86 protein-coding genes (1 of these 86 cut by a window edge) are annotated in these 115,343 nt (G+C 66.2%); 47 read left to right on the top strand and 39 right to left on the bottom strand.

The window, feature by feature from the left end; translation table 11 throughout:
* The first annotated feature begins 202 nt into the window (after positions 1–202).
* From BXA00_RS08145 to BXA00_RS08085, 13 genes are all read left to right on the top strand, one after another.
* A complete protein-coding gene (locus BXA00_RS08145; RefSeq protein ID WP_076517824.1) occupies positions 203–943 on the top strand; it encodes an SDR family oxidoreductase in 741 nt (246 codons plus the stop codon).
* Between the two features lie 50 nt (positions 944–993).
* Positions 994–1,755, top strand: coding sequence for an SDR family NAD(P)-dependent oxidoreductase (locus tag BXA00_RS08140; protein WP_076517822.1), 762 nt, complete (start codon positions 994–996; stop codon positions 1,753–1,755).
* A 48-nt stretch (positions 1,756–1,803) separates the two neighbouring features.
* The gene (locus BXA00_RS08135; RefSeq protein ID WP_076517820.1) at positions 1,804–2,652 is read left to right on the top strand and encodes an SDR family oxidoreductase; all 849 of its coding nucleotides are present in this window, start codon (positions 1,804–1,806) and stop codon (positions 2,650–2,652) included.
* Positions 2,653–3,114: 462 nt separating this feature from the next.
* Entirely contained in the window at positions 3,115–4,524 is a 1,410-nt protein-coding gene (locus BXA00_RS08130; protein WP_231952232.1) for a PLP-dependent aminotransferase family protein, read from the top strand.
* Between the two features lie 491 nt (positions 4,525–5,015).
* On the top strand, positions 5,016–5,711 hold the full coding sequence (locus tag BXA00_RS08125; RefSeq protein WP_076517818.1) for a hypothetical protein: 696 nt from the start codon (positions 5,016–5,018) through the stop codon (positions 5,709–5,711).
* Between the two features lies 1 nt (position 5,712).
* Positions 5,713–7,446: a hypothetical protein gene (locus tag BXA00_RS08120; RefSeq protein WP_076517816.1), complete on the top strand. Its 1,734-nt coding sequence runs from the start codon at positions 5,713–5,715 to the stop codon at positions 7,444–7,446.
* Positions 7,424–9,157 (top strand): LeoA/HP0731 family dynamin-like GTPase, encoded by a 1,734-nt coding sequence (locus BXA00_RS08115; RefSeq protein WP_076517814.1) that lies wholly within the window; start codon positions 7,424–7,426, stop codon positions 9,155–9,157. Before BXA00_RS08120 ends, BXA00_RS08115 begins: the two co-directional genes overlap by 23 nt.
* A 225-nt stretch (positions 9,158–9,382) precedes the next feature.
* Complete coding sequence (locus BXA00_RS08110; protein ID WP_076517812.1) at positions 9,383–9,679, top strand: hypothetical protein; 297 nt, start codon at positions 9,383–9,385, stop codon at positions 9,677–9,679.
* 71 nt (positions 9,680–9,750) lie between these two features.
* Positions 9,751–10,785: a YafY family protein gene (locus tag BXA00_RS08105; RefSeq protein ID WP_231952231.1), complete on the top strand. Its 1,035-nt coding sequence runs from the start codon at positions 9,751–9,753 to the stop codon at positions 10,783–10,785.
* A gap of 99 nt (positions 10,786–10,884) precedes the next feature.
* On the top strand, positions 10,885–11,025 hold the full coding sequence (locus BXA00_RS29065; RefSeq protein ID WP_172805862.1) for a hypothetical protein: 141 nt from the start codon (positions 10,885–10,887) through the stop codon (positions 11,023–11,025).
* Between the two features lie 437 nt (positions 11,026–11,462).
* Positions 11,463–13,094, top strand: coding sequence for an ATP-binding domain-containing protein (locus BXA00_RS08095; RefSeq protein WP_076517808.1), 1,632 nt, complete (start codon positions 11,463–11,465; stop codon positions 13,092–13,094).
* A gap of 464 nt (positions 13,095–13,558) precedes the next feature.
* The gene (locus BXA00_RS29150) at positions 13,559–16,336 is read left to right on the top strand and encodes an McrB family protein (protein ID WP_197685570.1); all 2,778 of its coding nucleotides are present in this window, start codon (positions 13,559–13,561) and stop codon (positions 16,334–16,336) included.
* Positions 16,333–17,637, top strand: coding sequence for an McrC family protein (locus tag BXA00_RS08085; RefSeq protein WP_076517805.1), 1,305 nt, complete (start codon positions 16,333–16,335; stop codon positions 17,635–17,637). The genes BXA00_RS29150 and BXA00_RS08085 overlap by 4 nt, the downstream gene beginning before the upstream one ends.
* A gap of 339 nt (positions 17,638–17,976) precedes the next feature.
* Here BXA00_RS08085 and BXA00_RS08075 read toward each other — a convergent pair whose 3' ends face one another.
* Complete coding sequence (locus tag BXA00_RS08075; protein WP_231952230.1) at positions 17,977–18,870, bottom strand: response regulator transcription factor; 894 nt, start codon at positions 18,868–18,870, stop codon at positions 17,977–17,979.
* Entirely contained in the window at positions 18,854–22,246 is a 3,393-nt protein-coding gene (locus BXA00_RS08070; RefSeq protein ID WP_076517799.1) for an ATP-binding protein, read from the bottom strand. The genes BXA00_RS08075 and BXA00_RS08070 overlap by 17 nt, the downstream gene beginning before the upstream one ends.
* Positions 22,247–22,442: 196 nt before the next feature.
* Between BXA00_RS08070 and urtA the strand changes: the two genes are divergently transcribed.
* From urtA to BXA00_RS08035, 7 genes are read left to right on the top strand one after another with little or no spacing between them, the layout of a single operon-like run.
* Positions 22,443–23,705 carry an urea ABC transporter substrate-binding protein gene (urtA, locus tag BXA00_RS08065; protein ID WP_076517797.1) on the top strand — a complete coding sequence of 421 codons (1,263 nt, stop codon included), beginning with the start codon at positions 22,443–22,445 and terminating at the stop codon, positions 23,703–23,705.
* 54 nt (positions 23,706–23,759) lie between these two features.
* On the top strand, positions 23,760–24,677 hold the full coding sequence (urtB, locus tag BXA00_RS08060; RefSeq protein WP_076517795.1) for an urea ABC transporter permease subunit UrtB: 918 nt from the start codon (positions 23,760–23,762) through the stop codon (positions 24,675–24,677).
* Positions 24,678–24,687: 10 nt separating this feature from the next.
* A complete protein-coding gene (gene urtC, locus BXA00_RS08055) occupies positions 24,688–25,809 on the top strand; it encodes an urea ABC transporter permease subunit UrtC (protein WP_076517793.1) in 1,122 nt (373 codons plus the stop codon).
* Positions 25,806–26,549 carry an urea ABC transporter ATP-binding protein UrtD gene (gene urtD, locus BXA00_RS08050; RefSeq protein ID WP_076517791.1) on the top strand — a complete coding sequence of 248 codons (744 nt, stop codon included), beginning with the start codon at positions 25,806–25,808 and terminating at the stop codon, positions 26,547–26,549. The genes urtC and urtD overlap by 4 nt, the downstream gene beginning before the upstream one ends.
* A 14-nt stretch (positions 26,550–26,563) precedes the next feature.
* Positions 26,564–27,256, top strand: a complete 693-nt coding sequence (gene urtE, locus BXA00_RS08045) for an urea ABC transporter ATP-binding subunit UrtE (protein ID WP_076517789.1) — start codon at positions 26,564–26,566, stop codon at positions 27,254–27,256.
* A gap of 29 nt (positions 27,257–27,285) precedes the next feature.
* Positions 27,286–28,515 carry a formamidase gene (gene fmdA / locus BXA00_RS08040; protein ID WP_076517787.1) on the top strand — a complete coding sequence of 410 codons (1,230 nt, stop codon included), beginning with the start codon at positions 27,286–27,288 and terminating at the stop codon, positions 28,513–28,515.
* A 15-nt stretch (positions 28,516–28,530) separates the two neighbouring features.
* Complete coding sequence (locus tag BXA00_RS08035) at positions 28,531–28,863, top strand: zinc ribbon domain-containing protein (protein WP_076517785.1); 333 nt, start codon at positions 28,531–28,533, stop codon at positions 28,861–28,863.
* 114 nt (positions 28,864–28,977) lie between these two features.
* Here the strand turns inward: BXA00_RS08035 and BXA00_RS08030 are convergent, their stop codons facing one another.
* On the bottom strand, positions 28,978–29,847 hold the full coding sequence (locus tag BXA00_RS08030) for a LysR family transcriptional regulator (protein WP_076517783.1): 870 nt from the start codon (positions 29,845–29,847) through the stop codon (positions 28,978–28,980).
* A gap of 111 nt (positions 29,848–29,958) precedes the next feature.
* Between BXA00_RS08030 and BXA00_RS08025 the strand changes: the two genes are divergently transcribed.
* The gene (locus BXA00_RS08025; RefSeq protein ID WP_076517781.1) at positions 29,959–30,945 is read left to right on the top strand and encodes a zinc-dependent alcohol dehydrogenase family protein; all 987 of its coding nucleotides are present in this window, start codon (positions 29,959–29,961) and stop codon (positions 30,943–30,945) included.
* Between the two features lie 62 nt (positions 30,946–31,007).
* Here the strand turns inward: BXA00_RS08025 and BXA00_RS08020 are convergent, their stop codons facing one another.
* Entirely contained in the window at positions 31,008–31,724 is a 717-nt protein-coding gene (locus BXA00_RS08020) for a TetR/AcrR family transcriptional regulator (RefSeq protein WP_076517779.1), read from the bottom strand.
* Positions 31,725–31,823: 99 nt separating this feature from the next.
* Between BXA00_RS08020 and BXA00_RS08015 the strand changes: the two genes are divergently transcribed.
* From BXA00_RS08015 to BXA00_RS07965, 11 genes are all read left to right on the top strand, one after another.
* Positions 31,824–33,623 (top strand): acyl-CoA dehydrogenase, encoded by a 1,800-nt coding sequence (locus BXA00_RS08015; RefSeq protein ID WP_076517777.1) that lies wholly within the window; start codon positions 31,824–31,826, stop codon positions 33,621–33,623.
* Positions 33,620–35,722 (top strand): 3-hydroxyacyl-CoA dehydrogenase NAD-binding domain-containing protein, encoded by a 2,103-nt coding sequence (locus BXA00_RS08010; protein ID WP_076517775.1) that lies wholly within the window; start codon positions 33,620–33,622, stop codon positions 35,720–35,722. The genes BXA00_RS08015 and BXA00_RS08010 overlap by 4 nt, the downstream gene beginning before the upstream one ends.
* Positions 35,719–36,906, top strand: coding sequence for an acetyl-CoA C-acyltransferase (locus tag BXA00_RS08005; RefSeq protein WP_076517773.1), 1,188 nt, complete (start codon positions 35,719–35,721; stop codon positions 36,904–36,906). The genes BXA00_RS08010 and BXA00_RS08005 overlap by 4 nt, the downstream gene beginning before the upstream one ends.
* On the top strand, positions 36,903–37,679 hold the full coding sequence (locus tag BXA00_RS08000; protein ID WP_083714215.1) for an SDR family NAD(P)-dependent oxidoreductase: 777 nt from the start codon (positions 36,903–36,905) through the stop codon (positions 37,677–37,679). Before BXA00_RS08005 ends, BXA00_RS08000 begins: the two co-directional genes overlap by 4 nt.
* 44 nt (positions 37,680–37,723) lie before the next feature.
* Entirely contained in the window at positions 37,724–38,713 is a 990-nt protein-coding gene (locus BXA00_RS07995) for a tripartite tricarboxylate transporter substrate binding protein (RefSeq protein WP_076517769.1), read from the top strand.
* 77 nt (positions 38,714–38,790) lie between these two features.
* Positions 38,791–39,213 carry a hypothetical protein gene (locus tag BXA00_RS07990; RefSeq protein WP_231952229.1) on the top strand — a complete coding sequence of 141 codons (423 nt, stop codon included), beginning with the start codon at positions 38,791–38,793 and terminating at the stop codon, positions 39,211–39,213.
* Between the two features lie 16 nt (positions 39,214–39,229).
* Positions 39,230–40,030, top strand: a complete 801-nt coding sequence (locus BXA00_RS07985) for an enoyl-CoA hydratase/isomerase family protein (RefSeq protein WP_076517765.1) — start codon at positions 39,230–39,232, stop codon at positions 40,028–40,030.
* A gap of 30 nt (positions 40,031–40,060) precedes the next feature.
* Entirely contained in the window at positions 40,061–40,972 is a 912-nt protein-coding gene (locus BXA00_RS07980; protein ID WP_076517763.1) for an alpha/beta hydrolase, read from the top strand.
* Positions 40,969–41,748 carry an alpha/beta fold hydrolase gene (locus tag BXA00_RS07975; protein ID WP_076517761.1) on the top strand — a complete coding sequence of 260 codons (780 nt, stop codon included), beginning with the start codon at positions 40,969–40,971 and terminating at the stop codon, positions 41,746–41,748. Before BXA00_RS07980 ends, BXA00_RS07975 begins: the two co-directional genes overlap by 4 nt.
* A 44-nt stretch (positions 41,749–41,792) precedes the next feature.
* Positions 41,793–43,454 (top strand): fatty acid--CoA ligase, encoded by a 1,662-nt coding sequence (locus BXA00_RS07970; protein WP_076517759.1) that lies wholly within the window; start codon positions 41,793–41,795, stop codon positions 43,452–43,454.
* Positions 43,435–44,259 (top strand): IclR family transcriptional regulator, encoded by an 825-nt coding sequence (locus BXA00_RS07965; protein ID WP_083714214.1) that lies wholly within the window; start codon positions 43,435–43,437, stop codon positions 44,257–44,259. Before BXA00_RS07970 ends, BXA00_RS07965 begins: the two co-directional genes overlap by 20 nt.
* Positions 44,260–44,269: 10 nt before the next feature.
* Here the strand turns inward: BXA00_RS07965 and BXA00_RS07960 are convergent, their stop codons facing one another.
* The gene (locus tag BXA00_RS07960) at positions 44,270–45,523 is read right to left on the bottom strand and encodes a benzoate/H(+) symporter BenE family transporter (protein ID WP_076517757.1); all 1,254 of its coding nucleotides are present in this window, start codon (positions 45,521–45,523) and stop codon (positions 44,270–44,272) included.
* 171 nt (positions 45,524–45,694) lie between these two features.
* Between BXA00_RS07960 and BXA00_RS07955 the strand changes: the two genes are divergently transcribed.
* The 6 genes from BXA00_RS07955 (at position 45,695) to BXA00_RS07925 (ending at position 55,529) form a co-directional block, all read left to right on the top strand.
* The gene (locus BXA00_RS07955) at positions 45,695–47,200 is read left to right on the top strand and encodes a PLP-dependent aminotransferase family protein (RefSeq protein WP_076517755.1); all 1,506 of its coding nucleotides are present in this window, start codon (positions 45,695–45,697) and stop codon (positions 47,198–47,200) included.
* A 121-nt stretch (positions 47,201–47,321) separates the two neighbouring features.
* Positions 47,322–48,962 (top strand): methyl-accepting chemotaxis protein, encoded by a 1,641-nt coding sequence (locus BXA00_RS07950; protein ID WP_231952228.1) that lies wholly within the window; start codon positions 47,322–47,324, stop codon positions 48,960–48,962.
* 84 nt (positions 48,963–49,046) lie between these two features.
* Positions 49,047–49,712, top strand: coding sequence for a response regulator transcription factor (locus BXA00_RS07945; protein ID WP_076517753.1), 666 nt, complete (start codon positions 49,047–49,049; stop codon positions 49,710–49,712).
* A gap of 38 nt (positions 49,713–49,750) precedes the next feature.
* The gene (locus tag BXA00_RS07940) at positions 49,751–51,094 is read left to right on the top strand and encodes a sensor histidine kinase KdpD (protein WP_172805861.1); all 1,344 of its coding nucleotides are present in this window, start codon (positions 49,751–49,753) and stop codon (positions 51,092–51,094) included.
* Between the two features lie 329 nt (positions 51,095–51,423).
* Positions 51,424–52,152 (top strand): hypothetical protein, encoded by a 729-nt coding sequence (locus BXA00_RS07930; protein ID WP_156902770.1) that lies wholly within the window; start codon positions 51,424–51,426, stop codon positions 52,150–52,152.
* Between the two features lie 479 nt (positions 52,153–52,631).
* Positions 52,632–55,529, top strand: a complete 2,898-nt coding sequence (locus tag BXA00_RS07925; protein ID WP_076517744.1) for an autotransporter domain-containing protein — start codon at positions 52,632–52,634, stop codon at positions 55,527–55,529.
* Between the two features lie 117 nt (positions 55,530–55,646).
* On the opposite strand, the gene BXA00_RS07920 is transcribed toward BXA00_RS07925, so the two are convergent.
* Positions 55,647–56,648, bottom strand: coding sequence for a MerR family transcriptional regulator (locus tag BXA00_RS07920; RefSeq protein ID WP_076517740.1), 1,002 nt, complete (start codon positions 56,646–56,648; stop codon positions 55,647–55,649).
* A 179-nt stretch (positions 56,649–56,827) separates the two neighbouring features.
* Here BXA00_RS07920 and BXA00_RS07915 point away from each other — a divergent pair, with 179 nt between their 5' ends.
* The gene (locus BXA00_RS07915) at positions 56,828–57,283 is read left to right on the top strand and encodes a fasciclin domain-containing protein (protein ID WP_076517738.1); all 456 of its coding nucleotides are present in this window, start codon (positions 56,828–56,830) and stop codon (positions 57,281–57,283) included.
* Positions 57,284–57,429: 146 nt separating this feature from the next.
* Here BXA00_RS07915 and BXA00_RS07910 read toward each other — a convergent pair whose 3' ends face one another.
* The 22 genes from BXA00_RS07910 to BXA00_RS07805 form a co-directional block, all read right to left on the bottom strand.
* Positions 57,430–57,864, bottom strand: a complete 435-nt coding sequence (locus BXA00_RS07910; RefSeq protein ID WP_076517736.1) for a YbaN family protein — start codon at positions 57,862–57,864, stop codon at positions 57,430–57,432.
* The gene (locus BXA00_RS07905; protein WP_076517734.1) at positions 57,861–58,454 is read right to left on the bottom strand and encodes a biliverdin-producing heme oxygenase; all 594 of its coding nucleotides are present in this window, start codon (positions 58,452–58,454) and stop codon (positions 57,861–57,863) included. Before BXA00_RS07905 ends, BXA00_RS07910 begins: the two co-directional genes overlap by 4 nt.
* Before the next feature lie 128 nt (positions 58,455–58,582).
* Positions 58,583–60,757, bottom strand: a complete 2,175-nt coding sequence (locus BXA00_RS07900; RefSeq protein WP_076517732.1) for an HlyD family secretion protein — start codon at positions 60,755–60,757, stop codon at positions 58,583–58,585.
* Positions 60,742–62,109 carry an efflux RND transporter periplasmic adaptor subunit gene (locus BXA00_RS07895; RefSeq protein WP_076517730.1) on the bottom strand — a complete coding sequence of 456 codons (1,368 nt, stop codon included), beginning with the start codon at positions 62,107–62,109 and terminating at the stop codon, positions 60,742–60,744. Before BXA00_RS07895 ends, BXA00_RS07900 begins: the two co-directional genes overlap by 16 nt.
* Positions 62,106–62,909, bottom strand: coding sequence for an efflux RND transporter periplasmic adaptor subunit (locus BXA00_RS07890; RefSeq protein ID WP_197685568.1), 804 nt, complete (start codon positions 62,907–62,909; stop codon positions 62,106–62,108). Before BXA00_RS07890 ends, BXA00_RS07895 begins: the two co-directional genes overlap by 4 nt.
* A gap of 10 nt (positions 62,910–62,919) precedes the next feature.
* Positions 62,920–64,623 carry a TolC family protein gene (locus BXA00_RS07885; protein WP_076521846.1) on the bottom strand — a complete coding sequence of 568 codons (1,704 nt, stop codon included), beginning with the start codon at positions 64,621–64,623 and terminating at the stop codon, positions 62,920–62,922.
* A 37-nt stretch (positions 64,624–64,660) separates the two neighbouring features.
* On the bottom strand, positions 64,661–74,803 hold the full coding sequence (locus BXA00_RS07880) for a putative Ig domain-containing protein (protein ID WP_076517726.1): 10,143 nt from the start codon (positions 74,801–74,803) through the stop codon (positions 64,661–64,663).
* Positions 74,804–74,840: 37 nt separating this feature from the next.
* Positions 74,841–76,391 carry a hypothetical protein gene (locus BXA00_RS07875; protein ID WP_076517724.1) on the bottom strand — a complete coding sequence of 517 codons (1,551 nt, stop codon included), beginning with the start codon at positions 76,389–76,391 and terminating at the stop codon, positions 74,841–74,843.
* A complete protein-coding gene (locus tag BXA00_RS07870; RefSeq protein ID WP_076517722.1) occupies positions 76,388–77,005 on the bottom strand; it encodes a TadE/TadG family type IV pilus assembly protein in 618 nt (205 codons plus the stop codon). The genes BXA00_RS07875 and BXA00_RS07870 overlap by 4 nt, the downstream gene beginning before the upstream one ends.
* Positions 77,002–77,529: a TadE/TadG family type IV pilus assembly protein gene (locus BXA00_RS07865; protein ID WP_076517720.1), complete on the bottom strand. Its 528-nt coding sequence runs from the start codon at positions 77,527–77,529 to the stop codon at positions 77,002–77,004. Before BXA00_RS07865 ends, BXA00_RS07870 begins: the two co-directional genes overlap by 4 nt.
* Entirely contained in the window at positions 77,522–78,487 is a 966-nt protein-coding gene (locus tag BXA00_RS07860; protein WP_083714212.1) for a tetratricopeptide repeat protein, read from the bottom strand. Before BXA00_RS07860 ends, BXA00_RS07865 begins: the two co-directional genes overlap by 8 nt.
* On the bottom strand, positions 78,484–79,425 hold the full coding sequence (locus tag BXA00_RS07855) for a type II secretion system F family protein (RefSeq protein WP_076517718.1): 942 nt from the start codon (positions 79,423–79,425) through the stop codon (positions 78,484–78,486). Before BXA00_RS07855 ends, BXA00_RS07860 begins: the two co-directional genes overlap by 4 nt.
* 21 nt (positions 79,426–79,446) lie before the next feature.
* The gene (locus BXA00_RS07850; RefSeq protein ID WP_076517716.1) at positions 79,447–80,430 is read right to left on the bottom strand and encodes a type II secretion system F family protein; all 984 of its coding nucleotides are present in this window, start codon (positions 80,428–80,430) and stop codon (positions 79,447–79,449) included.
* A 21-nt stretch (positions 80,431–80,451) separates the two neighbouring features.
* On the bottom strand, positions 80,452–81,861 hold the full coding sequence (locus tag BXA00_RS07845) for a CpaF family protein (protein ID WP_076517715.1): 1,410 nt from the start codon (positions 81,859–81,861) through the stop codon (positions 80,452–80,454).
* Between the two features lie 29 nt (positions 81,862–81,890).
* On the bottom strand, positions 81,891–83,162 hold the full coding sequence (locus BXA00_RS07840) for a hypothetical protein (protein WP_076517713.1): 1,272 nt from the start codon (positions 83,160–83,162) through the stop codon (positions 81,891–81,893).
* A gap of 5 nt (positions 83,163–83,167) precedes the next feature.
* On the bottom strand, positions 83,168–83,854 hold the full coding sequence (locus BXA00_RS07835; protein ID WP_076517710.1) for a CpaD family pilus assembly lipoprotein: 687 nt from the start codon (positions 83,852–83,854) through the stop codon (positions 83,168–83,170).
* A gap of 20 nt (positions 83,855–83,874) precedes the next feature.
* On the bottom strand, positions 83,875–85,389 hold the full coding sequence (locus BXA00_RS07830; RefSeq protein WP_197685566.1) for a type II and III secretion system protein family protein: 1,515 nt from the start codon (positions 85,387–85,389) through the stop codon (positions 83,875–83,877).
* Between the two features lie 69 nt (positions 85,390–85,458).
* Entirely contained in the window at positions 85,459–86,442 is a 984-nt protein-coding gene (cpaB, locus tag BXA00_RS07825; protein ID WP_076517707.1) for a Flp pilus assembly protein CpaB, read from the bottom strand.
* A gap of 95 nt (positions 86,443–86,537) precedes the next feature.
* Positions 86,538–87,068 carry a prepilin peptidase gene (locus BXA00_RS07820; RefSeq protein ID WP_076517705.1) on the bottom strand — a complete coding sequence of 177 codons (531 nt, stop codon included), beginning with the start codon at positions 87,066–87,068 and terminating at the stop codon, positions 86,538–86,540.
* A gap of 14 nt (positions 87,069–87,082) precedes the next feature.
* Complete coding sequence (locus BXA00_RS07815; protein ID WP_076521843.1) at positions 87,083–87,286, bottom strand: Flp family type IVb pilin; 204 nt, start codon at positions 87,284–87,286, stop codon at positions 87,083–87,085.
* Positions 87,287–87,408: 122 nt separating this feature from the next.
* Complete coding sequence (locus tag BXA00_RS07810) at positions 87,409–88,962, bottom strand: HAMP domain-containing sensor histidine kinase (protein ID WP_076517703.1); 1,554 nt, start codon at positions 88,960–88,962, stop codon at positions 87,409–87,411.
* 4 nt (positions 88,963–88,966) lie between these two features.
* Positions 88,967–89,635, bottom strand: a complete 669-nt coding sequence (locus BXA00_RS07805; protein WP_076517701.1) for a response regulator transcription factor — start codon at positions 89,633–89,635, stop codon at positions 88,967–88,969.
* Between the two features lie 271 nt (positions 89,636–89,906).
* On the opposite strand from BXA00_RS07805, the gene BXA00_RS07800 reads away from it, so the two are divergent.
* The gene (locus BXA00_RS07800) at positions 89,907–90,650 is read left to right on the top strand and encodes a lytic transglycosylase domain-containing protein (RefSeq protein WP_083714211.1); all 744 of its coding nucleotides are present in this window, start codon (positions 89,907–89,909) and stop codon (positions 90,648–90,650) included.
* A gap of 13 nt (positions 90,651–90,663) precedes the next feature.
* Here BXA00_RS07800 and BXA00_RS07795 read toward each other — a convergent pair whose 3' ends face one another.
* Both BXA00_RS07795 and BXA00_RS07790 read right to left on the bottom strand, forming a co-directional pair.
* Complete coding sequence (locus tag BXA00_RS07795; protein WP_076517697.1) at positions 90,664–91,470, bottom strand: hypothetical protein; 807 nt, start codon at positions 91,468–91,470, stop codon at positions 90,664–90,666.
* 177 nt (positions 91,471–91,647) lie between these two features.
* Complete coding sequence (locus BXA00_RS07790) at positions 91,648–92,436, bottom strand: alpha/beta fold hydrolase (RefSeq protein WP_076517696.1); 789 nt, start codon at positions 92,434–92,436, stop codon at positions 91,648–91,650.
* A gap of 307 nt (positions 92,437–92,743) precedes the next feature.
* Between BXA00_RS07790 and BXA00_RS07785 the strand changes: the two genes are divergently transcribed.
* Complete coding sequence (locus tag BXA00_RS07785) at positions 92,744–93,199, top strand: DUF2501 domain-containing protein (RefSeq protein WP_076517694.1); 456 nt, start codon at positions 92,744–92,746, stop codon at positions 93,197–93,199.
* A 25-nt stretch (positions 93,200–93,224) separates the two neighbouring features.
* On the opposite strand, the gene nhaR is transcribed toward BXA00_RS07785, so the two are convergent.
* Entirely contained in the window at positions 93,225–94,139 is a 915-nt protein-coding gene (nhaR, locus tag BXA00_RS07780) for a transcriptional activator NhaR (protein ID WP_076517692.1), read from the bottom strand.
* A gap of 145 nt (positions 94,140–94,284) precedes the next feature.
* On the opposite strand from nhaR, the gene BXA00_RS07775 reads away from it, so the two are divergent.
* From BXA00_RS07775 to BXA00_RS07765, 3 genes are all read left to right on the top strand, one after another.
* Positions 94,285–95,295 carry a TerC family protein gene (locus BXA00_RS07775; protein ID WP_076517691.1) on the top strand — a complete coding sequence of 337 codons (1,011 nt, stop codon included), beginning with the start codon at positions 94,285–94,287 and terminating at the stop codon, positions 95,293–95,295.
* Positions 95,292–95,711, top strand: a complete 420-nt coding sequence (locus BXA00_RS07770; RefSeq protein WP_076517688.1) for a universal stress protein — start codon at positions 95,292–95,294, stop codon at positions 95,709–95,711. The genes BXA00_RS07775 and BXA00_RS07770 overlap by 4 nt, the downstream gene beginning before the upstream one ends.
* Before the next feature lie 66 nt (positions 95,712–95,777).
* On the top strand, positions 95,778–96,554 hold the full coding sequence (locus BXA00_RS07765) for a fused MFS/spermidine synthase (RefSeq protein WP_076517686.1): 777 nt from the start codon (positions 95,778–95,780) through the stop codon (positions 96,552–96,554).
* Positions 96,555–96,572: 18 nt separating this feature from the next.
* Here BXA00_RS07765 and BXA00_RS07760 read toward each other — a convergent pair whose 3' ends face one another.
* The 7 genes from BXA00_RS07760 to dkgB all read right to left on the bottom strand — a co-directional run bounded on the left by BXA00_RS07760 (position 96,573) and on the right by dkgB (position 109,515).
* The gene (locus BXA00_RS07760) at positions 96,573–97,895 is read right to left on the bottom strand and encodes a hypothetical protein (protein WP_076517684.1); all 1,323 of its coding nucleotides are present in this window, start codon (positions 97,893–97,895) and stop codon (positions 96,573–96,575) included.
* 63 nt (positions 97,896–97,958) lie between these two features.
* Entirely contained in the window at positions 97,959–99,623 is a 1,665-nt protein-coding gene (locus BXA00_RS07755) for a CHAT domain-containing protein (protein WP_076517682.1), read from the bottom strand.
* A gap of 26 nt (positions 99,624–99,649) precedes the next feature.
* Complete coding sequence (locus BXA00_RS07750; RefSeq protein ID WP_076517680.1) at positions 99,650–102,577, bottom strand: PAS domain-containing protein; 2,928 nt, start codon at positions 102,575–102,577, stop codon at positions 99,650–99,652.
* Between the two features lie 21 nt (positions 102,578–102,598).
* Entirely contained in the window at positions 102,599–104,677 is a 2,079-nt protein-coding gene (locus tag BXA00_RS07745; RefSeq protein ID WP_076517678.1) for a C1 family peptidase, read from the bottom strand.
* Positions 104,678–104,951: 274 nt separating this feature from the next.
* Entirely contained in the window at positions 104,952–107,219 is a 2,268-nt protein-coding gene (locus BXA00_RS07740) for an FdhF/YdeP family oxidoreductase (RefSeq protein WP_076517676.1), read from the bottom strand.
* Between the two features lie 15 nt (positions 107,220–107,234).
* On the bottom strand, positions 107,235–108,518 hold the full coding sequence (locus tag BXA00_RS07735) for a chloride channel protein (protein ID WP_076517674.1): 1,284 nt from the start codon (positions 108,516–108,518) through the stop codon (positions 107,235–107,237).
* A gap of 193 nt (positions 108,519–108,711) precedes the next feature.
* Positions 108,712–109,515: a 2,5-didehydrogluconate reductase DkgB gene (gene dkgB, locus BXA00_RS07730; protein WP_076517672.1), complete on the bottom strand. Its 804-nt coding sequence runs from the start codon at positions 109,513–109,515 to the stop codon at positions 108,712–108,714.
* A gap of 123 nt (positions 109,516–109,638) precedes the next feature.
* Between dkgB and BXA00_RS07725 the strand changes: the two genes are divergently transcribed.
* Positions 109,639–110,541: a LysR substrate-binding domain-containing protein gene (locus BXA00_RS07725; RefSeq protein WP_076517670.1), complete on the top strand. Its 903-nt coding sequence runs from the start codon at positions 109,639–109,641 to the stop codon at positions 110,539–110,541.
* A 10-nt stretch (positions 110,542–110,551) separates the two neighbouring features.
* Here BXA00_RS07725 and BXA00_RS07720 read toward each other — a convergent pair whose 3' ends face one another.
* Positions 110,552–113,251 carry a LuxR C-terminal-related transcriptional regulator gene (locus BXA00_RS07720; protein ID WP_076517668.1) on the bottom strand — a complete coding sequence of 900 codons (2,700 nt, stop codon included), beginning with the start codon at positions 113,249–113,251 and terminating at the stop codon, positions 110,552–110,554.
* Positions 113,252–113,431: 180 nt separating this feature from the next.
* Here BXA00_RS07720 and BXA00_RS07715 point away from each other — a divergent pair, with 180 nt between their 5' ends.
* Both BXA00_RS07715 and BXA00_RS07710 read left to right on the top strand, forming a co-directional pair.
* Positions 113,432–114,658, top strand: a complete 1,227-nt coding sequence (locus tag BXA00_RS07715; RefSeq protein ID WP_076517666.1) for an ABC transporter substrate-binding protein — start codon at positions 113,432–113,434, stop codon at positions 114,656–114,658.
* On the top strand, positions 114,655–115,343 hold the 5' portion of the coding sequence (locus tag BXA00_RS07710) for an alcohol dehydrogenase (protein WP_076517664.1). 430 nt of this gene lie beyond the right edge of the window; the window shows 689 of its 1,119 coding nt (coding positions 1–689); the start codon lies at positions 114,655–114,657; its stop codon lies beyond the right edge, outside the window. Before BXA00_RS07715 ends, BXA00_RS07710 begins: the two co-directional genes overlap by 4 nt.

Raw genomic sequence — 115,343 nt, 5'->3', positions numbered from 1 at the left:
ACGCTAGGCTAGCCGCGACGATAGGAATAGGCAATAACGGCATCGGTCCGTGTATTCGCCGACAAGCAGGTCATTCTTATCATTCACTCATCGGCTGATGAACAATTTCGCTCAATAAAAGGCCGAAGTGCAACGGCCATGCATTCCTCCGCCAGCGGGGGTCTCAGCGGCCAGAAAAATACCGACGATAGGAGTATGCAATATGGCAAACGTAACCAACGAATCGAAAGTCATTCTGATCACCGGCGCAAGCAGTGGCATCGGCGAGGGTGCCGCGCGCTTGCTCGCAGCGCAAGGACACCGTCTTGTGATCGGCGCACGCCGAACGGACAGGCTTGCCGAGTTGTCGGCATCGATTGAAGCGTCCGGAGGCATCGTCCGTTACCGCGAACTTGATGTGACCTCCGCCGAAGACGTGGCTGCATTCGCACGGTTCGCACTGGATGCGTTTGGTCGCATCGACGTGCTGGTCAATAACGCAGGCGTGATGCCGCTGTCTCCGCTCAACGCCCTGAAGGTCGGCGAGTGGAACCGGATGATCGACGTGAATATTCGCGGGGTCCTGCATGGCATTGCCGCCGTGCTGCCGACGATGGAAGCGCAGGGGCTGGGGCAGATCATCAACATTTCCTCGATTGGCGGCCTCTCCGTGTCCCCGACTGCCGCCGTCTACTGCGCCACCAAGTTCGCTGTGCGTGCCATCTCCGATGGGCTGCGTCAGGAAACCGACAAGATCCGCGTGACGGTGATCTGCCCTGGCGTCGTGGAGTCTGAACTGGCGGACTCGATCTCTGACGACACGGCGCGTAGTGCCATGCAGGCGTTCCGTCGCATCGCCATTACGCCCGACGCCATCGCCAGGGCCATTGCATACGCAGTGGAGCAGCCTGCTGAGGTCGACGTCAGCGAGATTGTCGTACGGCCCACCGCCAGCCCGTTCTGACCCCGCCTTGACGATCAAGCAATTCGTACTTAACCCATCAGGAGAACATCATGGATACACGCAATACAGCAGGCGGCGCCTTCGCAGGCAAGGTTGCCATCGTCACCGGCGCAGCGAGTGGAATTGGCCTGGCAACGACGGAACTACTCCACGCCGAAGGTGCGAATGTGATTGCCGTCGGGCGCAGTCGTAATGTGGAAGGGCTGGCGCGACCCGGAATCGTTCCCCTCGTCGCCGATGTGGCGCGAGAGGAAAGTGCCGTGCGGGCCGTTGCCACAGCAATCGAACGGTTTGGCAAGCTCGACATCCTGGTCAACAACGCAGCGGTCATCATCAACAAGCCGCTGGTAGATATGTCGCTGGAGGATTGGAACGGTATCCAGGCCGTCAATGCCACAGGCGCCTTCCTTTTCTCGAGAGAAGCCATGCGCGCCATGGTGCCCGCAAAGACAGGCGCCATCGTCAACGTGGGGTCCTACGCCTGCTATCAGGCTTTCCCGCTCATTGCAGCGTATGCGGCCTCGAAGGGCGCGTTGGCGCAATTGACGCGTGCGCTCTCGCTGGAGGCCATCGAACACGGAATTCGTGTCAATGCGGTGGGCTCGGGCGATGTCATCACCAACATCACTAACCACATCCACGCCGATGGACAGGCGTTCCTCGCCGAGCATGGCAAGAAGGCACCGATACGCCGTGCAGCGCAACCAAAGGAAATTGCGGAGGTCATCGCCTTTCTCGCATCGGACAGAGCGAGCTTCATCGTCGGTGCAGTGGTCATGGCAGACGGTGGCATGAGCGTGGCCCTGCCCTGAAGACGAGCAGTTCAGAACGTATTTTTATTGATCAAAGGAATTCTCATCATGAAACAGGCATCCCGTACATGGTTCATCACTGGCGCATCCAAGGGCGTCGGTCAGAAGCTCGTTAAACATTTGCTGGAGCAAGGGCATCGGGTCGCGGCAACTTCGCGCACGGCCGCTTCGCTGACAAAGGTATTCGGCGGGAAGTCCGACCGCTTCCTGCCTTTGGAGGTCGATCTGACCAATGATCGCAGCGTGCAGGAGGCGATTGAGCAGACCGTGCAATGGTTCGGCGTGGTCGATGTCGTCGTGAACAATGCCGGCTACGCGCAGCAAGGTACCGTCGAAGCCTTGTCGGACGACGAGCTTCGCAGTAATTTCGAGGTCAACTTCTTCGCGCCAATGGCTGTGCTGCGTCATGCATTGCCGCAGCTTCGTCGCCAGCGCAGTGGGCACATCATCAACATCTCGTCCATCGTTGGCTATCAGGGCGGGTATGCGGGCTGGGGCAGCTACGTCGCGAGCAAGTTTGCGCTGTCTGGTCTGACGGAATCACTTGCCGCGGAAGTTGCGGAATTGGGGATCCGTGCGACGGTCGTGTATCCAGGTCCTGTCCGCACGGATTTCCTGTCGAACGGTGCCCTCGCGGTGGCCAAGCGGCAGATCGACGACTACGCGGAGGCCAAGGCTTCGCTGGATCTGCATCTTGATACGCTGCATGGTCATCAGGCGGGCGACCCGGATAAGCTTGCCCTGCTCATCATCCAGGCCGCGACCGTTGCATCACCTCCGCTGCACCTGTTCGCGGGCAAGATCGCCAATGAGCTTGCGGCGGCAAAGGCGAGCGCCGTCGCAACGGATATCGGAACCTGGCGGGGATCGTCCGAGGCCACCGACTTCGCAGACTGATTGATTGTGCGCATGTCCCGGCTTTGCCGGGACTTTTTTTCTGTTCCCCAAACACCAATTGCGTGCTGGGCGCATATAGCCAACAGCAACGAGGTTCGCATTACCGTCCTTCCATCTCCTTTTTCTTCTCTTTCTCTTTCTTTGCCCCATCGTAGTGGGACTTGATGGCGAGAAACATGAACGTGCCCAGGACGAGGACCTTGAACGTACCGAGGACTACAGGGATCCAAAAATTCATCATTTCCTCAAAACGCTGCTCGGCAGCTTCGTGTACGACGCATGGGCCAGGCAAAGACAATCGAACGGTAGCCGGGAGGGCTGGCTCGGCCAGAGCGAGCGTTATACTCCATACAAGATTTCCGAATTTTACCGACAAAATCCATACAAACAGTTGAATGGTTAGCTTTGTATGGATTTTCATCCCTCTAGAAGCGGCCCAACCCCCATACCTCTCGCTAAGACATGTCTCTCTCCCCTCGCCTGAAAAAAGCAAACATGTCTTGGGTGCGACCGCTTACCGCAGGCGCAGGCGCGCGTTACCAGCAGATCGCCACGCAGATCGTTACCGCGGTCGAGGACGGTGTGCTTCGGCCGGGCGACCGCCTGCCCCCGCAGCGTGAACTGGCTCAGACATTGGGCGTTGATCTGACGACGGTCACGCGTGCGTACACGGAAGTGCGCCAGAAAGGGATTCTGGAAGCGCAGGGGGCGGGGGGGACCTATGTTGCCTATTCGGGGTTGGAAACAGGCGGGACGATCGATCTGGGAATGAACATCCCGCCCTTGCTCGGCAGTGCGGCGTTTGCGCACATGCTTGCGCAAGGCAGCAGCGCCACGCAGGCTGCGGCAAGCTCGATGGATCTGATGAGCTATCACGTGGGCGCAGGGGCCCATCGGCATCGCGCAGCCGCCGCGAAATGGCTGCAGCCGATGACGGGCAGCCTGGACACTGAGCGGATCGTGGTGTGCCCCGGCGCGCAAACCGCTATTGCGGCACTGCTTCTGGCCAAAAGCCAGTCCGGCGATGCCATTGCTTGCGATGCGTTGACTTACCCAGGCTTTTTGGCTGCGGCCCGCTTGCTCCAACGCTCGGCCGTAGGGGTGAAGTCGGATGAATTCGGCATGGATCCTGTCGACCTTGACCGCGTGTGCGAACAACATCGTCCCGCGCTGCTGTATTTGAATCCGACGATTCAGAACCCGACTGCGCTGACGCTCTCCACCGAGCGACGAATGGCGTTGCTGCGTGTGGCGGAGAAGTACGCGCTGCCCGTCATTGAAGACGATCCTTACTGGCTGTTGGCCGAGCGTGCGCCAAGCACGATGTTCTCTTTGGCTGCCCATACGTCGTCGACGCCGGTCTACTACGTGTCGACGCTATCCAAATGCATCGCGCCAGGACTTCGAACCGCCTACCTGGTCGTGCCTGCCGGTGAGCCCTTAAGTCCCGTGCTCGATGCCCTGCGTTCGCTGGCGCAGATGCCCACGCCCTGGATGACTGAGATGGCGACGACGTGGATCGCGTCGGGCGCTGCCGTTCAATGGCTGGCACAGGTCAAAAGTGAGCTGCGGCATCGACAAGCCATTGCGGCGTCGATCCTTCCGGGCGATATGCAGGCTGACCCGAATGGGCTGCACCTCTGGCTGCAGTTGCCGCGTCATATCGACTTCTACCGGCTTACCCAGACGGCGCTGCAACAAGGGTTGAGCGTCACGGACTCGGCGTCGTTTTCCACGGGGTCGTTCAGCCCCTTGGCGCTGCGTGTGTCATTGGGGGGCGCCATGGATCGAGATCGGCTGACGCAGGGGCTGACCCGGTTGGCGGAGTTGCTCAAGGGCGATCTTGCCAGGCGGGTGTCGCACGTGGTGTGAGTTACCGGGGAGGTCGGTTTAAGCGCTTGGCTTCGGTCAGTCAACGATGTCTTCATACTGCAGGACGGCTGGGGCGGGGCTGCCGAGTTTCGGAAATCATGTTCGGACGTTGACGGACTTTATTTCGCAACTTCAGTTTGGTAGACACGATTGTCGGATCTTTACTAACAGTTACGGGGTCAGCCGGGGTCTTCGTGCTCGATATTCCGAATGTGGTGGATTGCCGCATGGCGCTTGTGGATTCCACCTGCGCATTCGGAAGATGCTTTCCGCGAACCATCTCCTTACAGGCATCAATATGCCTGATATACTAACTGTTACAGTTAAGCCTGCAAACACGCCGTCGATTTACGGCTTCATCTGGCGCTGCGTTGTTTGTCGCCAGCCGCTAGGTCGCGCTGTGAATATTTTGCGCATATTGGCTCTGCCAACTTCAGCTGCAGGCCCCTAATAGGCCGCCGCCTAAATGCATTTCCTCAAAAAGACGCGATATGAACGCTCCGGAAGACTTCAACCGGCTGTATGTCCACGTATCAGACAGTATCGGCAGTGCCACTGCAGACATTCTCTCGCTTAATGTCGAACATAAAGACGGCAAGCGCGAAATTGGCAATATTATCCACAAGCTTCGTGAAATCCAGGCCCGCTTCGATAGCGAGCTGCACCAGTTGAAAGCGCATGCTGAGTGGGACACGTTCACGCTGGCGTTTTTCGGCGAGACCAACGCGGGCAAGAGCACAATCATCGACTCTCTACGCATCCTGTTCAAGGAGGAATCTCGCCAAGCACTCCTGCAGCAGCACGCCGATGATCTGGAACAGTTCTCGCAAGCCTTAACTGCCCACCTCGATTGCGTTCGCGAAGGCTTGCACGCCCTGTACAGCGAATACACGAATGAACTGGCCACCATCAGTCAAAGCGCCAACCGATTGGCACAAATAGTTCAGCGCGAAGCCCAGGAGCGAAATGCAATCGCTCAGGCTGAAGCTGATGCCAGGGTCAGGCTTGCCGATGATGAAGCTCGTGCGCGTCTTGACGCGGAGCAGAATGAAGCCTCGAAACGCCTGCAAATCGTGCAAGCGCACGCGGTATCTCGTGGCAGGGTGCGTCTGTTTCTAGTCGGCGCCGGTGGGATCCTAATCGGCGCCACGGCGGGAGCGGTTCTGCTGAATTTGGTAGGAGGCTGAATTGGACCGCTTCGAATTTGATGAGCTGTTCGGTGCGACCACCTCGACGTCCTCAACGGTTGCTTCCATTTGTGCGCCAGCCCTCCAGCGCATTGATACGCGATCCCCCGCACTCGAGGCATTGCTCAATCGCCAACTCACAATACTGCTCGAGAAGCTGCTTGCCTATGAACGCAAGAAGAGTCAAGTACACCGGGTAGATGGCCTGATCATCGGTACTGGCGAAGCCGACTTCACCAAGGGAAATACGCTCTATCCCCTGAACTACAAAGGTAAACGCTTTCAGCTGATCGATGTGCCTGGTATCGAGGGCGACGAAAGCAAGTACGCTCACATGGTCCGCGAAGCGGTGGCCAAGGCGCACTTGGTCTTCTATGTGAATGGCACCAATAAAAAGCCGGAAAAGGCGACCGCGCAGAAAATCCGCGGCTACCTTCGCCTGGGCACACGCGTCTGTCCCTTGATCAACGTGCGTGGCAATGCCGATGCCTACGAGTTCGAGGAAGACCGCGAGACGCTGACGGGCCACGGCGGCGTTACCAACGCCTTGCAGCAGACAGAGGAAGTACTGCACGCGGTATTGGGCAGCAAGGTCATGCAACCCGGTCATTGCGTGCAGGGATTGCTAGCGTTCTCAGCCCTCGCATGCGATCCGCAAACCGGGCGCACCACGATTGATCCATCCCGTGATAGAGATCTGGTCATCCAACAGCGCAATTACCAGAAGCACTTCGCCTCACAAAAGGCGATGTACGACTTCAGCCAAATCAAGTCTGTCGCCAATGTGCTGCACGAAAAGCTTTCGACCTTTCGTGAGGACATGATCGAGAGCAACAAGACCAAGGTGCGCGAACTGCTGTCGGAGAATCTTGAAACGTTGCAAGCGCTGCACACAACGCACGAAGCGTTTGTCGCGAGGACCAAGCCGGAATTCGAGAAGTGCCACGAAGCGATCAAAGAGGCTCGAGAACGTTTCGAGCGACTGATTGTTGCCGGGCGGAAAAACCTTTGGGACAAGTTCTTCAACAGCCTTAAGGAAGATGCCGACGAGATTGTCGAGAGATTCTTCGGCGATAACGACACGATAGCCCGCGAGATCAATAGCGCGTTCAGGACCCGCCACGAGTCGGTCAAAGACGATTTGCAGGCGCAGTTTGAAACGTACCTCGCCGATCTGCATCAGGATCTGCAGCAGGCAATGCGACGGCTGTTGGAGGACGTTGCGCGCGTCGAGTTCGAACAACTGCTTCGCGATGCGGAAATCCCGAGCATTCGTTACAAGACTCCGGAATTGGGCTTGGGCCTAGAACTCGGAGACTATGGTTGGATGGCTTTCAACATCGGATCCTACGCCTTAGCGGGGGCCGGTATTGGTTCAGCGTTTCCCGTGATCGGCAACCTGATTGGCGCTGCTGTAGGCGTTTTAGTGGGCGTTCTGGTCAACGTGCTGAGTTTTCTTACCGGCAAAGAAAAGCGCATTCGGAAGGCACAAGGACAAGTGCAGGAGAAGATTGACGACGCCTGGGCCGAAACCCGTAAAGCGCTGCAGGAGGAGCTAAAGACGCTGTTCGTCCCTGTGCGGAACCAGATTGACGAAGCCGTCCTCTCTCGCGTGCAGCAACTCAACGAATCACTCGAGCGCCCCTTGACGATCATCAAACAGCAGATGGCGCAAATGGACCGTACCAAAGAACAGTTGGAGAAGATGCCTTATGGAACCATTCAAGCAGTTTAATGTTGACAAGCAAACGGCCCTGCAGCGGCTGGAGCAACTGCGTGCAGTACTCAATGAACTGGGTGAGATGGGCGCGGACGTCGGCGTCGGGCTGCAAAAGATCGATTCGGCAGTGCAGGCGGTCGAATCCGACGTTTTGCGCATAGCCTTGCTGGGCGCATTCTCCGACGGCAAAACCAGCGTCATCGCGGCTTGGCTTGGCAAGGTCATGTCGGACATGAACATCGACATGGATGAGTCCTCAGATCGCTTGGCAATCTATTCCCCTGAGGGGTTGCCCGAGAAGTGCGAGATCGTCGACACTCCCGGTCTGTTCGGTGATAAGGAGAAAGAAGTCGACGGCGCGCAGGTGATGTATGAAGACTTGACCAAACGCTATATTTCCGAAGCACATCTGATTCTGTATGTGGTGGATGCCACAAATCCTCTCAAGGAAAGTCACGCCGACATTGTCAAGTGGGTCCTTCGAGACCTGAACAAGCTCTCCTCTACCGTTTTTGTGATCAACAAAATGGACGAGGTAACGGATCTTTCCGAACAAGTGCTGTTTGATGCCCAGGCAACAATCAAGAAGGACAACCTCAAGGCCAAGCTGCAACGCACGGCAAATCTCGACGCGGAGGAAGTGTCCCAATTGAATATCGTTTGCGTGGCCTCCAACCCGAATGGTCGCGGCCTGGAGTTTTGGTTCGGCAGGCCAGAACAGTATGAAAGCCGTTCACGGATCAACGATCTGAAGGTCGCGACAGCTCGGGTGCTTCGACACAACGTGCCCGCAGTGTTGATTGCCAAGACTGGCCTGGATGTAGTGCGCGACGTCGTTGGCCAACATGTTTTATGCGCGGAGGAGCAACTGGAGCAACTCGAAGCGTTTGCCGCGCAGAATGCCGAGGAATCCGCACGCATCGGCCAGGACATTGCAAAAGGCCGCCGCGAAGTCAAACGATTGGCCGGTGAACTGTTCGAGGAACTGCAAAACCTTGAGAGGGGCTTGCTGGGAAAACTGCGTCCCCTTTCCCTGGAGAACATACGTGAATTCCTTGAGGACGAGCTCGGATACGCTGAGGAGGGAGTAGGTTTCAAGCTGAACCTCAGGATTAAGACCGCGATCGATCGGTCATTCGATCAGTCATCCAAAGTCACCAGTCGCATCTCCCAGGATATCGGTCGCCAGCTGAACTCTAGCGAGAGCTTTCTCGATGCTTTGGGCGGAACAGCACTGAAATCGATGAGCGGGGCCGCCAAGGGGATAGCCAACCTGAACCCCGACATCATCAAAGGTGCGGTATTTGCCGCTCGCGATGCGCTCAGCGCGGTGACGGGTGTAGCGATCAAGTTCAAGCCCTGGCAGGCGACCAAGATCGCCGGAGCCATTTCCAAATGGGCAGGACCTGCAGGCGCAGCCTTCACTCTTACGTCGGACCTCCTGAGCGCATACAAGGCTCACGAGCTGGAACAGGAATTGAAGAGCGCCAAGGAGTCAATCGGTGAGCTGATCAAGAGCGCCTTCAAAGACATCTACGACATCATCGGCGACGACGAGAAGCTGCTTGACTTCTTTGCCCCGCAGCTTAAAGCGTTCGAGAAGATCATTGAATCCGTGGAAGAGCGCTCGACTTTCATCAACACGAGCCAAGCCAAGCTCCAGAGCGTTAAAACTAAGTTGAATGGGCTGATGCCTCAGCCTGCGCGAGTTGCGATGGCGGAGTGAAAGATCATTGAAGGACGCCACAGGGCTTACCGATTATCAACTGTAGAGGATGCCGACCATGCCGCTCGAACGAGCAATGTCGGTGATGGCATCCGAGGGTACCGGTCGGCGACTCGCGTCGCCCTCCGGACAGTTGATTTGGAACACCCTGGCCCGCTGGAGGCCATGCGCCAAGGGCGGCAATGCAAAGCTTGGTGCGCGGGTAGTCACTCCTGGAGTGGACGTATGGAGGATGGCTACAAGACGCTGCATGTCTGGCGCGAGACGCGAAAGTTCGCCCATCGCATTCTTCTGGCCGTGGCCGGCACCGACCAGACCTCGTTGCAGTATTCGACAGTATTGCGCAACGCGCTCTCAGCATCGCTGATGCCGCCGGCCGCGCTTGCTGTGGCGGGCGCGTCAGAGAAGCAATTGCGGCGCACGATTGGCGAGGCTGGCTTGCAGGATCTGCATACCTTGGCCGCCTCGCTCCCGACGCTGGACGGCGCAATGCGCGTCGAGGCGCTGTTGGGATTTGAATAGCCGGCGCTCGATCGGTTTTGTCCATTTAGGCATCCCAAATTCATGCCGTTAACGCGTAAACGAAGCGAGTGATGTTCAATATGCCCCCGCTGGTCGCCAAAATTTTTCATGTTTTGAAGGACGCCGAGAAAGGCGGTCGCTTCATGAGCACCCCCGAAGTGCACCGGGAGCTGTGCCAGTCCCTACCCCATCCCCCAGTCGTGAAGACAGTACAGCGCACGCTGCAGAGGCTGCAGGACGAGCAGTTGGTGGAATCAGAGAAGCGGGGCACGGCACTCGTCTGGCGCAAACGGGCCGGCGCAGGTGGCGTGGCCGCCAGGTCGGCCAGCCTCATGACGCACGAGCAGGCGCTCGCGCTCCAGACCTTGAAGCGGTTTTCGTCGCGGCAGATTCCCTCGCTGGTTGCGGAGTCGCTGTCTTCATTGTTCGACACCGCCGAAAAGCGCCTGGGCGTCTCGCACAATGACAGCGAGCGCCGATATCGTAAATGGGTCGACAAGGTTGAAGTGGAAAGCGGCGGATTTGCTCTGCAACATCCGTCCATCGATTCCACTTTGTTCTCCGTCGTTACCCGAGCCCTGTTCTACGAGCAGAAGCTGGATGTCGTGTATCGCGTCCGTTCGAGGGCGAATCAGGAAACTGCGAGGATTCTGAATCCCTTGGGCCTGGTGGAAGTTGGCGGCCTAGTCTATCTCGTTGCCGCAATGGCTGCTTATGAAAAGCCCGCCGTTTACCGGCTGGACAGGCTCGTCAGCGCAAACATGCTGCCCGAGGTGTTCTCCTATCCCCCCGAATTCAGCCTTGCCGATTTTGTGAAGGAACAACGGCAGTTCGACTTCATGGTCGAAGGCCCCATTCCTGTCGAACTGCATTTTCTTAATGGTGCTGGCAACCATCTGCTCGAATCGCCGCTATCGGACGACCAGGTGGCGTGGCCTGCGGGAACGGGCCTGAATATAAGGGGCACCGTCCTCCTCAGCAAGCGCTTGCGCTGGTGGCTGCGGGCGTTCGGGCCCAACGTCGAGGTGCTGGGGCCGGCGGAACTGCGCGACGAGATGGCGGCAGAAGCGCGCGCGCTTGCGGCCATGTACGCGGAAAAGCCATAAGCGCGGCGCACTCGAGACATGATTTGTCCCGAGTGGGTTCTAACCTGCATTCAAGCCTGAAGTCGCAGGACTCAGGATTTCCCTCTTTTCGGAGCCCAAATGTTTAACAACACCGCATCCCCCATGGAGCACCTTGTTGCCTTTGCCATCGCTTTCGTGGCAGGTGTAGCCAGCACCGCAATCCTCGGTAGGTATATCGACGCGGTGAAGAGGGACACGGTGGAAGACGCTGGCGTTTGAGCCGAAGACGTTTGTGTCGACGTTTCCCCTATTTTTGGATCCCGAGCATGCCCGTCCGTCCCAAACCGTTCACCCAGGTCTGCCCCCAATGCAATTGGTCGAGGACGTTCGCTCCGGCTGGCGATGCGTTGATAGCCGGGCATGACATTGCGACACGCTGTCCACGCTGCGGATCGAAGGAATTAAAACTCCGTGAGCCCTCGGCGCTTGCGTCGTTGTCGAGTCGATTGAAACGCCTGTTGGATTGATGCTCCTGGCGTATATATGCGCGTCAGATTATTGAACGCGCCGCAATGCATCGAGCGTCGGTTCCGTCCCCGTTCCCGACTTTCAGCAAGGAGAAGGTTTTGAGAGAAATAAATCCTCGCGGAGGACGGATGCGATCTGAAGTAGCGACGGAATAGCCCATCAAGTTCACAGTCGAGGAGGTCGGCGAAATGGCGCGTATCGTGCCGGACGGTTGGCAAGACATGGGCGCCATCGGCGCTATGCGCCGGGAAGTTGAGACACTCGCGGTCCTGGCGCAAGGGTTGGCGGACGATTACACGGTCTATCACGCCGTGCATTGGACGAATATCGACGGTGCGCACGCGATCCACGGCGAAGTCGATTTCGTTGTGGTTAACCGCGCAGGCCACATGATGCTGATCGAGCAGAAATGCGGCGAGCTCGAGGAAACGCCCAACGGGTTGGCCAAGAACTACAGCGGCAGGTTGAAGTCGGTGCCGGTGCAGATGGCGCGCACCGTGAACAGCATGCGCCACAAGCTGACGCGCACCCTCGATGGCGAGTATGTCAGGATCGAGCACCTGCTTTTTTGCCCGGACTATGTCTGCAACTCGCCCCAAACTGCGGGGGTGATACCGGAGCGTATCGTGGATGCGCGTCGCCGCGATGCATTGTGTTCCGTGATCCAGGAGATTCTGCCTGCGGGCGACGCGGGTCCGCTGTTTGTGAAAGTGGACCGGTTTCTTTGTGATGTGATTCAGCTGGAAACCGATGCCAGCGTCTTGGCCGGTCAGGCGAAGGCCCTTGTCACGCGTGTTTCCAGCGGCTTGGCCTATTGGGCGCGACAGCTCGACATGACGCCGTTTCGTCTGCATGTGACGGGGACGGCGGGTTCCGGGAAGACGCAGTTGGCATTGGCTGAGTATCGCGGGACGATCGAATCCGGCCTCAGGCCCCTCTATCTCTGCTTCAACCGGCCGCTGGCCGATCACATCGCCATGATCGCGCCATCGGGGGGGATGGCATGCACGTTTCACATGCTGTGCGAACGGATGCTGCGGCAGTCTGGCGCGGTGCCGAACTTCAATTCGGCAACGGCCTTTGACCAGCTCGTCCAGGCGTGCGCTGATCTACCAGTCCCGCCGGAGCTGCTTTTCGATACAGTCATCGTGGACGAAGGGCAGGATATCAAGGCTGAATGGTTCGACTTGATACGCCGGCATGCCCGGGAAGACGCCCGCATCATCTGGCTTGAAGACCCGATGCAGAAGCTCTATCGCCATACGACCGTAACGCTTCCCGGATGGACCCGCCTGCGTGCGGACAGGAATTTCCGAAGTCCGCGTTCGGTCGTCCAGTTGCTTCAGGCAATAGTGCCGGACGAGATAAGCGTGGTTTCTGCGTCCCCCGTCGCGGGGCATGACGTGGAGTTCCTTGTGTATGAGAGCACCGCGGACTTGATCGGGAAGGTGAAGGAGGGCGTGCAAGCGTGTCTGTCCGAGGGATTTGCCGCCACGGACATTGCGTTGCTCACCTATCGGGGCAGGGCTAGCTCCCGCGTACTTTCGTATGATCAGTTGGGCCCCTACGTTTTAAGAAAGTTCCAGGGCACTTACGACGCAGAAGGTCGGCCGGGTTATTCACAGGGCGAAATCATGGCGGACACCGTGCACCGGTTCAAGGGACAGTCTGCGCCCGCGGTAGTGGTGGCAGAGATCGATTTTGAAACGCTGGGCGACGAGGAGGTAAGGCGCCTGTTCGTCGGCGCGACGCGTGCCGCGATGAAGCTGGTGCTGGTTATGTCTGAGCGAGCTGCGGCGCAGTTGCTTGATCGGCTTTGAGCGCCCTCGGCGCGAACCGGATGGGACCTGACGCTCGACACCATTGCTGGTGAGGCGTGCGTTGAGCACTTCCCGGTATTCATCGTTGGAGGCAGGCGTCTGCCGAAGCCTCGAGCATTGCGCAGATACAGGAAGCGCAGACCACTGCTCTGGTTGCGGTGGTTGTCGGGCAGACGTAGCAGCCAGTTTGTTTAATGGCGCACCCATATTTATCGCATGCGGGTCGGACCAGGAGTTGATAAGCGTCCTCAAACATTATCGCCAAACCGCGAGCTGGCCTGATTTATATGCTGCTCGATTTTCCAAAACTTATACACGGTATTAAGTCACTGAACTCTTTCGTTTCCATCCGCTTGAATGCCAACAATGCGGTTACATCGAATATCTCAAGTGGCACTGTGCGATCTCCGATAGTTCCGCTAACGCGCTAAGATATCGCGGCTTTCGGCGGTTTGAATGTATACGTGAAAAAAGCTTCCCCAGAAAGCAGGCGACTCAAGGAATACATGAAAGAGAACGAATTCAAAGCGTGGATGCAAGCCGAGGGCTATTCGAAGACGACGGTTAACACGCAAATGACGGACGTGCGGCGCATCGAAAGGGCATATGGCGATCTCGATAACTTGCCAGACGGTTTAACGCTGGCGGCAATTCGAGAAACGATGCAGTACTCGAAAGCGGATGAGCGGGCTGGTCGGCCAAACCCGTCGCGTTTTGAGATTGACGGCAATCTATATGATGGCCTTGCGCATTTCCGGGCGACGCTTAATTTCTACCGGCGCTTTCTCGATACAGAGGCCCTCCCTCGCGGTGTCGGCACGTTCGGCCTGACGCCGCAAGACATCCTTCAGGCGATCGATCGGTGCGATGCGGCGAAGTCGGTCACGGACTTCATCGCTAGCCACGAGGGTCTGGGAAATCCAATGAAGTTTTGGCTGTTGCATCGGGGAAAGCGCTATCCGAGCAAGGCGATTGTGCGTGATGCGTTGGGCCATATCGGCAGCGAAGAGCTACCGGGAGGCGGCCAGTGCAAAACTGCGCTGGATGCTCTCGGCTTCGTGGTCATTGACTGGAAAGCCTTCAAGGAACTGCGCGAAACCTTCCTTTCGCGTATGTCGGGGTTTAAAGATTTTCGTCAGCAGAACGGTGACTATTGGGCCAACGAGCGTCGTCCAAAAGACCGTGCGATTCAGCAAGTCCAGGCAATTACCGCATCGCCTGCGGATGACCGCAGCGCTGGCGAGCAGATCTATCGTGCGCTCTGTGTCGATGGCGAAGGTCTGCCTTTGTCGCAGCGAGTTCTGAACGAGGTCGAAATGGCCCAGTCGGAACCACGGGATCGCTTTTATGAAGCGATTGCCCAGATTGCACGGAATGAAGACGATCCACTTGCCACTATCACAGAGGGTGCGAAAACTCTCGAGCAGTTGAAGGACGGCGGCCTCCCCGGACTTCATCGGGCGGAAGTTCTGGCGATAGCGGTCAGCATCGTCGGAACCGTGCATCCAGAAGCCGCGTGCTGGTTCGATATCAGCCGTATCGAGGCGATGGGGAAGCGCCTGTTCGGCCGGAAATTGTTTGACCACAACGATTTCACACCCTCCGATGTTGATGAATTCCTGCAGATCGTGCGCGCGCTGTTCGCCTTGTTCGATGGTGAACTCGGGTGGAATCCCGTCGATCTATTTGACGTGCAGGGCTTCGTCTGGGCGGCGCTGGATGACAAGCGGGAGCATGAGGAAGAGGCACGATTTGTCGAGGAACCTACGACCGGAATCCTACATGACGGTCCTTATTGGTTCGTTGGCGCATCTTACGGCCGGACTAACGATCAGTTCGATCGCTTCATCGCCGAGGGGATCTGGGAAATCGATAGCCCCAGCGATCGGCACCGAGAGCAGGTGCTGCGGATGCAGCCCGGCGATCCCATCGCGATCAAGGCAACATACGTTCGCAAGAACGGCCTGCCGTTCGACAACCGCGGCCGCTCGGTATCCGTTATGTCCATTAAAGCGGTCGGCACAGTCAGGGCAAATGAAGGGGACGGTGAGCGGGTGTCGGTTGACTGGGAGCCCGTTCTTGTCCCTCGAGAGTGGTATCACTACACATATCAGCCCACGATCTGGGAAGTTCATAACACCAACCAGATGGCGCAGCGCCTGATCCGCTTTGCATTCCATGGCGAAAATCAGGATCATGCCTGGTTCCTACAGAACTTGGCTAACTGGGGTGGGCTTCCCTCAGACGAACCACCTCCGCTGGATCCGGTGAAGCGCTCGCCGCAGAACCTTATCCTGTATGGGCCCCCTGGCACGGGCAAGACATACCGCACCATGGCCGAGGCGGTACGGCTGTGCCGAGGGCTTCCGGACAGTGATCCGCTGTTGCATGATGCCGCACGGCGTCAGGAGTTGCGGCAGGCCTATGAGGAGTTGAAGGGCCAAGGTCAGATTGGCTTCGTCACCTTCCATCAGAACTACGCGTACGAGGATTTCGTGGAGGGTTTACGACCGCACCCGCTCACCGATGGCGTAGGCTTTACCCTGAAGGCGCAACCTGGCGTACTACGGCAGATGGCAGAGGCAGCCGAGGCCAGCGCCGAGGAGCACGTCCTCATCATCGACGAGATCAACCGCGCCAATATCTCCAGGGTGTTCGGCGAGCTTATCACCCTGATCGAGCCCGACAAGCGCGTCGGCATGGACGAGGGCATGCGGCTTACCTTGCCTTATAGCAACGCGCGCTTCGGCGTCCCGGCCAATCTTCACTTCATCGGCACCATGAACACCGCAGACCGGTCGATTGCATTGCTCGACACTGCGCTCCGGCGCAGGTTCGAGTTCCGGGAGTTGATGCCGGATGTTTCGCTGCTTGGGACGGTAAGCGGCATCGATCTCGCCGCGCTTCTCGCCACAATTAATGAGCGGATCGAGTATCTATTCGACCGTGAACATCAGATCGGCCACGCTTATTTCATTCGCTGCGAAACACGGCGCGACATAGACGAGGTCATGCGGCATAAGGTGATCCCGTTGCTGGCTGAGTATTTCTACGAAGATTGGGGAAAGGTAGCCGCTGTGCTGGGTGATGGCGATGATCGAGACGGCGAACATAAGGGCAGCTTTATTGAGCGTCGGCGACTGAAAGCTCCCAAGGGGTTGGGCAATGGCGAGGATTCAGCCCCTCGCTATCGTTGGAGCGTACGCGACACTTTTTCCTATAACGGTTTCACCTCGCAGTGATCCACCGTACGATACTGGAGTGGGAGACGATTCGCTACGGCGACGCGGCGGACGAGATCCCGGCGCACGCCGCAGACCGGATCGCTGCGGTCGCGGCGGCATCGCCGTTGGCCGGTAGAGAGGGCGGTGGAATCCTTGAGCACGGCCGCAAAGCGCTTCACGCGCGTGGCGTCGTCGGAGTGATCGCCGCTCCAGGCAGCGTGCTGGAAATCCTGCCCAAGATTGATATTCCTGGCGAGGATGGGGATCGGGCTACCGGAAGCATCCGCCGTCGGCTTGTCCATATGCTAGGCGTCGCGCTCAATCTAAAAATTGATGCAGGGCAAGTCACGGCGCTTGACTGGCAACGTGAGACGATGCTCGAGATCCTGATTCGCCTGTTCTCGGAGAAGCTGGCTGATGCCCTGCGTCAGGGCATGCCGCGTCGCTACGTCGAACGGGCCGACGATCTGCCTGCATTGCGTGGACGGCTGGACGTGAAGCGCCAGTTTACGGCGCTTGCTATCGAGCCGTCTCGGCTGGCTTGTAGCTATGACGCGCTGACTCACGATATCGCACTCAACCGCATCATGAAGGCGGCGGTCACGCGGCTCTCGCGTAGCGCACGCACGACTGACAATCAGCGGCGGTTGAGTGAACTCGCATTCGCCTATGCGGACATTGCCGCCGTGCCACGCTCCGCGCTGCGATGGAACGATGTGGTTTTGGATCGCACCAACGCACGCTGGCGCGAGTTGCTTAATCTCGCACGCCTGCTATTGGGTGAGCGCTTCCAAACCACATCGGCAGGCGGCATCGACGGTTTCTCGCTGTTGTTTGAGATGAGTGCCTTGTTTGAAGAGTATGTCGCGCGCACTCTTAGGCGAGCGTTGATCGATACCGATCTGCATGTCGTCACCCAAGGCGGCCGGCTTTATTGTCTTGAGACTGCAGATAGACAACAGCTCTTTCAGACGCGGCCAGACATTTTGATTAAGCGTGGCGATGCCGTGTTGCAGGTGATCGATACCAAGTGGAAGCGAATCGTCCCGGGGATAGACGATCCGAAGCGGGGGGTGTCGCAGACGGATGTGTATCAGATGATGGCCTATAGTCGCGTCTACCAATGCGACAAGTTGACCCTGCTCTATCCGCATCATGCGCAGTCCGGGAGCGACGAGGGCTTGATCGCCGACTATGCAATCAAATCCAGCCGGGATCGTTTGGAGCTCTTCTCTATCGACGTGTCGCGAGACGACGATATTAAGGCTCGCTTGGCCTCTGTTTGTTCCTTGGTTGTGGGGCGCCCAGGTCAAAAGTGAGCTGCGGCATCGACAAGCTATTGCGGCGTCGATCCTTCCGGGCAACATTCAGGCCGACCCGAATGGGCTGCACCTCTGGCTGCAGTTGCCGCGTCATATCGACTTCTACCGGCTTACCCAGACGGCGCTGCAACAAGGACTGAGCGTCACGGACTCGGCGTCATTTTCCGCGGGGTCCTTCAGCCCCTTGGCGCTGCGTGTGTCATTGGGGGGCGCCATGGATCGAGATCGGCTGACGCAGGGGTTGACCCGGTTGGCGGAGTTGCTAAAGGGCGATCCCGCCAGGCGGGTGTCGCACGTGGTGTGAGTTACCGGGGCGTGCAGCCTTGGCTTTCCCCGTCAAAAGCTCTCCCCCTGCCGCACCGCCAGTGCCGCCGCCGCCGCGCGGGTTTCCACGCCCAGTTTGACGTAGATGTGTTCCAGGTGCTTGTTCACCGTGCGTGGCGCCATGCCCAGGATCTCGGCGATGTCCCGATTGGTCTTTCCCTTGGCCAACCAGCGCAGCACATCGGCTTCGCGTGGCGTCAGGCCGTAGGCCGGCGCCAGCGGCGCGGTCTCCTGCAACAGCAGCAACGTCTCGCCGCTGCGCCGTGATGCCGACAGGCTCAAGGTCAGGCGGCCGCGCGCGCTGACGATCACCAAGGGTTCGGCCGCAGGGCCGGCCGCCAGGTTGCGCGCCACCCAATCCGCCAAGGGCGCCGGCAGCTCCGTCGCGTCCTCGGCGCAGCCAAAATACGCCGCCAGCCAGATCCGGGCCTTGCCTGTCTTCCAGATCGGCAGCCCGCGCGCATCCAGCGCCACCACGGCGCGCGCCGCCGCATCGATCGCGTCGAAGGCCGCCGACAGGCTGCGCGCGTTGCGCAAATGCGTGCGCAGCCTGGCCACCACCACATCCGGGTCCAGCGGCTTGGTCACGTAATCCACGCCGCCCACTTGAAACCCTTTCAGCACGTGCTCGGGATCGGTCAGGCCCGTCATGAACACCACCGGCACATCGGCCGCCGCCGGATGCGCTTTGAGGCGCGCGCAGGTCTCGAAGCCGTCCATGCCCGGCATGACCGCATCGAGGAGCACGATGTCCGGCACCACGAAGTCCACCCGTTCTATCGCCGACTGGCCATCGATTGCCACCAGCACCTGATAGCCCGCCGCATCCAATGCGGTGGAGAGCATTTTCAGATTGTCTGGCGCATCATCGACCAGCATGACGAGGTTTTTATCGGGCGTGGGCATGGTGACGCTGTACATGATGTTTAAGCAGCTGATTGAATTCGCTCAGTTGAAACTCGCCAGCCAGCGCCCGCAGATGCGTCGTCAGTTCGCGCGCTTCGGCCCGGCGGCCCTGTATTTCTTCCAGCTTGGCCTGGATGCCCTTGATGTAGCCCATGGCCCCCAGTTCCAGCAGCGCCTCGGCATCCTCGCGCTCCAGCGCCACCCGATGCAGGTCGCCCGCCGGCAGCGCCGGTTCCACCTGCGCCACCTGCCAGTCCAGCTTGAGCAGACGGCCGAGATGACTTAGCAGATCCTCATACAGCACCGGCTTGGCAATGAATGCGTCATGCCCGCGTTGCGCCGGGTCTTTCGGATCCAGCCCCAGGATGTTGGCCGACAGCATCACAATGGGCACGGCCACGCCTGCATCGCGCAGGCGCCGCAGGACTTCCCATCCGGTCATATCCGGCATCGAGACGTCCATCAAGATCAGGGCCGGCCGCAGCGTATGCACGCAGGCCAGGCAGGCGGCGCCATGCGGCGCCTCGTGCACCTCAAAGCCCAGCGGCTCCAGCAGGTCGCGAACCAGGCGCCGCTGCGAAGGCTGGTCGTCCACCGTCAGGATCCGCAGCCGCTCGCCGCGATAGCCCACCACCAGCCCCGACGGCCGGGCATCGCTGCGCGGCGAGCGCACCTCTGGCAGGAACAGCTTGAGCGTGAACACGCTGCCGCGGCCGACGGCGCTGCGCACCGTCAATTCGCCGCCCATGATGCCGGTCAGCATGCGGCAGATGGTCAGGCCCAGGCCCGTGCCGGAATCGGCCTGCTCGACCGCCGCCCAGCTGCGCTCAAAGGGCAGGAAGATGCGTTCCAGGTCCTCGGCCGGTATGCCCCGGCCGCTATCCTCCACTTCGAACAGCACCATGTCCGCCGCGGACTTCACGCGCATCGACACCTGCCCCTCCGTGGTGAATTTCAGCGCATTGCTCAACAGGTTGATCAGGATCTGCCGCAGCCGCTTTTCGTCGACATGCACGATGGACGGCAGTTCCGCCGCTTCATAGCAGAAGGTCAGCCCTTTGAGCGTGCTCTGCGGCCGGAACATCTGCACGATCTGCTCCAGGAACTCCGGCAGGCGCAGTTCGCTGTTCTCCAGCCTGAGCCTGCCCGCCTCGATGCGCGCGATGTCCAGCAAGCCATCGATCAGGCCGATCAGGTGCTTGCCGCTGCGATGAATCACGTCGATGGCCTCGCGCCGCGCCGGCGGCAGGCCCGGGTCGCGCAGCAGGATCTGCGCGTAGCCCAGAATGCTGTTCAAGGGCGCGCGCAATTCGTGGCTCATGCCGCCCATGAAGCGGCTCTTGGCCAGATTGGCGCTTTCGGCGGCTTCCTTGGCCTGCTGCAGTTGCGCGTCGGTCTGTTTGTGCGCCTCGATTTCGCGCAGCAGCAAATGGGTCTGGCGATCCGATTCCTCTTGCGCCACGCGCCGGCTTTCATGGGCCAGGACCAGCCACCACGCCGCCACGCCGCCGATCAGCAACAGGGCGGCGTACAGCTTCAGGAAGGTCGGCCGCAGACCCGAGGGGTCCAGGCCGGCCCGCGTGTGGCTGGCGACCTCCTGGTAGTAGATCAGGCCCAGAATGCCGGCCAGCAGCGCGCCCATGCCCGCCACGATCAGGAGGTAGTGGCCCAGGCGGCTATGCAAGAGCGGCGTGACCCGCGCCGGCAGCAGCCGGCCCAACACGGCCTGCACCTGATCCTTCAGGCGTCCCTGCTGTTTGCAGCGATCCTGGCAGCGGGCATCCAGCGTGCAGCACAAGGAACAGATGGCGCCGTTATAGGCCGGGCAATGCGCCATGTCGGGCTGTTCGAAGCGGTTGGCGCAGATCACGCAGACATGGTCGGATCCGGCGACATCGACGGGCGTGCGCGCCAGGTTGTAGCGCCCGCGCGTGCGCCAGGCGATGACGGGTGCGCAGACAAAGGCCGCCAGCAAGGCCACGAAGGGCGACAAGGCCTGCGCCAGCGCGCCCGCGGTGCCGGGAAACACGCCGGCAAAGGCCAGCAGGCCCAGCGTCATGGCGATCAGCATGCTGCCCACGCCGACCGGGTTGATGTCATACAGATAGGCGCGGCGAAACTCGATGCGTTTCGGCGACAGGCCCAGCGGCTTGTTGATCACCAGATCCGCCACCAGCGCCCCGATCCAGGCCAGGGCCACGTGCGAGAACACCGCCAGCACATGCTCCAGCGCGCCAAACACGCCCATCTCCATGAGGACCACGGCGATCAGCACGTTGAACACCAGCCATACCACCCGGCCCGGATGGCTGTGCGTGATGCGGGCAAAGAAGTTGGACCAGGCCAGCGAGCCGGCATACGCATTGGTCACGTTGATCTTGACCTGCGAGACCACCACAAAGGCCGTCACCAGCACCAGTGCCAGGCCGGGATCGCTGACGACATAGGTGTAGGCCGCCAGATACATGTGGGTGGGGTCCCCCGCTTTGTCAGCGGGCGCGCCCAGGGACAGGGCCAGCCAGGCCAGAAAGGCGCCGCCCAGGATCTTGGCCGCGCCGGGCAGGATCCAGCCCGGACCCGCGCAGATCAGCGCGAGCCACCAGCGTCGGCGGTTGGCCGCCGTGCGTTCCGGCAGAAAGCGCAGGAAGTCGACCTGTTCGCCGATCTGCGTCACCAGCGAGGCGGCGACCGCCACCGCTGAGCCGAACATCAGCAGATTGAAACTGCCGCCCCGGCCGTCATAGCCCGGAAACTGCAGGAACGCCTGCAACGCCCCGGGATCGCGAAAGGCGATGAAGGCATAGGGCAAGAGCAGCAGCAGCAGCCATATCGGCTGCGTCCATGACTGCAGCCGGCTGATGAAGGTGATGCCATAGGCCACCATGGGCAGGATGACCACGGCGCACAGGAGATAGCCGATGGACAGCGGCAAGCCGGTGGCCAGTTCGATGGCCAGCGCCATGATGGCCGCTTCCAGCGCAAAAAAGATGAAGGTGAAGGAGGCGTAGATCAGCGACGTGATGGTCGAGCCGATATAGCCAAAGCCGGCGCCTCGCGTCAGCAGATCCATGTCCAGGCCATGGCGCGCCGCGTAATAGGCGATCGGCAGGCCGGTCAGGAAGGTGACCAGGGCCACGGCAACGATGGCCCAGAACGCATTGATGAAGCCGTAGTTCAGCGCCAGCGCGCCGCCGATGGCTTCCAGCGCCAGAAAGGAGACGGCGCCCAGGGCGGTATTGGCGACGCGGAACTCCGACCATTTGCGAAACGACACGGGCGTGAAACGCAGCGCATAGTCTTCCAGCGTTTCATTGGCGACCCAGGTGTTGTAGTCGCGGCGGATCTTGACGATGCGTTGGGGCGCGCTGGCAGACAAGTCGGGCTCCGAGGGAGTGGGGGATACGTCATTGAACGTAGTTGCCGTTGTAACGCCCGGGAGGCGGGGCTGCCTGTACGTCAATCAACGTATGTTGCACTGCGGCATAGGCTCCTAGTATGCCCTCACCGTCCGGGCTGCGGCATGTGCCGCGCATGCTCGGTTTCCCTGGTCGTGATCCATTGAGGAGTCATCGATGTCTGGCAAAACCCCTTTTGATAATGCTCCGGAACTGCCCTCGCGCCGGCGCCTGGCCCTGGCTTTTGCCTCGCTGCCGCTGTTGGGCATACCGGCGCTGTCGCGTGCGGCCGCCCCGGCCACTTCGGCCATCAACACCACCGGCCTGGCCATTACCGACACGGAAGTCACGGTAGGCCAGTTGCACTCGGCGACCGGCACCATGGCCATCAGCGAAACGGGGTCGATCCAATCGGAGCGCCTGGCCATCGAGCAGATCAATGCCATGGGCGGCATTCTGGGCCGCAAGATCAAGATCATCCAGGAAGACGGCGCCTCCGACTGGCCGACCTTCGCCGAAAAGGCCCGCAAGCTGCTGGTCAGCGACAAGGTCGCCACCGTGTTCGGCTGCTGGACGTCGGCCTCGCGCAAGGCGGTCCTGCCGGTGTTCGAGAAAGAAAACGGCCTGCTGTACTACCCGACCTTTTATGAAGGCCTGGAGCAATCCAAGAACGTCTTCTATACCGGCCAGGAGGCCACGCAGCAGATCCTGTCCAGCCTGGACTGGCTGTCGCGCGAGCAGAAGGCGCGCTCTTTCTACCTGATCGGCTCCGACTACATCTGGCCGCGCACGTCGAACAAGATCGCCAGGAAGCACATCGAGAACGTGCTCAAGGGCGAAGTGGTCGGCGAGGAATACTACCCGCTGGGCCACACGCAATTCGGCTCGCTGATCAACAAGATCAAGCTGAAAAAGCCCGATGTCGTGTTCGCCGTGGTGGTGGGCGGCAGCAATGTGTCTTTCTACAAGCAGCTCAAGGCGGCTGGCGTCACCAGCGGCAAGCAGAAGCTCCTGACCATCTCGGTGACCGAAGACGAATTGCTGGGCATCGGCGGTGAAAACGCCGAGGGCTTCTGGTCGTGCATGAAGTACTTCCAGAGCCTGGACAACGCCAACAACAAGAAGTTCGTCGAAGCGTTCAAGGCCAAGTACGGCGCCAATGCGGTGGTCGGCGACGTGACGCAGGCGGCCTATCTGGGCCCCTGGCTGTGGAAGATGGCGGTGGAAAAGGCCGGCAGCTTCGATGTCGACAAAGTGGTCGCCGCCTCGGCCGGCCTGGAATTCAAGGAAGCGCCCGAAGGCTACGTCAAGATCGACCCCAACCACCACCTGTGGAGCAAGACGCGCATCGCCCAGATCCGCAAGGACGGCCAGTTCGACGTGATCTTCGAAACCCCGGAGCTGATCAAGCCCGATCCCTTCCCCAAGGGCTATCAGTAATCACCTCGATCCGGGCGCCGCGCGCGGCGCCCTTTCCACTGCCGGGAGCCATCCATGGAATCCTTTTCCGATCTCGGGGCCATCCTGCTGATGCAGGGCTTCAACGGTCTGTCGGTCTTCAGCGTGCTTTTGCTGATGGCCCTGGGCCTGGCGATCATCTTTGGCCAGATGGGCGTCATCAACATGGCCCATGGCGAGTTCCTGGCGGTGGGCGCCTATTGCACCTATCTCTGTTCCGAACTGGTCCAGCAGTACGCGCCCGGCCTGATGCCGGCCTACTTCTTCGTCGCCATCGTGTTTGCCTTTGCCGTGACCTTCAGCCTGGGCTGGGTGGTCGAGTGGCTGATGATCCGCCATCTCTACCGCCGGCCGCTGGACACGCTGCTGGCGACCTGGGGCCTGTCGCTGGTGCTGCAGCAAACGCTGCGCACGCTGTTCGGCCCGCGCGAAGTCAGCCCCACGCTGCCCGACTGGCTGATGGGGTCCTGGCAACCGCTGGACGGCGTGGACATCCCCATCAACGGCCTGTTCGTCATGTCCATCAGCATCGTGCTGACCGGCGCGCTGCTTCTGGCGTTGTACCGCTCGACCTGGGGCCTGCACGTGCGCGCCACGGTGCAGAACCGCGCCATGAGCGGCGCGGTCGGCATCGATACGAAGCGCGTGGACCGCGTGACGTTCTCGCTGGGCTGCGGGATCGCCGGCATTGCCGGGGCGGCCTTCACGACCATCGGATCCACCGGCCCGACCAGCGGTTCGCTCTACATCGTCGACACCTTCCTGACCGTGGTGTTTGGCGGTGCGGCCAGCCTGTTCGGCACCATCGCATCGGCCTTCGTCATCGCGCAGACGCAATCGATCTCGGAGTTCTTCATGACGGGGTCGATGGCAAAGGTGCTGACCCTGTCGGCCATCGTGATCATTCTGATGCTGCGCCCGCAAGGCCTGTTCAGCATCAAGGTACGCAAGTAGGGGGCGCATCATGCAGAAATTCTTTCGCAATGTCGTGGGGGGGCGCGAAGGGCTGGCCGGGCTGGCGATCCTGGCGCTGCTGCTCTTCGTGGTGTTTCCGCTCAGCCTGGACGTCTTCCGGCTCAACCTCATCGGCAAGTATCTTTCCTATGCGTTTGTGGCGCTGGGCCTGGTGCTGTGCTGGGGCTATGGCGGCATCCTGAGCCTGGGCCAGGGCGTGTTTTTCGGCCTGGGCGGCTATTGCATGGCCATGTTCCTGAAGCTGGAAGCCTCGACGCCAGAGGCCACCAAGATCCAGTCCACGCCCGGCATCCCGGACTTCATGGACTGGAACCAGCTGACCTCGCTACCCTGGTTCTGGGTGCCCTTCAAAAGCTTCTGGTTCACGTTGATGGCGGTGCCGGTGCTGCCCTGCCTGCTGGCGCTGATCCTGGGCGTGGCCATGTTCAAGCGCCGCGTGGGCGACACCTATTTCGCCATCGTGACCCAGGCCGTGGCCCTGATTCTGTCGGTGCTCATCATCGGCCAGCAAGGCTGGACCGGCGGGGTCAATGGCATCACCGACCTGAAGACGCTGCTGGGCTGGGATATCCGCACGGACAGCGCCCGGCTGACGCTGTACTTCGTCTGCGGCGTGCTGCTCTTTGCCTGCATCCTGTTCGGCCGCTACTTGCTCTCATCCAAACTGGGCAAACTCTTGATGGCCATGCGCGACAAAGAGGAACGCGTGCGCTTCTCGGGCTATGACGTCGCCAGCTTCAAGGTGTTTGTCTTCTGCGTGGCCGCCGTGTTCTCCGCGATAGGGGGCGCCATGTTCACCTTGCAGGTCGGCTTCATGTCGCCCTCCTTCGTGGGCATCGTGCCGTCCATTGAAATGGTCATCTTCGCCGCGGTGGGCGGGCGCCTGTCGTTGCTGGGCGCGGTCTACGGCACGCTGCTGGTCAACTTCGGCAAAAGCTATTTCTCCGAGAGTTTCCCGCAGCTCTGGCTGTTCCTGATGGGCGGCCTGTTCATTGCCGTCGTCATGGCGTTCCCCAACGGGCTGGCCGGCCTGTACCACCAATACACCCACAAGCGCCTGGCGCGCAAAGCGTCGCGCCGGCAGGCGGATGGCGCCACGGAGGCAGCATGAACCCATCAGAGTTCGCGTTGTACATCGAAGGCCTGACCGTCTCGTTCAACGGCTTTGTCGCCGTCAATGACCTGAACCTGTATGTCGACCAGGGAGAGCTGCGCGTGGTCATCGGCCCCAATGGCGCCGGCAAGACCACGCTGCTGGATCTGATCTGCGGCCGCACCAAGGCCACCGCCGGCTCCATCCGCTTCAAGGACACGGAGCTGACGGGCCTGGCCGAGTACGAAATCGTGCGCGCCGGCGTGGGCCGCAAGTTCCAGACCCCTTCCATCTATGAAACCCTGTCCGTTCGCGAGAACCTGGAAGTGTCGTTCCCGGCCGGGCGCAGCGTGCTGGGCGCGCTGACCTTCCGGCGCAGTGCGGCCGTCATCGAACGGGTCGAACAGGTGGCCGAAGAGATCTTCCTTGCCGATCACCTCGACCGCTCGGCGGAGTTGCTTTCGCACGGCCAGAAGCAATGGCTGGAAATCGGCATGCTGCTGATGCAGGAGCCCGAGCTGATGATGCTGGACGAACCGGTGGCCGGCATGAGCGTTTCCGAGCGCGAGCGCACCGCCGAACTGCTCAACCGCATCAGCCGCAATCGATCGCTCATCGTGATCGAGCATGACATGGAGTTCGTCAAGAACATCGCGCACAAGGTCACGGTGCTGCACCAGGGCCGTGTGCTGGCCGAGGGCAGCATGGACAAGGTGCAGTCCGATCCGCGCGTGGTTGAAGTCTATCTCGGCCACTGAGGCCAGGAGGCAGTATGTTCAATATCGCTGGCCTGGTGTCAGGCTATGGCCAAAGCAAAGTCATCCACGGTGTCGACATGGCCGTGGCTGCCGGCGAGATCGTCGCCGTGATGGGCCGAAACGGCATGGGCAAGACCACGCTGTTCAAGACCATGATGGGCATGCTGCCCACCATGCAGGGCTCGATCTCGCTGGACGGCAAGGCGCTCGAACGCCTGGAGAGCCATCAGCGCGTGCGCAGCGGAGTCGCTTACGTGCCGCAGGGCCGCATGATCTTCCCCACGCTGACCGTCGAAGAGAACATCCGCACCGGCATGCGCGGGCGGGCATTGCGCAACACCATTCCGGAAGACATCTACGCGCTGTTTCCGGTGTTGCACGAGATGCGCGGCCGGCGCGGCGGTGATCTTTCGGGCGGGCAGCAACAGCAGCTTGCCATCGCCCGCGCTTTGGTCACTAACCCGCGCGTGCTGCTGCTGGACGAGCCCACCGAGGGCATACAGCCGTCCATCATCAAGGACATCGCCCGCAGCCTGCTGGAAATCCGCAAGCTGCGCAATCTGGCCATCGTGGTGTCCGAGCAAGTCTTGAGTTTCACCATGCAGATCGCCGACCGGCTCATCGTGATCGACAAGGGCCGCTTCGTGCACGAAGACCCGCGCGAGCGCGTTGACGAGAAAACGATCAGCAAGTACCTGTCTGTCTGAAGCCGTTGTCCATCTCAAAGGAGCATGACATGCCCGAAACCCTGATCAAGGTCGACCTGGCCCAATCCCCCTACGAAAACGAAGGCGTGCACAATCGCTGGCATCCCGATATCCCCATGGCGACGTGGGTCAAGCCGGGCGATGACTTCGTGCTTGAAACCTACGACTGGACCGGCGGCGCGATCAAGAACGATGACGATGCCTCCGACGTGCGCGACGTGGACCTGTCCACGGTGCACTTCCTGTCCGGTCCGGTCGGCGTCGAAGGCGCCGAGCCTGGCGATCTGCTGGTGGTGGACCTGCTGGACATCGGCGCCAAAGACGAAAGCCTGTGGGGCTTCAATGGCTTTTTCAGCAAGAACAATGGCGGCGGCTTTCTGACCGAACACTTCCCTTCCGCGCAGAAATCGATCTGGGATTTCGAAGGCATGTTCACGACCTCGCGCCATATCCCTGGCGTGCGCTTCGCGGGCCTGATCCATCCGGGCCTGATCGGCTGCCTGCCGGACCAGGCGCTGCTGGACAAGTGGAATGAGCGTGAACAGAAGCTGATTGACAGCGATCCCGAGCGCGTTCCGCCCCTGGCCAATCCGCCGGCGCCCAAGACGGCGCATATGGGCAAGCTCAAGGGCGCCGAGCGCGAGCGCGCCGCCGCCACCGGCGCACGTACCGTGCCGCCGCGCGAACACGGCGGCAACTGCGACATCAAGGATCTGTCGCGCGGTTCGCGGGTGTTCTTTCCGGTGTACGTCCAAGGCGGCGGCCTGTCGGTCGGCGACCTGCACTTCTCGCAGGGCGATGGCGAGATCACCTTCTGCGGCGCGATCGAAATGGCGGGTTGGGTACACATGCGGGTGTCGCTCATCAAGGGCGGCATGGCCAAGTACGGCATACGCAATCCCATCTTCAAGCCCAGCCCCATCACGCCCAACTACAAGGACTATCTGATCTTCGAAGGCATTTCGGTCGATGAAGGCGGCAAGCAGCACTACCTGGACGTGCACATCGCCTATCGCCAGGCCTGCCTGAACGCCATCGAATACCTGAAGAAGTTCGGCTATTCGGGCGCACAGGCGTATTCGATCCTGGGCACGGCGCCGGTGCAGGGCCACATCAGCGGCGTGGTGGACATTCCCAATGCCTGCGCGACGTTGTGGCTGCCGACCGAGATCTTTGAAATCGATATCCAACCCAACGCGCTGGGCGACGTGCCGCAGATAGTGCGTGGCATGGATATGCCCATCGCCAAAGACCTTTGACATTGAGGAGCCGCCATGCCGCTCTATGACTATCGCTGCCAGGACTGCGGCGAGTTCTCCGTGATGAGGTCGCTGTCGCAATGGCGCGACCCCGCGCCGTGCCCCGATTGCGGGGGCGCCTGCGAGCGCTTCGTCAGCGGCGCGCCGGCGGTCTCGGCGCTGTCCTCGGCCATGAACCGCGCGCGCGCCGTCAATGAACGCGCCGCGCATGAGCCCCGTAGCACGCGTGGCGGGCACGGGATGGGGTGCGGGTGTTGCTCGGGGGGGAAGGCGACCGGAAAGACACGGCAGACCGCGGATGGGGGGAAGACCTTTGCGGGCGCGCGGCCGTGGATGATCAGTCACTGACAGGGGGAAAGGCGGACCAGTCTGGCCGCCGTTGCATCCGTGGGCTCAGCACATGCTGCCGGCCACGATTGCCATGGCGGCCATTTGCGCCGAAACCCGCTGTGCCAGCCTGACTTACGACTTCCCCAATGCCTCGATCGTGACGTCCAGAAGTGCACGCAGTCGCGCAACGCGACGAAGGTCGCGGTGATAGCCTAGCCAGACATCGCGGCCCGGAGGCGCTTCGCCCAAATCGATTCGTCGAATGTCCGGCGTGACGTCGCCCAGCGGGCAGGGCAATACCGCAAAGCCCGCTTTCTCGGCACACATGCGTGCTTGAACACTACGATTATTGCTGCCGAACACAATCCTTGCTCCCGGCAGTATCCGCTTGGCCCATTCGACGTCGGGCAACGAGCCGAATGCGCTGTCCATGCTGATCAGCGTTTGGCCGTCACCGTTCCCGCGTGACGGTGGGGCCAGATCGACGTGCCCATAAAGCGCATAGTCGATGCGCATCAGCTTGCGTTGGATGACGTCAGGCTCCTCGAACGGCGTAATGCGGAACAAGAGATCCGCCTCGTGCCGAGCCAGGTTGTAAAGACGCGAATCCGTGAGCAGCTCCAGCGTGATGCCCGGATGCCGCGCCAGAAAGCGCGCGAACACGGGCGTAAGCACGTGTATGCCGAACCAGTCCGATGACGAGACCCGCAGCATTCCGCTCAGTTGGGTCTCTTTTCCGGTCAGTGCACGGGTGAAGCCCAGCGCTTCTTCTTCCATTCGTTCCGCGTAGGCCAGCACCGCCGCGCCGTCATCGGTCAGGACGAAGCCATCGCTCGTGCGCTGAAACAGCGTGTGCCCAAGCGATTCTTCAAGCGCGCGCAACCTGCGTCCCATGGTGGGCTGGGTCTGGCCTAGCTGCTTTGCCGCGCCGCCCAGGGTGCCGCAGCGGGCAATCGCCAGAAAGACGCGCACGTCGCTCCACTCCAGGAGCATGTCATTCATTTTTGTTTGACAACTGTGCAATAACGTTGATTTACATGCGTTATAGCATGATCAAAGATGCAGGCATCGACTCGTTCATTCGACGAGCCAGCTACCAGAAAGGAATTGATCATGACCATGCAAGCGCTCATTCTCAACCGTTATAACGGCCCGCTTGAATTGACCGACATCGCGATGCCCCAGCCGGCCGACGGCCAAGTACGAGTGCGCATCGCCGCCAGCGGCCTCAATCCGCTGGATACCAAGATTCGTGCTGGCAGCGCGGCGCACGCAAGGCATCCGCTGCCCTTGGTGCTTGGCATCGATATGGCGGGCGTGGTCGATGCGGTCGGGCCCGGCGTGACCACTTTCCGGGTCGGCGATGAGGTCTATGGCATGACGGGCGGCGTGGGTGGCATCCAGGGATCGCTGGCCGAGTATGCGGTGGTGGATGCGGACCTGCTCGCCATCAAGCCGGTAAACCTGTCGATGCGTGAAGCCGCGGCGCTGCCCCTGGCGTTTATCACGTCATATTCGGGCATCGTCGACCGCGCGCGCCTGCAGGCCGGTCAAACCGTGCTGGTGCAAGGCGGCGCGGGCGGTGTCGGCCACGTGTCGGTGCAACTGGCGCGTGCGCTGGGCGCGCAGGTTTTTGCCACGGCCAGTTTGCGTGACCATGATTTTGTTGCGCGCCTGGGCGCAACGCCCATCGACTACCAGTCACAGCCGGTTGAGAAGTATGTGGCCTCGTTCACGCAGGGCGTTGGCTTCGATCTTGTCGTGGACACGGTGGGTGGCCCATCGCTTGATGCTGCGTTCGCCGCGGTGAAGCACTTTGGGCATGTCGTCAGCGCCCTGGGATGGGGTACGCATGCGTTGGCGCCGCTGTCGTTCCGCGAGGCCACGTACTCAGGCATATTCACCCTGTATCCGCTTCTCACGGGGCAGCACCGCGCCCATCACGGCGCCATGTTGCGCGAAGCCACTCGGCTGGTTGAAGCCGGCAAGCTCATGCCAAATCTCGATCCCCGCCGTTTCGACCTGCGCTCGGCAGAGGTCGCCTACGACGCTATCTCGAACGCAACCGCGCGGGGGAAGATCGTGGTGGACGTGGCATGAGCCTTGGAACGGCGGGGAAGTCGACGCTCGCGCCATTCTTGTGGGTCCGCTAATCCACTGCCTTAAAAATCACTCGCTGGCGCGAGCGGTCTTGATGACTGAGCACGGAGGATCTGGATGACGCTGTCGGCAAACTCGTCAATGCCTATCCCAAGCTTGGCGTACTTCCACCGCTTGACGTACCAGTCTTGCGCCAGGGCAAGGGCATGCGATGCATAAAGCGTGGTTGTCTCCGCGTCGTAGTTGCCTGATGCCAAAGCCCGCTCGGCGAGGCGATTCTGGAAATGCAGCTCGGCGGACTTCGCGACTGATTTCTGCCGGGCGGGCAGCACTCGCGAGTCCATGAAGACGAAGTAGAACCAAGGGTGAAGGATCTCCGACAGGTAGATGTGCCCGCGCAGTGTGGCTTCGAGGCTGGCCTGTCCGTCTTCCAAGCCCTCGAACCAGGCGGGAATCGCTTCGCTGGCGTGGCGCACGACGTCCTCGATCATGGCAGCCAAGTCGTCCTTGGTACTGATGTAGCCGTACAGCCCGCCCATGGACAGACCTGATTCCTTGCACAGGTCTCGCAGCGACATCGCGGCGAAGCCGGATCGATTGGCGATTCGGAAGGTGGCGCCCACGACGCGCTTGAGATTCTCGATGACGGTGCCAGAACGGCGCACCGTCATTCGGTGGCTCTGCCGCTGCAGCACCAACTCGTAGACATTGTCCGCATCAATGGGCGAAGCGCGGCGGAAATCCGCGAAAGAGAAGTCGGGCGAAAGTTCTGACCGCATAGCGGAATGGTCCCTTGTTGAGCCTCTGGCGTCGAACTTAGACTACCTCAAAACCGAGCGAGCGCTCGCAATATTCAAGGATGGAGACAATAGGCCGCCATGACCGGATTAATCACCGATCGGGAACTGCAATTCCTGCTTTATGAGTTGCTGAACACCCGCGAACTTATTCAGCGGCCTCGTTATCAGGCCCTTGCTGATGACGTGCTGGATGCCACGCTGGACGCGGCCAGGCGACTCGCTTCCGAAGTGTTTGCCCCGCATTACGCCAAGGGCGACCAGCATCAACCTGAGTTCGTGGATGGCACAGCCCGTGTCATCCCGGAAACCGCCCGTGCCTGGAGCGCATTCGCAGAAGCGGGGTTTCTCAATGCCCACTGGGATGAGGACGAAGGCGGTACGCAGCTGCCGGAAACGGTCTTTAGGGCGGCGATGGCGCTCTTTTTTGGCAGCAACGTCGCGACAATGGGCTATCCCTTCCTCACGATCGGTGCCGCCAACTTGTTGAGGGCTTTCGGTACGCCGGAACTCAAGTCGCGGTACCTGGAGGCCATGGGTGACGGACGTTGTGCCGGCACGATGTGCCTGACAGAGCCGGGTCAGGGATCGGCCCTCGGGGACATCAAGGCCTACGCCGTGCCGCAGGACGACGGCAGCTATCGTGTGGTCGGCCAGAAGATGTTCATCTCCGGGGGCGACCAGAACTTCACGCGGAACATCGTGCACATGGTGCTCGCCCGCATTCAGGGAGCGCCAGCCGGTGCTGGCGGCATCTCGCTTTTCCTGGTGCCGAAGTGGCTTGTGGACGATACGGGCTCGCCGTGCGAGCGCAATGACGTGGCGCTGGCCGGCCTGCTGCACAAGATGGGCTGGCGCAACACGACCTCCACGGTGCTGTCGTTTGGTGAGCAAGGCGGCGCGCGCGGCTACCTGATCGGCGCACCTGGGCAGGGCCTGGCTCACATGTTCCACATGATGAACGAGGCGCGCATCGGCGTCGGACTCATTGCGGCGTCGCTTGCCTATCGGGGGTACGCCGAGTCGCTGGCCTATGCCCGCGACCGTCACCAAGGGCGTCTGCCTTCTTCCAAGACGCCAGGGTCGCCCCAGGTGCGTTTGGTCGAGCACGCCGACGTGCGCCGTCTGCTGCTCGCCCAGAAGGCCTACGCCGAGGGCGCGCTGGGGCTGTGTCTTTACGCCAGCTCGCTCTTTGAGGACCAGCACACCCATCAGGATGCGCAGCGCCGCCAACACGCCGCGATGTTGCTCGACGTGCTTACCCCGGTTGTGAAATCCTGGCCTGCGCGTTACGGCTGCGTCGCCAACGACATGGCCATCCAGGTGCTGGGCGGTTCGGGTTACACCAACGAGTACACCGTCGAGCAGCTCTATCGAGACCAGCGGCTGAACCCCATTCACGAGGGGGCCGAGGCGATTCACGGCCTGGACCTGCTTGCGCGCAAGATCCGCTTGCACGATGGCGCCGGACTGGCGCTGTTCTGCTCGGTTGTTCGAGACACGGTCGAGGCGGCCAGGCAGGAAGCCGCACTCGCTGGCGCTGCCGCGCTGCTCGAGAGCGTCCTGACCAAACTCGAGGGCGTGTCGGCAGCGTTGCTGCGCATGCAGGGGCAGGACATCGACCTGGCCCTGGCCAACGCCACGGTCTACCTGGACGTCTTCGGCAAGGTGGCCGTGGGGTGGATCTGGCTCCAGCAGGCCCTGGTCGCCACGCGCGCGCTAGCTGCTGACCCGGCGCGCGATGCCGCTTACTACCAAGGGAAGTTGGCTGCGCAACGCTATTTCTTCGACTGGGATTTGCGCGCCGCATTCCCGATCCTGGAGCGGCTCGCGGCGTTCGACCGCACCGCGTTCGACATGAACGAGGAGTGGTTCCAATGACGCAATTCCTCTCATACGACCAGACTGGCGCGACGGCGGTGATCCGGCTCTGGTCGCCGCCGGTCAACGCCCTTTCCCGGGGCGTGCGCATCGTGCTCTACGATGCGATCATGCGTGCGGCGGAAGATCCCGGTGTCCGAGCGGTCGTGTTGACGGGCAATGGCCGCATCTTCAGTGCTGGCGCCGACATCTCGGAATTCCGCTCGGGGTCCATGTTTGCGGGACGCGACCTGACGCAGGTGATCGGACTGCTCGATGCGCTGGATAAGCCGATCGTGGCAGCGATTGAAGGCTCCGCGCTTGGCGGCGGCCTGGAACTGGCGTTGGGTTGCCATGCGCGGGTGGCAGCCCAAGACGCAACGCTCGGCTTGCCAGAGATTAGGTTGGGAGTCATCCCTGGTGGCACGGGCACGCAGCGCCTGCCGCGCCTCGTGGGCGTGGATGCGGCCTTGCGCATGATGATCGGCGGTGAAGCGATTGACGCCGCACAGGCTAAGGCGATCGGCCTGGTTGATGCCGTGGCGACGGGCGATGTGGTCCAGGCTGCCCTCGATTTTGCCGAAAGGCTAGCCCAGACTGGCTCAACAAGACGCACCAGCGAGCTCGCAGTACGCGGGGCCGACACCGCCGATTTGCAGCTCGACACCTGGCATCCGTTCATCAAGAGGGTCAAGGCACCGGCCTATGCAGCCTCGCAGATCCTGGCTTGCGTGCATGACGCGATCCGCCTGCCCTTTGCTGAGGCGGTTAGGCAGGAACGGCAGCGCTTTGAGCAATGCAACGCTTCAGAAGCGGCCCAGGGGCTGCAGCATGCCTTCGTCGCCACCCGCGCGGCAGCCAAACTGCCCGCCTCTTATGCGGGGGCGAAAATTCGTGACATTTCCCGGGTGGCCATCATCGGGGGCGGTACGATGGGCCGCGGCATCGCCATGGCGGTGGCCCAGGGAGGCTTCGATGCGACGGTGATCGAGACCGACCCGGAGCGTGCCGCTGCGGCGTTGGATACGATTCGTGGCGAATACCAGCGGCAGGTCACGTCCAACCGCATTGACGCCCAGCGCGCCCAGCAGCTCTCGTCGCGCATTCAGGCCTGCGCCGTGTTCGAAGCGGTGCGCGATGCGGATCTGATCATCGAAGCCGTCTACGAGAACCTGGACATCAAGCGCGAGATCGCACGGCGTCTGGGCCAGGCCTGCAGGCCTGGGGCGATCATCGCCAGCAACACCTCCACGCTGAACATCGACCTGCTGGCAAAGGAAAGCGGCCGGGCGAGTGACTTCCTAGGCTTGCATTTCTTCAGCCCGGCCAACGTGATGCGGTTGGTGGAAGTGGTCCGAGGCCAGGCCACCGACGACGCTGTGATGGCCACCGCCATGGACTTCGTCCGTCGGATTGCCAAGAGTCCCGTCATCACCGGCGTGTGTTATGGCTTCATCGGCAATCGCATGCTCGAACCCTATCTGCGTGAAGTCGAGGCGCTTTTGCTGCAAGGCTGCACACCTGCGCGCATCGACGCGGCGCTTGAATCGTTCGGCATGGCCATGGGGCCCTGCCGAATGATGGACCTGGCGGGCGTGGACGTGGTGGCCAAGGTGGTCGAGGAACGCGGCAAGCAAAGTAGCCTGCCAGACGATCCGCACTACCGCATTGTCTGCCGCCAATTGGCCGGCCTGGGGCATTTCGGCCAAAAGAGCGGCCAGGGCTTCTACACCTACGACGGTAGACGGATCGTAGATGATGGCGCCGCTATCGGTTCCATCGCGGCGCTGGCGGCGCGCCATGGCATTGCGCCTCGGGCTGGGATCGACGCGAACGAGATCGTCGAGCGCTGCCTCTTTCCGCTCATCAATGAAGGCTTTTCCATCGTCGAAGAGGGAATTGCTTATCGCGAATCGGATGTCGACGTCGTTTGGCTGGCCGGCTACGGCTTTCCCGCGGAGCGCGGCGGGCCGCTGTTCTACGCGCGTCGCCTGGGGCTGCGGGTTGTCGGCCAGCGGCTTCGGCACTACGCAGCCGAGTTTGGTGACGCGCACGGTTATTGGAGCCTGGCGACCACGATTGGTGCGGTGGCCGACCTGGATACGAAGGAGCCAGCATGAAAGACGCAGTCATCGTTTCCACGGCGCGAACCCCGATCGGGCGCGCCTACAAAGGGGCCTTCAATCACACCAAGTCGCCCTCGCTACTGGGCCACGCGCTGTTCCATGCGGCCGAACGCGCCGATCTGGAGCCGCAGGAGATCGACGATGTGATAGCCGGTACCGTCCTCAGTTCGGGTACGGCAGGCATGAACGTGGCGCGCAATGCCGCGCTGGCGGCGGGCTTCGGGCACCAGGTGCCAGGCCAGACGGTTGATCGGCAGTGCGCTTCGGGCTTGATGGCCGTTGCCATCGCGGCCAAGCAGATCATCGTCGACGGTATGCGGGTCGTCATCGCGGGCGGCCAGGAGAACATCTCGGCCGAGCAGATTAGGTATTTCGACGGTGTTAGCCAGTCTCAGGACGCGGCGGTTATCGCCCGGGCGCCTCACGCATACATGCCGATGCTGCTGACGGCCGAACATGTGGCTCGTCAGTACCGTATCAGCCGTGAAGCGCAGGATGCCTACGCCCTGACCTCGCAGCAGCGCACGGCGCTGGCTCAGTCGCTGGGCCGATTCGGCCAGGAGATCGTTCCTCTTGAGTCGACCCGGCGCGTGCCAGGCAAGAACGGCGAAGCCGACAGTTTCGTGGTGGAGCGCCTGACGCAGGACGAAGGCAATCGGCCGGGCACTACGATCGAAAGCCTGGGCCAGCTCAAACCGGTGATCGAAGGCGGCACCATCACGGCCGGCAACGCCAGCCAACTCTCCGACGGCGCCAGCGCCTGCGTGCTCATGGAGGGCGCGCTCGCCGCACGTCGGGGGCTCCGGCCATTGGGGCTGTACCGCGGCATCGCCATGGCGGGCGTGGCGCCCGAAGAAATGGGCATCGGCCCCATTCATGCCGTGCCACGCCTGCTCAAGCAGCATGGTTTGACGGTGGACGACATCGGGCTGTGGGAACTTAACGAAGCCTTCGCCTGCCAGGCGCTCTACTGCCGTGATGCCCTCGGGATCGATCCTGACAAGTTCAATGTCAGCGGGGGCGGTATCTCGATAGGGCATCCCTACGGAATGACCGGCTCGCGGCTTGTCGGGCATGCCCTGATCGAGGGTCGTCGCCGGGGCGTCAAGTTCGTCGTGGTGACCATGTGCGTGGGCGGCGGAATGGGCGCGGCCGGCCTTTTCGAGGTGCTCCCATGAATATGCTCGATACGCTTTTCAATCTGCGCGGCAAGGTGACCTTTGTGTCCGGCGCTTCCAGTGGAATAGGCTTGCATAGCGCGAAACTGTTCGCCCAGGCCGGGGCCTTCGTGATTCTTGCGGCCCGGCGTGCCGACCGGCTGGCGGAAGGCGTTGCATCGCTCCGGGCCGAGGGGTATGGCGCCGCCGCCGTCAGCCTGGACCTGACGGACCCATCCAGCATCGCCCCGGCTTGGGCCGCAGCCGAGGACCAGGCCGGACAGCCCGTGGACATCCTCTTCAACAACGCAGGCGTCATCTACGTCGACCGCTTCATCGACCAGACGTTGGAGGAAGTCACCCGCGTTTTCGATACGAATCTCAAGGGCAACTTCCTGGTCGCCCAAGAGGCGGCGCGTCGAATGGCGGTTCGCGGCAGCGGAAGCATTATCAATGTCGCGTCCTCCTCTGGCCTGCGGGCCGCAGGCCACATGTCGAGCTACGGCGCTTCGAAGGCCGGCTTGATCCACCTGACCCAGATCATGGCGCTCGAGCTTGCCGGCAAGGGGGTACGCGTGAACGCGCTGGCCCCAGGAAACATTGAAACCGACATGCATGCGCATTTCGCGGATCACGGCTTCGATGAATCCATCAGAAAGCGCATTCCCATGCGCCGATTCGGCCAACCATCCGATCTTGACGGCGCCATGTTGCTGCTGGCCTCGGACGCAGGACGCTACATCACTGGCGCCGTACTCGCAGTAGATGGCGGGCAGACGCTTAGCTGGATGTAGCGGAAGACAAAAACAAATTAACTATCAGACCAACGGAGACAACAATGAACCTTACTCGCCAAAGCAAGGCGCTTTTCTCGATCACCCTGTCGCTGCTGCTGGGCACAGGCGCGGCAGCGCATGCGCAGGCCTATCCCACTGAGCCGGTCAAGATCATCGCGCCATATGCCGCAGGGGGTGCCGTGGATATCGTGGCACGTACGCTAGGTGACCAGATGAGCCGATCTCTGGGACAGCCCGTCATCGTCGACAACCGAACCGGCGCGGCTGGCAACATCGGCGTGGACGCGGTGGCCAAGTCGCCGGCGGATGGCTACACCTTGTCGGTGGCATTGAGTTCAAACCTGATGATCAACCAGTTTCTCTACACCAAGCTGCCTTATAGCCCGGGAAAGGACCTGAAGCTGGTCGCCAAGGTAGCCGATGCACCTCTGTTCCTGGTGGTCGATGCGAAGCTGAATATCAACAACGCTGAAGACCTACGCAAGTACGTCAGCGCCCACAAGGGCAAGCTCTCTTATGGGTCCTGGGGCGTGGGGACAATCGCCCACATGAGCGCCAGCCGCATCAACGACATCCTTGACGGAGGCATGGTGCACATTGCTTATCGCGGCGAGTCGCTCATGATCAACGATCTGATTGCCGGCAATATTCAGATCTCGTTTGCCACGGGAGCCCAGGCGGCCCAGTTTGTCGCGGACGGCCGGCTCAAGGCGATTGGTGTGAGCGGCCCCGGTCGCAGCCGTGTCATGCCGGAGGTTCCCACGCTCAGCGAAGCCGGATTCGACGATCCGTTGCTGCGTGCAGTGGGTTGGGTGGGAATGGCCGCGCCCGCTGGCACGCCCGCGCCTATCGTCGACAAGCTGGCCGGCGTCGTGGACGAGGCCCTCAAGCGAAAAGATGTGCAAGAGCGCATCCGCGGTCTGGGATGGGAGCCCAGCTTCCAGGGACCGGCCGACGTTGCGGCCACCTATCAACGCGAAGCGCCGCTTTGGAAGAAGGTCGTTGAACAGTCCGGCGCGAAGCTGGACTGATACCTGAAATTTCTCGAGGGCGACACATGTCTACCAGATGTCAGTCAGTCGAACCTGTGCGAACCGCCGTGGCGGAAATGAATGCCTGGTTCTTCGATACCTATCTCCCGATGTGGATCAAGTTGGGCGCCGATTCAGGCTCAGGCGTGCAGGAAATCCTCAATTTCTGGGGGGCTCCGTTGCATGCCGCATCGGTGAATATGACCCGTTGCCTGATGACGGGCGAAGATGTCATTGCCCTGCTGCGCGCCAACCAGATTCCGCTGCAAGCCGAGAGCTATACCCATACGGTGGTCCTGGATCGTCATGTGAAGGGCTACAACCAGAACGCCGGCTCGATCGATGTCATTTGGTCTCGCCGTCGTGCCGACGAGACGGAAATCGAACGTCGCGCAGTCCATTTCGAGATACACCGAACTTCCGGCGGCTGGCGGGTCGTTGCCATCGCCAGCGTATTGAGCGACCGGAATTCGCTCAATGAAATATGGGAAACCGTTTGAATCAAGGAGCTTCGTCATGAGCACTGAAGAGACCGTAGGCTACGAACTCAAGCAGGGCGTTGCGATCGTTACGCTCCAGCGCCCGCCGCAGAATCGACTGAATCGTCCTCTATTCGCGCAGTTGGACGCAGCGATGCGGCGTGGTATCCGAGAAGGGGCCCGCTGCCTTCTTTTTCGCGGGATGGGTAGCGATTTCTGCCTGGGTGGTGACTTCCGCGAATGGCCCCACCTGACCGACCACTCCACACGGCGCGAGCGCTTTGGCTTTTCTAATGGCGTGCTTAATGCCATCGAGTCCGCGTCCATTCCCACCGTCACGGAAGTCCGCGGACGCGCATTCGGTGGTGGCTTTGAACTCGCCCTGCACACGGATTTCATTGTGGCGGCGGAATCGGCGCGATTCCGCTTTTCCGAGGCCACGTTGGGGGTGGCGCCGCTTGCGGGAGGCGTGCAGCGGGTGGCGGAACGTGCCGGCCGCAGTGTTGCGGCGCGCCTGGTGATGCTCTCCGAGGAGATCTCCGCTCGCGAGGCTCTGGCCTTGCACATCGCCACCAAGGTCGTGCCGGACTCCGACCTGCATTCCACGGCATTTGATCTGGCTGTCAAACTGGCCTCAGGGCCGACTCGTGCTCATGGCGTGACCAAGGCCATTCTGAGCGCCTGGTCCGCCGGCGGCGTGCGCGCGGCGGATGAAGCCATGATCGAGCACGTGTCCGTCCTGTTGGCCACCGATGACGTGCAGCGCGGCGTCGCGTCCGCGATCGAAGCTATCGAAGCCGGCAAAGAGCGGCCGGCCATGGTGTTCAACGGGCAGTAGTCGTCCAGCCTTCACGATTCGAGGAATTCCATGCAACCTGAAGAACACTATATTCCCGCCGACGGGGGCATCAAGCTGCATGCCTGGGTGTTTCGCCCCAGGCATGAGGGTCCGGCGCCGGCTATCACCATGGCGCACGGGTTCTCTGGCCTGAAGTATCGCGGCCTGCAGGCGTACGCAGAACGCTTTTGCGATGCGGGGTTCGTGGTCATTGTCCATGACCATCGCAACTTCGGACTGAGCGGAGGGGAGATCCGCGGCGACATTGATCCTTGGCAGCAGATATCGGATTGGCGCCGGGTTATTTCCTATCTCGAGAGCTTGCCGGGGGTGGACCGCAACCGGTTGGGGATATGGGGAACGAGCTACGCGGGCGGGCATGCCATCGTGCTCGGTGCCACGGACGCCCGTGTTCGCGCCGTGTCGGTTCAGGTTCCGATTATCAGCGGCTACGAGCAGAGCCTGAGGCGCGTCTCTCCTGATGCACGCGCGGCCCTGCAAGAGTTCTTCAACGAGGATGAGCGCGGACAGCTGCGCGGAGAGCCGCCAAAGAGGCAGTTGGTGGTCAGTCTGGACATGACCCAGCGCGCCGCGTACCGGTCGCAGGACATGATTGATTTTCACGATGCCTATGAGATTCCTGATGGCGTTGAGCACGGTGACACGATAACGGTGCGCTCCACGCGTCTTGCGCAAGTGTATGAGCCGGGACTCTGGATTTCCCGGATCGGCCCCAAGCCCTTGCTGATGGTGGTCGCCAGGAATGATGTCATTACGCCCACCGACCTGGCGCTTTCAGCCTTCGAGCGCGCGGTCGAGCCCAAGCGCCTCAAACTGATCGATCGGGGACACTTCGATGCCTATCGCAGTGAATTCGAGGAGTCGAGCGCCGCGGCTCGCGACTGGTTCGTTGAGCATCTGATCGAGGGCCTGCGCGAATGACCATCGCAACGCCTGCGAATCTCTCCCATCCTGAGCGAATTCTCGTCCTCGTGCATGGGTACCTAGACGGCCCCGAAGTCTGGAAGCCCTTGCTCGATCAACTGGCCTTGCCTGACTGGAAGATAGTGAATTGCCGGCTGCGTGCTGCCTCGGCGCAGCGTGGGACGTCCGCCGTGACGTTGGAGAACTATGCTCAGCAGGTGTTGGGACAAGCCGGCCTGTCCGGCCCGGGCCACGATGATGCGCAAGCGGAGCGACTGATTTTTGTCGGCCACAGCATGGGTGCGCAGGTTGCGGAGCTAGCCGCCATGAAGGTAGGCCGGCGCCTGACCGGACTGGTGCGTGTCACGCCCGCGCCGCTGGGTGGCTACCCGTTGCCTACGGAGGTGTTGGCGCGGTTTGAGTCGCGTGCGGTATTGACCGATCCTTGTGCTATCGGCGCAGGCAAGCATGCGATGGCTAAAGCATTGGACGACAGATCCGCTGACATCCTCGTGCGGGCCACGCTCGCAACAGGCCCGGCGACCGCACTCGAGCAGCTTCATGCCTGGACGGGCGGCCACCCCGCCGGGGAGCAGCGGTCCCTCATTGATGCGCCAGTCCTGACAGTGGCGACAGACGACGCCTTTTTCACGGCAGACATGCTCGAAGACGGAGCAAAGCGGTTTGTCCGTCGCACGTTCGAACATGTCCCAGGTGCGGGTCACTGGCCGCAATTGGAGCAACCTTCCGTCTTGGCCAGAGTGCTGGAACGCTTTGTGAGTTCGCAGCCATAGGCTGGCTGACGAGACCGACCGATAACGATAATGGAGACAGGTGCATGCCCGCTCATCAATCTCATGCCTTGCCTGCGGGCGAGTACCCGCTGCTTATCAAGCAACTTTTGTTGACCCCGCTGGCTCAGGCACCGGACCAGGAAATTGTCTACCGGGACGTGATCCGCTACAGCTACCGAACCCTGCGCGAACGGATAGGCCGGCTGGCGAGCGCGCTGGCCCGGCTCGGAGTCCAGCACGGCGACACGGTCGCCATTTTGGACTGGGACAGCCACCGCTACTTGGAGTGTTTCTTTGGTGTGCCGATGATGGGCTCGACACTCCAGACCGTGAATGTGCGGCTCAGTGCGCAGCAGATCCTGTTTACGCTGGCGCAAGCCGAACCGAAGGTCTTGTTGGTCCATGAAGATTTCCGGCCGGTCATCGAGGACATGCTGGCGCAGCTGCCGTCGGTGCGGCATGTCGTTCGGCTGAGTGACGACGCGGAGCCGTCTGGGACTGACTACGAGTCCTTGCTCGCCAGCGCCGATGCTCACTATCCGTTCGCCGATTTCGATGAGAACACACGTGCCACCTTGTTCTACACCAGCGGCACTACTGGCATGCCAAAAGGCGTCTACTACTCGCATCGGCAACTCGTGCTGCACACGCTGGCGGTAGCCGCGGCCTTCGCCATGCCGCGTGACCAAGGCCGCTTTCATCGCGGCGATGTTTACATGCCGATCACGCCGATGTTTCACGTCCATGCGTGGGGCATGCCCTATGTCGCGACCATGATGGGGGTGAAGCAGGTCTATCCTGGTCGCTACACACCCGATGGACTCCTCGCGCTGCGCACACGCGAGGGCGTCACGTTTTCCCACTGCGTACCGACCATCCTGCGCATGCTGCTTGACCAGGCAGACGCCAGCCACACCGACTTGAGCGGCTGGAAGGTCGTCGTGGGAGGCGCCTCGTTTCCGTCCAGCCTGGCCAGGTCGGCGTTGGGAAAGGGCATGGACGTGTTCGCAGGATATGGCATGTCGGAGACCTGCCCATTCATCGTCAGCGCCCAGGTCGAGACCGACCAAGCGCTCTGCGACGCTGAACCCATCCTCTCCGCCCGCGTTGCGGCCGGCCGGGCCTTGCCCCTGGTGGATGTGCAGATTGTCGATGACCAGATGACCCCCATCGCGCAGGGAAGCGGCCGTCCCGGTGAGGTCGTCCTGCGGGCGCCGTGGCTGACGCCGGGGTACTTTCGCAACGAGTCAGCTTCGGCCGAGCTTTGGCGCGGCGGCTATCTACATACCGGAGATATTGGAACGCTAGACCACAGCGGCTATCTGCGCATCACCGATCGCCTCAAGGACGTGATCAAGACCGGTGGCGAGTGGCTGTCTTCCTATAAGCTCGAAGAGCTGATTTGCCGGCATCCTCATGTCAAAGAAGCCGCCGTGATTGGGCTCCCGGACCCAAGGTGGGGAGAACGGCCGGCCGCCTTGGTCGTTGCCGATCCCACGGTCTCTCCCGCCCTGGATGAGCGGGCGGTTCGAGGTCATCTTCACACTTTCGTTGACGCGGGAGAGATCCCGAAATACGCGGTGCCGGAGAAGATATACTTTGTCGAATCTCTGGCGCGCACCAGTGTCGGCAAGTACAACAAGAAACTGATGCGCGACCAATATCTCACGGTGGTCGAGGCACGTCATGGGGAAACAGGAGCTTGAGGGGGGGGCGCTGTTCGATCAGGCAGGGTCGGGCGACGCCAACGACAGGGACTTTGTCACCGCCCTGGCCCGAGGGCTCAAGGTATTGCAGGCATTTCGATCAGGCGAAGAGCGGCTGAGCAACGCTGACCTCGCGCAGCGCTGTGATTTGCCCCGTTCCACAGTTGTCCGGCTGACGCATACGCTCACGCGCGTCGGATTTCTCCATCAGGTCGAGGAGTACGGTCGATATCGACTCGGCCTGGCGACGCTTACTCTAGGCCGTACGATGCTGGGCCGGCTCGATTTCCGGGATGCGAGCGGAGAGCTCTTGCAGCAGTTGGCCAATGAAGCCAGGGCCATGGTCGCCGTGGGTATCCGGGAGGAGTTTTCCGTGCTGTATGTCGACACCCGGCGCAGCCAGTCGACAGCGGTCACCCTCAACCTGGGAATCGGCTCTCGCCTGCCGCTCGCGACAACAGCCATGGGCCTGGCACATTTGCTGATCATGGAGAAGACAGAGAGGTCGTCGTTACTGGCACGCATGCAGCGTCTTGATCCTGCGAGCGGTTCCCACATCGACCGGGCACTTGAGCTTGCCGCAGCGGAGATGCAGCAATGGGGGTGTGTCACGTCCTTCGGGCAGTGGAAAAAAGAAATCAACGGAATAGCCGTACCGCTAAATCTGGGAGGCAGCCTGCCGCCAGCCGTGATTAATGTGGCGGCGCCGGTCAGCACCATTAATTCCGAGCTGTTTCTTTCGGATATTCGGCCGCTTCTCATCGAAACGAAGCTAAAAATTGAAGCGCAGTATCGAGCCGTCTAGTTTTTTGGAGTCAGCCCACCCCTTCCTTCTTGAGCGCGGTCGTCCCTGTGATGCGGGATGCGCCCTTCCCCGATTGCCGCGAAAATCCCCCATGCAGCACCGCATGGGCCGCCAATCCGATCAGTAAACCCCAGAACGCGCCGCCGATGCCCAACAGCTTCACGTTGGCCGCGGCGGCCAGGAACGTGATCAGGGAGGCCTCGCGCGTTTTCGCGTCCGTCATGGCCAGGGCCAGGCTGCCGCCTATCGTGCCCAGCAGGGCCAAACCCGCCAAGGTGGTGATGAAGGTCGCGGGAAAGGCCATGAACACGGCGGCCAGCGTGACGCCGAATGCGCCCACCAGAATGTAGAAAAGGCCTGCGGCGATGCCGGCGATCCAGCGTTTGGACGGGTCTTCGTGGGCTTCCCGGCCGGTGCAGATGGCGGCGGTGATTGCCGCCACGTTGAAGGCGTGCGATCCGAAGGGCGCCATGAGGAGCGAACCCAGGCCCGTGACGGTGATGATGGGATTGGCGCTGGTCTTGAAGCCGTCATTGCGCAGCACGAGCATGCCGGGCATGTACTGGCCGGTGAGCGTGATGAGAAAGAGCGGCAGCGCGACGCTCAGCAGTGCGTTCAACGAGAAGGCGGGCATCGTGAAGACGGGTTTGGCGAGCTGCAGTTGCAGGCTCGCGAGATCCACGCGTTCCTGAAGCAGCAGGAAGGACAGCCCCAGCAACAGGATGCCGACCACGGCATAGCGCGCCGTGAATCGCTTGAGCATCACATAGGCGATGATCAGCAGGCCGGCCAGCACCGGATCGACGCTCAGACCGCCAAAGGCGCCGATGCCGAACTGAAGCAGAATGCCCGCCAGCAGCCCGGCGGCCACGCCGGGCGGGACCAGCCGGATGACGCGCTCGAAGCAGCCGGAAAGACCCAGCACGACGAAGGCGGCAGCGGAAACCAGATACGCCCCGACCGCCTCGGCGTAGGGTGTGCTCGCCAGGGCCGTGACGAGGAAGGCCGCCGCCGGCGTGGACCAGGCCGTGATGATGGGCTCCCGGCTGGCCCAGCTGAGCACGATGCCGGTGATGCCCACGCCGATGGAGATCGACCAGACCCACGACGCCGTGAGCGCCGGACTCAGGCCCGCCACTTTCGCGGCCTGGAAGATCAGGATGAACGTGCCGCCGTAGTTGACGATGACGGAGATCAGTCCGGCGACAGCGGGGTGGGCGATGTCGCGCAATCGTATTGAACGGGAAGGGATGTTGGGCGGCATGGTTTGACGGGACCTCCGGGAAGGGTTCTGGCACGGTGTTGCAGGCCCTGTTTATAGAACTAGAATGGCCTGATGCGCCCCGCCACTTTGGCAGATGTAGGCAGACCAATTCTTGGAGGCGGGTCGCGGGGGCGCGGCGCGCCGGAGACGACTTTCCATGTTCAAACTTCCATGTTCAAACACGCGCAGCTCGAATCCGTGAAGGCCTGGATGGGCGACCCGGCGCATCGGGCCTTGCCCTTGCGTTCCCGCATTCAGCGCGCGGTCCGTGAGCTGATCCTCAATGGCGCGCTCGACGCCGGCAAGCCGCTGCCCGCGTCTCGGGCTTTGGCAAAGTCGCTCGAGGTCTCGCGCGACACCGTCGAAGCCGCCTATGCGCAACTGCATGCGGAAGGCTTCATCGAACGCCGCGTGGGCAGCGGTAGTTTCGTGTCCGAAAGCGCGACCTCGTCGGCACGGCGGCGTCCCGCCGTTGCGGCAGGCGACCGCCATGCCACGCCGCTGAGCCGGCGTGGAACCCTGATCTTTCAAAGTGGCGGGCTGCGGGAGTTCTCCGTGCCCCGCCCCTTTGCGCCCGGCGTGCCCGAGACGCGCCGGTTTCCCCTGCAGACCTGGGAACGCCTGCAACGGCAAGTGCTGAAGGAGTACGACAGCCAGGCTTTGGCCCACAGCGCGCCGAACGGAATGGAGCGGCTGCGCCGCGCCATCGCGGATTACGTGAATCTGGAGCGCGGCGCGCAGGCGACGGCCGAGCGCGTGCTGGTCCTGACAAGCTCGCAACAGGCGCTGACGCTCTGCGCGAATGTCCTGATGGATGCCGGCGACGCCATCTGCATCGAGGACCCGGTCTACCACGGCGCGCGCAAAGCCTTCGATGGGGCGGGGCTGTGCTGCGTGCCCGTGCCGCTGGACGATCAAGGCATGGTCGTTGAACGCCTCGACACGCTGGGGCGCGGAGCGAAGGCCGTGTTCATGACCCCGTCGCACCAATTCCCGACCGGCGCCACGCTGGCCCTGGACAGACGGCTGGCGGCGATCGAGTGGGCGCAGCGCAAGCAGGCCTGGATTCTCGAGGACGACTATGACAGCGAGTTCCACTATGCCGGCAAGCCCACCGCCTGCGTGCAGGGCCTGGATCGCCATGACCGCACCCTCTACATCGGCACCTTCACCAAATCGCTCTTTCCCGGCCTGCGCATCGCCTACATGGTGTTGCCTGCGCAACTCGTGGAGCCCATGACAGTGGCCCGCACGCTGTTGGACGGCCAGACAGCGACGATCTCGCAGTTGACCCTGGCGCGCTTCATGGAAGGCGGGCACTTCGGCGCCCATGTCCGCGCCATGCGGGAAGTCTATGCCGGCCGTCGAGACGCGCTGGTGCGCCTGGTGCGCAAGCACCTTGGCGAATACGTCGAGCCCAGGGTGCCGGCTGGCGGCATGCAGTTGCCCTGTCTCTTCGTGCGCGATCTGCCGGAGAGCCAGACGGTCGAGATGGCGCGTCGCGCGGGCGTGGATCTGCTGGGCCTGTCGGCGCTACACGCGTCGAACGCGCACAGGGCCGGGTTCCTGATGGGCTTCGCGGCATACTCGCCGCGGGAGATGGAGATCGGTGTCAGGAAGCTCGCCGGCGTGCTGCGCGCCGTGTCCCGTGCTGGCCCTTCCCGCCGCGGGGATTAACGATTCATTAATCCTTGCCCTTTTATAGTCGCGCTCGTCAGCCGGCGTGGGTCCGTTCGGGATCGAGGCGCTGCAATGGTGCGAATCGTCATGAGCCGGTTGCCGATAACAACAAAGGCGAATGATGAATTTTGCATCGATGAAAGTGAGGTCGCGCCTCGCGATCGGTTTTCTCCTGCTTATCGTGGCCCTGGCGACGCTGGGCGCCGTTTCCCTGTACGCGGTCAAGACCATGGACAAGGCCATGTACGACATCGTGTCGGTGAACAACCAGCAGTTGAAGCTGGCGCTGCACATGCGGGATCTGGTCCAGAGCCGTGCCATCGTGGTGCGCAACATTGCGCTGCAGACGGACTCGCAGGCCGTGGCCAGCGAGATGGCCCGCGCGCAGGACCTGGAAAACCGGTATCGGGAGGCCGGCGACCGGCTTGCAAAGATGTTCGCCGCGGACGCGGGCACGCTGCCTGCGGAGACCGATCTGCTGGCCGCCGCGCAGCGGGCGCAGCAGGAAGCCAGCCCGATCTACCTGCGTGCGCTGGAAGCCGGCCGGCAGAACGATGCCGAGGAAGCCGCCAGGATCATCAGGAATGAGCTGCGTCCCAAGCAGGATGCCTGGCTGGAGCAGTTGATGTCGCTGGCCAATCTGGAGACCCGGCTCAGCGATGAATCGGCGCAGGAGGCGACGCTGGCGTCGGCGCGGCTGCAGAACGCGATCATCGTGATCATGACCATTGCGGTGCTGGCCGGTGTGCTGTCCGCATGGCTCATTACGCGCAGCATCCTCCGGCAGCTTGGGGGCGAGCCGGCCGATGCGCAGAAGCTGGCCGGCGCGATCGCGAGCGGCGATCTAACGACGGCGCTCAAGCTCGATGGCCGGGACCGGTCCAGCCTGATGTATTCGCTGGAGACGATGCGCATGCAGCTTTCGGCGACCGTCGGCACGATCGTCAGCGCCGCCGAGTCCATTTCGACGGCCTCCGCGCAGATTGCCGAAGGCAATGCCGACCTGTCCCAACGCACCGAGGAACAGGCCGCGTCGCTGGAGCAGACGGCCGCCAGCATCGAGGAGATGACCTCGACGGTGCGGATGAACCAGGACAATGCGGCGAGCGGCAGCACGCTGGCCGTGGATTGCAGCCAGCTCACAGTTGAGGCGGGCCGCGTGGTGGGGCAGGTGGTCGATGCCATTGGCGCGATCTCGACCGATGCGCAGCGTGTGGGCGAGATCGTGTCGGTGATCGACAGCATCGCGTTCCAGACGAACATTCTGGCGCTGAACGCCGCCGTGGAGGCCGCGCGCGCCGGCGAGCAGGGCCGCGGTTTCGCGGTGGTGGCGACGGAGGTGCGCGCGCTGGCGCAGCGCAGCGCGACGGCGGCCAAGGAGATCAAGGGGCTGATCGAGAACTCGCAGCGCGCCGTGCAGGGCGGAGAGTCTATGGCGGCGCAGGCGGGCGAGCAGATGCAGAAGGTGCTGGACGCGGTGGCGCGGCTGAAGGAGGTGACGGTGGAGATCGCGTCGGCGTCGGCGGAGCAGACCAGCGGCATCGAGCAGGTGAACGTGGCCGTGTCGCAGATGGATACGATGACGCAACAGAATGCAGCGCTTGTCGAGGAATCGGCCGCCGCCGCGAGCGCGATGGCGACACAGGCGAAAGAGCTGCTGCAAGCGGTGGCGCGGTTCAAGACGGAGCGGCGGGCGGCTGCGCCCCTGCCCGAAGCGCGTTACGAACGCCTGGTGCTGGCGGCGCCGGCGCATTCCTGAGCCGGGGCGCAGACTTTATGATGCGGCCAGGAGCGGCGAGGGTGCCGCTCTTGGGTATGCCAAGCACACGGGGGAATAGCTGACATGCAGGTTCTGTTGGTCGAGGACGATGCGATGTTCGCCGACGCGTTGACGCTGGCCCTCGAGGAACTGGATTTCTCGGTGACGCTCGTGCAGGACGTGGAGGCCGCCAAGGTACTGCTGCTGCAGCATGGCTTTTCGATCGTGTTGCTCGACATCGGGCTGCATCGCGGATCGGGCCTGGACGTGCTGCGATTCCTGCGCAGGCGCGGCGACGAGGTGCCGGTGATCCTGGTCACTGCGCGCGATGCGCTGAGCGACCGCATCAAGGGCCTGGACCTTGGCGCCGACGATTACGTCATCAAGCCCTTCGAGCCCGCCGAGCTCTTTGCCCGCATGCGCGCCTTGCTCAGGCGCAGCGGCGTGTCGGGCGACAAGGTGCTCGCCTGGCGCCACGTGAGGCTGGACCTGGGCCGGCGCGAAGCGTTCGTCAGCAATGTCCCCACCCATTTGTCGGAGCAGGAGTTCCGCACGTTGGAGTTGCTGTTGCGCAATCCCGACCGGCTGGTTTCGACGGAGGAACTGCGCGCGCATCTGTACGGCGCGGAACGGCCCGGCGAAAGCAATACCATCGCCGTGTTCATCCATGCCCTCCGGAAGAAGCTGGGCAGGGACGCCATCGAAAACGTGCATGGCCAGGGCTATCGCCTGGCCCGACATCTTGCCTGATGCGGCGGGTCACGAACTCGTTGCGGGCGCAGGTCCTGTTGGGAATCTTCAGCGCGCTGCTGGTGTCGTGGCTGGTGCAGTTCGGGCTGTACTGGAACAGCCTGACGCGGGCCGAGTCAGGCGTGCGCGATCACGAGCTCAGTGCGGTCGTCGACAGCATGGCGTTCTTTCTGGGCATGGTGCCGGTCACGCATGACATTGCCTGGGATATGCCGCTGCCGGACGTTCTGCTGCGCGAGGGCATCGGCAAGACCGAGGTGCAGGTCTGGGACCGCGTCAAGGATCGCCTTGTGCTGGCGTCGTCCGATGCGCCCAGGACGCGGATGGTGCAGGCGAACACGATGGGGTTTTCGTGCGTCAGCATGGACGGGGATACCTGGCGCGTGTATGCCGGGCTGGACCCGTCGGCCCGTTTCGAGATCGTCGCCGGCACGCCCACGCGGGCGTTCTACGCAGGGCTTGCGGACCGCTTCGAGTTTGGATCGATCGTCACGCTGCTGATGTTCGTTGGCATCGGCGGCATCACGATGCTGGTCGTCAGCCGCTCCACGCGCCAGCTTGGCCTGGTGGGCAAGGACATTGCGGCGGCCAGTGTGTCCGACGGCGTGACGGTCGATGAGCGGGCCGTGCCCGCCGAGGTGGAGCCGCTGATCCGCGCGATCAACGAGCGGCAGCGGCGGGTGGCGACGCTGATCGAAAACGAACGGCGATTCATCGGCGACGCGGCGCATGAGCTGCGCACGCCGCTGGCGGTGCTGGCGGTGTATGCGGACACGGCGTATCGGGTCAACGATCCCGTGAAGGCAAAGATGCTGATGAAGAAGATTGCGCAAACCACGCGCCGCAGTTCGCGCATCGTCGAGCAGCTGCTGGACCTGGCTCGCACGGATCGCAACGATATCCGGCTCGAGCCCGTGAACCTGGCGTCCGTGGTGGCGGTTGTCCTGCGGGATATGCAGGCCTCGTTCGTTCCCCGGGGCCAGCAGGTCGCGGTGGACGCCGCGCCGGGCCATATCCTGGGGCAGGTCGATGCGCTGGGCATCCTGGTGCGCAATCTGCTGGATAACGCCGGCCGATACAGCGGCGAGCACAGTTCGATCACGGTCGGGCTGCAGTGGAGCGCCGCACACGTCACGCTGGCGGTGGCGGACGACGGTCCGGGCATTGCGCGATCGCTGCGCGAGCGGATCTTCGACCCGTTCTACCGTGGCCCGGGCGCGCCCAGCCATGGCAGCGGGCTGGGGTTGGCCCTGGTGGCCAGGATCGCCCGTTCGCACCAGGCGCGCGTCAGGGTGGAGGAAGGCGCCGGGGGGCGCGGCGTGTGCTTTTGCGTCACGTTTCCGCTGCCGGGCGCGGACGGCGCTGCTGGCGGGCGTGGGTGACCGGCAGGCGCGCGGGATGAATAGGAATACGAAAAAGCCCGGGATCGGACAGGCGCCGCCGTTCGACTGTCTACGCGCCTATATGCAGGCCGGGGAGCGCCGGGCGGACCTGGTCCGGATACGCCGCCTGGCGCAGCGCAACGGCTGGCTGAAGCAATCCGTGGCGCGCCTTGCGGGGGCGCGGTGCGCGACGCCGGCGGTGCAGGGCATGGCGTGGTGGAAGGTTGTTTTGCGGGGCAGTGTGCGTCGTTAGCGGCATGGCTGAATCGGGACAGGGAATGTCCCGATCGCATCCCACACTGTCTGTTCCCAATTCAAGAGGAGCAACAGTGACCCAATCGATTTCTCGCCGCGAGACCTGTGGCGCCTTGACGCGGCCGGCCATTTCCCTGGAACGCTGGGGCGTCCCCGCGGAGGGGGTGGCGGCGCTGGCCACGCGCCTGGCGCACGCGCTGCCGGGCATCGACTGGCACAAGGATGGCGCGGCGCCGTCGGGCGCGCTGTCACTGCATCTGGTCGATTTCTCGGCGCTGGCGGGCAGCGGACGCGCGGTCTGGAACACGGCCGGGCCGGTGGAAGCCTTGCGCCAGGCGCGTTCGCAAGGCCAGCCGTCATTGGCGCTGTGCCGGGGACGCGTCGGCCAGATGCCGGCGGTCCGCCGGGGCGTGTGGGTCATGGCGGCGGACAAGCCGTGGGACGCCGCCGTGCAAAGCCTGGTGCGCGCGCTGTCGGTGCTGGAGTGGACGCGGGAAGATGGCTACAAGGCGGTACACGCGTGGGGTGAGACGCGCAAGTTCGCGCAGCGCAATCTGCTGGCCGTGACCAGCACCGACGACACCGCATCGAATTTTTCCACGGTGTTGCGCGATGCCCTGTCGGCATCGTTGGCGATTCCCGCGGTGCTGGCGGTCGCGGGCGCGCCGGAAAGCGAACTGCGGCGCACGATCGTCGAGGCAGGCTTGCACGATCTGCAGGCCGTGGCGGCGACGCCCATGACGCTGGATGGCGTGATGCGGGTGGATGCGCTGCTGGGCTTCGACTGGCCGGCGCTGGATTGAAGGGGCGGCCAGGACGGCCGAAAGCCATGGCGCTTGCGGCCGTATATCCGTAAACGCCTGGCCGGCATATTGAAACCATTAATGAGCGAACGGTAATTCCGCGGGCTCGACGTGTCTTTTTGTTTCTGAATAACGTTTGATTGGCGTGACACTAAATAACCCGGAGTTGCGCGCGGATGGTATCTGAATCGCATTATCCCGCCGTGTGGATGGTATCTATCTGCGGGCTATATGTAGTGCCTGCGTCGCTTTCAGCCGCCGTTCTAGATATATGGGATGTATGCCGTAGACCTATTTGAATAATTAACGCGATATATCCCCTTTTATTATTAGGGACGCAAAAAAAATCGTTATACATTGCCTCCTTTTTTCGAGAGCTGACCCTAAATTCACGCCGGCTGCATTATTACTTGCCGATACTTTTTAAACATATCGGTAATGTGTGAAAGGAAGCTCGATTAATCCGGAGGAATGAAGTTTTGGCAAACGGCACAAAGAAGTGGCTGACGGCGACGCTCGCCTTGAGCGCGTCCTATGGGGGTAGCGTCATCGCGGCGGACCTGACGATCGGGTCGGGCAATACGCAGGTGTTTGACGGGTCAGCCAACTTTCCGGGCGGAATCGACGTCAACGGCGGCACGGTGGTGATCGGCGGAAATGGCGGCGGGTCGGGGGTGGTGATCGGCGGCAACGTCAACGCCATGTCCAATGGCACGGTCGCGGGCTTCGGTTCGATCAATGGCGATCTGAATGTGACGGGCAATGCCCGCGTCGCGCCGGGTTATTGGGTGGATACGCCGACCGGCGTGTCCAACGGCAATCTGGTCGTGAACGGCAATCTGTCGATGAATAACGCCGTGTTCGATTTCGAGACCGGTTATGCGGGCCTGCCGATCACGCAGCCGGGCACGGGCGACAACATCACCGTGGGCGGCAACGTCGCGCTGAACAACACGACGTTGAACGTGAAGGTCAGCACGCACGGCGTCAACGCCGGGTTCTACCGCATCCTGTCGTACGGCGGCACCTTGAGCGGCTCGGGCCTGACGCTGGGCACGGTGTCCGGCGATTCGGCGCCGGCGGCGACGATCCAGACGCTGACGGGCGACAAGCACATCAACCTGGTCCTGGGCCCCAGCACGACCAACCTGTGGAACGGCAATGGCGTCGCGTCCGCCGCCAACGCGGGCGGCGGCAACGGCACGTGGAGCGCGGCGAGCGGCAACTGGAGCAGCCCGACCAACGCCACCGGCGCGCTGCCCGACGGCGGCTATGCGATCTTCACGGGCGCGGCGGGAACGGTGACGGTCGATGGCGGCGCCGGTCCTGTGCGCGTGTCGGGCCTGCAGTTCGCCACGGACCGGTATCGCCTGCAAGGCGCGCCCATCACGCTGGTGGGCACTGGCGGCAACCCGCCCGTGATCGTCGTGGGCGATGGCACGTATGCGGCGGGCAGGTTCGTCGACATCATCGACAACCCGCTGCAAGGCTCGGAAGGCTTTGTGAAGACCGGCGTCGGTTCCGTCATCCTGAATGGCGACAGCAGCAACCTGACCGGTCCCATCTTCATTGCCGACGGCGCGCTGGAGATCAACGGCAAGCTGAATGGGCCGATGGACATCGGCCGCGAGGTGGTGCTGGCGGGGGTGGGGCAAGTGGGCAGCACGACGCTGTATCCCACGGCCGTCATTTCGCCGGGTAACGATGGCACGCCGATGGGGACGCTGACGGTCAACGGCAATCTCAACTTCGGCCAGGACACGATCTATCGCGTGCATGCCGATCCCGCCAGCAGCGCCAGCGACCGCATCCATGTGACGGGCGTTGCGTATCTCGATGGCACGGTGGCGCACGTCGGTCCGAACGGCAACTATGCGCCGCGCACGACGTACAACATCCTGACGGCGGACGGCGGCATCCAGGGCCAGTTCACCGGCGTGTCCAGCGCGTATGCGTTCCTGACGCCGACGCTCAGCTATGACGCGAAGAATGCGTTCATCACGCTGTCGCGCAATGACGTGCCGATCGGCAGCGTGGGCGACACGGACAACCAGACCAGCGTCGGCGATGCGCTGGACCAGGAAGCGCCGCCGTCGAGCGGAAATGGGTCGGCATCCACGGGTAACGGGTCGGCCCCGAGCGGCAATGGATCGGCGTCCACGGGCAACGGCACGACGGCCCCGAGCGGCAGCGGTTCGGCCGCCGCCGGCACGGAATCCGCGCCCGCGGGCACGAATCCCGTCGCGCCGGGCGCCGGCTCGTCGCTGGTCGCCAGCGGAAATGGCGCAGGCCAGGCCACGGGCGCCAGCCAGGTGACGCAGGCCGTGCTTGCCATGACGCCCGACCAGGCGCGCGCGGCCCTGAAGCAGCTTTCCGGCGAGGCGTACGCCAGCACCGGCAGCGTGCTGCAAGGCCAGGGCGACGCGGTGCAGACGCTGCCGCTGGCACACCTGCGCGGCAATCTCGATGCGCCCATGGTCGCGGGACGGCCGACGGCGCAATTGGGCATGGCGTCTTCCGATGCCCTGCCGCAAAGCGGCGCATCGCCCATCTGGGCGCAGGCCTTCGGCAACTGGAGCACTTTCGGGGGCGACGGCAACGCGTCGAGCGTGCACCAGTCGGCGGGCGGGCTCTTTGTCGGCGGCGACGGCGCGGTCGGGGGCGGCTGGCGCCTGGGCGGCGCGGTGGGCTACACCGGCAGCCACAACTCGGTCGCGGATGTGTCGTCGCGCATGAGCGTCGACAGCTACACGGCAACGGTCTTCGGCGGCAAGAACATCGAGGCCGGACCGGGACATTTCCGGTTCATGGCGGGCGCGGCCTACACGTGGCACGAGATCGACGCCAAGCGCAACGTGGCGGTCGGCGGCCTGAACCAGCGGCTCGAATCGTCGTATGACGCCTCGTCGACGCAAGTGTTCACGGAGCTTGGCTACAAGCTGCCGCTGGGCGACGCCTACGCGATCGAGCCCTTTGCCGGCGTGGCCTGGAACCAGGTCCGCACGCGCGGCTTCCAGGAATCGGGCGGCACCGCGGCGCTGCGCGGCGAGGGCAGCACGGACGATGTGACGAGCACCACGCTGGGCCTGCGCGGCGCCATGCTGATCGGCTCCGACAACGCGCCGGGCCGCCTGACGGCCACGCTGGGCTGGCGCCATGCGATGGGCGATGTGAAGCCGACGCAGAAGCTGGCCTTCGAGGGCGGCAGCACCTTCACGGTGTCGGGCGTGCCCATCGCGCGCGACGCCGCGGTGCTGGGGCTGGGCGCCGAAGTGGCGCTCACGCGCAACACGACGGCTGGCGTGGCCTACGACGCGCAGTTCGGCGGCGGCAACCGCCAGCAGGCGGGCATGTTCAAGCTGATGACGCGCTTCTAAGCCGGCCTGGAACGTGACCGGAGGAATGCCCGGGCCAGGGCACGAATCCGGACACGTTGCCGATCACGAATCCGCATCGTCGCGACGCGCTGCGGGCTGGGTCCAGGGACCTGGCCTTCAGCGCGTTTTTTTGCCCGCGTCCCCTTTGGCGATTCCTGCCGGCAAGGGCAGCCCTTCGGTCCTTGCCAGTCTTTCCATCGCGACTTCGAGGATCGCGCGCGCCTGGCCTGCGGCGCGGCCCAGTTCGTTGTGCAACTGCGCGTCTTCGTCGTTGCGCGAGGCGCACTGCGCGCTGTAGCGCTCGAAGCTTCCCACCATCAGCAGCAGGTCCGCCAGGTGCCTCGGGCACTCGCATTTGAGCCCGCTGCCGGACGCCATGATGGTGAAGAGCGCGTGTTCGTCGAATCGCAGTTCCGGCGGCGCGCTCGGCGCCTGGACCGGGGGCAGGCGCTCGCCCGCCAGCGCCGAGCGGCACAGCAGCAGCAGTTCGCCGATGTCCGCCGGCACGCGCGCGGCCAGGCAGCCGTGCGCGCGCAAGGCGCGGATCGTCGCGCTGGCGCAGAAGCGGTACAGCACGACCACGGCGGCCCCGCCGCAGGCTTGCGCGGCGGCGACGATCAGCGGCATGGCGCTGTCGTGCAGTTCGGACAGTTCGATCACCAGGACTTCGATGTCGCCATCCGGCGGCGCGAGCGCGACCTGATCCAGCGCCGGCCAGTGTTGTTGCACCACCAGATCCAATCCGTCGCGGCCGCTGCCGGCAATGCGCCGGGCCAGGTTGGCGCCGATGACGCCCAGCCTGAGCGGTCCCTGCGGCTTGGGTTGCCGGGCGGCCGCGCCGGCGAGTTCCTGCAACTGGTCCATGGACATGGGCGCCAGCACGCCGATGGCATGTCCCTGATCGACCAGCTGCTTGAGCAGGCTGAGCCGGCGGACCTGTTCGGCCGAGTACAGCCGTTGTCCGCGCGCCGAGCGCTCGACCTGCGTGAGGTTGTAGCGGCGTTCCCAGACGCGCAGGGTTTCCGGTGACAACCCCGCCAGGCGGGCCGCCACGCCGCTGCGATAGGTGATGTGGCTGTCCTCTGAAGCCGGATGCGCGGGTTCTATGGTGTTCCCCATTGCTTTCCCCTGTGTTGACCCGTTATTGAACCGATAATGTTGAATTGTAGCGGTTCAAATCATGGACGAACAGCTTTTCGCCGCGTAAATTCATTTCCTAAGCGGTTCAGATTCCCGCTTTCGCCGCTTGTAAACCCCCCGCCGCTGCGGTGCGGATCAATTGGACAAAGGAGTCAACCATGAAACGTCTTCTGGCAGGTATTTCGCTCTCCCTGGCGCTGGGCAGCGCCTATGCCGCCGACATCGTCGACACCGCCAAGTCGGCGGGGTCTTTCAATACCCTGGTCACGGCCGTGCAGGCGGCCGGGCTGGTCGATACCTTGAAGGGGCCGGGCCCGTTCACCGTGTTCGCGCCGACCGACGAGGCCTTCGCCAAGGTGCCCAAGGACAAGCTCGACGCGCTGCTCAAGGACAAGGCGGCCCTGACCAAGGTGCTGACGTATCACGTCGTGCCCGGCAAGGTCATGGCCAAGGACGTGAAGGCCGGCCCCGTGAAAACGGTGGAGGGCAGCTCGCTGACGGTGACCGTCAAGGGCGGGACGGTCATGGTGGATAACGCGAAAGTGGTGAAGACGGATGTCGTGGCCGACAACGGCGTCATTCACGTCATCGATACCGTGCTCATGCCGAAGTAGACAGGCACAGACAGGCAGGAAAGATGTCCGGCCTTGATAGGCCACGGCAGGAGCGTGGCCTATCCTTTTTGCCCTGCGCCGCGCGTTGCTGCGACGCGCCGGGCGCGTCCACGGCGGCGCGGTCGCCCTGGACGTCGTGAGGTTTTCTACGTTCGATGCACGTGCCGGCCCGCCGGCAGCGGCGCCGTCGAACGGTCGGGCGCTCCCGCCGGTTCCGGGCGCAGCCAGATCCACACCAGCACCGCCGACATCGTCAGGCACAGCGGCCAGACGACCCAGGGATGGGGAATGGTGCGGGTCATCACGATCATGCAAAGCGTCATCGACACCGTGGCCATGTACTTGGCGCGGCGCGTGACCATGCGGCCGTTGTGCCAGTTGTGCAGCATGGGGCCGAACCAGCGATGTTCGTGCAGCCAGCGGTGCAGCCGCGGCGAACTGCGCGCCGCGGCCCAGGAGGCCAGCAGCACGAATTCGGTGCTGGGCAGGCCGGGCAGGAATACGCCGGCGACAGCGAGCGCAATGCTGATGAAGGCCAGCGCGAGGTACAGCACGCGGACCCACGGCTTGCGTGGCGTCATGCGCCGAGTTCGAAGTGCCGTTCGAGCAATTCGCCGAAGCGGTCATAGGCCGCGTTGGCGCCGGCGATCACGGCGTCGTGCGTGGCCGGGTCGAGCGTGTCGCTGTCCAGCGAGGCGACGAAGCGGCGCCAGACGAGGGCGCGGCCTTCCGGATAGGCGGCCAGGTTGCGCGCGCCGAAGTCGGCCGACAGGCCCAGGTCGGCCTGCGCCTGCTTGAAGAGGAAGGCGGCGCCCAGCGTCGAGCCTTCCGACACGTACAGCCAACCCAGGGCTTCGGGCATGGTCACCCCCACGCTGGCGATGCCATCCTCGGGCACCGCGGCGTCCAGGTCGCGCAGATCGGCCAGCGAGGCGTCTTCGCGGCCGCGCGCCTGCAGGTCCGGCACGGCGCGTTTGACGGCGTCGTCCTGGAACAGATATTCCACATCGCGCTGGAAGAGGTATTGCGCGGCGACGAAGCGGGCGTAGGCGATGCGGCTCGAGAAGGGCGCGCCGCGTTCCATGAGGCGATGCATGCGCTCGTGCTGGTCCGCGGTTTCATGCTTGAGGCGGTGCGACAGCGAGGGACGTTCGAGGGTGTCGGTGGTCATCGTCAATGAGGGATGAGGGTCATGGGGAAAGCCGATCCATCGGGGAGATGGATGATGATGAGTCTTATTATTTCGCAGCGCCTGTCCGATGACACGTTAAAGATGCTTAACAATGCAATGCCCCGGTTTCAGAAGCCGGCTTCGCGCACCAGCACCGCCGCGCCGCGCCGCCATGCGCGCCGCAGCAGGCTTTCGGCCTGTCCGTCGATGACCACGGTGCCGCGCAGGGCCTGCAGGCGCGGCATCGCAGCACCGGAGGCGTCGGCGGGGCGCAGCATCACGCGATAGACGGCGCTCTCGGGCACGAGCCCTTGCGATTCGGGGTCGGGACGACCCGCGCCCTGCGGCGCCTGCACGGCGGCGACCGCGCCGCCATGCGAGGAACTTAGCTCGGGCGCGGCGTTCAGGCGCCGGGTGGCGGTGGCGCCGATGTCGGCCACGACCAGGGCGATGGCGCCCTGTCCGGGGTCCTCGGGCAAGAACCGCGCGCGGGCCCCGGCGGGCAGGCGATGCAGGTCGCTTTCGGACGCGTAGGCTTCGACGATCATGTGCGCCGGATCGGCCAGCGAGGCCAGCCATTCGCCTTCGCCGACCCATTCGCCCGGCGCGAGCGGATCGGCCAGCTCCGCGGCGACGCCGTCGAAGGGCGCGCGGATGGTGAGCTGCTGGCGCTGGCGCGACAGCACATCGAGGCGCTCGCGCGCCGCCTGCAGTTCGCCGGCGGCGACCGGCACCGAGGCGGCGGTGTCGCGGGTCATGGCCTGAAAGGATTGCTGCCATTGCAGCAACCGGATGCGGCGCGCCAGCGAATCGATCTCGTGCGCGATGTCGGGCGCGTCCAGCACGAACAGCGTCTCGCCGGCGCGCACGGGCTGGCCCGGGCCGATGGCGATCTGCTGGATCTGCGCGCCCGCGGGCGCGACGATGCGGGCCTGCTGCGCCGCGCGCATCAGCGCGGGCGCCTCGACGCGCGTGCGCCACGGCACGATGACGGCCAGCACCGCGATGAGCGCGGCGCACGCCGTGATGCGGCTGCGGCGGTTCCAGCCGCCGCCGCGATGGCGGGTCAGGCGTTCGCGCCAGGCGCGCAGTTCGGCGTAGATGGGGCGTAGGACGAACGCCACGATCTCGATGGCGAACAGGACGATGCCCAGCAGTTTGAATGCCATGTGATAGACCAGCAGGGCAATGCCCAGGAACAGGAAGAATCGGTAGATCCACACGCAGAACGCGTAGGCGATCAGCGTGCGCTCGCGCCACGGCGCGAACACCTCGGGCCGGTCCTCGCCCAGTCCGAACAGCCATTCGCGCAGCCGCCACCGCGCCAGCGCGAACGACCGGTTCTGCAGGTTGGGGACATTGAGCGCATCGGTCAGCAGGAAGTAGCCGTCAAAGCGCATCAGCGGATTGAGGTTGACGGCCAGGGTCAGCAGCCAGGTCGTCGTCGCCAGGGTGAACGCGGCGCTGCGCAACATGCCGTCGGGCAGGAAGCTCCACGCGAGCGTGGCCCAGGCGGCCAGCGCGGTCTCGGCCAGCATGCCGGCGGCGCCGATGGACATGCGCTGGCGCCGGCTGGCCAGGCGCCAGGCCCCCGACGTGTCGGTGTACAGCACCGGCCACATGACCATGAACGCCACGCCCATGGTGGCGACGCGGCAGCCATGGTGCTTGGCCGCGTACGCGTGGCCCAGCTCGTGCAGCACCTTGGCCGCGCCCAGCGTGACGGCGGCGGCCAGCGCGCCTTCCAGCGTGAAAAAGTGCAGGAAGGTGTGCAGGAACTGGTCCCACTGGCGCGCGGCCAGAAACAGCCCCAGTACGCCGGCCGCCAGCGTCAGGCGGAAGAAGACGCCCGACAGCAGCGCGCGCCGCACCGCGGGCAGCGTGCGTTCGAGAAACGCGTCGGGACGGACCAGCGGAATGCGGAAGAACAGGTACTGGTGGACCAGGCTCTTGAGCCAATGGCTGCTGCGCCGCGCCTGCGCTTCCCTGGCGTAGCGCGCGATGGCGTCGGGGCCGCGCAGTTGCGCCAGGCTGTTGGCCTGCAGGAACTGGGCAAAGTCCTGGACGTCTTCCTCGCTGACCGCCAGCGTGGTGTCGCGGGCCGCCGCGCTGGCGACCGCATCGGCGCTGCCCAGGCCCCAGCGCGCCAGCATTTCCGCTTCCGCCCAGCCGATCTGGAAGAACAGGCCGCGGCCCGGGTCTTCCAGCGTCCAGGCCGGCGAGCCGTCGTGGTTGGGCGGCGCGCGATGCAGCAGCAGCTCTTCGCGCAGCGCGGGCAGCGCGCCGCTCACATGCCCAGCCATACGCGCAGCGTTGCCAGCGGTTTGCGCAGCAGGTAGCCGGCCAGCGGCGTGCGCTCGCCGTACAGCTTGGCGGTGCCCTTGAGACCGACGCGGGGCTGCGCGGCCAGCGCGTCGTCGTCCAGGCGCGCACGGACGCGATAGGCCATGGTGCCGTCGGCGGTGGGGGCGGCGCGATAGCCCACGCGCAGCAGCGTGGCGGGCAAGGGATCGGCCGGCGCGGTGTTCAGAAAGAGGCGGACCGGGGCCTGGTCCGGCAGCGCGATGGCGTCGCCGACCGGCAAGTGGATGTCCAGTTCGACGTCGGCCGGGTCGGCGACCATCATGATGCGCTCGCCCAGCGCGACGGGCTTGCCGATCCAGTCGGCCGGGTCGTCGAACAGCACGATGCCGGCGCGTTCGGCGCGCAACTGGGCGCGCGCCACGGCCCGGGCGTAGAAGTCCATGTCGCTCGCGGCCTGCGCGCGCTTGCCCTGCGCCAGCGCCAGCGTGGCCTTGCTGCGGTCGTCGACCAGCGCCTGCTGCTGGTTCTGCCGCAGTTCGGCTTCGGCGACGGCAAGCGCCTGGCGCGCGCTTTCCAGCCGCCCTTCGAGGTCGCGCACGTCCAGCGCGGCCAGCAACTGGCCTTTCTCCACGGCCTGATTGGGCGTGACGGCGATTTGGTCGACCACGCCCTGCAGCGGCGCGCGCACGGCCATCGGCGCGCGCGCCACGATTTCGGCGGGCGCCAGCACCGATTGGCGGACCGGCACGAACAGGAGCGCGACGGCGGCCAGGCCCAGCGCCAGCCAGATGCGCGTGCGGCGTCTGCCATGGCGCAGGCGGGACCACCAGGCGGCCGCGCCGCGCGGCGCCCGCGCGGGCGCGAGGGCGCGCCAGGCGTGGGCATAGGCGTCGGCCAGCAGGCCCAGCATCGCGGTCTCGGCGCCCGTCCACGGGGCGTCGCGCCACAAGGCCAGCAGGGCGTCGCGGGGGCGCGCGCCGTCCGCCGCATCCAGCGGCAAGCGCAGCAGCAGGCCATGGCCCGGCAGATGCTCTGCCCACATCGTCTGTTCATCAGGACTGGCGGAAAAGCCCCCGCTCGTGCCATCGTCCGCGCGGCGCGACAGCAGGCCGGCCAGCCACGCCGTGTAGGGCGCGTTCGCGTCCGGCACGGCCAGGCCCGACAGCGCGGCGATTCGGCCGTCCGCGCCGGCGCCCGGCAGCCACAGTGCCGCCTGCCGGTACGGCGCCAGCGCATGCGTGTCGTTGACCATCAGGAAGCCCAGCCCCTCCGTGTCCGCGCATGCGCGCGCGCGCTTTTCCAACTGGAGCAGCGCGGCCAGCCGCTGTTCTTTAGAAACGGCGTCTGTCACGGCGCGCCCGTGGCGGGAAGGTCCACGCGGACGCTGCCGCTCATGCCCGGCAGCAGTTGCGCGGCGGTGTCCTGCGCATCCGCGAGGCGTCCGATGATCTTGACCGACTGGCTGACCGGGTCCACCGCGCCCGCGATGTGCGACACCGCGGCCTCGTAGGTGCGTCCCGTCTCGTCGACCGTGATGCGCAGCGCCGAGCCGGGCTTGAGCCAGGCCAGCCAGCGCGACGGCACGATCGCTTCCAGCTCGAAGGCCGAGTCGTCGTAGATGCTGAGGAGCTTCTCGCCCTCGGCCACGCTTTCGGCGGCGCGCGCGTAGGTTTCGCCGACCCGGCCCGCGAACGGCGCGTTGATGGCGCAGCGGTCCACGAGGACGCGTTCGGCGCTGCTTTCCGCGCGCGCGACGGCCACGGCCGCGCGCGCCTGTTCGACGTCGGAACGGCTGATGGAGCGCAGCGCTTCGAGCTGTTCGGCGACGGCCTGCTTTTTGCGCGCGGCCGACTCGGCCAGCACGGCGCGTTCCAGGCGGGCGCGGTTCAAGGCGCAGTCGTAGGCGACCAGCACATCGCCCTGCTTGAAGCGGTCGCCCTCGCGAAACGGCAGCGCGTCGATCTTGCCGGACAGGCTGCTGGAGATGACGGCGCGGCGCGCGGCCACCAGTTGCGCGCGGGCGCTGTCGGGGGCGGGAGCGGCAATGGCGGCGACGGGCGCCTGCGGCGTGGACGTCTGCGCATGGCCGGCCGCGGGTACGGCCAGGCAGACCGCCAGCAGCAGGCCCGCGCGCGTGGCGGAGCGGATCACGTTCCGCATATCAGCGCGCGCCCGCCGGCAGTGCCGAGGCGTCCGCCGGGCCGACGGCGGCGACCGAGCCCAGGCTGCTCCACAGATTGCCGGTGACCGTGCGCAGCGCGGCCGGGACGGCCGGTTCGATGACGGGCGCGGCCGCGTCGGCCACGGGGGTGGCGACGGCCAGCCCTTCCGGCGCGCCAGCCTGCGGCGGCGGAACCAGGCGCGGGATGTCGACGTGGCCGCTCTCGATCTGCCGGTTGGTGTCGGCGATGTCGCGCGCCAGGCTGGCCAGGCTCTCGTCGGCGATGCGATCGGGCAAGGGGTCGATGCCGGCCGCCTGGTAGATCGTGTTCTGCGCATTGACCAGCTCCGCGTAGCTCAGGTCGCGCGCCCGCGTGGCGAGCAGGGTTTCGACCTTGGCGCGCACGACTTCCAGGTGCGTTTCCGCGCTGCTGCGCGCCGCGTTTTCGGTCTGCACCTGGATCGCATCCTGCAGGCGGCTCAGCTCGCTGGCGCGGCGAAAGGCAGTCTCGGCACGCTGGCGTTCCAGCCAGGCGATGTGGACCTGGCTGAGCACCGTCATGCGCAGCGCCTGGCGCCGCAGTTCAGCCACCTTTTCGCGCGATTCGCCGGCGCGGCTGATCGACGACCACGACAGCACGTTCAGGAGGTTCCAGCTGACCTGCATGCCGGCGTCGGCCCAGTTGTTGTTGACGAGGTATTTGTTGCTGTCGTAGTTCAGCCCGCCGAAAAGCGAGGCGTTGGGCAACAGGCGCAGCAGCGACATGCGCGTTTCCAGCACGGCGTTGCGCGCGAGGTAGCTTTCTTCGCGCAGTTCCGGACGGCGGACCATGGCCAGGGCCTCCAGGTCCTGCAGTTCGTAGGCCAGGGCGGGCGGCGCGAGCGTGGCCGCGTCGGGCGCGGCCAGCTGGAAGTCGGCCGAGGGCGGCAGGTTCATCAGCGTGGCGAGCCGGGCCTTGGCCTGCGCCAGTTCGTTGTCCAGCGCTTCGGTCTGGCGCACCATGTTCAGCAGGTCGCGCTGATAGCGCAGCGCCAGGATGGGCGCCACCAGCCGCTTCTGCTCGGTCTGGCGCGCGTATTCCAGCGTCTGGCGGGCTTCGGCCAGGGTGGAGGCCACGCGGTCCTTCAGGCGCTCGGCGGTGACGGCGTTCCAGTAGGCCGTGCGCGTCTGGCGGATGATGTCGGCCACCACGCGGCGGCGCCGCTCTTCCGCGGCCAGCGCCTTGTTGCCTTGCGCTTTGGCGCCGAAGTAGCTCAGGCCGAAATCCAGCACGTTCCAGGTCAGTTGCAGGTCGGCCGTGTGCGTGTCGCGCTCCTGGCTGGTCGAGGGCACGAGCGACTGCTGGCCCGTGGCCAGCGATTCGCTGGACGAACCGTAATCGTTGTTGCGCGCGCGCATGCCCGCGCGGGCGGTCAGCTTGGGCAGCATGCCCTGCTTCTGCACGTCCACCAGGTCGTCTTCCAGCGCGCGCTCCATCAGGGCCAGCCGCTGCTCGAGGTTGTACTTGACGGCGCGGGCGATGGCTTCGTCCAGCGTGATGGGACCCGTCACCGGCTCCTGGCGGGCGAACATGGCGCCGCGGTCGGACTGGTCGAGCTGGAGCAGGTCCTGCGTGCTCAGTGTTTCGGGCGGCGTCACGGCGCAGCCGGCGAGAACGGCGGTGGCGAGCACCGTCAGGGCGAAGCGGCGGGCGCGGTGTGTCATGGGCGTTTCGGAATCAAAGAAAGGAGTCATGTCTGAATCAGCTTGCTGCATGGAGAGGGGCGGCCTGCCGGGCGGCGGCGGCCGGATCGGAGGCGGCGGGCGCGGCGTCATCGTCCAGGGACGCGAGGAACTGCCGCGCCTGCGCCAGCACGTCCTGCGCGGCGCTGTGGCGCAGTTGCTGGGTCAGCGCGGGCTTGTCGGCGGCGGGGGCGTCGTCGCGCGCGGCGAGCGCGGCGCTGTCGTCGCGTCCCAGGCCCAGGCGGTCGCCGGAGACGGTGATGGCGATGGCGCGGGACTCGCCGCTGGCGGCGCGCACCACCAGTTGCAGCGACAGCGTCTGGACCTGCGTCAGGCCCGGCGCGACGATGAGGCCGCGCGCGGCGTCCAGCCGCACGCCCGGCGGCAGCGCGGCGCCATCGGCCATGCGCAGGGTCATCGAGGCGATGGGCGTGCTGCTGCGCACGAGGCCGGCGGGCAGCGCGTAGACGTGGCGATTGCCCGCCGCGTCGGCGCGCCAGTGGCCGGTGAGCGCCGCGGCCGCGACGGACAGGCCGGGCGCGTCGGGGCTGGCCAGCACCACCAGCGGGGATTTGATGCCGGCAGGCGCATCCAGCGTGAACGGGCGCGCCGCGTCGGCGTCGCGCCGGTCCAGCGAGTCCGCGAGCAGCGCGTCGAGCAGCGCCGACGACGTCCATGGCGCGGGCTTGGACAAGCCGTCGTGGCCGGGAACGTCGAATGGCTCGGAGGGCGCGGGCGCCGGTTGCCCGAGACGCTGGCGCAATAGCTGCAACGCGTCTTCGCCGTCGTTCAATGGATCGCGCGCAAACACGGCAAAGCGTTGCGTGCTGAGGTCGGGCGGCGGCGGATCGGCCGGCGTGCCGGGGTTGGGATTGGCGTTGGGGTCCGGGTTGGTTCCAGGGCTGGTTCCAGGATCCGTGCCGGGGCTGGTGCCAGGATTTGTGCCAGGATCCGTGCCCGGATTCGGCGCCGTTTCGGCCGCCGTCACCGTCAGCGTGATGATGCGCGACACGCGGGCGCCCGAGGCGTCGGTTGCGCTGACCACCACGGCGACGCTGCCCGCCGACGTGGCCGTGCCGCGTATCGTCAGGGTCGCCGGGTCAAAGACCAGCCCGTCCGGCAGGCCCGTGACCTGCCAGGTGAGCGCATCGCCGTCGGCGTCGGTGAAGAGGCCTGCGGGCAAGGTGTACGCGTAGGGTTCGCCGACGCGCGCGGCGTCGGGCGCCAGCGGGATGCCGCTGTCCACCGGCGCGGTGTTGGGCGGCTCGACGGCTTCCAGGACCAGCTCGCGCGACGCCGTGGCGCCCTGCGGATCCGTCACGGTGATCACGATGGTGAACCGTCCGGTGTCCGCGATCGTGCCGGAGATCGTGCGGGTGTCGGGGTCGAACACCAGTCCGGCCGGCAAGCCGCTGACGCGCCATTGCAGCGCGTCGCCGTCGGGATCGTTGAACAGGGTTTCCGGCAACGTCACCGAATAGTCTCGGCCAGCTATCGCCGGGTCGGGCGTGTAGGCGCCGGTGCCCGCCTCGGGCGCCTGATTGGGCAGCGCGAGCGTCACGTCCACCGCGTAGGCGGCGCTGGCGGCCTCGCCGTCGTTCAGGACCACCGTGATGGTGCGCGTGCCCGGCGCGCCGTCCGCGCCGGCGTAGGTCACGCGGTGCAGCAGCGCGTTGGCGTCCACGCGGCTGATCTGCGCCGTAAAGCGCAGCGTGGCGACGCCGTCGGCCTGCGTCAGCGTGGCGATGGGCTGGCCGTTGAACAGGATGACGTCGCCGTCGCGGGTGTAGCCCTCGCCCGCCAGGATGCCGTAAACGTCGCCCGGCAGGCCGGTGAAGGTGACGCTGGCGTCCTGGTAGTTGTCCGCCGCGTCCATTTCGGCATCGCTTAGCGCCAACGTGGGGGCCAGCGGGACCGGCTCGCCATCCGTCACATAGACGGGCGGGGGCGCCGGGGGCGCATTCAGGACGTCCAGCCCGTTGCCCACCACGATCACCGCGCCGTCCGCCGATACGGCGATCCGGGTCCCGCCGTCCGCGCTGTGCGAGGCGATCAGCCCGAGGGTGGCGGTGGCGTAGTAGTTGAGCGTGCCATCGGCCAGCGTGACGAAGAGCGCCTTGCCGTCGTCGGACAGCGCGATGCCTTCCACCGTCAGGTCGCCGCTCAAGGTGCCCAGGTGGGTGAGCGCGCCGGTCGCCGCGTTCAGGCGGAAGGAGTCGATGGCTTGCGGGTTTTCCTGCACGACGGTCTGCCCCGTCCAGCCGTCGTAGGAACTGGTGCGGCTGTTGGACACGAAGAGGGTGCTGCCATCGGCGCTGACGGCGATGTGCTGCAGGTTGGAGAACGACACCGTCTGGCCGGCGGCGTCCGTGCCGCCGCCCTGGATATGCGTCAGGACGGACAGGGCGCCGCTGTCGTCGCGGCGGTAGACGATCAGCGTCGATCCTGCGCTGGTGTTGGTCACGACGAACAGCAGGTCGCCGCGCACCGCCATGTCGGTGGGCTGCCACAGGAACGGCTCCGCGTACATGTCGCCGCTGACGGCGCCCACGTAGGCAAGCGCGCCGGTCTGCGCGTCGCGGTTGAAATAGACGATCCCGTAGTTGTTGAGCAGGTACAGGTTCTGGCCGTCCTCGGACAGCGCAATGCTCTTCAAGTCATAAAGGCTGCCGCCATCCAGCTCGTAGTTGCTGGTGATGGTGGCCTGGTGCGTCAGGGTGCCGTCGGCGGCCACGCCAAAGACGCCGATGGCATTGCCGTCGGCGCGCAGGGCGTACAGGCTTTTGCCGTCGGCGGAGGTCACCAGTTCCTTGACGCCCGCAAGATTGTCCGCGGCGGCGAACGTGCGCAGATAGGTCAGCGAGCCGGTGTCGCCGTCCCGGTCGAACACGGCAATGGCGCCCTTGCCGTCGGCCACGTAGACGCGGGTTCCATCGGCGGACACGACGCTGGCGGTGGGCGTCTCCAGCCCGGGGATCGTCGTCAGATCCTGAACATGCGTCAGGTCGCCCAGCGACAGCACCGGATCGGCGTCCACCACCGGCGCATCGTTGATGGCCGTGATGTCGATGGAGAAGTCCATCGTCGTCGATGGCAGCCCGCGCTGGTCCGCCAGCGTCACGCTGATGGCCACGCTGGCCGCGGGCGCGTGACTGCCGTTGGCGTAGGTGATCTGGCGCAGCGTGTTCTGCACGTCGGCCGTCGTGGGGATGGACCCGGCCGCGCTGCTGAAACGGATCGTCAGCACGCCGTCGGCCTGCGACACGGCGCCGATCGCCACGCCGTCCTTTTTCAGGACGCCGTTTTCCAGCGTCAGGCCGTTGTCCGGCTGAAAGCCCAACGTGTCGGCCGCGCTCTTGCCCGCGCCCAGCGTGAGGGTCAGGACGCTGCCGTCGTAGTTGCCCGCGCCGCCGTTGAAGGCGTCCATCTGCGCGTCCGCCACCACCCCGCCCGGCGCGATCAGGACGGCGTCGGCGCGTTCGGTGTAGGGCACGTCTTCGCCGCCCGTGAGCGTGGGCGGGGTGTTGGGGCTGGCCGGTCCGGCCAGCGTGACGGTGGCGACCTTGTCCGCATCCGTCGAGCCATTGTCGATGTTCCCCTCTTGCACGGTCAGGCTGATCGTGCGCGTGCCGTCCAGCGGGCTGCCGGTGTTGGCGTAGGTCAGGCTGTCGATGACCTGCGCGGCGCGGTCCGAAGAGGCGTTCAGGTAGAGGGTGACCGTGGTGACGCCGTTGGCGATGGTCACCATGTACTGCTGGCCCGTGGGGAGGGTCTGCGGGCCGTTGGAATCCGCGTTCAGCGGTATTCTTCCGCCGCCCACGCCCAGGACGTCCTGGGCATTGGCGGGACTGATCGTTACGATCACGCGCGCCACGTTATCGCCGGACTCGACCGTGTCGACGGTGGTGCCGTCGAACAGCTTGACCGGCTCGCCCTCGGCCTGGAACGTGGGATCCAGCGGCGTGGTGTCGATCTCCGGCGGATTGTTGACGCCTTCCAGGTCGATGCGGGTCAGCAGGTCGTCGCGGTGGCCGTCGCCGTCGTGCAGCTCGGTGCGCAGCACGATGCTGGCGCCGTCGCGGGTGGGGTCGTTGCTGGCATTGCGGTAGGCGATGCGGCGCAGCACGTCCTGCGCGTCGGCCTTGCTCAGGGACGCGGTGAACGTCAGCGTCAGCACGCCGTCCGCTTGCGTGAACGTGGCCACGGCCGCGCCGTTCAGCAGGATCAGGCCATTCGCGGCATCCAGCCGCAGGTTGCCGCCGTCGATGAAGCCATAGCGGTCGTCCGCGTGCGCGCCGTCCGCGCGCGCCACGGTGATGCTGGCGCCCTGGTAGTCGCCCTGGCCGTTGTCCAGCGCGTCGAGCTGGGGGTCGGCCAGCGTGGCCGACGGCAGGATCGCCACCGGCTCGGACCCCTCCGTGTATTGCACGGCGGCGGGCTGCAGGTTCAGCACCAGCAGGCCGCCCCAGAACGGGAACTGCCCCGCCAGATAGAGCTTGGTGCCGTCCTCGCTGAGCGTGGCGCTGCGGATGTCGCCGAACGAGATGCCGTCACCGAACGGATCGCCATAGCCCGTGACCTCGCCGGCCAGCACCGGCACGCCGTCCGCGCCGCGGCGGTACACGCCGATCGCATCCGCGCCGATGACGAAGACGGCCGATCCATCCGGCGAGACCACGACCTGCCGGACGTCGCCCTGCGGCAACGCCGTGGCAAGCGCGGTGAGCTGCCCGTCCGCGGCCACGGACAGGGTGTGCAGGCGGGTGTCGTTGCCGTCGAAGTCGACGACATACAGCGTCTTGCCGTCGGGCGACACCGTCAGCGACTGGGTGTAGTAGTACTGGTCGGCGGCGGCCGGGTCCTTGCCCTGCGCGGCCATGATGAAAGTCGGGACGCCTGTCTGGTCCAGCGCGAAGACGCTGGCCAGCGTGCCGCCGCCCGAGGTGCCCACGAAGAGCAAGCGGCCGTCGGCCGACAGCGCCAGCGCGTTGGCGCCGTCCAGCTGCAGGCCGGTATCGCCGGCGTCGGCGAGGGTGCTGACCAGCGTGAGGCTGTCGCCGTCCTGCCGGAAGACCAGCAGATTCTCGCCCGCGGTCGCGTACACCATGCCGTTGGCGGACAGCACATCGCGGATCATGCCGTGGTCGTTGACGACGTCGGCGCCGAAGCTGCCTTGCGCGGTCAGTTCACCGGTGGCTGCATCGCGCGAGAACAGCGCGACGCCCTGGCTGCCGATCACGTACACGGACTTGCCGTCGGCTGATGTCCGCATCTGCGCCGCGCCCGCCAATGCGCCCACGTCGCCGTTCTCGATGGTCTGGAGCACGCGCAGCGCGCCGTCCGCGTCACGCTCAAGCACGTATAGCGTGTTCAGTTCGACTTCCTGGAACGTGTCCCAGTCGGTTTGGGTGGTGGTGCGCAGCACGTAGAGCGTTCCCTCCACCTCCGATACGGCCAGCACGCCGTCCAGGGCGCCGAATGCGCCGTCCTCGCCCAACTGCGTGATCAGTTCGTCCAAATCCAATGCGTCGATGGGCGTGACCAGGACGGGCGCCTCATCCCGCAGGACCAGCCGGGCGACGAGGTCCGGCTCGGCGGTGTCCTGGCCGCCATTGTCCGTGCCGCCGCTGTCGCGCACCGCCGTCAGCGCGATGCTGCGCTCGCCCATCGTCGGGGCGGAGGCGCGGTTGGCGTAGGTGATGCCGTCGATCAGCGCGGCGGCCTGCGCGCCCGTCATGCCGGCCGCCGGCGTGATCGTCACGGTGGCCGTGCCGTTGTCCAAGGTGACGCTGTAGGCATGGCCCGACGCCGTGACGCCCTGCCCGGCGGCCAGCGGAATGGCGACGCCGTCGAGGGTCAGCGTTTCGCTGGCGCCGTCGGCAACCGGGGACACGACCAGGGTCAGGCCGGCGATGGTCTGCCCGGCTTCCACGGTGGAGATCGTGGTGCCGTCAAAGAGGCCGATGGCTGCTTCGCTGGGGTCATAGGTGGCGTTTACCGGCGTGGCATCGACGACCGGCGCATCGTTCACCTGCGCCACGGCCAGATCGAGCACGATGCTGTCCACGCCGCTGGCGTACTGGTCGCGCACCTGCACTTGCAGGCGGATGGCCGCGCCGGGGTCCTTGCTGGCGTGCGTGTAGGTGACCTGTTGCAGCACGGCGTTCGCGGTGGCGGTGCCGACCTGGCCGGTGAAGGCGATGGTGAGCAGGCCGCCCGCGTCGGTGAAATCGGCGATCTTGACGCCGTTCAGGCGGATCTCGGCCCCGACGAGCGTGAGGCCATTGCCGTCGGCAAAGCCATAGACGTCGCCGGGGTTCGCGCCGCCCTCGCGCACCAGGGTGATCGACGCGCCGTTGTAGTCGCCCGCGCCCGCGGCCAGCGCGTCGTAGTCGGCATCCGAGAAGCTCAGGCCCGCGGCCGGCTGCAGGGTCTGGCCTTCGGCGTACGCGCCTTGCAGAACGTTTTCGATGCCGATGAGGCCAAGGCCCCCGGCGTTGTAGAAGCCGCCCACGTACATCGACGTGCCGTCCGGCGAGAGGCCGAAGCGGAAAGCGCGGTAGCTGCCGGCCGAGGCGTCCTGCGCAATGGTCTTGACCAGCGTGGGCGCGCCGTCCGCCCCGATGCTGTACACGTTGATCGTGCCGACCAGGCCGCCGGCGTAGAGCGTCTTGCCGTCGGCCGACAAGGCCAGGCCCCAGAGCTGGGACCCGGTGGCGGAGACCTTGGTCACCGTGTTCGTCGCTGGATCCAGGCGCAGCGTCAGGACGCCCGTGGTGCCGGTCGACACATAGATCGTGTCGCCCGATACCGCGATGCTGCGCGCGAAGTTGCCGATGTCGCCGGTGCGCGCCACCAGTTGGGTCAGGCTGCCGTCCGGGTTGGCGGCGTAAATGGTCAGGGTGTTGGCGCCGGCCACGAAGACGCGGCCTTGCGCGTCCACCGCGAGGGTCGATGCCGTGCTGAAGGGCTGGTTCTCGTACACGCTGGCCGACGCAAGCTGCCCGTCCGAACCGATGCCGTACGCGTACAGCGTGTTGCCGGCGATGGCGTACAGGCGGCCGTCCTGCGACACGGCGATCTGCTTGACCTGCACCTCGCCGAGCGCGACGCTCTGGCCGGTCGGGGTGAGCGTGCCATCGGCAGCAACGTTGAACCCCGTCAGGAAGTAGCTGCCGCCGCCCGCCTTCTGGCCCACCAGATAGACGTGCTTGCCGTCGGCCGAGTACACCGCCGAGGCGGCGCTGCCCAGGCCGTCGATCTCGATGCCATTGGCCTCGATGCCGTCGTTCGCGGCGCCCTGCACGAAGCGCTGCACCAGCGTCAGTTCGCCGGTGTTCGGATTGCGGGTGTAGACGCTGAGCGTGCTGTTGCCCGTCGGCGACACGGTATGGCCGCCGGTGGCGTTGCCCAGCACGATGACGGTATGGCCGTCGTCCGAGACCTCGACGCTGTAGACGTAGTCGCCATAGCCGTTGATGCGGCCGTCGGCGGTGTAGGTAAGGTCGCTGCCGTCCACGTCGAATGCGGGGGGCTGGTTGGCCGCTTCCGCGGCGGTGACCACGCGCAGCGTCATCGTGTGATCGGCGGTCAGGCCGCCCGCGTCGGTGACGCGCACGGTCAGGACGTAGTCGCCCACGGCGCCGGGCGTTCCGCTCAGCGTGCGCGTGGCGGCGTCGAACACCAGGCCCGCGGGCAGCGTGTCGACGATGCTCCAGGTGAGGGTGTCGCCGTAGCGGCTGTCCAGGTCCGAGAACATGTCCGCGCGCAACGACGCGCTGAAGTCGCTGGCGCCGACCGTGACCTGCCCGAAGGACGCCGGCGCGCTGGCGCTGACGACGGGCGCGCGGTTGTCCGTCTGCGCCACGACGAGGTCCAGGTTCAGCGTGACGCTGGCGCCGTAGGCGTCCGTGACGGTGATGCTGATGGGGTGCCGGCCGGCGGCGACGGTGTTGCCGGAAATGGTGCGGGTGTCGGGATCGAAGGCCAGCCCCGCGGGCAGGCCGGCGACCCGCCAGGTCAGCGCGTCGCCGTCCGCGTCGCGGAACAGATCCTCGGGCAGGACGGCGCTGTAGGCCGACTCGGTCGTGACGGTCGCGGGCGCGTAGTCCGTCGCGACGCCGGGATCGATCTGCGGTCCCGTGTTGCTCCGGAACGTGATCGTCAGGGCGTCGCTGTTCAATGCGCCGTCGTTGGCCTGCACGGTCAGCGTGATGAAGGTGCCTGCCGCCACGCCGGAATTGCCGTAGCTGATCTGTTGCAGCACCTGATTGGCGACGGCCGTGGGGGTGTCGCCGACGAAGCGCACCGTCAAGGTGTCGCCGTTGACGGCGTAGGTTGCGATCTGCACGCCGCCGCGGGATATGACGCCATTGGACATCGACAGCCCGTTGCCGTCTTCGAACCCGAATTCGCCGCCCGGCACGGAGGCCGCGATCGACACGCTGGCGCCGCGGTAGTTGCCGGCGCCGTTGTCCAGCAGGTCGTAGTTGGGGTCGGACAGGTTCACGCGATCGCCCAGCACGGTGTCCTGGCCCAGCGTCAAGGACTGGATCGTCGTGTAGCGGCTCAGGCCGTTGCCGGCCACGACCAGCGACGTGCCGTCGCCCGACAGCGCGAGGTCCGCGCCGCTGGTCTGGCCCTGCGCGCTGCCGATCAGCGTCAGGCCGCCATTGGCCGCGACGGCGTAGACGCTGACCGTGCCGTCCGTGGTGGCGGCATACAGCAGCGTGCCGTCGGTGTTCAGCGCCAGGCTGCCGATGTTGTCGCTGGCGACCGTGCCGGCGCGCGTCAGCAGGTTGTCGGCGCCGAGCGTGAAGACGGAAATGTTCTGCGCGCCGGGCTGGCCGACGAAGAGCAGCTTGCCGTCCGCGGACATGCTGATGGCGTAGTCGACGGCGGCCTGGCCGGTCTGGTCCAGCGGCACGCTGTCGACCAGGCTCAGGGTGCCGTCGGCGCCGCGCGCATAGAGCTTCAGCGTGTGGCTTTCGCCCGACAGCGCGGCGCTGTGGATGACCGTGACATAGCCGCCCGCGGTGGCGATGCTGGCATTGCGCACGGCGTCCAGCCGCTGGATCTGCGTCAGCGCGCCCGTCGCGGCGTCCCGGCTGAAGACCCGTGCCTCGCGGCCGAAGTTGTTCGACGCGTCCACGTACACCTGGGCGCCGTCGTCCGAGATCGCCAGGCCGCCGGTGGAACCCTGGCCCACGGACAGCGTGGCCGCGTGGCGCAGCGCGCCGTCCGCCTCGACGTTCCACTGCATCAGGTTGCCATTGCTGGAAATCGTGTAGACCGATTTTCCGTCCGCGCTTACCACCAGGTGATTGACCGTGCCCAGGTCGGGGGCGGTGATCTCCTGCGATTTGCTGAGCAGGCCCGAGGCCGCGTCCACGGAAAAGACCGACAGCGTGCTGTCGTTGCCCGCCGCGTAGACGAACTTGCCGTCGGCGGAATACGCGACCTCGTTCGCGCCCGCCAGGCTGCCCGTGCCGAAGTATTCGGCTTCCTGCATCAGGTCGCCCGTCAGCACGGGCGCCACGTTGATCCGGCTGTCGATGTCGATCGTCGCCGTGATGGCGCTCAGGTCCGCCGACTGGCCGCCGGCGTCGGTCAGGCTCTTGAGCGTCACCGACACCTTGCCGCCGTCCACCGACTTGTCCAGGATCTGGTACGACATGCCGTCGATCAGCGCCTGGACGCTGGCGGGCTCGGGCTGGAAGGCGTCGAGCTGGATCGTGACCGTGGTGGTGTTGCCGCTCACGGCCACGGTGTAGAAATAGCCGTCCGCATTTCCATCCGCATCCGTGCGCGTCGTGCCGCTGCCGCCTTCCAGCGCAATGGTCTTGCCGTCGATCACCAGCGCCTGGTCGCTGCCGCTGCGATCCACCGTGACGACGAGCTGGGACAGCTCATCGGCGGCGCCCGTGTCGGTCTGCACGGTCACGCCGCTGAACAGGTCCACCGGCGCAAAGCTGTCCGAACTGTCGTTGATGACGACCGTCGCCTCCGTGGGCGTGGCCTCCACGCCCGGCGCCGCGTCGGTGGGCGGCGCGGCTTGCGCGGCCACGTCGACGGCGGTCGTGACGGCGGCGGCATCGAGCAGGAAGCGGGGTTCCAGGGCCAGGGCCTGGCGGCGGAGCGTGGGGATTCGGCGGGAAGTCATGGCAGTCCTGGGCGAATGGGGAAGTGCGTGGATAGGCTTATTCGACGAGCGTGGTCAGCGCGGCGAGCTGGCGCAATTCGTCGACGATGTCGTCAAGGCGGTTCTGGATGGGGCCCTCGGAGGCCACGAAGTCCCTGCCGGACAGGTAGATCTGGTCCGATCCCTTCTCGGCGCAGACCGCCAGGCCCGGGCCGGCGATGCGCCGGAACGCCGATGCGCTGAGGATCTGGCCGTCTTCGTCCGTGGCCTCGTCGCTGCCGGTGACGATCAGGTAGAACTTCACGTTGCGGGCGCGCAGGCTGCTGCACAGGCGCGAAAAGCGTTCGGTCACGACGTTGGCATCGCCGCCGCCTTCGTCCGAATCGCCGTCGATCTTCTGGCCGACGTAGGCGTTGTAGGCATCCGTGTCGAACCAGCGCTGTCCGGTGGAATTGGTCAGGAACACGATGGCCTTGACGCGATCGCCCGTGCCGTCGTCGAAGTCCTTGGGCAGCTCGTCTTCCAGCGCCCAGCCGGAGCCGCCGCGAAAGGCCGGGGCCAGCGCCATGGCGGCCCACCCCATCGCGATCGCATGGTTGGTGTTAAAGCGCGTGCTCATCTGGTCGAGCCGGTCGCCGATCTTGCCGAGGTCGTTGGTCAGGGGCAGCAGGGCCGCATGGGGGCAGCCGCGGTCCGCCACCATCCAGCGCGTGTCGTTCACGCCGGTGGCCTGGCCGAAGAAGGGGTTGGGGCCGATCCAGCGGATGGGCGGGGCGCCCGGGCTGCCGTTCTCGGGCAGGTCGTGGCGGTAGTACACGCCGAATTGCCCGGCGGGCGGGTCGGTCCAGAAGTAGTTGTCGCCGCGGTTCAGGCCGCGGTACATGCACAGCAGGTTGGCGCGCCGGTCGGGGATGCGGCGGTCGGCCAGGCCGGCGTAGCCGGTGCGGAACAGGGAGGTCAGTTCCACCGGATTGAGCGCGCCGGGCGCGCTCCAGAGGCGGATGCGGTTGGACTGCTCCGGATCGTAGACATTGACCGCCTGGCTGTAGGGCACCAGCGCGAGCCAGGCGCTTTCCGCGTCTTCCAGCAGCCGCGAGGCGAAGGACTTGCCCAGCCGGCGCAGCGCGGCGAGGTTGGCGGCGTCCTCGCCCAGCGTATTGGGCAGCGCCAGCGCCACTTCCAGCGAGCGCTGGCGCGAGACGGCGGCCGAGGCCACCGTGACGGATTCGGCCGGCGTATCGGCCAGCATGCTGGCCGCCTCGAACGTGGCGGTGACGCGCGTGCCGGGCATGTCGTCCTTGGTGATGGTCTCTGCCCTGACCGACAGCGCGCGCCGCATCTGGGCGCGGTCCATGCCGAGATTGACCGCCACGTAGCGCTCGGCGATGTCCTGGATGTCGGCATCGCGGCTCTTGGCATAGGCGGCGGCGGACGCCAGCGCCGCCGCGTCGGTCGCGCGCTTCATCTGCGCGGCGTCGGCCGTCATGCGCGTGCCATCCGAGGCGTAGGCGGCGAGCACGGCCACCGCGGTCACGAGCAGCAGCAAAAGCACGGCGGACGCGCCACGTTGGCGAGCCAGGGAGAAGACCTTGTCGTTACGGTTGTTCATGGTTCGGCGTAGGCCAATCCGCTTGCGACGCTTTCCGCGCGCAGCGTGTCGTCCAGCGTGATGGTTCGGGCGGTGGCGCGGAAGATGGCGCCGGTTTCCAGGACCTCGGGCAGCGGCAGGCCGGCCCACAGGGAGATGTCGCCGGTGCCGCGGCAGGCCTTCACCACGATCATCGACAGGGTGCTGTTGTCCGCCGCGCCTTGGGCCGCCTCGGGCGGATCCTGGGGCAAGGCGCCGGTGTAGCGGCCGCCCGAGGCCGGCGCCTGGCAGAGATCGTCCGCGCCGCCGCGGCGCAGCGCCCATTCGATGCGGCCGGACTGCAGGACGTGCAGGATGATGAGCTGCTGCATGTCCTCGTGACCCTGCATGGCGATGCGGGCGAGCGCGTCGACGCCGCCGGCCGTGAGCGTCCGTTGCGCGGCCAGGTTCAAGGCCATGGCGCCGGCCGCGTTCTCGACGCGGATGCGCTCGCTGTGGATGCGCTGCATATCGGCGCCGATCATGCCGACGCCCAAGAGGATGGGCAGGACGAGGGCGGCCTCCACGGCCAGCGCGCCCCGCTGGCGGCGGCGCGCGGCGGGGGGGCGGCGCGGCGGGCGCGGGGCGGCGGTCACGGCTGCGATCCTTCCGCGCGCTGCGGCAGATAGGCCAGCACCTGTTGATAGCGGTAGCGGAAGGCGCCGCTGTCCACGCCAAGCAGGCGGGGCAAGGGCGTGATGAAGTCCTTGCGCACGTCGACCTCGATGCGCCAGGCCGGCACCTGGGTCAAGGCGGCGTTCTCGGCCTCATCCTCCGTTTCGCCGCCGCCCATCGCATGCAGCGACGCGAAGCGTTCGACTTCGACGGTGGCGATGTTCTCGTCGTCCAGGTAGTTGTGCGAGGCGGCCACCATGCGCGCGCGCACCAGCGATTCGATGGCGCCGCCGTCCTGCATCCCCGCCGCGCCGTCCTGGCGGAACTGCTGCACGGCGCGTTCCAGCGCGCTGGCGCCCATGTTGATGGTCAGTCCGATGTTGGCCAGCTCCATGAACATCATCGCGGCGGCGATGACGACGGGCAGCACATAGGCCGCTTCGACCGACAGGGAGCCGCGCTGGCGGCGTGGGGCGCGGCGCACGCCGGGCGTCTGGTCAGCCATGGCCGTTGGCCTCCTTCTCGCGCAGTTGCAGCACGTGGCGGCTGGCGGCCATCAGCTCGCTGCCGACCGGCGCGCCGTCGCGGATGCGCTGGCGGCGCTGCGCGAAGTCGGCCAGCGCCTGCGGCACCAGCGCGGGGGCCATGATGCCTTCCAGCGTCTTGCGGGCCGCGCTTTCGTCGCCCTGCAGGACCTGGGCAAAGGCGAGGTTCAGCTTGAGCGTCGGAAGCTGGACCGCATCGGCCTGCGACAGCAGGCGGATGGCCTCCTGCGCGTCGCCGCCGGCCAGGTGCGACAGCGCCAGATTGTTCAGCACGCGAAAGTCCGACGGATCCAGTTCCCAGGCGTGGGCGAGCAGCTTGCGCGCCTGCTCGTGGTCGCCGCTGGCGTCGAGCAGCACGCCCTTGGCATTGAGCGCCGCGACGTTGTTGGCGTCCGCGGCCAGGGTGCAGTCGAAATCCTGCATCGCCGCGTCGCGCTGGCCCAGCGCCATGCGCGCGCGGCCCAGGCCGTTGCACAGGGTGACCGTGGCGGCGGGCGTGAGGGTCACGCCGGATTCGTTCAAGGCGCGGCGCGCCCGGCCGAAGAGCGCCAGGTTGTCGCGCGGCGATTGGATGGGCGCGGCCACGCTGGCGTATTCCAGCAGTTCCAGCGGCTTCAGGCTGCCGCGCTGTTCCAGCTGGGCGTAGACGCCGGCCGCGCCTTCGTAGCGGCCCTGGTCGCGCAGCAGCCGCGCGAGCTTCAGACCCTCGGCCGCCGGATCGTCGCTGCTGGCGAGCGGACGGGGCGAGGCGCCGCCGGCGTTGGACTGGGTCAGCAGATTGCGGCTGCTGGGCGCGGAGGCCGAGTCGGTCTTGGTGAAGGTGCTGCATGCGCTCAACATGAGGGCCAGCAGCAACACGGCGCCGGCGCGGCCAAGGCGCGCGGCGGGCAGCGGGAACAGGGGAAGGGTTGCGTTCATTGCATCAGGGTCCGGATAACGCGCATGAGCGCGGGCGTGGCGACGATGGCGACCACCGGCGGCAGGATCAGGGTCATGAGGGGCACGCTGAGCTGCGCGGGCAGCTTGCCGGCCTTCTCTTCCAGTTCCAGGATGAGACGGCTGCGGCTTTCCTCGGCGATGGTGCGCAGCGCCTGCGCCAGCGGCGTGCCGTAGCGTTCGGCCTGCACCAGCGAGCCGACCATGCTTTCGATGGTCGGGACGCGGGTGCGGTCGGCCAGGTGGCGCAGCGCGGCCGAGCGGTCGGGCAGCAGTTGAAGCTCGGCGCTGGTGAAGGCCAGTTCATCGGCCATGGCGGGCGCGCTGAAGGCCAGTTCGCGCGACACCACTTTCAGGATGCGCGGGAACGGCAGGCCGGCCTCGGCGCAGATGACCATCAGGTCCAGCGCGTCGGGCATGCTGCGCGCCAGGGCTTCGTGGCGCCGGCCGGCGCGCAGCTTGACCAGGAGTTCCGGCAGCGTGGTGCCGACGAAGAGCGAGATCAGGCCGACCGCCAGGCCGGTCAGGCCGAAGCGCGTCTGCGGGCTGGTCAGCAGCCACAGCGCCAGCGCGCACAGCACGACGCCGCTGCCGTACTTGGCGGCCATGAAGAGGCCGCAGGCCTCGGCCCGGCGCCATCCGGCCTGGGCCAGGAGGCGCTCGGTGGCGAGCCGGTCCTGTTCGGTGCCGGCGAGCTTCATGCCGAAGGCCGCGATGCCTTGCGCCAGCGGCGGCAGCGGCGAACTGGCGTCCAGCGCGATGGAGGCGGTGGCCTGGGCGGCGCCGCGGCCGCGGCGGCCCAGCCGGTCGTGCAAGGGGTTGCGGCGCGCTTCGGCGCGCAGCAGCCAGGCGGCCAGCGCGATGCCGGCAATGAAGGCCAGCAGCAGCAGGGGCGCCAGGGGATCGGAAAGCAGGGGCATGGCAGCTAGGTCGCGGGCGGGTCAGCGGATGCGCTTGACCATCAGGTGGGTGATGAACAGGCCCAGCCCAACGCTGGCGGCGGCGTAGATCATCACCTTGACGCCCGCCGCGTCGTTGAACATGAAGCGGAAATCTTCCGGGGAGTTCAGGTACATGTAGAGCAGCACGCCCGGCACCAGCAGGGCGACGATCTTGGCCGAGGCGCGCGCCTCGGAGGTCTTGGCCTGCACCTTCATGCCCAGTTCGGCGCGCGCGCGCAGCGTGGCCGACAGGCGTTCCAGCGTGTCGCCCAGGCGGCCGCCCGATTCCTGGCTGATGATGAGGATGACGGCGAAGAAGCGATACTCGGGCAGCGGCACGCGCTGCGCGGACGATTGCATGGCCTGCTTGAGCGGCACGCCGAGCTTGAGCCAGTTTTCGATCTCGCGCAGTTCGGGCGCGAGCGGGCCGTGCAGGTGGTCCGCGGCGATCCCGAACGCGCTGTGCAGCGGCACGCCGGACCGGCAGATGCGCGTGATGCCGTCGATGGCTTCGGGCAGGCTGCGCGCCAGCGCCGCCAGGTGCTTGGCCATGGCCTGCTGATACAGCACGCCGCACAGCGCGGTCCACAGCACGGGCGCGGCCAGCAAGGCCAGGAAGATCGGCGTGCCCGTCATGCGCACCAGAACAAGGCCGCCGATCAGCGCGACGGCGGCCGAGACCAGGACGCGCTGGCGCAGCGTGGGCAGCCAGCCCAGGGCGCGCAGGCCGTCGCGCAGACGCGCCAGGCGCAGTCCCAGCCACGGCCAGCGCGGCATCAGGTCGTCCTGGCCCGGCAGCGCGATGGAGTCGGGCGATTGCAGCACGGCCGCGGCCAGGCCGCTTTCGCGCTGCATCTGCAAGCGCAGCGCCGCCAGGCGGGCCGCCATGGCGTCTTCGCGGCGCTGGCGTCGGCTGTTGGCGCGCACGGCGAAAAAGCCGACGAACACCAGCAGGAAGATGAGCAGGGTAAAGAGATCGAGCATGTCCGGGCTGCCTTGCCGCCGTCAGGCGATGTCCTGGTCGAACAGGTGCGACTTCTCGGTGTAGAAGTTCGGCCGCAGGCCGCTGCCCGTGTGTTCGCCCAGCACCTGCGTGGCCGTCGAGCCGGCGCGCGAGCGGAAGATGAACAATTCCTGCGTCTGGATCACCTCTTCTTCCATGCCGCAGATTTCCATGATCGAGACCACGCGCCGCGCGCCGTCGCGCATGCGTTCGATCTGCACGATGAGGTCGACGGCGCTGGCGATCTGGCGGCGGATGGCGGCCAGCGGGAGCTGCATGTTGGCCATCATCACCATGTTCTCCAAACGCATCAGGGCGTCGCGCGGGGTGTTGGCGTGGACGGTGCACAGCGACCCGTCGTGGCCGGTGTTCATGGCCTGGAGCATGTCGAAGCATTCGCCGCCGCGCACTTCGCCCAGGATGATGCGGTCGGGGCGCATCCGCAGCGCGTTCTTCATGAGGTCGCGCTGGTCTACGCGGCCGCCGCCTTCGGCGCTTTCGGGCCGGGTCTCCAGGCGGATGACGTGCTCTTGCTGCAGCTGCAGTTCGGCGGCGTCCTCGATGGTGATGATGCGTTCCAGCGGACTGATGTTCTGCGACAGCGCATTGAGCAGCGTGGTCTTGCCGGCGCCCGTGCCGCCGGACACCACGATGTTCAGGCGCGCTTCCATCGCGCGGCGCAGCAGCACGGCCATATCCATGGACATGGCGCCGCGCTGGGCCAGCGATTCCAGCGACAGATCGCGCCGCATGAATTTGCGGATCGAGATCGTGGTGCCGTCCAGCGCCAGCGGATGGGTGATGACGTTGACGCGGCTGCCGTCGGGCAGGCGGGCGTCGACCATGGGGTTGGCTTCGTCGATGCGGCGGCCCACTCGGGCGGCGATGCGTTGCGCGGTGTTGAAGACGTGCTCTTCGTCGATGAAGGTGATGGACGACAGCTCCAGCTTGCCGAAGCGTTCGACGAAGATCTGGTTCGCGCCGTTGACCAGGATGTCGTTGACCGTGTCGTCGGCCAGCAGGGGCTCGATGGGACCCACGCCCACCATTTCATCCAGCATCTGGCGCGCGATCAGCTCTTCTTCCTGGCCTGAAAGCTGCAGGCGCTGTTCGTCGCAGATGCGGCGGATCAGCGCGTCGATCTGCGCCTGCAGCCGGTCGCGCGGCATGGCCGCGGCCTTGAGCGGGTCGATCAGTTCGAAGAGCTCGTTGCGGATCACGCGGCGTTGGGCGCTGCTCTCCGCGCTGGGCGGGGTGGCGGCGGCGACGGGACGCGGTGCGGGCGGCGGCGTGCGGGCCGCGGGCGCGGCGGCAGGCATCGGCGCGGCGTCGGGCAGCGTGGCAACCGGCGCCGGCGCGGGGGCAGCGGGCGCGTGGGGGATGGAAGGTGCGGGCTTGCGGCGGGGCAGCATGAGGTCGTCCGGTGGGGTTCGCGGTGGAATCAGGCGCGCGCCGCGCGGCGCGCGGGCGCGGACCGGTTCAGCCAGGCACGCAGCCGCTGCACGGGGCCCGCGTGGACGGCGGGCGCGGCCAGCGGCAGGCCCAGGACGCGCGCGCCCAACTGGGCGACGGCCTGCGCATACGCGGGCGCCGCGTGCGGCGACAGCGGCCCTTTCAACAGGCTGGCCGCCAGCGCCTGGCCCGCGTAGGGCAGGTGCTGGTCGATGCGCCGTGCGACGAACTCCTCGAACTGCGCCGGGGTCAGCGCGGCGCCCTGGGCCTGGCGGGCGTCGCTGGCCACCAGGACCAGCCGCTGGCTGGGACCGCCCTCGCCCAGCTCGGCCAGCAGGCGATGGGTGTTGCGCGCGCCCTGCACCGTCAGTTCGGTCAGCACGACGCGGATGTCGGCATGGGCAAGCACTTCATCGGCGCCGGCCGGCCGGTGCGAGGGCAGGTCCCACAGCGACAGCGAGAACCACTGGCACAGCGCGCCGCCGATTTCCAGCGCGCGCTCGGGGTCGAAGGGGGTTTCCGGGCCGGGACGCTGGGCCAGCAGTTGCAGGCGGGCGGACGGCTCGCCGCCCGCGGGCGGCGGCACCTGGCCGGCCGCCAACAGCGTGCGTTGCAGCAGGCGCGGATCGATATCGGGCGCGGACAGCAGGCTGGCCAGGCCTGCATCGGCTTCCAAGCCCAGCAGCAGCGGCAGGTCGCCCTTGCGCCGGTCGAAGTCCACCAGCACTGTCGGGGTCTGGCGCGCGTGCGCGAGCCATAGCCCCAGCGCAGCGGTCAGCGTGCTGACGCCCAGCCCGCCCGCCGCGCCCACGATGGCCGCGGACCGGCCGGCGCGCGCGCTGCCGCCCTGGCCAAGCGGCGTGTCGTCGTCGGCGCGGGCCAGCGTGTCGGCCAGCAGATCCAGGCGCGGCGGTTTGATCAGGTAGTCGAAGATGCCGGCCTGCAGGAGCTGGCGGTACAGGTCCACGTCCTGCTTGTCGCCCAGCGCCACGATGCGGCAGGCCGGACCCGCGAGCGCCGCCAGTTCCAGTAGGGCCGCGATCGGATGGGCTTCGCCCGTGATGTCCGCCAGCAGCACGCCGGGCAGCGGATTGGCGGCGCACCAGGCCGCGGCGGCCGCGGGGCCGCCTGCCTGCAGGGCGCAGGCGGGACGCTGCAGGCGGACGAGCTGCTCGCCGATGACGGGCAGGTCGGCCGGGGCGGCGAAGACGGCCGGGCCTTGGGTGGGCGCGCCGTTGCGGGTCGGTGTCGTGTTGCTCATGGCCGTCAGTTGTCGAAGTCGATGTCGATCAGGTCGCGGGTTTCGCCGGTCTGGTAGCGGTCCACGGCGCCGGCCGCCGCCTTGCCGTCCGCGCCTTCCAGCGTGCGGGGGCGCGCCAGGTCGCGCGGGTCGCTCACCATGCGCGCGAGGTTGGCGCGGTTCGCGCAGCCCAGCGCGCCGACGCCGTAGTAGGGATGGATGGTCCAGTCGTCCGGCTTGGCGATGCTGCAGCGTGTGGCCTGCACCGTCATCGCCTCGGATTGCAGCTCCAGGTCCCAGCCGGCCTGCGCCGCCGCTTGCAGGCGCTGCGCGTCGCGGGGCAGCGATTCGACCCGGGGCGCGCGCGCGCCGCTGCGGGCCAGCGCTTGCGCCAGGCGCTGCGCCAGCGCCTCGCCGCGGGCGTTGAAGGGCGTGAGCGTCAGCACCTGCGCGTCGATGCGGCCCTGGCGCGTCAGCAGTTCATTGGCGGCGTTCAGCGATTCGGCCGTCAGGCCGTTGCCGTCCGGCGCGGCCTGGAGCGCCAGCGCGACGGCGCGCGGCGCCACGGTGGGCGCCTTGGCGGCTTCGCCGGCGCCGAAGCGCTGGGCGCGCAGGTCGTTCAACTGCGTGCCGCAGCCGCCCAGCAGCAGGGCCAGCAACAGCGGCGCCAGCGGCAGCAGGCGGCGCGGGGTAAGGGTCTTTTCGTAGTCCATGGCGTGTCTCTCGTCCGCGTTCAGTACAGGTAGCCGATGGGGGCTTGCGGCGGCAGCAGGTCGTCGATGCCGGCCAGGCCCTGGCCTGGCACCTGCAGCTCGCCGGCCGCGACCGGATCGACCACGTTCGCGGTGACCAGGATGACCAGCTCGGTTTCGTCCTTGGCGGACACTTCGTGCTCGAACAGCCGGCCCAGCAGCGGAATGCTGCTCAGCCCCGGCACGCCGGACACGGTCTGGGCCTGCGTCGACCGCAGCATGCCGGCCAGCGCAAAGCTCTGGCCGCTGGCCAGCTCCACGGTGGTGTCGGCGCGGCGCACCTTCAGCGCGGGGATGGAGATGCCCTGCAGCGTGACCGCGCCGTCTTCCGTCAGCTCGCTCACTTCGGGCGCGATGTGCAGGCTGATGCGATTGGCGGAAAGCAGCGTCGGCGTCATGCGCAGGATCACGCCGTACGACTTGAAGTCGATCTGCACGTTGTTGTTGGTGATGATGACGATGGGCACCTCGCCGCCCGCGGCGAAGGCCGCGCTTTCGCCCGACATCGCGGTGAGGTTGGGTTCGGCCAGGACCGAGGCGAAGCCCTCCGCCGACAGCGCCGAGATCAGGCCGCCCATGGTGAAGCGGCCGCGCGTGGTCATGCCGCCCGCCGCGAAGGTGGACGTGGTGCGGCCCGGTATCAGGCTGGAGAAGTTCTTGCCCGTGACGGAATCGAACAGCGACGGATTGATGGGCTCGGTGGCGGGCGCGAAGCCGCCGGCCGCGCTGCCCGTCATGATCCCCCACGCGCCGCTGCCCGAATTGAGCGTCGCCGCCCAGTCAAAGCCCAGTTCGTGCGACAGCGTGCGCGACACCTCGACGACGCGCACCTGGATGTTGATCTGTGACGACAGCTCCACCTTGAGCTGGTTGATCACGCCGTCGCGGGTGTTGCCGGCGCCGCGCGCGCCGCCGCCCTGCGCGCCCGCCGACACGCCGTCCAGATAGGCCTGTACCTGGTCGACGATCTGGCGCGCCTCGATGGGCGTGCGCACGTTGCCGCGCACGATGATGCGGTTGTTCAGCGAGGGTTCCAGCTCGATGTCGGCGCCGGGCACGGACCGCAGGATCTGCGTGCGCAGCGTGGACAGGTCGTGCTCGGCCACGACGCGGATCGCGGCGATGACCTTGTCCTGCGCATCCAGCGCGTACAGCGTCGTCGTGCCGACGGACTGCGCGAAGACGAAGATGTTGTTGGGCGATGGCACCTGGAAACTGGCGACGCGCGGATCGGCCACCAGCACATTGGCCGCATCGGACTTCAGCTTGAGCAACTGGCCTTCGCGCACGTGCAGCGTGATCTCGCCGGTGGGCGCGATCTTCTGCAGGCTGGCGGGCAAGGCCGTCGGCGTGTTCATGACGTCGACGGCGGGCCGGGCGCCGGGCGCCGTGGAGGGGGCGGCCAGGGCGCTTGCGCCAGCCAGGCACAGCGGCGCGGCCAGGCACAGCCGGGGCATCAGGAGGGCCGCGCCGCGGCGGGGCTGCTTGTGAATCATGGCGTGAAGGGATGAAGGGGCATGAGGAAGCGCGGACGTCGCCGCGGGCTGGCGGTGGGGGCGCATCGGTTAGGGGATGGAGGATGACGGGGCGGGTTCGTCTGGCTCCGCCGCCTGACTGACGGACTGCGTGAAGGACTGCGCACTCTGCCGCTCGCCGCGGAACGTCTGCACGACGACCGTCTGCCGGGCCGGCTGGTTGAACATGTCCGTCGCATCGTTGATGCGCGTCACCGACCGCATGGCGTCGTGCGGCTGTTCGACGGTGTCCGCCTGCACGCTGCGCAGCGCCAGTTGCAGCGGGCCGACCTCTTGCGCGAGGGCCAGGCGCTCCGAATCGCGCGGGGTGACTTCGAGCGTCAGGCTTTCGTAGTAATTGCGCAGGGGCACGGCCTTCTTGTCCACGGCGCCCGGGGTCGTCGGGGCATTGCTGGCGGGCGCGATGCCCGCCGGATTGCCGTTCAATGCCAGCACGCGCACGTTGCGCACGATCGTCTGCGACGCCAGCGAGGCAAAGGAGACGGCGGTCTGGCCCGGCATCGGCGGCTGGTCTTTGTCGCGTTCCAGATGCAGGATGACGTCCACCCGGTCGCCTGCGGACACCAGCCCCGAGTTGCTCGTCACCGCGCTGGTCGGAATCGACACGGCGCGCATCTCGGGCTTGAGCACCGACGCGACGAAGCCGTGGTCGCCGCTGAACACCAGCCCGTCGCGGGTCAGCGGTTGGCCGTCCTGCAGCGCGCGGCGGGGCGTGGACCCGGCGACGGCGCGTTCGATCTTGCGGCGTTCCTCGTCGGTGTCAGCGGTGTAGTGGTCGGCCCGGATCTCGCTGGCGGGCAGTTCGCGCCATGCCAGCGCGCGTCCCGCGACGAAGTCGCCGGGGACCAGCGGCCCGGCCGCCGCCAGCACCTGGCGCACGGGCGCGCGCTGCGCTTCGACCTGCTTGACGATGGTCACGGGTGGCGGCGGGCGCATGAGCGCGCGGCCCACCAGGGCCGCTCCCGCGGCCAGCGCGATCGCCGAGGCAAGCAGGATCAATGATCGGGTCTTCATAGCAAATAGGAGTGATTTGTCTTATCAATTGCATCAAAGGCGTATAGGAGCCCCTGATGGCGCGCCGTTGGCGCGGGGTCGTGCCGGGTCGAAAGCTAGCTGGCGCTCCAGAGCACGAAGACGGCGCCGCAGGCAATCGCAAGTCCGTACGGAATGCCTTGCATGGGCTCGTCGCGCAGCGCGTGCGGCGTGGGGATGACCAGGCCGGACAGCCAGATGTTCAGGCGCATCAGGCTTAGCGCCAGGGCGCGTTCCAGCGCGCGCAGCAGCGGCAGCGCCAGGGCCATGACGCCACCGGCCAGGGCCGTGACGATGAGGAAGACGAAGGTGTGCTCGCCCAGCCACAGGCACAGCACGGCCATCAGCTTGGCGTCGCCGGCGCCCATCCAGCGCATGGCAAAGAGGCAATACCCCGCCACCAGCACGCCGGCGCCGGCCAGGATGCCGGTCGTCAGCGAGGCGCGCAGCGCGGGATTGCCCTGCGCCAGCGTCCATCCGGCGTAGGCGACCCAGGCCAGCAGCAACGCCAGCACCAGGCGGTTGCTGATGCGGCGGTACAGCAGGTCGGAGACCACCACCCAGGCCAGGGCCGGCACGAGGATGATGCTGGGCAGGGAGTGCGCCACGAAACGCCTGCGGATCAGCCGCCCGAGCGGGCGTCGGTGCCGGCTTCGGTAATGTCGTTGGCGATGGCGCCGAACTTGTCGCGCAGCGCGGTGATGAAGGCGCCGTCGGAGCCGAAGATCACGCCGACCGCGGCGGCCATGGCGGCGGCGAGGATGCCGTATTCAATTGCGGTCACGCCGCTTTCGTCACGAAGGAATTGTTGGATGCGGGAGGTCACGGGAAGGTCCAAGAAAGAATCGTCGTGAAGGGAAAAACGAAGGCTGCGAAAGCCGTCACTACACAGACGATATTAGGATTCATTTGCAGCTAGCGATCAACCTGCGAATCATTAAGAGTCGTTCAGGAACGTCCGCCGGCCGCGCTTTTACAGGGCAGGCGCAGGATGGCCAGCAGGCCGCGCGGCGTGCCGGACGCGGCGCCTTGCGGCGGGCCGGGATCGTTGTCGGCCAGCGCCAGCGACCCGCCGTGCAGCGCCGCCACGGCATGCACCAAGGCCAGGCCCAGGCCGTGGCCGGAGATCGTCCGGTCGCGCGTAAGCCGGCGAAAGCGCTGCACGGCCTGGCTGCGCTGGTCGGCGTCGATGCCGGGGCCCTGGTCGGCGGTGCCCAGCTCGATCCAGGGGCCGCGGCGCCGCGCCAGCAGCGTGATGGCCGAGCCGGGCGGCGCATATTTGATTGCGTTGTCGATCAGGTTAACCAGCGCCTGGAACAGCAGCGCGCGGTCGCCCATCAGGGGCAGGTCGTCCTCGACGCGGATCTGCAGGACCACGCCGCGCTGATCGGCCAGGACATCGTAGTAATCGTGCAGATCGGCCAGCAGGGCCCGCGCATCGAGGTCGACGGGTTCGTGATGGCAGCGCCCGGTCTCGATCTCGCTGATGCGCATGACGGTGCGGAACAGGTACAGGATGCGCCGCACTTCTTCTTCCGCCAGCGCCATCTCCGCTTCCGCCGCGGGGTTGTCGCGCATCGAGTCGGCCGCGTTGCTCAGGCGCTGCTGCAGGCGCGTCAGCGGGGTGCGCAGCTCGTGCGCGATGTGATTGGTGGCGTTGCGCACCTCTTCCATCAGGAAATCGATGCGTTCGAGCGCCTGGTTCACATCGTGCCCCAACTCGTCGAACTCGTCCTGGCTGCCATGCAGCGCCACGCGCGCGTCCTGGTCCCCGCGGGCGAAGCGCGCCATGGTCTGGCGGATGCGCGTGACCCGGTTGGCCGCGCCGATGCTAAAGAGCAGGCCCGCGCCCAGGCTGAGCAGCAGGGCCGTGAACACGCTCAGGCCCACGACCAGCGGCACGGGGTAGATGCGGTTGAGCATCGGCAGGATGTCGTAGGCGATGACATAGCGGCCGCCATCGGGCAGCAGGGAGGCGTGGCCCAGCCATTCGCTGGCGCCCTCGCCCGTGGTCAGCGATGCCCGGAGCCAGCCGCGGCAAGGCTGCTGGCCGCCCTGGCACATCAGCGGCGAGAGCAGCTCGGCCGCGCCGTACAGCAGGCGCCCGTCGGCGGCCTGCACGGAGATCGCGCGCTCGCGCCGCGCCACCGCGGCTTCGCGCAGCTTCAGCGCGCGCGCCAGGTCGGACGCGCTGTCGCGGCTGCTGAGCGTCTGGTGCGCCCGGATTTCGGCGGCGACCATGTCCTTCACGTGGCGCACCATGACGTGCTCGAGCAGGTTCTGCCCCCACGCAATCGAGCCCAGCGTCACGAGCAGGAAGATGAACGCGAAGCAGGCCGTGTAGCGGAAATGGCTGGTCGTGCGCGTGGGCGGGGGCATAGCCGTGGCCGACGGCGCACGCGCGTCGCGCCAGAAGGACTGCCACGAGCCGAACAGGCCGGACAGCGGCCCCTGCCTGAGCGCCCGCAGGGTCTCAGGAATGTCGAACTGCACGGTGTTCATCGGGTCAGCTCAGCACGTATCCCATGGCCCGCACGGTCTTGAGCAACGGTTGCGAAAAGTCCTTGTCGATCTTCGAGCGCAGCTTCGAGACGTGGACGTCGATCAGGTTGGTCTGGGGATCGAACTGCAGGCCCCACACCTTTTCCAGCAGCATGCCGCGGGGCACGGTCTGGCCGGCGTGCTCGGCCAGCGTGCGCAGCAGCAGGAATTCCTTGTCGGTCAGGCTGATCTCGCGGCCCGACCGCGTCACCTTGCGGCGCAGCAGGTCGATCTGCAGATCCTGCACGCACAGGCGCGCCGTGTTGGGCGGCGTGGCGTCATGGCGCTGCACCAGCAGCTCCATGCGCACCATCAGTTCAAGAAAGTCGAAGGGCTTGCCGATGTGGTCCTGCGCGCCCGCGCGCAGGCCCTCGACGCGGTCCGACGCCTGGTCGACGGCGGACAGGATGATGACGGGCGGGTGCGGGCGGCCTTGCAGGCGCCGCAGCACCTCGATGCCATCGATGCCGGGCAGCATGCGGTCGAGCACGGCGATGTCGAACACCTGCCGGTCCAGCGCAACGAGCGCCTGCTCGCCCGAATCGACCGGCACGCACTGATGGCCGCTGGCCTGGAACTTGCTGGCCAGCCAGTAGCTCACTTTGCTGTCGTCCTCGATTAGCAGTATCCGCATGCATGTCCTCGCCCGCGTGTCACTTCATTCCGCCAGCGTTTGTCGCCGAACCCCTCATGCCGCATGCATCAGAAATTCATCCCGGCAAGCCGTCTGGCTTGCGTCTTCAGGCCAGGCGCCTATGGGATCACGATTCATATCGCAACAGCAACGGGCTAAAACTTAACAAGATTTAATCTTATTGTAAATAAGAATGATTGTTATTCTTGTAGAATTCGTGCCGATATCCTGACTTCAAGGACGTGGCGGCTGCCGCGACGTCCTCTTTGCCATGTCCACTTTCCTCCTTCGAAGCCGCCACTGGCTGGGCGCGGCTTTGTTGCTGTCTTGCTCGGCCAGTCTTGCAGCGGACGTCTATGTGTCCTTCGACGATCAGGGCATGGCGCACTTCGCGCCCACGGCCATCGACGACAGCTACCGCCTGTTGTTCCGCGACCTGTCCTCGGGCGCGCGCGGCGCGCGCCGCGCCGTCGAGCCCAGCCCCGAAATCCGCCAGGCGCTGGAACAGGCCGCGCAGCGCCATGGGCTGGACTACGCCCTCCTCCATGCGGTCGCGCAGGCGGAATCGGGCTTTGACACGCATGCGGTGTCGCCCAAGGGCGCGGTCGGCGTGATGCAGCTGATGCCGGCTACCGCCAGCCAGTACGGCGTGCCGGGCACGGACGAGGCGCTGCAGGCGAACCTGCGCAAGCTCGACCTGAACGTCAATGCCGGCAGCCGCTATCTGCGCGCGTTGCTGGACCGCTACGACGGCAACCTGGAGCTTGCGCTGGCGGCCTACAACGCCGGCGAAGGCGCGGTGCAGCGCGCCGGCAACCGCGTGCCGGACTATGCGGAGACGCGCAACTACGTGAGCCGGATCATGGCCGCCTACCAGCCGGGAGCCCCGAAAGCCGGGATCGCTGTGGCGGACAACACGGGCGCGGCGTCTGCCATGTGGACCCGCCAGGACGACGCGAAAGCGGTCCGGCAATTCGAGCAGGGGTTCATGGTGGTGCCGCCGAGAAAACGCTGACCGGCGCCCGGCGCTACGGCCGGTCGGCCTCGCGCTTGCGGTGCGCGAAATTGAGCGTCACGATCAGGCCCGCCACCACGGAAAAAAGGTGCTTGATCGTGTGGCCGCTCAGATACGCGACGTGCTGGAAGATCTGGTGGTCCAGCACTTCGGACGCCTTGGCCAGCACATAGCAGCCGATCGCGGCGGCGAAATACAGGCGTTCGCGCCGGGGCGTGCCGTTGCGCCATTGCAGCAATGGCACCAGCAGCAGCGGCATGAACTGCACGAAAAGGTAGGGCCGCAGGTCGCCCGCGCCGCGGCTGTCCGTGACCCACCACCACCCGACGCTGCCCACGGCCAGGGCGGCCCACAGCACGTCGACCCAGCGGCCATCGCCCAGCGTCTCGCGCCAGACGGCCGACAGGATGCCGGCGCACAGCAGCGCAATCGGCAGGCGGTCCCAGATGAGACGGGCGTTGTCGGGCACCAGGTGATACCAGCCGGACCCGAACGCGGTGAGCATCAGCGCAAAGAAGAACAGCGCATAGCCTGGACGGATCGCGTCCAGCGAGGAGCGCTGGCGCGACTGCAGCACCAGCGCCAGGCCATACCAGCCCACCACCGCGAAACCCAGGTTGGACAGCACGTCGGCGGCATGGGGAATGCCGAGCCAGGCCCGCTTGTCCGCGAAGTCATGGTAGTGCTCGGGCTGCGCGATGGGCCCGGCCAACGCCAGCCCCACTGCCACCAGCACCACCACGGCCCACGGCAGCAGATGGCGCGAGCGGGTGGGGGCGGCAGCCGGCGCGGCGCCTGTCGGGCTTGATGGGATGCTCATGGAACTCCGTGCCCGGCACAGGGGATCGCCGGTCTGGATTCGATAGTAAGTCGCGCGCGGCGGCGCCTCCAGGCCCGGCCCGCGGATTTTTTATGTCCTTGTGTATCCGGGCGCGGCTTGCCCTGCGCGGGGCGGGACATGCCGGCGGGGGCCTTGCGGCGTTGAACGACCGGCCGCTCAGGCGGCCGTCTTCAGCCACGCGGCCACCGTCTCCAGCACCTGCCCGGGCAGCTCGCGGTGCGGGACGTGGCCGCATTGCTTGAAGATGACCGTCTTCGCGCCCGCCAATTGCGCGATCCGCTCGGCGTGCACGGTGGAGCCGTATTCGTCGTTGTCCCCGTGCAGGGCCAGCGCGGGACACGTCACCTGGGCCAGTTGCGCGTCCAGCGTCCAGTCCGCGAAGTCGGGCGAGAGCCAGGTGTCGATCCATGCGCCCAGCACCCAGGCCGCTTTCTCGCCGTGGTACTTCTTCAGCCGGTCGAGCTGGCCGGGCTGCGCGAACGACTCGCGCGCCTGGCGGATGCCTTCCAGCGTGCGGTCTTCGGCGAAGACCTGCGCGGATTCGGTCACGAGCGCGCGGCAGGACTGCGGATACGCGGCGGCGCTGGCAATGGCCATGCCCCCGCCCACGCTGTGGCCGAACGCCGCGAACCGCTCCAGGTCCAGGGCCTCGCGCACGGCGCGAAAGCCTTCGATGGCTTCGCGGACCACGAAGTCCGGTCCCAAGGTGCCCGAATGCGGGTCGGAACGCCCAAAGCCCAGCCGGTCGTAGGCGATGACGGCGCGGCCGGTCGCGAGGGCAAGCTGTTGCGGAAAGTCGCGCCACAGTTCCACGCAGCCCAGCGAGTCATGCATCAGCACGAGGGGGACATCGTTCGCGCCGGGCGCGTCGGGCGTCCAGCGCCGCACGAAAAGCTGGCCGCCAGCGGCCGGAACGAAGACATCTTGGGATTGCACGGACGACATCGCGGGTTCTCACGGAATAGATGGCTCGGGACGCCTGCGGATGCGGCGGCGCAGCGCGGCCGCCTCCCCGGGGACAGTCGGCAATAGTAGCGTAGGCGCGCGGGCGTGCGGCCGGCGCCCGTCGGGGCCGGGGCGCCTTGCGTGCTCGTATCAGACCGGTGACGTTACGAATGCAATTGCTACGGCCCCACGGCGCATGTGGACCGCACGAACATGATTTGTCGCATTACGCGCCGGCGCTGCGCGCCGCGCTGCCGTGGCGCGCCGCTACGATGGCCGCTGTTCAATTTCGCACCAGGAGCAAGCCATGAAAATCAATGTCCGCCGCCTCGCCGGCGCCGCCGCCCTCATCGCGGCGCAGTGTTACGCGGGCGCTGCCAGCGCGCAGTTGCTGGATGCCGTGAAAGGGCAGATGGGCGGTTCGGGCCAGAGCGGCGCCATGCAGGGCCTGACCGGCAGCCTGCCCCTGTCCTCGCTGAGCCCCGCCTCGGCCGGCAATGCGGCGGGCGTGATTGAGTTCTGCATGAAGAACAACTATCTCGCCGGCGGCGACGCGCAGGCCATGAAAGACAAGCTGATGGGCAAGATCTCGGGCGGATCGACCCAGCAGGCCAAGTCGGATTCCGGCTATCTGGCCGGCGTGCAGGGCATGCTCAATGGCAGCGACGGCAAGTCGGTGGACCTGAGCGGCGGCGGGCTGAAGGAAGAGCTCACCAAGAAGGCGTGCGACCAGGTGCTCAAGCACGCCAAGTCGTTCCTGTAATCCGCCGGGCTGGGGCCGGGTCGCGCTAGGCCTTGCGCGCCGGCCCGAAAATATCCTCCCGCGCCGCCCGGCTCAGCGCAACCACGGCGGGATGCTCCAGCCGCTGTTCGGTGGTGATGGCGTAGAACTGCTCCTTGACGGCCGCCGCGTGGCCGATGGCGCGGACCCGATACTGCTTGCACAGATAGGCCGCCGTGGCGGTCGGCGCCACAAAGAGGCCGGTGCCGGTCTGGCCGAATGAATTCATCAGCGCGCTGTCGTCGAATTCGCCCACGATGCGCGGGCGCACGTTGTGTTCGTCCAGCCATTGCAGCAGCCGCGGCCGGATGGCGGCGTCCTCGCCGGGCAAGAGGAACGGCGCCTGGTCGAGCAGCGCCGGGAACTTGCCGGGCAGGCTTGCCAGGAGCGGCGGCGATCCGAAGAAGGTCACCCCGCACTCGCCGAGCAGATGGCTGAACCCACGTACGTTCAGGTTGCTGGGCATGGGGCGATCGGCGATGACCATGTCGAAGCGGTGCACGGCCAGGTCGGCCAACAGGAAAGGCAGGCGCCCTTCGCGGCAGATGAGCCGCACGTCTTCGTCCAGATGAAGCGCGGGTTCGATCATCCGGTACACCATGGCCTTGGGCATGCCTTCGGCCACCCCCACCTTGAACTCCATGGCCCGCCGCGCCGGACGCTCGCGCAGGTCGTCGAGCAGCTCGTCGCCCATGGTGAAGATGCGGTCCGCGTACAGCAGCGCGTGGCGGCCGACATCGGTTAGTTCCAGCCCGCGGCCCGCGCGCCGGAACAGTTCGGTGCCCAGCGTGGATTCCAGCTCCTGGAGCTGGCCGCTGATGGATTGCGGCGTGCGCTGGAGCTGCTGCGCGGCGCGGGCGATGCTGCCGGCCTTGGCGACCATCCAGAAATAGCGCAGATGCTTGTAGTTGAGAGTGACCATGGCTGATCAATCCAAAAAATCTGACTATCGATTCATCATATGCGAATTGTTGGAGGAATCGCGCTGATCTAGACTGGCCCCATGCTGCTGCCGGGCAGCATTGTCCATCGCGTGGCGCACGTGGCGCGGTGGAAGGAGGCGCGTGATGAACCGGGTCGAAACCTTTGCGACGCTGCCGATGTGGGTGGGGTTCGTGGGATTCGTGCTGCTTGTGCTGGCGCTGGACCTGTATGCGTTCGGCGGGCGGCGGGCGCACCGCGTTTCGTCGCGCGAAGCCCTGTGCTGGGTGCTTGCATGGATGTCGCTGGCCACGCTGTTCGGCGGCCTGATGTGGTGGTATCTGGACGGCACGCTGGGGCGCGCCGTCGCGCACCAGAAGACGCTGGAGTTCTACACCGGCTACCTGATCGAACTGTCCCTGTCCGTGGACAACATGTTCGTGTTCTCGCTGATCTTCACCTATTTCGCCGTGCCCCTCGAATTGCAGCGCCGCGTGCTGCTGTACGGCGTGCTGGGCGCCATCGTGATGCGGGTCGGCATGATCCTGGCCGGGGTCTGGCTGCTGTCCAAGTTTGCGTGGCTGTTCTATGTGCTGGGCGCGTTCCTGATCTTCACGGGGCTGAAGATGCTGTTCAACGCGGGCCGCCAGCCGGACATCGCCCGCAATCCGCTGGTGGTCTTCCTGCGGTCCACCATGCGGATCACGCGGGATTATCACGGGCAGTCGTTCTTCGTGCGCATCGACGGGCTGCGGTACGCGACGCCCATGTTCGTGGTGCTGCTGGTGATCGAGGCGACGGACGTGGTGTTCGCCGTGGACAGCATACCCGCCATCTTTGCGGTGACGACCGACCCCTTCATCGTCTTTACGTCCAATATTTTCGCCATCATGGGCCTGCGGGCGCTGTACTTCCTGCTGGCGGACATGGTGGCGAGGTTTCACTATCTCAAGTATGGCCTGGCGATGGTGCTGGTCATCATCGGCGCCAAGATGCTCGCCGAGCACTGGGTGCACGTGCCGGTGCACTGGTCGCTGGGGGTGGTGGGCGTGATCCTGCTGGCGTCGGTCGGCGCAAGTTGGGTGTTGCCCGCAAGGGCCGCGGACCCGTCCGCGCGTCCCGAGGTCAAGAAGTCACAAAACGGAGGTCTGCCATGAACACGATCATTCTTGCCACCGATGGGTCGAAATACAGCGACGCGGCAGCCCGATTCCTGGTGGAAAGCCCCTTGCTGAGCCGCGATTTCGTGGTGCATGTGGTGCATTGCGAGCCGGACGTGGGCGGAGACGTGAAGTCCTTCATCGCCAAGTCGGACATCGATGCCTGGCACCACGAAGAAAGCGGCAAGGCGATGAAATCGGCGGTGGACATCCTGAGTGCGGCCAACGTCAGCCACGAATGCCATGAGTTCGTGGGTTTCACGCCGCAAAAGATCGTCGACTATGCAAAGCAGGTGGGCGCGGCCGCGATCGTCATCGGCTCGCATCACCACAGCCCGCTGCTCAACGCGATCCGGGGGTCTGTGAGCGGACGCATTCTGGCGCATGCGCCTTGTCCGGTGATGCTGGTCTGACCGGGCGCGCGGGCGCGGGAGTGGTATCTTCTGCGGATTCTCCGCTTACCGCTACCGCTTGCGCCCATGTCCGACGTCCCCGCTTCCGCCGATTCGCCGCTTTCCGACGAGCCGGCGGCCCTGCACAGGCCTTTCATCCAGAATGCCGGCGCCCGGCGCACCCTGCACTTCACGCAGCAGGAAATCCAGAGCAGCATGTCGCTGCTCAACCCGGACGCGCTGGAGATCGAATACACCCGGATGATGATGGGCTTCGTGCTGTTCAAGCCGGCGCCCGATCACATCCTGATGGTGGGCCTGGGCGGCGGATCGCTGCCCAAGTTCTGCCACCGCTATCTGGCGGCGGCGCGGATTTCCGTGGTGGAGATCGACCCGGCCGTGATCGCGCTGCGCGACGCCTTCCTGGTGCCGCCGGACGGCGAGCGCTTCCAGGTGATCCAGGCGGACGCGGCGCAGCATATGCGCGGCCTGTCCGATCATGCGGACGTGATCTTCCTGGACGGCTTCGTGGCGGGCGGCATCCCGGACGCGCTGTGCAGCGCCGCGTTCTACGCCGACTGCCATCGCGCCCTGCGCGATGACGGCATCCTGGTGATCAACTTCCACGTCAACCACCCGATGCACCACACCTACCTGGAGCGCGTGCGCGAGTCCTTCGGCTCGTCGATGTTCGAGGTGGTGGACGACGACATGACCAACAGCATCGTGTTCGCCTGCAAGGGCAACCTGCTGGATGACCCGGCGGCGGCGCAACTGACGCGGCCGCCGTCGATGCCCAAGGATGCATGGCGCCAGTTGATGCCGACGATGCGCGTCATCGGGGCGACGCTGGAACTGCGGTAGTCAGCACCCCCCTGCCCGCTACGCCGGATCGCTGAGCATGACGGACAGCAGCTCGCGCGTGGCGCGGGACAACGCGCCCGGCGGCGGCGCGCTGCCTTTCTCGCCCAGGGTGCGCGTCAGGTCCGTCACCGTCTGGGCGACGGCGGCGTCTTCCAGCGCCGCCTGCGCCGGCCCGGCCGGTCCCGGCGGCGGCGTGATGTGCTTTTTCGCCGCCTTGAGCAGATCGGCCACCGGATCGGCCTTGCCCCGCGCGTTCACCCGGTCGGTCATGGCGGTCGCCAGGCTTTTTCCGCCGCTGCGCGTCCGCAGGCCGGATCGCTCGCTCGCGGCTTCCCATGCGCCGCGCTGTGCCGCATAGGCCGTGAGCAGCGCGAAGCGGTCCGCGTCGATCAGCATCGGCGATTCGGCGACCGCGATCAGCAGGGATTGGTAGGCCGCGCTGGCGGCCGTGGCGTCGTTGCCGATCAGGGCCTTGGACACGTCCTTCCACAGATGATGGAACGGCAGCGCCGTCGCCGCGGCGAACATGTCCGCGCCCAGCGTCGTGCGCTGCTCGAACGCCAGGACCAGGTAGTCGACGTCATTGACCGGCTCGGGCTTGCCCCCGTCTTTCTGGCGATGCAGCACGCCGTCCACGAGCTGCAGACCGGATAGCCGGTCCTGCGAGTCCGCGCCCGCCAGCACGCGGTAGCCGCTGCGGCGCAGCGCGTCGCCGTCATAGACGCCGAAGCGCACGCTGACGCCGTCGGTGCCGAACAGCTTGGCCAGGGGCGTGAGCAGGCTTTCGCCCGTCTTGACGATGGCTCCGCCCACGGGGCCCCCCAGCATCGTCACGGCGGTCGAGACGAAGTCCAGGATGCCTCGGCTCAGGCTGCTGTCGGCGAACCGGCACAGGGCGGCGTACATCTCCAGTCCGTCGCTGGCGTAGGGCACGTTGCGCGCCACGTAGACGTCGCGAAAGGCCACGCGGCTGGCGCCGGCCTGGGGCGCGGCGGCGCCCAGCGCCTGCTGGATGAGGTCATAGCCCACGATGTACGGGATCTCGCGCCGCGCGCCGTCGGCGCCATAGCGCAGAAAGAACGTGCACAGCGGCAGGAACTGGCTGAGGTAGTTGCTGGCGTCGCACAGGCGCATTTCCACCAGCCGGAGACTGAAGTAGCACTGCCCGGGCACGAAGGCGGCCCCGTCCAGGCCCGCGGCCAGCGCGGGGCTGCCGCCGGGCGGTTCGATCTCCGCGTAGAAGTTGCGGCCCGCGGGGACGGTGGGCAAGAGGGCGCCCGCGCCGTCGCCCGTGGCCGCCTTGCCGCCGATGCCGCGCAACATGCCGATTAGCGAATCCATGTCAGCTCCTTGTTTCCGGCCGCCCGCCGCGCAGGTTGCGCACAGGGGCCGGCGGCCGGGCGCTCAGTCGCGCACGATGGCCACCGCCGACGCCCAGGTCGGCAGATCGCCGGCATCGCCCTGCGCGGCCTTGCAGGCGTAGCGGTAGGCTTCGGCCAGCCCTTTGGGCTGGGCGGCGTCCAGGTACACGTCGTAAAAGCGCTGGATGTAGCGCGCGCAGGATTCCTCTTCGACCTGCCAGCGAAAGGCCAGCACGCCGGCCGCGCCGGCGCGCATGACTTCCAGCGCCGTGCGCACCGACGCGCCGCTGCACGACGACAGCACCAGCAGCTTGCACTTGCCCGCCTCCATCCACTGGCCGATCAGCCGGATGGACAGTTGCCAGGCTTCGCCGTCCTCGCCCGGCAGCACCAGCATCGTGGTTTCGCCCGCGGAGACCGAGTGCCCGGCGAAATGGAAGATGTCGTAGTTGCCGGTCTTGAGCCGCTCTTCGATGCGGCGCTGCAGCGCCGCGCCCACCAGGCCGGGCTCATCCGCGCCGCGCACGTGGTCGATGATGAGATGGCCGGGCGCGCGCGCGGCCAGTTCGGCAAGATGCTCGCGCTCTTTGGCGACCGACTGCAGCGGGCCGAATTCCATGGCGGGCAGGGTCGGCCCGCCGTCTTCGCGCCGGAACGTGACGGTGCCGTACACCGCGCTGGCATCCATGAACAGCATCCGCACCGGCTGGCCGGGCGCGCGCGAGTCCGTCTCCCAGCGCGGCGCGGGGGCGGTGCCCTCCAGGTGCAGCCGCCGCGCCATCGGCAGTTCCAGGCACAGATAGCGGCCGCTGTCGGCGCCGAACTCGCGCCCCATCTCGAAAGGCAGGTTGAACAGGCGCGAGACCTCCTGGCTGGCCAGGTTGAACTCGAAGCGCAGGTCCAGTCCCGCGAACGCGCCGGCCCCCGGCGACAACTCCTCGTCGCGCGCGCGCTGGATCAGCTTGGCGATCGGCGCGCCCAGGCTGTGCGTGACCATGGCGCTGAAGACGTCTTCGCCCACCCCGCTCAGGTCCTTGAGCCACTGCGGCGCCTTCGTCTCCCCCATATAGGGGCTGAAGGTCTCGATGCGCCCCACCAGGGCCGAGATCCGGTCGCGTTCCTTGTAGGGCATGTCCTGCGACGAATACTCGTGCCGTCCCATCTGGATGCGGTAGGTGATCGAGTGCTCGCCCACGCGGATGATCAGCCGCCGCCGGCGCTTGGGCGCCATCGGCGTGAGGCAGGTGAGGACGGTGGCGACCTCTGTGCCGCTGTTGCCGGCGCTCTTGGCATCGCTGGTCCACATGAAGACTTCGGGGCGTTCCAGGACGTAGCGCTGCACCAGTTCCGGCGGGTCGACCGCCAGCACCAGCAAGGGCACGGCGGAGCGCTTGGCGATCCATTCCAGCAGTTCGACCGCGGCCGCGCCGGGCTTGGCGCGCTTGCTGGCGGTGGACCCGAGCCGGGCGTCGATGATGACCAGCCGCGGCTCGATGCGCGGCGTGGCCAGTTCCCAGGATTCGATCTGGGTCTTGGCGCTTTCCAGCGACGTGCGCCGGCGCAGCTCCGCGCCCACGAACGGCGCGATCGCGGGGTACTGCTGGACGTGGCGGTGCAGCTGGGCGAGGTGGTTGGCCCAGTCGTCCTCGTGCTCGTCGTTCATGCTGGCCAGCAGGATGAAATTCGGTCCGTCGGCGTCGTGTTCCATGATGGCTGTCCCATGATCCGGATGGCCTAGCCGGCGCGCAGCGGCAGGATCAGCGTGAACGCGCGCCACGGCGGCGTGACGGACTCGTAGGCCTGCGGCGGCAACAGCGGCGCATCCGGGAGCGGCGGGTCGGTGACGAGCGCGCCGCCGTGATCGATCATCGTGTCCTGGATCTGGGCGATGGCGATGCTGGCGCCGTCGTGCGCGGCGCGCTCGGCGCTCAGCAGGGCGTCGTCGGGCACCGCGTGGACCGGCGGGTCCATGTCCCACACCTGTTCCTCGCTCAGGCCGAAGCGCAGGGTGCAGCCGTCCGGGCCGGCGTCCAGGTCGATGGTCACGCGCGCATCGTCGGCGTTGCGGCAGCGCAGGAGGTAATCGATCATCGACCGGAATGCCGCGCTCAGCGCCTGCGCGTCGCCGGACACCGTGGGGCCGTCGCGCGAGGCCGTATGGTTGGACAACGCGATGCGGCGCTGGTCGCGCGCGGGCAAGGCAGCGATCACGTCACGAAGGCGCGCGCCCAGTTCGACGTCGCCATGCGCCGCGCGGGCGCGCCGCCGCGACTCGCTGGCGCCGGCCAGGCGCTCGAAGGTGATGTCGGCCTTGCCGATCTCGGCGACGATGCGCTGGCTCAGGTCCTGCGCCTGGGCCGCGACGACTTCCGGGGGCGTGCCCTGGCGCGCGTCGTCATGCAGCAGCACGGTCTGCGACGTCAGGCTGCACGCCAGCGACAGCGAGGTGCGCGTCTGCCGCGCCACCTCGGCCACGGTTTCGCGCAGATAGCGCAGGTCGCGCGCCCAATCCAGGTCCGCGATGTCGGTGAAGAACCAGATCGACATGTCCAGGCTCGGGTCCAGGTCGGTGCGGGTGGCCAGCACGGACCGCGGCTGTCCGCCGGCGTCGAGCAGTTCGATGCGCTCGCGCTTGACCGTGAACGCCGACGTCAGGACGCCCAGCGTGGCCTCGTCGCCCGCGATGGCGTAGTCCGTGATTGACGGCGCCTCGGCGCCATCGCGCGTGCGCCGGACCTCCGCGCCCAGCATGTCGGTGGCCACGCGGTTCATTTCGATGACGCCGCCCTCGCGTCCCACGAACACGACGGCCTGCTCGGTTTCCGCCATCAGGCTCTGCTTGGTCTGGCTGAGCAGGTGCTGGGCCAGGCCTTCCTCCAGCGAGGCGATGATCTGGAGCAGGTCGTCGATGTCGGGGCCCTTGAAGGCATGGGACACCGAGGATTCCACGTCCAGCAGCCAGCGTATCCGGCCGTTCAGGTGGACGGGAACGGTCATGGCCGAGCGCAGCGGCCGCTTGGGGCCCGTGTAGCCGTGCTGCGCGTAGGCGGGATTGCCGATGTCATCCACCGCCAGCAGGCAGCCCAGCGACAGCGTGGCGCCCAGCATGCCCTGGCCCGTCGGCTGCTGGAAACCGGCCGGCAGCGCGTAGCCGGGCGCCAGGCTGTGCTGCGTGACCACTTCGAAGCGGTTCTCCTGCCGGTTCACGCGGAACAGCGCCACGTGATCCCACGAGAAATGCTGCGCCAGCTGCGCAATGATGTCGTCGGCGGCCTGGCGCAGCGACGCGGCGGTCATCACCTTGCGCCGCAGCGAATCCGCGAATTCGGCCCGCTCGTCGTCGCGCTCCTTTTCGAAGCGCATCAGCACAGGTTCCAGGTCCAGGGCGCGCAGGATCTCCAGATGGCGGGCATCGTAGGCGCCGGGGGCGCGCGAGCACAGGCTCAGCGCCGAGCTATAGCCCCCGGGCCGCGTGACCGGCAGCGTGACGGAGGACTGTATGCCCAGGTCCTGATAACAGCGCACGATCTCGTTGCCCGGTTCGGGCATGTTCGCCTTCACGAACGCGCCGACCTCCTCGACCCAGGTGCGGCCCGAGTCCAGGAAGGCGCGTATCGTCGGCGGCAGATCCATCCAGCGCGCGGGCCACAGCTCTACGCCCTCTGGCCGCACCGCGATCGCGCGGAACAGCGACACATCGTTGCCATAGATGCCGAAGACCGCGTGTTCGAACGGCACCAGGCGCCGGATCTGCTCCAGGATGCGGTCCAGCTTGAGCCGCCAGCCGTCGATCGCGGGGTCGAGCGCGATGCGGCGGATCTCGTCGCGGGCCGATTCCAGCGTGCGCGACTGGATGACGGCGATCACGCCCAGTAGCTCGCCGTTGGGCGCGGGGTCGGGCGTCATGACCAGCTCGAACTGGCGGTCCGCGTCGTCCGGCACGGGGATGGCGATGGTGACCGACACCATGGCGTCGCCGTCCGTGTCGTGCACGCAGCGCAGGATGGCGCGCTGCACCGGCCCGACGTCGGCGGGGCGGAAATGCGCGGCGAGCCGGCTGCCGCACAGGGCGTCGCGCGGCAGGCCCAGCGTGCGGGCCGCTTCGGGATTGGCGAAGCGGATGACGCCCTGCATGTCCAGCCGGAATACCGCGTAGGGCGTACGCTCGAACCGGCGGGACTCGGCCTGGCGAAAGGGTGCGCCGTCGTTGACCAGCACGATGAGCTCGCCGCTGTTCAGCGTGCACAGCGGGATCAGCTGCGCGGGCACGCGGGCGCCGTCGTCGCCGCGGTACACCACGTCGACCGCGCCGTCGCCCATGCGCAAGGGCCGGGTGAGGCCGCAGATCTCGCTCAGGCGGTGGCCCACAAGGTTGGCGTGCGCCAGTGGCAGGACGCTGCTGGCGGCCACGATGTCGCCGGACCCCGCCACCAGCAGGCAGGGCACGCCGACCCGCGACAGGACCCCCGCGACCTCGTCGGCCTCGCCGTAGAGAGAGAACTCGTGCGCGGGGGGCGATGGCGGCGCGGGGACGGCGGGCGCGGCGGCGCGCGCGCCCTCCTCGCCGGCATGGGCCGCCGGCGTCGGCACGTCGGGCCGCGGGGCCGGCTGCCTGGGCAGCTCCGGCGCCTCGCTGTAGGGTTCTGGCAGTATCTCTGGCATGACAAGACCCTCCACCCGCGGTCAGCGCTTGATGAAGGCAATGACCTGCTGCTGCGTGCCTTTGTCGTTGTCAAAGCCCCCGTGCGTGCTGGAGGCCACGGGCACGACGCGGGAGGCGCCGGAAGGACTGCCGGCCGGCGACACGTGGACCGCGTCGCACGGAATGCCGGCGTCCCGGAAATAGCGCTCCATGCCCAGCAGCGGCGTGGTGGTGCCGCCCTCGAACGATTCGCTGACCAGGTACAGCAGCGAGCGCCGGTACGGTCCGCAAGTGGGGTCGTCCTCTTCGGCGCGATCCGACAGGTGGAACTGCTGATAGCGCTTGACCCGGTTCCCCAGCAGCGGCACGACCAGTTCTCGGAAAGTCTTCAGGGTCACGGCCGGCGCCATGAGGCTCAGCGATTCCAGTTCCCCGCCGTCCGCGGCCAGGCGCCGCGCGAAATGGCTGGCGACGATCGCGCCGGCCGAATGCCCCACGATGTGCAGGCGCACGCGGCCGCGCGCGACGTGCGACTTGAAGTGCCGGTAGAGCAGGATCATGGCGGCTTCGTCTTCGCCGTGCGCGGCCGGCTCGCTCATGGCCTCGGCGTTCTGCTTCATTTCGCCCCAGATGACCGTGCCTGGACGCGCCAGCCAGCGTTCGAGGCGCTGGTTCCACCAGCGTTCCAGGCGTTCGCCGATGCCGCCGGTGGTGCGCGGCACGTCGTGCGCGGCGTCCTGGATGATGTTCCTGACGGTGGTGATGAAGTCCGTCTCCCACATCAGGAAGACGGGGAATATCTGGTGCTCGTAGAGCAGCGGGATCCATTCGGCGGCGGCCTCGGCGGCGTCGTTCTCGCCGACCAGGCCGCCGTGGTTGTACACGCAGACGTCCATCGGCTTGTCCTTCAGGTTCCAGCGCTCGCGCGCGGCGACCATGTGCACGTCGACGATCGCGCGCAGGTCGTCCGGCGTGGTGCGGAAGGCGCCGCTGTTGCTGAGCTTGCCGTTGTTGCCGACGTTGACGATGAAGGGCGAGAGCTCGCGGTCGCGCAGTATCTTGCCGGCGGCAAGCGTCACCTTCTTTCCCTCGGTGCGCAGGCTGATGCTGTTGGAGATGCTTTCGTGCTCGTGCGTGACCACGCCCAGCTGCACGACCCAGCAGTCCATCGCGTTGCGCATCCAGTCGTCGTAGGTCAGCACCGCCATGCCGTGCGTGCCCCATTCCTCGCCCCAGGAGTTCTGGATCAGAAAGCCGTCCTGCGTATAGCCCACGATGACGAAGGCGTGGCCCAGCACGGCGGTTTCCTGGCTGGCCGGAATGACCCAGAATGGCCGCGTGACGGGCGTGGCTTCGTCATCGCGCGGCGTGACGCCGTGGCCTTGGTCCCAGCCCTCGTGGCAGCCCGCACTGGCGTAGAGAATGCCCACTTCATTCAGCGCCGCATGCATCTCCACGATGCTGCGCGTGTCGATGCGGTAGTACGCGCCGAGCGGCCGCTTGACGGCGTCCAGCCACCAATCGTCTTCCGGGCGCTGGGCCGCGGGCGGCATGTCGATGGACGGGAACAGGGCCTGGGCGCAGGCGCCGTGCCGGAACCAGCCCTTGAGCGCGCCGCGCAGGCTGGAGCCGCTGTCGTCGACCGATCCGGGGAATTCGTCGTAGCGCCTGGCCATCGAATACAGCATGTAGGGCGAGATCGCCGGGCGCGTGTCGCGTTCGGATTTGCGCAGCAGGTACTCCACCACCGTGGACAGCGCAAAGCCCGTGCAGGCCGAGGTCTCGCCCTGGTGCTTCACCGTCAGCCCCATCACGGGAATCATTTCCGCCTTGGGGGTGACAGAGATATTGGGGCGGAACAGGATGTCGCGCGCGTCGAAGGCATCGGGCTTGGCGGAGCGGCCGAAGGCGATGCGGGGCGTTTCTTTCTTGGGCTTGCCGGGCTTGCGAGGCTTGGGGCGGGGCGCCGCCGCTGCGATCGCGGCCGCCGCAGTGGAAGTTGCAGATGCCGTTGCAGCCGACGCAGACGCTGCCGACGCCGCCGGCGCTTTCTTGCGCGGGGTCCGTTTGGAAGAAGCCGATGTCCTGGACGGCCGCGCCGCCGTTTTCCTGGTTGCCATATCGTTTCCCCTTTTTCCCGCCCGGGTCAGGAGGCCAGTTTCAGGCTGGCGATGGCGCGGGACGCATCGGCGGACAGCTTGGCCTTCTTATCGGAACGGGCGCCGATATGCTTGGAAAGACGACATGAGACGGTGACGCTGCGCCCATGCTTCGATATATAGGCGGACCTCATCCGCCTTGCTAGTAGCCGAAAGGATTAATCCTTGAATCTGCAATGGTGCTTATGCACCATCCGGCCCCGCTTGTTCTCATCCTGTTGGATGAGATCCGGCTTCAGGCCGCTTTTTGTATCCGGACGGGAATCGACTTGTAGCCGGGCGTGCCGCTTTCCGTGTCCTGGTAGTCCAGCGGGCACAGGTTGTTCGCTTCCGGGTAGTAGGCGCCGACCGACCCCGCCGCAATGTCGTGCCGGATCGCCGTCAGCCGCAGCCGCCGGTGCCCCTGGCCGGGCAGGCTGGTGACGATGTCGACCTCGTCGCCGTGCGCGATGCCATGGCGTGCCAGGTCGGACGCATTCATGAACAGCACGTCGCGGCGGCCGAACACGCCGCGATAGCGGTCGTCCAGGCCATAGATGGTGGTGTTGTACTGGTCGTGGCTGCGCAGCGTGGTGAGGCGCAGGATGTTGCCTTCGACGATGTCGGGATCTTCGCGCAGCCCCGCGAACGGGATGAACTCGGCCTTGCCCGAGGGCGTCTTCCAGATGCGCTCCGTGGGCGGCAGCGGCAGGCGAAAGCCGCCGGGTTTGCGGATGCGCGCGTTGTAATCGCGGAAATCCGGATAGATCTTTTCGATCAGGTCGCGGATGCGGTCGTAGTCTTCGATCAGGTGCGCCCACGGCACGCGGCTGTGCGGCAGCGTCGCCTGCGCCATGCCGGCAATGATGGCCGGTTCCGAGCGCAGGTGCGTTGAGGCGGGCAGGAGCTTGCCGCGCGAGGCATGCACCATCGACATCGAATCCTCGACCGTGATCGACTGCGCGCCGCCTGCCTGCACGTCGCTTTCCGTGCGGCCCAGCACCGGCAGGATGATCGACTGCTTGCCGACCAGCAGGTGCGAGCGGTTCAGCTTGGTGTTCAAGTGGACGGCCAGGTCCAGTTGCCGCATGCCGCGCTCGCATTGCTCGGCGTCGGGCAGCGCAATCGCGAAATTGCCGCCCAGGCAGATCAGCGCCTTGGCGCGTCCGGCGGCCATCGCCTTCATGGCGTCCACCGCGTCGTGGCCGGGCCGCGCGGGCGGCCGGAAGCCGAAGGTCTGTTCGACGCGATCGAACATGGCGTCGTCGATCTTCTCGGTGATGCCGACCGTGCGGTTGCCTTGCACGTTGGAGTGCCCGCGCAAGGGGCAGATGCCGGCGCCCGGCTTGCCGATGTTGCCGCGCATCAGCAGCAGCGCGGCGATCTGCTGCACGTTGCGCGTGCCCCTTTCGTGCTGCGTGATGCCCATGCCATAGGTGACGATGGTGGCGTTGGCCCTCGCATATGCCTGGGCTACCTGCTCCAGGTCGCGCCGGCGCAGGCCGCTGGCCTGTTCGATGTCGTCCCAGGCCGTGGCGTCCAGGTCCTGCGCGAAGGCCTCGTAGCCGTGCGTGTGGCGCGCGATGAATTCGTGATCCAGCGTGGCGCGGCCGTCCCGGTCCGCCTCCATCAGTGCCTTCATGATGCCCTTGAGCGCGGCGGCGTCGCCGCCCACCTTGACCTGGAAATAGGTGGAAGCGATGCGCGTGGCGCCGAACGTGCCCATCTCGATCGGGTCCTGCGGATCGGCAAAGCGCTCCAGCGCGCGTTCGCGCAGCGGGTTGAACACGATGATGGGCACGCCGCGGCGCGCGCATTCGTGCAGCGTCCCCATCATGCGCGGGTGGTTCGTGCCGGGGTTGTGGCCCATCGAGATGATGAGGTCGCAGGCGTCGAAGTCCTCCAGCGACACCGTGCCCTTGCCGATGCCGATGGCCTGGGGCAGCCCGACGCTGGTGGCTTCGTGGCACAGGTTGGAGCAGTCGGGAAAATTGTTCGTGCCGAACTCGCGGGCGTACAGGCTGAAGAGGAACGCGGCCTCGTTGGATGCGCGGCCCGAGGTGTAGAACTCGGCCATGTCCGGATCGGGCAGGCTGGCAAGCGTCTGGCCGATGCGCGCGAACGCGTCGTCCCATTCGATGGCCTGGTAGGTGTCGCTGGCGGCGTCGTAGGCCAGCGGATGCGTGAGCCGGCCTGCGTTTTCCAGGTCGTGATCGCTCCAGGTCAGCAGTTCGGCAACCGGGTGCGCGGCGAAGAATTCCGGGGTCACGCGTTTGCGCGTCGCTTCCCAGGTGACGGCCTTGGCGCCGTTCTCGCAGAACTGGAATGTGGAGGTATGCGCCTTGTCCGGCCAGGCGCACCCCGGGCAGTCGAACCCGTCGGGCTTGTTGGTGCGCAGCAGCAGCGCGGGCGCTTCGGCGATGCGCATCTGCGTGGCCACGGCCTGCGCCGTGGCCTTCAGCGCGCCCCATCCGCCCGCGGGCGCGTCGTAGCGGTGGATGCCGGTGGGTTTGCGTTGGGTCATGAGGGTCTCCGGAATTCAGGGTGCGGTACGCGTGGCGGCGCCGCGGGCGGCGCAGTGGCGGCTCGCCAGGACGGAGCCCGCTACCGCGAGGACCATGGGGATGAGAAAGGCCGGGTCCACGCGCGTGAACTCCAGGATCAGCACGACGGCGGTCAGCGGCATGCGCATCGACGAGGCCAGGAAAGCGGCCGCGCCGACGACGGCAAATGCGCCGGGCGGCGCGTCCGGCCAGGCCATGCTCCACAGCCCGCCCAGCGCGACCGCCAGCGAGGCGCCCTCGGCGATCGCGGGCGTGAGCAAGCCCCCCGCCGCGCCCGCGCGCAGGCTGCTGGCGACGACGGCCGTCTTCAGCACCGCCAGCGTCGCCGCCAGGGCGATGGTCAGTTCATTGTCGAACGCCAGTTGCGCGGGCCCCTTGCCATTGCCCAGCAAGGCGGGCAGGGTGATCGCCAGCAGGCCGAGCAGCGTGAAATTCAGCAGGCAGGACACCGCCAGGCGCCAGCCTCGGGCGGCCTGGGCGCGCGCCGCGCCGGTCAGCCGCCGGAAGCCGTGGGCGGCCCACCCGAACAGCGGTCCCGCGGCGATGGCCCAGACCACCAGGCCGGGGCTGATCTGCAGGGCCGGCACGGCATACTGGATCTCGTTGCCCAGTCCGGCCCAGGCCACCGCGGCGCCGATGCAGCAGGCCACCAGCGCGGCGACGACCGCAGGCCAGGCGAACGACCCCAGCAGCCCTTCCAGGACGAAAAGCGCCGCGCCCAGCGGCACGTTGTACACGGCGGCCAGGCCCGCGCCGGCGCCGCAGGCGATGACGAGCCGGCACTGCTCCGGCGGCAGGCGCAGCCGCGCCGCCAGCCGGCCGCCCGCGAGCGCGCCGACTTCGCGCGGCGCCACCTCGCGTCCCAGCGGCGAGCCCAGCCCGACGGTCACGATCTGCAGGACCGCGTGCGCCATCGTCGTCGCGGACGGCATGCGCCGGTCGGGATCGGCTACGGCCTGATCGACGCTGACCAGGGGACGGCCGTAGCGGTGGATCAGCCACCAGCCCGCGCCGGCCGCCAGCCCGCACAGCACCAGGGCGAACACGCGGCGCGGCCCGCTGGCGGCCTCTACACCCATCAGGAAGGATTCGTGGCTGATGACGTGGCCGCCGCCATAGCCGTAGGCCAGGTGCTGGACCGTGTGCAGCAGCATGCCGAGCAGCATGCCGCCCAGGCCGGCGACCAGGCCGGTCAGGGCCACCGCGGCAAACAGCCGGGGGCGCAGCCAGGACGGATCATCGGGCGTGGGTTCGTGCATGCCAGGTCGGCTCCCGTCGTTGGGCGCGCCAGAGCATCGGCGCGCTGCGATGGGGCAGTGTAGGGCGCGTTTGCGCCCCGAGGAATGCCCGGCGGGCCGAAACCATACCTATTGGTTAGGCGCTCATCCCGAATTTCCTTGCCAGATCCGATACCCCCGGCGCGGGGGGGCGGCGGATCGGAGACTGCCGGGTTCAGTCCCACTCGGCCGCCAGCCCCTGCGGGCTGACTTCGCGGCCGTTGCGTTCCAGCGCGGCGATCTGCGCCATGTCGTCGTCCGACAGGCGCAGGTCCCGGGCCAGCAGATTGCTCGCCAGATTGTCCCGCTTGGTCGACGACGGGATCACGGCATAGCCCAGTTGCAGCGCCCAGGCCAGCGCGACCTGCGCGGGCGTGGCCACGCGGCGCTGTGCGATCTGGCCGATGACCGGGTCCTTGAGCACCTTGCCGTAGGCCAGCGTCATGTACGAGGTGACGTGGATGCCCTGTTCCTTCAGAAAGGCCGTGAGCGTGCGGTTCTGCAGGTAGGGGCTGAGCTCGATCTGGTTGGTGGCGATCTGCTCGCGGCCCACGGCGGCGATGGCGGCCCGCGTCTGCGCGATGGGGAAGTTGGAAATGCCGATCTGGCGCGTCAGGCCCTGCGCCTTGGCCTCGGCCAGCGCCGTCATGAATTCGTCGACGGAAACGCCGTTGTCCGGCGCGGGCCAGTGGATCAGCGTCAGGTCGACATAATCGGTGCGCAACCGGGCGAGGCTGTCCTTCAGGCTGGGGACGAGCTTGTCGCGGGCGGTGTTCGGCACCCAGATCTTCGTGGTGATGAACAGGTCTTCGCGGGCCACGCCCGATTCGGCGACGGCCTGGCCGACGTCGGCCTCGTTCTCGTAGATCTGGGCGGTGTCGATGGCGCGGTAGCCGACGTCCAGCGCGTTGCGCACGGAATCGACGGCGGCCTGACCCTGCAGGCGGAAGGTGCCGACGCCAAAGGCGGGAATGCTCATGTAAAACTCCTGGGGAATGGGCTGGGCCGGACGGGCGGTGTCCGGGGATGGGCGTAGTGTCGCTGCCGCATCCTTGCGGAAAAAGACAGGTATGGGCGAAATACTTTTGATAAAAATGCAAATATGAAAACCACCCTCGACGAAATGCAGGTCTTCATCGCCATCGTGGACAGCGGCTCGATCACCGCGGCGGCCGATGTGCTGGGGCAGACCGTTTCCGCCACCAGCCGCACCATGAGCCGGCTGGAGGAAAAGCTGCAGACCACGCTGATGCGGCGCACCACGCGGCGCCTGGCGCTGACCGAAGAGGGCAAGGCCTATCTGGAGCAGGCGCGCCGCATCATCGCGTCGGTCGAAGAAGCCGAAGAACTCATGAACCTGCGCCGCAACCAACCCGCCGGGCTGCTGCGGGTAGACGCCGCCTCGCCGTTCATGCTGCATGTGATCGCGCCGCTGGTGCCGGGCTATCGCAAGCGTTATCCGCAGGTGGAGCTGGAGCTCACCAGCAATGAAGGCAATATCGATCTGCTGGAGCGGCGCACCGACCTGGCCTTTCGCATCGGCCGGCTGAAGGACTCGTCGCTGCACGCGGTGGCGCTGGGCACCAGCCGCGTGCGCGTGCTGGCCAGCCCGGGGTATCTGGCGCAGCACGGCACGCCCCGCCGCGCCGCGGACCTGGCGTCGCACGTGCTGCTGGGCTTCAGCCAGCTCGAGTCGCTGAACGAATGGCCGCTGCGGGATGCGGACGGGCAGGCGGTGCACATCAAGCCGCGGATTCGCGCCTACAGCGGCGAGACGCTGCGCCAGCTTGCGCTCAACGATGGGGGCATTGTCTGCCTGTCGGATTTCATGACGCGCGAGGACCGCCGGCGCGGCGCGCTGCAGCCGCTGTTCGTCAAGCAGCTGCTGGAAGTCAGGCAGCCGATCAACGCGGTGTACTACCGGAACACGGCGATCTCGTCGCGCATCAAGTCCTTCATCGACTACGTGGTCGAGACGCTGGGGCCGCGCGGATTCGAGGAATAACGCGGGCGCGTCACAGCAGGCCCGCGCTGCGGGCCCGCGCCACGGCCTGCGTGCGGCTGTCGGCGCTGAGCTTGACGTTCAGGTGGCGCAGGTGCGTGCGCACCGTGCTTTCCGAGACAAAGAGCTGCCGCGCGATGGCGCTGTTGGAATGGCCTTCGGCCAGCAGGCGCAGCACGCGCAGCTCTTTGGGCGTGAGGCCTTCCGCGCCGGCGGCGTCGCGAGCGACGGGGGCCTGCGGCGGCGATGCGGGACCGATGCGGGCCTGCGCCATGTAGCGCCGCCACCAGTCCTGCGCGCCGTCCGAGGCCAGCCATGCGCGGCCGGTCTCGCAGGCGCCATGGCGCTGCATCAGCCCGGCCACGGCCGCGCCCTCGTCCGCCAGCACACGGCACAGTCCTTCGGATTGCGCCGTGTGCAGCAGCGGCGCGAGCTGCGCGGAGGCGCCAGCGTCGTCGCGGTTGCGGGCCAGCGCGACGGCGCGCAATAGCTGCAGCATGTACGCGCGCCGCACGCGCCGCGCCGCCAGCGCCTGCGCGATGTCGGCGTCCAGCTCGCGCAGCGCGGCGGCGGGGTCGCCGTCATAGGCCAGGCAGCGCAGGCGTCCCAGCCGCGGCGTCAGCAGATCGTTGGCGGGCAGGCGCAGCCCTTCCACGCGGCGCCAGAGATCCGCATCGTCGGCGCGGCCCAGTTCGTCGCGCGCGGCCTGCGGATGGCCCTGCATCAGCAGCACCCGCGCGCGCTCCACCCGGGCGCTGGCCGCGATGCGCGGCAGGCGGCGCTGGTGGCCCAGGTATTCCAGTTCGCCCAACAGGTAGAAGGTCTGTTCGGGATCGCCCTCGTGGAAGGCCACGCGCGCCAGCATCACGTAGCCCAGGATCAGGTGGTCCGGCAGCCCGACATCGCGGCCCAGCGGCACGTACACCTGGAGCAGGCGCGAGGCCAGCGCGAGGTCGCCGGTCTCGTAGACCCACGCGGCGTACAGCACGCCCGCCCAGGCATTGCCGTTGGCCTGCCCGTAGGCCCCCTTGCGCGTGGAACGCACCGCCATGCGAAAGCGCGCGCCCGCCTGGCGCATGCGCCCTTCCTGCAGGTCGATGATGCCCTCGACCGCTTCGGAGTACATCAGGTTGAAGCTGCTGGCGCTGCGGCTCTGCGCGCGCCGGGCGGTGTCCAGCAGCGCGCGCGCCTCGTGGTAGCGGCCCAGCACGGCGGTGATGTTGGCCATGGCGTTGGCGAGCGCGGTGTCGGTGAACGACAGCGCATCGCCCAGCGCCGCGATGCTGGGCATGCCGGCGGCGTAAGCCTCTTCCTGCCGGTCCATCATTGACAGCAGCAACGGCTGCAGCGCCCGCACGTGGGCGCGCACGGCGGGGTCGGCGCTGCCCGCCAGCTTCAGGTCCGCCATCAGCAGGGACGCCTCGCTGGGGCCGCGCGTGAAACACGTCGCCCACACTTGCATGGCCTGCAGCAGCGGCCGGGTGGCGAGCACCGCCGCGGGCAACTGACCCAGCCAGCGCGCCAGCAGGCGCATGCGGCCTTCGGCCAGCAGCGTTTCCGCGTGCGCCTGCAGCAGCGCCAGCGCGCGCCCGAAGTCGCCGCCGTCGATGGCGTGGTCGATGGCGGGCACCGGCCTGCCTTCGGCCTCGTACCAGCGCGAGGCGGCCAGGTGCAGGCGGGCGACGTCGCCGGGCGCCTGGGCCCGCAGCTGCGACTGCAGATAGCTGGCGAACAGGCTGTGGTAGCGGTAGTGGCGCTCGTCGGCCGCGGTGCGCGTGAGCAGGACGTGGCCGTTCTCCAGTTGTTGCAGCACGCCGGCGCAATCCATGTCGGGCAGCAGGGCCTGGCAGAGCGGCGCGCTGAGCTGCTTGAGGATGCTGGTGCGCAGCAGGAACTGGCGCAGCGCCGGCGTCTGGCTGGCCAGCACGTCCTGCGCCAGGTAGTCGGCGACGGACTGGTCGCTGCCGGAGAAGCGTTCGATGAAGGCCGCGGCGCTGGGTTGCCGCGCGAGCGATGCGGATGCGAGGCACAGCGCCGCGACCCAGCCTTCGGTCTTGCGATGCAGCAGTTCGACCTCGGCGGGCGTCAGCGCGGGTTGGCGCCGCGCGAAAAAGCGGGTCGCCTCGTCCACGGAAAAGCACAGCTGCGAGGCGTCGATCTCCAGCAGTTGGCCGGCCGCGCGCAGCCGCCCCAGCGCCAGCCCCGGCGTATGGCGCGAGCCGATCAGCAGCCGGCCGTGCGCGGGCAGGCTGCCGATGAGGTCCTGCACCAGATCCAGCACGGCGGGGGCCGTGATGGCTTCGAATTCATCGAGCACCAGCGCAAAGGGCGCGCCGTGCGAGGCCACGGCCTGGACCAGCGCCAGCGCCAGCGTGTCCTCGGAATCATGGGCGTCCGGGCGCAGGCTGGCGCGGCCGGACAGCGCGCCCAGCGCGGCCGTCAGGCAGCGCAGGAAACGGGAGAGGTCATTGTCGGCGCGGTCCAGCGTCAGCCACGCGGTTCGCATCGGCAGCGCCTGCAACCTTGCCTGGCACTGCGCCAGCAGCGTGGTCTTGCCGTAGCCGGCCGGCCCGCGCGCCACCACCACCTTGGGTCCGTCCGGTCGGCAGATCTGCTCACACAGTTCCTGCCGGGCGATCTGGTCGCCATGTGCGGTGGGCGCATTGAGCTTGCCGCTGGCCAGCGCGTGTTCCATCGAGAACGAATGACGCATGAGCTGCCTGTCTGAAGAGTGCGGTCTTGCGTGGATCGGCGCGGGAAAACCCGCGGCGCGCTGGAAAATCGTCGCTTTGGACGACGGCGAAAACGCGTGCCTACGATACAAAAGGACGCTCCCCGGAGCAATACGCTCACCGCCGCAAAGACGGCGTAAACCGATAACGGAGACGAGTCCATGGCAATCCCCAAACTGACGCTCGCGCTGGCGGGCGCGATCCTCGCCGCGGGCGGCGCGCACGCCCAGAACGCGGCGGGTCCCGTGAAGATAGGCATCATGGCCGACATGAGTTCGGCGTATTCGGACATCGGCGGCAAGGGACTGGTCGAGGCCGCCCGGATGGCGGTGCAGGACTTCGGCGGCTCGGTGCTGGGCAAGCCGATCGAGCTGGTCTTTGCGGACGGCCAGAACAAGGTCGACGTGGCCAGCGCCGCCGCGCGCCGCTGGTTCGACCAGGACGGCGTGGACATGGTGACCGACCTGCCCACGTCGGCGATCGCGCTGGCCCTGAGCGAACTGGGACGCGAAAAGAAGCGGGTGATCATGGTGACCAGCGCGTCCACGTCAGAACTGACGGGCAAGGCGTGTTCGCCCTACACGGTGCACTGGACCTACGACACCTACGCGCTCGCCAACGGCACCGGCGCGGCGGTCACGGAACAGGGCGGCAAGAACTGGTTCTTCATGACCGCGGATTATTCCTTCGGCTACGCGCTGCAGGGCGATGCGTCGGCGGTGATCGAACGCAATGGCGGCAAGGTGCTGGGCGCGGTGCGCTCGCCGCTGAACACGCCCGACTTCAGCTCGTACCTGTTGCAGGCGCAAAGCTCCAAGGCCGGCATCATCGGCCTGGCGCTGGGCGGCAACGACGTCATCAGCGCCATCAAGCAGGCGGCCGACTTCGGCATCGGCCGTCCCGGCGGCCCGCAGCGGCTGGTGGCGCTGCTGGCCTTCCTGTCGGACGTGAAGTCCATCGGCCTGCAACTGGGCCAGGGATTGCTGCTGACCGAGGCCTTCTATTGGGACCAGAACGACGCGACGCGCGCGTGGTCGCAGCGCTTCCAGGACAAGGTCGGCCGCAAGCCCACCATGACGCAGGCCGGCACCTATGGCGCCGTCACGCATTACCTGAACGCGGTGAAGGCCGCCGGCACCAAGGATGCCGATGCCGTCATGGCCAAGATGCGCGCCATGCCGATCAACGACTTCATGACGCGGGACGGCAAGCTGCGCGTGGACGGGCGCGTGGTGCGCGACATGTACCTTTTTGAAGTGAAGAAGCCCGCGGACTCCAAGGGCGAATGGGACCTGTACCGGCAGGTGGCGGTGATCCCGGGCAACGTGGCGTTCCGGCCGCTTGACCAGGGCGGCTGCCCGCTCGCCAAGACCGGGGGCGCGGGATGATCAGCTATCAGGTCAGGGCCTTTGGCGAACCGCTGGCGCGCGCGCAGACCCCCACGCCGGCGCCCGAGGGCGGGCAGGTGCTGCTGCGGGTGCTGGCCGCAGGCGTGTGCCACACCGACATCCACACCTGGGAAGGCGCGTACGACCTGGGCGGCGACAAGCGGCTCCGCATGCAGCAGCGCGGCGTCACGCTGCCGCTCACGCTGGGCCACGAGATCGTGGGCGAGGTCGTGGCCACGGGGCCGGACGTCCCCGAGCACGTGCGTCCCGGCCAGCGTTATCTGGTGTATCCGTGGATCGGCTGCGGCGAATGCAAGGTGTGCCGCCGCGGCCGCGAAAACCTGTGCGCGGCGCCGCGCTTCCTGGGCATTTTCCGGCCCGGCGGCTACAGCGATCACGTGGTGGCGCCGCATGCGCGCTATCTCGTGGACATCGGCGACCTGCGGCCCGAACAGGCCGCCCCGTATGCGTGTTCGGGGCTCACGACCTACAGCGCCATCCGCAAGATCCCGCAGGACGTGCTGGCCGAGGAATCGGTGGTGGTGATCGGCGCGGGCGGGCTGGGCCTGATGTGCGTGACGCTGCTGCGCGCGCAGGGCTGCGGCAATGTCGTCGTGGTGGAACCGGATGGCGCGCGCCGCGGCGCGGCGCTGGCCGCGGGCGCGCATGCGGCGGTCGATGCCGG

The organism is Achromobacter sp. MFA1 R4, from assembly GCF_900156745.1.
Taxonomy (GTDB): domain Bacteria; phylum Pseudomonadota; class Gammaproteobacteria; order Burkholderiales; family Burkholderiaceae_B; genus Achromobacter.
This window is presented reverse-complemented; position numbering and strand designations above follow the sequence as displayed.

Excerpts from the sequence above, each read along its gene's own strand:
- BXA00_RS07865 (WP_076517720.1), bottom strand. The coding sequence starts at position 77,529 with ATGGCTGACCAGACGCCCGGCGTGCGCCGCGCCCCACGCCGCCAGCGC.
- BXA00_RS08030 (WP_076517783.1), bottom strand. The coding sequence starts at position 29,847 with ATGAATGACATGCTCCTGGAGTGGAGCGACGTGCGCGTCTTTCTGGCG.
- cpaB (WP_076517707.1), bottom strand. The coding sequence starts at position 86,442 with ATGAAGACCCGATCATTGATCCTGCTTGCCTCGGCGATCGCGCTGGCC.
- BXA00_RS29065 (WP_172805862.1), top strand. The coding sequence starts at position 10,885 with ATGTTTAACAACACCGCATCCCCCATGGAGCACCTTGTTGCCTTTGCC.
- BXA00_RS08105 (WP_231952231.1), top strand. The coding sequence starts at position 9,751 with ATGTTCAATATGCCCCCGCTGGTCGCCAAAATTTTTCATGTTTTGAAG.
- BXA00_RS07785 (WP_076517694.1), top strand. The coding sequence starts at position 92,744 with ATGAAAATCAATGTCCGCCGCCTCGCCGGCGCCGCCGCCCTCATCGCG.
- BXA00_RS07945 (WP_076517753.1), top strand. The coding sequence starts at position 49,047 with ATGCAGGTTCTGTTGGTCGAGGACGATGCGATGTTCGCCGACGCGTTG.
- urtE (WP_076517789.1), top strand. The coding sequence starts at position 26,564 with ATGTTCAATATCGCTGGCCTGGTGTCAGGCTATGGCCAAAGCAAAGTC.
- BXA00_RS07965 (WP_083714214.1), top strand. The coding sequence starts at position 43,435 with ATGGGGAAACAGGAGCTTGAGGGGGGGGCGCTGTTCGATCAGGCAGGG.
- BXA00_RS07735 (WP_076517674.1), bottom strand. The coding sequence starts at position 108,518 with ATGCACGAACCCACGCCCGATGATCCGTCCTGGCTGCGCCCCCGGCTG.
- BXA00_RS07715 (WP_076517666.1), top strand. The coding sequence starts at position 113,432 with ATGGCAATCCCCAAACTGACGCTCGCGCTGGCGGGCGCGATCCTCGCC.
- BXA00_RS08115 (WP_076517814.1), top strand. The coding sequence starts at position 7,424 with ATGGAACCATTCAAGCAGTTTAATGTTGACAAGCAAACGGCCCTGCAG.
- BXA00_RS08095 (WP_076517808.1), top strand. The coding sequence starts at position 11,463 with ATGGCGCGTATCGTGCCGGACGGTTGGCAAGACATGGGCGCCATCGGC.
- BXA00_RS07980 (WP_076517763.1), top strand. The coding sequence starts at position 40,061 with ATGCAACCTGAAGAACACTATATTCCCGCCGACGGGGGCATCAAGCTG.
- BXA00_RS08135 (WP_076517820.1), top strand. The coding sequence starts at position 1,804 with ATGAAACAGGCATCCCGTACATGGTTCATCACTGGCGCATCCAAGGGC.
- BXA00_RS08005 (WP_076517773.1), top strand. The coding sequence starts at position 35,719 with ATGAAAGACGCAGTCATCGTTTCCACGGCGCGAACCCCGATCGGGCGC.
- urtB (WP_076517795.1), top strand. The coding sequence starts at position 23,760 with ATGGAATCCTTTTCCGATCTCGGGGCCATCCTGCTGATGCAGGGCTTC.
- BXA00_RS08020 (WP_076517779.1), bottom strand. The coding sequence starts at position 31,724 with ATGCGGTCAGAACTTTCGCCCGACTTCTCTTTCGCGGATTTCCGCCGC.
- dkgB (WP_076517672.1), bottom strand. The coding sequence starts at position 109,515 with ATGAGCATTCCCGCCTTTGGCGTCGGCACCTTCCGCCTGCAGGGTCAG.
- fmdA (WP_076517787.1), top strand. The coding sequence starts at position 27,286 with ATGCCCGAAACCCTGATCAAGGTCGACCTGGCCCAATCCCCCTACGAA.
- BXA00_RS08110 (WP_076517812.1), top strand. The coding sequence starts at position 9,383 with ATGGAGGATGGCTACAAGACGCTGCATGTCTGGCGCGAGACGCGAAAG.
- BXA00_RS07720 (WP_076517668.1), bottom strand. The coding sequence starts at position 113,251 with ATGCGTCATTCGTTCTCGATGGAACACGCGCTGGCCAGCGGCAAGCTC.
- BXA00_RS07910 (WP_076517736.1), bottom strand. The coding sequence starts at position 57,864 with ATGACGCCACGCAAGCCGTGGGTCCGCGTGCTGTACCTCGCGCTGGCC.
- BXA00_RS07765 (WP_076517686.1), top strand. The coding sequence starts at position 95,778 with ATGTCCGACGTCCCCGCTTCCGCCGATTCGCCGCTTTCCGACGAGCCG.
- BXA00_RS07795 (WP_076517697.1), bottom strand. The coding sequence starts at position 91,470 with ATGAGCATCCCATCAAGCCCGACAGGCGCCGCGCCGGCTGCCGCCCCC.
- BXA00_RS07760 (WP_076517684.1), bottom strand. The coding sequence starts at position 97,895 with ATGGATTCGCTAATCGGCATGTTGCGCGGCATCGGCGGCAAGGCGGCC.
- BXA00_RS08075 (WP_231952230.1), bottom strand. The coding sequence starts at position 18,870 with ATGCCCACGCCCGATAAAAACCTCGTCATGCTGGTCGATGATGCGCCA.
- BXA00_RS07830 (WP_197685566.1), bottom strand. The coding sequence starts at position 85,389 with ATGATTCACAAGCAGCCCCGCCGCGGCGCGGCCCTCCTGATGCCCCGG.
- BXA00_RS08000 (WP_083714215.1), top strand. The coding sequence starts at position 36,903 with ATGAATATGCTCGATACGCTTTTCAATCTGCGCGGCAAGGTGACCTTT.
- BXA00_RS07790 (WP_076517696.1), bottom strand. The coding sequence starts at position 92,436 with ATGTCGTCCGTGCAATCCCAAGATGTCTTCGTTCCGGCCGCTGGCGGC.
- BXA00_RS07850 (WP_076517716.1), bottom strand. The coding sequence starts at position 80,430 with ATGCTCGATCTCTTTACCCTGCTCATCTTCCTGCTGGTGTTCGTCGGC.
- BXA00_RS07745 (WP_076517678.1), bottom strand. The coding sequence starts at position 104,677 with ATGGCAACCAGGAAAACGGCGGCGCGGCCGTCCAGGACATCGGCTTCT.
- BXA00_RS07725 (WP_076517670.1), top strand. The coding sequence starts at position 109,639 with ATGAAAACCACCCTCGACGAAATGCAGGTCTTCATCGCCATCGTGGAC.
- BXA00_RS08010 (WP_076517775.1), top strand. The coding sequence starts at position 33,620 with ATGACGCAATTCCTCTCATACGACCAGACTGGCGCGACGGCGGTGATC.
- BXA00_RS07845 (WP_076517715.1), bottom strand. The coding sequence starts at position 81,861 with ATGCTGCCCCGCCGCAAGCCCGCACCTTCCATCCCCCACGCGCCCGCT.
- BXA00_RS07770 (WP_076517688.1), top strand. The coding sequence starts at position 95,292 with ATGAACACGATCATTCTTGCCACCGATGGGTCGAAATACAGCGACGCG.
- BXA00_RS07995 (WP_076517769.1), top strand. The coding sequence starts at position 37,724 with ATGAACCTTACTCGCCAAAGCAAGGCGCTTTTCTCGATCACCCTGTCG.
- BXA00_RS07805 (WP_076517701.1), bottom strand. The coding sequence starts at position 89,635 with ATGCGGATACTGCTAATCGAGGACGACAGCAAAGTGAGCTACTGGCTG.
- BXA00_RS07950 (WP_231952228.1), top strand. The coding sequence starts at position 47,322 with ATGATGAATTTTGCATCGATGAAAGTGAGGTCGCGCCTCGCGATCGGT.
- urtD (WP_076517791.1), top strand. The coding sequence starts at position 25,806 with ATGAACCCATCAGAGTTCGCGTTGTACATCGAAGGCCTGACCGTCTCG.
- BXA00_RS07905 (WP_076517734.1), bottom strand. The coding sequence starts at position 58,454 with ATGACCACCGACACCCTCGAACGTCCCTCGCTGTCGCACCGCCTCAAG.
- BXA00_RS07885 (WP_076521846.1), bottom strand. The coding sequence starts at position 64,623 with ATGACACACCGCGCCCGCCGCTTCGCCCTGACGGTGCTCGCCACCGCC.
- BXA00_RS07875 (WP_076517724.1), bottom strand. The coding sequence starts at position 76,391 with ATGAACAACCGTAACGACAAGGTCTTCTCCCTGGCTCGCCAACGTGGC.
- BXA00_RS08035 (WP_076517785.1), top strand. The coding sequence starts at position 28,531 with ATGCCGCTCTATGACTATCGCTGCCAGGACTGCGGCGAGTTCTCCGTG.
- BXA00_RS07955 (WP_076517755.1), top strand. The coding sequence starts at position 45,695 with ATGTTCAAACACGCGCAGCTCGAATCCGTGAAGGCCTGGATGGGCGAC.
- BXA00_RS07975 (WP_076517761.1), top strand. The coding sequence starts at position 40,969 with ATGACCATCGCAACGCCTGCGAATCTCTCCCATCCTGAGCGAATTCTC.
- BXA00_RS07840 (WP_076517713.1), bottom strand. The coding sequence starts at position 83,162 with ATGAGCAACACGACACCGACCCGCAACGGCGCGCCCACCCAAGGCCCG.
- BXA00_RS08025 (WP_076517781.1), top strand. The coding sequence starts at position 29,959 with ATGACCATGCAAGCGCTCATTCTCAACCGTTATAACGGCCCGCTTGAA.
- BXA00_RS08130 (WP_231952232.1), top strand. The coding sequence starts at position 3,115 with ATGTCTCTCTCCCCTCGCCTGAAAAAAGCAAACATGTCTTGGGTGCGA.
- BXA00_RS07985 (WP_076517765.1), top strand. The coding sequence starts at position 39,230 with ATGAGCACTGAAGAGACCGTAGGCTACGAACTCAAGCAGGGCGTTGCG.
- BXA00_RS07750 (WP_076517680.1), bottom strand. The coding sequence starts at position 102,577 with ATGCCAGAGATACTGCCAGAACCCTACAGCGAGGCGCCGGAGCTGCCC.
- BXA00_RS08125 (WP_076517818.1), top strand. The coding sequence starts at position 5,016 with ATGAACGCTCCGGAAGACTTCAACCGGCTGTATGTCCACGTATCAGAC.
- BXA00_RS08145 (WP_076517824.1), top strand. The coding sequence starts at position 203 with ATGGCAAACGTAACCAACGAATCGAAAGTCATTCTGATCACCGGCGCA.
- BXA00_RS07860 (WP_083714212.1), bottom strand. The coding sequence starts at position 78,487 with ATGAACGCAACCCTTCCCCTGTTCCCGCTGCCCGCCGCGCGCCTTGGC.
- BXA00_RS07960 (WP_076517757.1), bottom strand. The coding sequence starts at position 45,523 with ATGCCGCCCAACATCCCTTCCCGTTCAATACGATTGCGCGACATCGCC.
- urtA (WP_076517797.1), top strand. The coding sequence starts at position 22,443 with ATGTCTGGCAAAACCCCTTTTGATAATGCTCCGGAACTGCCCTCGCGC.
- BXA00_RS07970 (WP_076517759.1), top strand. The coding sequence starts at position 41,793 with ATGCCCGCTCATCAATCTCATGCCTTGCCTGCGGGCGAGTACCCGCTG.
- BXA00_RS07990 (WP_231952229.1), top strand. The coding sequence starts at position 38,791 with ATGAATGCCTGGTTCTTCGATACCTATCTCCCGATGTGGATCAAGTTG.
- BXA00_RS08015 (WP_076517777.1), top strand. The coding sequence starts at position 31,824 with ATGACCGGATTAATCACCGATCGGGAACTGCAATTCCTGCTTTATGAG.
- BXA00_RS07880 (WP_076517726.1), bottom strand. The coding sequence starts at position 74,803 with ATGACTTCCCGCCGAATCCCCACGCTCCGCCGCCAGGCCCTGGCCCTG.
- BXA00_RS07740 (WP_076517676.1), bottom strand. The coding sequence starts at position 107,219 with ATGACCCAACGCAAACCCACCGGCATCCACCGCTACGACGCGCCCGCG.
- urtC (WP_076517793.1), top strand. The coding sequence starts at position 24,688 with ATGCAGAAATTCTTTCGCAATGTCGTGGGGGGGCGCGAAGGGCTGGCC.
- BXA00_RS07920 (WP_076517740.1), bottom strand. The coding sequence starts at position 56,648 with ATGGGGAACACCATAGAACCCGCGCATCCGGCTTCAGAGGACAGCCAC.
- BXA00_RS07755 (WP_076517682.1), bottom strand. The coding sequence starts at position 99,623 with ATGGAACACGACGCCGACGGACCGAATTTCATCCTGCTGGCCAGCATG.
- nhaR (WP_076517692.1), bottom strand. The coding sequence starts at position 94,139 with ATGGTCACTCTCAACTACAAGCATCTGCGCTATTTCTGGATGGTCGCC.
- BXA00_RS07835 (WP_076517710.1), bottom strand. The coding sequence starts at position 83,854 with ATGGACTACGAAAAGACCCTTACCCCGCGCCGCCTGCTGCCGCTGGCG.
- BXA00_RS07900 (WP_076517732.1), bottom strand. The coding sequence starts at position 60,757 with ATGGCTGGGCATGTGAGCGGCGCGCTGCCCGCGCTGCGCGAAGAGCTG.
- BXA00_RS07855 (WP_076517718.1), bottom strand. The coding sequence starts at position 79,425 with ATGCCCCTGCTTTCCGATCCCCTGGCGCCCCTGCTGCTGCTGGCCTTC.
- BXA00_RS07810 (WP_076517703.1), bottom strand. The coding sequence starts at position 88,962 with ATGAACACCGTGCAGTTCGACATTCCTGAGACCCTGCGGGCGCTCAGG.
- BXA00_RS07915 (WP_076517738.1), top strand. The coding sequence starts at position 56,828 with ATGAAACGTCTTCTGGCAGGTATTTCGCTCTCCCTGGCGCTGGGCAGC.
- BXA00_RS08140 (WP_076517822.1), top strand. The coding sequence starts at position 994 with ATGGATACACGCAATACAGCAGGCGGCGCCTTCGCAGGCAAGGTTGCC.
- BXA00_RS07775 (WP_076517691.1), top strand. The coding sequence starts at position 94,285 with ATGAACCGGGTCGAAACCTTTGCGACGCTGCCGATGTGGGTGGGGTTC.
- BXA00_RS07800 (WP_083714211.1), top strand. The coding sequence starts at position 89,907 with ATGTCCACTTTCCTCCTTCGAAGCCGCCACTGGCTGGGCGCGGCTTTG.